The sequence below is a fragment of the Streptomyces sp. Y1 genome, assembly GCF_041053115.1.
In the GTDB taxonomy this organism is placed as follows: Bacteria; Actinomycetota; Actinomycetes; order Streptomycetales; family Streptomycetaceae; genus Kitasatospora; species Kitasatospora rubellomurina.
Window position 1 is genome coordinate 4,884,176 of the sequence record NZ_CP163445.1, and the last position, 112,088, is coordinate 4,996,263.

Annotated in this window: 96 protein-coding genes, 5 tRNA genes and 3 pseudogenes (2 of these 104 running past the window's edge); 49 read left to right on the forward strand and 55 right to left on the reverse strand. The window is 74.4% G+C overall.

From position 1 onward, the window contains the following. Window positions 1-379 carry the 5' portion of an SDR family oxidoreductase gene (locus tag AB2U05_RS21130; RefSeq protein ID WP_369183946.1) on the reverse strand. It extends 341 nt beyond the left edge of the window, so only the first 379 of its 720 coding nucleotides appear in the window; the start codon lies at window positions 377-379; its stop codon lies beyond the left edge, outside the window. A 130-nt stretch (window positions 380-509) separates the two neighbouring features. Between AB2U05_RS21130 and AB2U05_RS21135 the strand changes: the two genes are divergently transcribed. Then, a complete protein-coding gene (locus AB2U05_RS21135; RefSeq protein WP_369183947.1) occupies window positions 510-1,409 on the forward strand; it encodes a LysR family transcriptional regulator in 900 nt (299 codons plus the stop codon). Further along, window positions 1,406-2,581 carry a winged helix DNA-binding domain-containing protein gene (locus tag AB2U05_RS21140; protein WP_045704330.1) on the forward strand — a complete coding sequence of 392 codons (1,176 nt, stop codon included), beginning with the start codon at window positions 1,406-1,408 and terminating at the stop codon, window positions 2,579-2,581. The genes AB2U05_RS21135 and AB2U05_RS21140 overlap by 4 nt, the downstream gene beginning before the upstream one ends. A 15-nt stretch (window positions 2,582-2,596) precedes the next feature. On the opposite strand, the gene AB2U05_RS21145 is transcribed toward AB2U05_RS21140, so the two are convergent. Continuing rightward, the gene (locus tag AB2U05_RS21145; protein ID WP_369183948.1) at window positions 2,597-4,909 is read right to left on the reverse strand and encodes a transglycosylase domain-containing protein; all 2,313 of its coding nucleotides are present in this window, start codon (window positions 4,907-4,909) and stop codon (window positions 2,597-2,599) included. Window positions 4,910-5,185: 276 nt separating this feature from the next. On the opposite strand from AB2U05_RS21145, the gene AB2U05_RS21150 reads away from it, so the two are divergent. Genes AB2U05_RS21150 through AB2U05_RS21160 form a run of 3 tightly spaced genes read left to right on the forward strand, consistent with a single transcriptional unit; the run spans window position 5,186 to window position 7,805 of the window. Then, a complete protein-coding gene (locus AB2U05_RS21150; RefSeq protein ID WP_045698761.1) occupies window positions 5,186-5,983 on the forward strand; it encodes an ABC-2 family transporter protein in 798 nt (265 codons plus the stop codon). Continuing rightward, window positions 5,976-6,821 carry an ABC transporter permease gene (locus tag AB2U05_RS21155; RefSeq protein ID WP_369183949.1) on the forward strand — a complete coding sequence of 282 codons (846 nt, stop codon included), beginning with the start codon at window positions 5,976-5,978 and terminating at the stop codon, window positions 6,819-6,821. Before AB2U05_RS21150 ends, AB2U05_RS21155 begins: the two co-directional genes overlap by 8 nt. Before the next feature lie 24 nt (window positions 6,822-6,845). Then, window positions 6,846-7,805 carry an ATP-binding cassette domain-containing protein gene (locus AB2U05_RS21160; RefSeq protein ID WP_045711696.1) on the forward strand — a complete coding sequence of 320 codons (960 nt, stop codon included), beginning with the start codon at window positions 6,846-6,848 and terminating at the stop codon, window positions 7,803-7,805. Window positions 7,806-7,838: 33 nt separating this feature from the next. Here AB2U05_RS21160 and AB2U05_RS21165 read toward each other — a convergent pair whose 3' ends face one another. Then, window positions 7,839-8,120 (reverse strand): hypothetical protein, encoded by a 282-nt coding sequence (locus tag AB2U05_RS21165; RefSeq protein ID WP_369183950.1) that lies wholly within the window; start codon window positions 8,118-8,120, stop codon window positions 7,839-7,841. Between the two features lie 118 nt (window positions 8,121-8,238). On the opposite strand from AB2U05_RS21165, the gene AB2U05_RS21170 reads away from it, so the two are divergent. The 8 genes from AB2U05_RS21170 (at window position 8,239) to AB2U05_RS21205 (ending at window position 17,060) form a co-directional block, all read left to right on the forward strand. Then, on the forward strand, window positions 8,239-9,471 hold the full coding sequence (locus AB2U05_RS21170) for a glycosyltransferase family 2 protein (protein WP_369183951.1): 1,233 nt from the start codon (window positions 8,239-8,241) through the stop codon (window positions 9,469-9,471). Window positions 9,472-9,557: 86 nt separating this feature from the next. After that, window positions 9,558-10,853: a nucleotide sugar dehydrogenase gene (locus AB2U05_RS21175; protein ID WP_369185976.1), complete on the forward strand. Its 1,296-nt coding sequence runs from the start codon at window positions 9,558-9,560 to the stop codon at window positions 10,851-10,853. Window positions 10,854-11,178: 325 nt separating this feature from the next. After that, entirely contained in the window at window positions 11,179-12,474 is a 1,296-nt protein-coding gene (locus tag AB2U05_RS21180; protein WP_045698765.1) for a DUF445 domain-containing protein, read from the forward strand. Window positions 12,475-12,626: 152 nt separating this feature from the next. Next, window positions 12,627-13,643 carry an adenosine deaminase gene (locus AB2U05_RS21185; RefSeq protein ID WP_279616838.1) on the forward strand — a complete coding sequence of 339 codons (1,017 nt, stop codon included), beginning with the start codon at window positions 12,627-12,629 and terminating at the stop codon, window positions 13,641-13,643. Between the two features lie 161 nt (window positions 13,644-13,804). Continuing rightward, window positions 13,805-14,386: a toxin-antitoxin system HicB family antitoxin gene (locus tag AB2U05_RS21190; RefSeq protein ID WP_369183952.1), complete on the forward strand. Its 582-nt coding sequence runs from the start codon at window positions 13,805-13,807 to the stop codon at window positions 14,384-14,386. Window positions 14,387-14,488: 102 nt separating this feature from the next. Continuing rightward, a complete protein-coding gene (locus tag AB2U05_RS21195; protein ID WP_045709835.1) occupies window positions 14,489-15,328 on the forward strand; it encodes a DUF4097 family beta strand repeat-containing protein in 840 nt (279 codons plus the stop codon). Continuing rightward, window positions 15,328-16,290: an ATP-binding cassette domain-containing protein gene (locus AB2U05_RS21200; RefSeq protein WP_369183953.1), complete on the forward strand. Its 963-nt coding sequence runs from the start codon at window positions 15,328-15,330 to the stop codon at window positions 16,288-16,290. Before AB2U05_RS21195 ends, AB2U05_RS21200 begins: the two co-directional genes overlap by 1 nt. Continuing rightward, the gene (locus tag AB2U05_RS21205; protein WP_045709836.1) at window positions 16,287-17,060 is read left to right on the forward strand and encodes an ABC transporter permease; all 774 of its coding nucleotides are present in this window, start codon (window positions 16,287-16,289) and stop codon (window positions 17,058-17,060) included. The genes AB2U05_RS21200 and AB2U05_RS21205 overlap by 4 nt, the downstream gene beginning before the upstream one ends. 65 nt (window positions 17,061-17,125) lie before the next feature. Here AB2U05_RS21205 and AB2U05_RS21210 read toward each other — a convergent pair whose 3' ends face one another. After that, entirely contained in the window at window positions 17,126-18,055 is a 930-nt protein-coding gene (locus tag AB2U05_RS21210; protein ID WP_369183954.1) for a LysR family transcriptional regulator, read from the reverse strand. A 141-nt stretch (window positions 18,056-18,196) separates the two neighbouring features. On the opposite strand from AB2U05_RS21210, the gene AB2U05_RS21215 reads away from it, so the two are divergent. After that, window positions 18,197-19,201, forward strand: a complete 1,005-nt coding sequence (locus AB2U05_RS21215) for an NADP-dependent oxidoreductase (protein ID WP_045698776.1) — start codon at window positions 18,197-18,199, stop codon at window positions 19,199-19,201. 66 nt (window positions 19,202-19,267) lie between these two features. Here the strand turns inward: AB2U05_RS21215 and AB2U05_RS21220 are convergent, their stop codons facing one another. The 4 genes from AB2U05_RS21220 to AB2U05_RS21235 all read right to left on the reverse strand — a co-directional run bounded on the left by AB2U05_RS21220 (window position 19,268) and on the right by AB2U05_RS21235 (window position 22,173). Beyond that, on the reverse strand, window positions 19,268-20,032 hold the full coding sequence (locus AB2U05_RS21220; RefSeq protein WP_369183955.1) for a trans-aconitate 2-methyltransferase: 765 nt from the start codon (window positions 20,030-20,032) through the stop codon (window positions 19,268-19,270). Continuing rightward, window positions 20,025-20,885 carry an NmrA family NAD(P)-binding protein gene (locus AB2U05_RS21225; protein WP_369183956.1) on the reverse strand — a complete coding sequence of 287 codons (861 nt, stop codon included), beginning with the start codon at window positions 20,883-20,885 and terminating at the stop codon, window positions 20,025-20,027. The genes AB2U05_RS21220 and AB2U05_RS21225 overlap by 8 nt, the downstream gene beginning before the upstream one ends. A 234-nt stretch (window positions 20,886-21,119) precedes the next feature. Continuing rightward, window positions 21,120-21,377, reverse strand: a complete 258-nt coding sequence (locus AB2U05_RS21230; RefSeq protein ID WP_369183957.1) for a DUF397 domain-containing protein — start codon at window positions 21,375-21,377, stop codon at window positions 21,120-21,122. Beyond that, window positions 21,313-22,173 carry a helix-turn-helix domain-containing protein gene (locus AB2U05_RS21235; protein WP_369183958.1) on the reverse strand — a complete coding sequence of 287 codons (861 nt, stop codon included), beginning with the start codon at window positions 22,171-22,173 and terminating at the stop codon, window positions 21,313-21,315. The genes AB2U05_RS21230 and AB2U05_RS21235 overlap by 65 nt, the downstream gene beginning before the upstream one ends. 155 nt (window positions 22,174-22,328) lie before the next feature. Between AB2U05_RS21235 and AB2U05_RS21240 the strand changes: the two genes are divergently transcribed. The 3 genes from AB2U05_RS21240 to fabV all read left to right on the forward strand — a co-directional run bounded on the left by AB2U05_RS21240 (window position 22,329) and on the right by fabV (window position 24,279). After that, window positions 22,329-22,697, forward strand: coding sequence for an ATP-binding protein (locus AB2U05_RS21240; RefSeq protein ID WP_052706505.1), 369 nt, complete (start codon window positions 22,329-22,331; stop codon window positions 22,695-22,697). Continuing rightward, complete coding sequence (locus AB2U05_RS21245) at window positions 22,694-22,951, forward strand: hypothetical protein (protein WP_369183959.1); 258 nt, start codon at window positions 22,694-22,696, stop codon at window positions 22,949-22,951. Before AB2U05_RS21240 ends, AB2U05_RS21245 begins: the two co-directional genes overlap by 4 nt. A 113-nt stretch (window positions 22,952-23,064) precedes the next feature. Next, window positions 23,065-24,279: an enoyl-[acyl-carrier-protein] reductase FabV gene (fabV, locus tag AB2U05_RS21250; protein WP_369183960.1), complete on the forward strand. Its 1,215-nt coding sequence runs from the start codon at window positions 23,065-23,067 to the stop codon at window positions 24,277-24,279. A 68-nt stretch (window positions 24,280-24,347) separates the two neighbouring features. Here fabV and AB2U05_RS21255 read toward each other — a convergent pair whose 3' ends face one another. The 5 genes from AB2U05_RS21255 to AB2U05_RS21275 form a co-directional block, all read right to left on the reverse strand. Continuing rightward, complete coding sequence (locus AB2U05_RS21255; protein ID WP_369183961.1) at window positions 24,348-25,523, reverse strand: PQQ-binding-like beta-propeller repeat protein; 1,176 nt, start codon at window positions 25,521-25,523, stop codon at window positions 24,348-24,350. 145 nt (window positions 25,524-25,668) lie between these two features. Beyond that, window positions 25,669-26,535 carry an alpha/beta fold hydrolase gene (locus tag AB2U05_RS21260; RefSeq protein WP_369183962.1) on the reverse strand — a complete coding sequence of 289 codons (867 nt, stop codon included), beginning with the start codon at window positions 26,533-26,535 and terminating at the stop codon, window positions 25,669-25,671. Between the two features lie 154 nt (window positions 26,536-26,689). Continuing rightward, window positions 26,690-27,400 carry a helix-turn-helix transcriptional regulator gene (locus tag AB2U05_RS21265; RefSeq protein ID WP_369183963.1) on the reverse strand — a complete coding sequence of 237 codons (711 nt, stop codon included), beginning with the start codon at window positions 27,398-27,400 and terminating at the stop codon, window positions 26,690-26,692. Window positions 27,401-27,432: 32 nt separating this feature from the next. Further along, entirely contained in the window at window positions 27,433-28,365 is a 933-nt protein-coding gene (locus AB2U05_RS21270) for an alpha/beta hydrolase (RefSeq protein WP_369183964.1), read from the reverse strand. 101 nt (window positions 28,366-28,466) lie between these two features. Further along, window positions 28,467-29,453 (reverse strand): zinc-binding dehydrogenase, encoded by a 987-nt coding sequence (locus tag AB2U05_RS21275; protein WP_045709845.1) that lies wholly within the window; start codon window positions 29,451-29,453, stop codon window positions 28,467-28,469. 111 nt (window positions 29,454-29,564) lie between these two features. Here AB2U05_RS21275 and AB2U05_RS21280 point away from each other — a divergent pair, with 111 nt between their 5' ends. Continuing rightward, entirely contained in the window at window positions 29,565-29,942 is a 378-nt protein-coding gene (locus AB2U05_RS21280; protein ID WP_369183965.1) for an ArsR/SmtB family transcription factor, read from the forward strand. A gap of 391 nt (window positions 29,943-30,333) precedes the next feature. Here the strand turns inward: AB2U05_RS21280 and AB2U05_RS21285 are convergent, their stop codons facing one another. Then, complete coding sequence (locus AB2U05_RS21285) at window positions 30,334-31,101, reverse strand: CDP-alcohol phosphatidyltransferase family protein (protein ID WP_369183966.1); 768 nt, start codon at window positions 31,099-31,101, stop codon at window positions 30,334-30,336. A gap of 253 nt (window positions 31,102-31,354) precedes the next feature. Here AB2U05_RS21285 and AB2U05_RS21290 point away from each other — a divergent pair, with 253 nt between their 5' ends. Further along, on the forward strand, window positions 31,355-31,918 hold the full coding sequence (locus tag AB2U05_RS21290) for an NUDIX hydrolase (RefSeq protein WP_369183967.1): 564 nt from the start codon (window positions 31,355-31,357) through the stop codon (window positions 31,916-31,918). Window positions 31,919-31,961: 43 nt separating this feature from the next. Beyond that, window positions 31,962-32,651 carry an HAD family hydrolase gene (locus tag AB2U05_RS21295; RefSeq protein ID WP_045698803.1) on the forward strand — a complete coding sequence of 230 codons (690 nt, stop codon included), beginning with the start codon at window positions 31,962-31,964 and terminating at the stop codon, window positions 32,649-32,651. Window positions 32,652-32,713: 62 nt separating this feature from the next. Here the strand turns inward: AB2U05_RS21295 and AB2U05_RS21300 are convergent, their stop codons facing one another. Further along, window positions 32,714-33,403, reverse strand: coding sequence for a YidC/Oxa1 family membrane protein insertase (locus AB2U05_RS21300; RefSeq protein ID WP_045698806.1), 690 nt, complete (start codon window positions 33,401-33,403; stop codon window positions 32,714-32,716). A gap of 100 nt (window positions 33,404-33,503) precedes the next feature. Then, window positions 33,504-33,797: a DUF6412 domain-containing protein gene (locus AB2U05_RS21305; protein WP_244178857.1), complete on the reverse strand. Its 294-nt coding sequence runs from the start codon at window positions 33,795-33,797 to the stop codon at window positions 33,504-33,506. A 146-nt stretch (window positions 33,798-33,943) separates the two neighbouring features. On the opposite strand from AB2U05_RS21305, the gene AB2U05_RS21310 reads away from it, so the two are divergent. Then, window positions 33,944-34,228 carry a type II toxin-antitoxin system Phd/YefM family antitoxin gene (locus AB2U05_RS21310; RefSeq protein ID WP_045698810.1) on the forward strand — a complete coding sequence of 95 codons (285 nt, stop codon included), beginning with the start codon at window positions 33,944-33,946 and terminating at the stop codon, window positions 34,226-34,228. After that, window positions 34,221-34,643: a type II toxin-antitoxin system VapC family toxin gene (locus AB2U05_RS21315; RefSeq protein ID WP_045698813.1), complete on the forward strand. Its 423-nt coding sequence runs from the start codon at window positions 34,221-34,223 to the stop codon at window positions 34,641-34,643. Before AB2U05_RS21310 ends, AB2U05_RS21315 begins: the two co-directional genes overlap by 8 nt. Here AB2U05_RS21315 and AB2U05_RS21320 read toward each other — a convergent pair. Further along, complete coding sequence (locus AB2U05_RS21320; protein WP_369183968.1) at window positions 34,630-35,238, reverse strand: hypothetical protein; 609 nt, start codon at window positions 35,236-35,238, stop codon at window positions 34,630-34,632. The genes AB2U05_RS21315 and AB2U05_RS21320 overlap by 14 nt on opposite strands. 108 nt (window positions 35,239-35,346) lie before the next feature. Further along, window positions 35,347-36,420: a Gfo/Idh/MocA family oxidoreductase gene (locus tag AB2U05_RS21325; protein ID WP_369183969.1), complete on the reverse strand. Its 1,074-nt coding sequence runs from the start codon at window positions 36,418-36,420 to the stop codon at window positions 35,347-35,349. Window positions 36,421-36,475: 55 nt separating this feature from the next. On the opposite strand from AB2U05_RS21325, the pseudogene AB2U05_RS21330 reads away from it, so the two are divergent. From AB2U05_RS21330 to AB2U05_RS21350, 5 genes and pseudogenes are all read left to right on the forward strand, one after another. Beyond that, window positions 36,476-36,580, forward strand: a pseudogene (locus AB2U05_RS21330) (TIGR01457 family HAD-type hydrolase); the annotation flags it as partial. A gap of 253 nt (window positions 36,581-36,833) precedes the next feature. Further along, complete coding sequence (locus tag AB2U05_RS21335) at window positions 36,834-37,613, forward strand: HAD-IIA family hydrolase (RefSeq protein WP_045698865.1); 780 nt, start codon at window positions 36,834-36,836, stop codon at window positions 37,611-37,613. A gap of 83 nt (window positions 37,614-37,696) precedes the next feature. Then, on the forward strand, window positions 37,697-38,875 hold the full coding sequence (locus AB2U05_RS21340) for a low temperature requirement protein A (protein WP_369183970.1): 1,179 nt from the start codon (window positions 37,697-37,699) through the stop codon (window positions 38,873-38,875). A gap of 57 nt (window positions 38,876-38,932) precedes the next feature. Further along, the gene (locus AB2U05_RS21345; RefSeq protein WP_244178858.1) at window positions 38,933-39,661 is read left to right on the forward strand and encodes a uracil-DNA glycosylase; all 729 of its coding nucleotides are present in this window, start codon (window positions 38,933-38,935) and stop codon (window positions 39,659-39,661) included. Between the two features lie 147 nt (window positions 39,662-39,808). Continuing rightward, a complete protein-coding gene (locus tag AB2U05_RS21350; RefSeq protein ID WP_369183971.1) occupies window positions 39,809-40,855 on the forward strand; it encodes a glycoside hydrolase family 6 protein in 1,047 nt (348 codons plus the stop codon). A gap of 6 nt (window positions 40,856-40,861) precedes the next feature. Here the strand turns inward: AB2U05_RS21350 and AB2U05_RS21355 are convergent, their stop codons facing one another. From AB2U05_RS21355 to AB2U05_RS21370, 4 genes are all read right to left on the reverse strand, one after another. Next, window positions 40,862-42,721 (reverse strand): galactose oxidase-like domain-containing protein, encoded by a 1,860-nt coding sequence (locus AB2U05_RS21355; protein WP_369185977.1) that lies wholly within the window; start codon window positions 42,719-42,721, stop codon window positions 40,862-40,864. Window positions 42,722-42,857: 136 nt separating this feature from the next. Continuing rightward, window positions 42,858-44,927 carry a glycosyltransferase family 2 protein gene (locus AB2U05_RS21360; protein WP_369183972.1) on the reverse strand — a complete coding sequence of 690 codons (2,070 nt, stop codon included), beginning with the start codon at window positions 44,925-44,927 and terminating at the stop codon, window positions 42,858-42,860. A 333-nt stretch (window positions 44,928-45,260) separates the two neighbouring features. Beyond that, the gene (locus tag AB2U05_RS21365; RefSeq protein ID WP_045698822.1) at window positions 45,261-46,541 is read right to left on the reverse strand and encodes a lipoprotein; all 1,281 of its coding nucleotides are present in this window, start codon (window positions 46,539-46,541) and stop codon (window positions 45,261-45,263) included. 381 nt (window positions 46,542-46,922) lie between these two features. Continuing rightward, window positions 46,923-47,510 (reverse strand): DedA family protein, encoded by a 588-nt coding sequence (locus tag AB2U05_RS21370; protein WP_244178860.1) that lies wholly within the window; start codon window positions 47,508-47,510, stop codon window positions 46,923-46,925. A 410-nt stretch (window positions 47,511-47,920) separates the two neighbouring features. Here AB2U05_RS21370 and AB2U05_RS21375 point away from each other — a divergent pair, with 410 nt between their 5' ends. After that, window positions 47,921-49,027, forward strand: coding sequence for an LLM class flavin-dependent oxidoreductase (locus AB2U05_RS21375; RefSeq protein WP_369183973.1), 1,107 nt, complete (start codon window positions 47,921-47,923; stop codon window positions 49,025-49,027). On the opposite strand, the gene AB2U05_RS21380 is transcribed toward AB2U05_RS21375, so the two are convergent. Next, entirely contained in the window at window positions 49,024-51,009 is a 1,986-nt protein-coding gene (locus AB2U05_RS21380) for a putative bifunctional diguanylate cyclase/phosphodiesterase (RefSeq protein WP_369183974.1), read from the reverse strand. The genes AB2U05_RS21375 and AB2U05_RS21380 overlap by 4 nt on opposite strands. Window positions 51,010-51,398: 389 nt before the next feature. Next, window positions 51,399-51,824, reverse strand: a complete 426-nt coding sequence (locus AB2U05_RS21385; RefSeq protein ID WP_045698880.1) for an OsmC family protein — start codon at window positions 51,822-51,824, stop codon at window positions 51,399-51,401. Between the two features lie 239 nt (window positions 51,825-52,063). On the opposite strand from AB2U05_RS21385, the gene AB2U05_RS21390 reads away from it, so the two are divergent. Continuing rightward, entirely contained in the window at window positions 52,064-52,399 is a 336-nt protein-coding gene (locus tag AB2U05_RS21390) for a chorismate mutase (protein ID WP_369183975.1), read from the forward strand. Between the two features lie 102 nt (window positions 52,400-52,501). Continuing rightward, the gene (gene lepB / locus AB2U05_RS21395; RefSeq protein ID WP_369183976.1) at window positions 52,502-53,302 is read left to right on the forward strand and encodes a signal peptidase I; all 801 of its coding nucleotides are present in this window, start codon (window positions 52,502-52,504) and stop codon (window positions 53,300-53,302) included. 28 nt (window positions 53,303-53,330) lie between these two features. Here lepB and AB2U05_RS21400 read toward each other — a convergent pair whose 3' ends face one another. The 3 genes from AB2U05_RS21400 to AB2U05_RS21410 all read right to left on the reverse strand — a co-directional run bounded on the left by AB2U05_RS21400 (window position 53,331) and on the right by AB2U05_RS21410 (window position 57,086). Continuing rightward, window positions 53,331-54,299 carry a DMT family transporter gene (locus tag AB2U05_RS21400; RefSeq protein WP_045698831.1) on the reverse strand — a complete coding sequence of 323 codons (969 nt, stop codon included), beginning with the start codon at window positions 54,297-54,299 and terminating at the stop codon, window positions 53,331-53,333. A gap of 122 nt (window positions 54,300-54,421) precedes the next feature. After that, window positions 54,422-56,764: a transglycosylase domain-containing protein gene (locus AB2U05_RS21405; protein WP_369183977.1), complete on the reverse strand. Its 2,343-nt coding sequence runs from the start codon at window positions 56,762-56,764 to the stop codon at window positions 54,422-54,424. A 248-nt stretch (window positions 56,765-57,012) separates the two neighbouring features. Further along, a tRNA-Lys gene (locus AB2U05_RS21410) sits at window positions 57,013-57,086 on the reverse strand. A gap of 174 nt (window positions 57,087-57,260) precedes the next feature. Here AB2U05_RS21410 and AB2U05_RS21415 point away from each other — a divergent pair. After that, on the forward strand, window positions 57,261-58,127 hold the full coding sequence (locus AB2U05_RS21415) for an alpha/beta fold hydrolase (protein ID WP_369185978.1): 867 nt from the start codon (window positions 57,261-57,263) through the stop codon (window positions 58,125-58,127). A 28-nt stretch (window positions 58,128-58,155) separates the two neighbouring features. Here AB2U05_RS21415 and AB2U05_RS21420 read toward each other — a convergent pair whose 3' ends face one another. After that, window positions 58,156-58,815, reverse strand: coding sequence for a GPP34 family phosphoprotein (locus AB2U05_RS21420; protein WP_369183978.1), 660 nt, complete (start codon window positions 58,813-58,815; stop codon window positions 58,156-58,158). A 71-nt stretch (window positions 58,816-58,886) separates the two neighbouring features. Then, window positions 58,887-58,960, reverse strand: a tRNA-Lys gene (locus AB2U05_RS21425). Window positions 58,961-59,533: 573 nt separating this feature from the next. On the opposite strand from AB2U05_RS21425, the gene AB2U05_RS21430 reads away from it, so the two are divergent. Continuing rightward, a complete protein-coding gene (locus AB2U05_RS21430) occupies window positions 59,534-60,739 on the forward strand; it encodes a low temperature requirement protein A (protein ID WP_045711367.1) in 1,206 nt (401 codons plus the stop codon). A 19-nt stretch (window positions 60,740-60,758) separates the two neighbouring features. Here AB2U05_RS21430 and AB2U05_RS21435 read toward each other — a convergent pair whose 3' ends face one another. Next, window positions 60,759-61,790, reverse strand: a complete 1,032-nt coding sequence (locus tag AB2U05_RS21435; RefSeq protein WP_369183979.1) for a LysR family transcriptional regulator — start codon at window positions 61,788-61,790, stop codon at window positions 60,759-60,761. A gap of 257 nt (window positions 61,791-62,047) precedes the next feature. On the opposite strand from AB2U05_RS21435, the gene snpA (AB2U05_RS21440) reads away from it, so the two are divergent. The 4 genes from snpA (AB2U05_RS21440) (at window position 62,048) to AB2U05_RS21455 (ending at window position 66,666) form a co-directional block, all read left to right on the forward strand. Continuing rightward, window positions 62,048-62,722: a snapalysin gene (gene snpA / locus AB2U05_RS21440; protein ID WP_369183980.1), complete on the forward strand. Its 675-nt coding sequence runs from the start codon at window positions 62,048-62,050 to the stop codon at window positions 62,720-62,722. 311 nt (window positions 62,723-63,033) lie between these two features. Further along, window positions 63,034-63,675, forward strand: coding sequence for a snapalysin (gene snpA, locus AB2U05_RS21445; protein ID WP_208615492.1), 642 nt, complete (start codon window positions 63,034-63,036; stop codon window positions 63,673-63,675). A gap of 124 nt (window positions 63,676-63,799) precedes the next feature. Beyond that, entirely contained in the window at window positions 63,800-64,459 is a 660-nt protein-coding gene (locus AB2U05_RS21450; protein WP_045698839.1) for a pentapeptide repeat-containing protein, read from the forward strand. Between the two features lie 164 nt (window positions 64,460-64,623). Beyond that, a complete protein-coding gene (locus tag AB2U05_RS21455; RefSeq protein ID WP_045698841.1) occupies window positions 64,624-66,666 on the forward strand; it encodes a phosphocholine-specific phospholipase C in 2,043 nt (680 codons plus the stop codon). A gap of 10 nt (window positions 66,667-66,676) precedes the next feature. Here the strand turns inward: AB2U05_RS21455 and AB2U05_RS21460 are convergent, their stop codons facing one another. Then, window positions 66,677-67,456: a phosphoribosyl-dephospho-CoA transferase MdcG domain-containing protein gene (locus AB2U05_RS21460; protein WP_052706827.1), complete on the reverse strand. Its 780-nt coding sequence runs from the start codon at window positions 67,454-67,456 to the stop codon at window positions 66,677-66,679. Between the two features lie 175 nt (window positions 67,457-67,631). Between AB2U05_RS21460 and AB2U05_RS21465 the strand changes: the two genes are divergently transcribed. Beyond that, the gene (locus AB2U05_RS21465) at window positions 67,632-67,847 is read left to right on the forward strand and encodes a hypothetical protein (RefSeq protein WP_045698843.1); all 216 of its coding nucleotides are present in this window, start codon (window positions 67,632-67,634) and stop codon (window positions 67,845-67,847) included. Window positions 67,848-67,899: 52 nt separating this feature from the next. Here AB2U05_RS21465 and AB2U05_RS21470 read toward each other — a convergent pair whose 3' ends face one another. Next, the gene (locus tag AB2U05_RS21470) at window positions 67,900-71,136 is read right to left on the reverse strand and encodes a S41 family peptidase (RefSeq protein ID WP_045711363.1); all 3,237 of its coding nucleotides are present in this window, start codon (window positions 71,134-71,136) and stop codon (window positions 67,900-67,902) included. Window positions 71,137-71,354: 218 nt separating this feature from the next. Between AB2U05_RS21470 and AB2U05_RS21475 the strand changes: the two genes are divergently transcribed. Continuing rightward, on the forward strand, window positions 71,355-72,572 hold the full coding sequence (locus AB2U05_RS21475; protein ID WP_369183981.1) for an MFS transporter: 1,218 nt from the start codon (window positions 71,355-71,357) through the stop codon (window positions 72,570-72,572). Between the two features lie 38 nt (window positions 72,573-72,610). On the opposite strand, the gene AB2U05_RS21480 is transcribed toward AB2U05_RS21475, so the two are convergent. The 4 genes from AB2U05_RS21480 to AB2U05_RS21495 form a co-directional block, all read right to left on the reverse strand. Continuing rightward, entirely contained in the window at window positions 72,611-73,240 is a 630-nt protein-coding gene (locus AB2U05_RS21480) for a DJ-1/PfpI family protein (RefSeq protein WP_045698850.1), read from the reverse strand. Beyond that, on the reverse strand, window positions 73,240-74,259 hold the full coding sequence (locus tag AB2U05_RS21485; protein WP_369183982.1) for a GlxA family transcriptional regulator: 1,020 nt from the start codon (window positions 74,257-74,259) through the stop codon (window positions 73,240-73,242). Before AB2U05_RS21485 ends, AB2U05_RS21480 begins: the two co-directional genes overlap by 1 nt. A 132-nt stretch (window positions 74,260-74,391) precedes the next feature. Continuing rightward, a tRNA-Lys gene (locus tag AB2U05_RS21490) sits at window positions 74,392-74,465 on the reverse strand. A 74-nt stretch (window positions 74,466-74,539) separates the two neighbouring features. Further along, window positions 74,540-75,448 (reverse strand): NADP-dependent oxidoreductase, encoded by a 909-nt coding sequence (locus AB2U05_RS21495; protein ID WP_369183983.1) that lies wholly within the window; start codon window positions 75,446-75,448, stop codon window positions 74,540-74,542. Window positions 75,449-75,577: 129 nt separating this feature from the next. Here AB2U05_RS21495 and AB2U05_RS21500 point away from each other — a divergent pair, with 129 nt between their 5' ends. Together AB2U05_RS21500 and pgi are read left to right on the forward strand one after the other, a co-directional pair. Continuing rightward, window positions 75,578-77,230, forward strand: a complete 1,653-nt coding sequence (locus tag AB2U05_RS21500; RefSeq protein WP_078861165.1) for a Na+/H+ antiporter — start codon at window positions 75,578-75,580, stop codon at window positions 77,228-77,230. Window positions 77,231-77,405: 175 nt separating this feature from the next. After that, window positions 77,406-79,067 carry a glucose-6-phosphate isomerase gene (pgi, locus tag AB2U05_RS21505; RefSeq protein ID WP_045705594.1) on the forward strand — a complete coding sequence of 554 codons (1,662 nt, stop codon included), beginning with the start codon at window positions 77,406-77,408 and terminating at the stop codon, window positions 79,065-79,067. 106 nt (window positions 79,068-79,173) lie between these two features. On the opposite strand, the gene AB2U05_RS21510 is transcribed toward pgi, so the two are convergent. The 3 genes from AB2U05_RS21510 to AB2U05_RS21520 all read right to left on the reverse strand — a co-directional run bounded on the left by AB2U05_RS21510 (window position 79,174) and on the right by AB2U05_RS21520 (window position 80,352). Next, window positions 79,174-79,247 (reverse strand) — tRNA-Lys (locus tag AB2U05_RS21510). Between the two features lie 84 nt (window positions 79,248-79,331). Beyond that, window positions 79,332-79,889 (reverse strand): bifunctional DNA primase/polymerase, encoded by a 558-nt coding sequence (locus AB2U05_RS21515; RefSeq protein WP_045703274.1) that lies wholly within the window; start codon window positions 79,887-79,889, stop codon window positions 79,332-79,334. 106 nt (window positions 79,890-79,995) lie between these two features. Then, window positions 79,996-80,352: a hypothetical protein gene (locus AB2U05_RS21520; RefSeq protein ID WP_045703253.1), complete on the reverse strand. Its 357-nt coding sequence runs from the start codon at window positions 80,350-80,352 to the stop codon at window positions 79,996-79,998. Window positions 80,353-80,604: 252 nt separating this feature from the next. On the opposite strand from AB2U05_RS21520, the gene AB2U05_RS21525 reads away from it, so the two are divergent. Then, window positions 80,605-80,922 carry a hypothetical protein gene (locus tag AB2U05_RS21525; protein ID WP_045703251.1) on the forward strand — a complete coding sequence of 106 codons (318 nt, stop codon included), beginning with the start codon at window positions 80,605-80,607 and terminating at the stop codon, window positions 80,920-80,922. A 3-nt stretch (window positions 80,923-80,925) separates the two neighbouring features. Here AB2U05_RS21525 and AB2U05_RS21530 read toward each other — a convergent pair whose 3' ends face one another. The 3 genes from AB2U05_RS21530 to AB2U05_RS21540 form a co-directional block, all read right to left on the reverse strand. Continuing rightward, the gene (locus tag AB2U05_RS21530; protein WP_369183984.1) at window positions 80,926-82,287 is read right to left on the reverse strand and encodes an AAA family ATPase; all 1,362 of its coding nucleotides are present in this window, start codon (window positions 82,285-82,287) and stop codon (window positions 80,926-80,928) included. Beyond that, window positions 82,287-83,888 carry a hypothetical protein gene (locus AB2U05_RS21535; RefSeq protein ID WP_369183985.1) on the reverse strand — a complete coding sequence of 534 codons (1,602 nt, stop codon included), beginning with the start codon at window positions 83,886-83,888 and terminating at the stop codon, window positions 82,287-82,289. The genes AB2U05_RS21530 and AB2U05_RS21535 overlap by 1 nt, the downstream gene beginning before the upstream one ends. Before the next feature lie 64 nt (window positions 83,889-83,952). Continuing rightward, complete coding sequence (locus tag AB2U05_RS21540; protein WP_045703244.1) at window positions 83,953-85,182, reverse strand: hypothetical protein; 1,230 nt, start codon at window positions 85,180-85,182, stop codon at window positions 83,953-83,955. Between the two features lie 174 nt (window positions 85,183-85,356). Here AB2U05_RS21540 and AB2U05_RS21545 point away from each other — a divergent pair, with 174 nt between their 5' ends. Further along, entirely contained in the window at window positions 85,357-86,013 is a 657-nt protein-coding gene (locus AB2U05_RS21545; RefSeq protein ID WP_045711196.1) for a histidine phosphatase family protein, read from the forward strand. Window positions 86,014-86,089: 76 nt separating this feature from the next. On the opposite strand, the gene AB2U05_RS21550 is transcribed toward AB2U05_RS21545, so the two are convergent. Further along, on the reverse strand, window positions 86,090-87,712 hold the full coding sequence (locus tag AB2U05_RS21550) for a tetratricopeptide repeat protein (protein WP_369183986.1): 1,623 nt from the start codon (window positions 87,710-87,712) through the stop codon (window positions 86,090-86,092). Between the two features lie 315 nt (window positions 87,713-88,027). Here AB2U05_RS21550 and AB2U05_RS21555 point away from each other — a divergent pair, with 315 nt between their 5' ends. The 3 genes from AB2U05_RS21555 to AB2U05_RS21565 all read left to right on the forward strand — a co-directional run bounded on the left by AB2U05_RS21555 (window position 88,028) and on the right by AB2U05_RS21565 (window position 90,245). Beyond that, window positions 88,028-88,540, forward strand: a complete 513-nt coding sequence (locus AB2U05_RS21555) for a hypothetical protein (protein ID WP_244179015.1) — start codon at window positions 88,028-88,030, stop codon at window positions 88,538-88,540. A gap of 158 nt (window positions 88,541-88,698) precedes the next feature. Further along, the gene (locus tag AB2U05_RS21560) at window positions 88,699-89,652 is read left to right on the forward strand and encodes a spermidine synthase (protein WP_369183987.1); all 954 of its coding nucleotides are present in this window, start codon (window positions 88,699-88,701) and stop codon (window positions 89,650-89,652) included. A 131-nt stretch (window positions 89,653-89,783) separates the two neighbouring features. Beyond that, window positions 89,784-90,245 (forward strand): GNAT family N-acetyltransferase, encoded by a 462-nt coding sequence (locus AB2U05_RS21565; RefSeq protein WP_045703236.1) that lies wholly within the window; start codon window positions 89,784-89,786, stop codon window positions 90,243-90,245. A gap of 61 nt (window positions 90,246-90,306) precedes the next feature. Here AB2U05_RS21565 and AB2U05_RS21570 read toward each other — a convergent pair whose 3' ends face one another. From AB2U05_RS21570 to AB2U05_RS21590, 5 genes and pseudogenes are all read right to left on the reverse strand, one after another. Further along, on the reverse strand, window positions 90,307-91,245 hold the full coding sequence (locus AB2U05_RS21570; RefSeq protein WP_369183988.1) for a hypothetical protein: 939 nt from the start codon (window positions 91,243-91,245) through the stop codon (window positions 90,307-90,309). Between the two features lie 158 nt (window positions 91,246-91,403). Beyond that, window positions 91,404-91,850 carry a DUF4442 domain-containing protein gene (locus AB2U05_RS21575; protein ID WP_045703231.1) on the reverse strand — a complete coding sequence of 149 codons (447 nt, stop codon included), beginning with the start codon at window positions 91,848-91,850 and terminating at the stop codon, window positions 91,404-91,406. 145 nt (window positions 91,851-91,995) lie between these two features. Continuing rightward, a tRNA-His gene (locus AB2U05_RS21580) sits at window positions 91,996-92,071 on the reverse strand. 207 nt (window positions 92,072-92,278) lie between these two features. Then, a complete protein-coding gene (gene orn, locus AB2U05_RS21585; protein WP_045703229.1) occupies window positions 92,279-92,881 on the reverse strand; it encodes an oligoribonuclease in 603 nt (200 codons plus the stop codon). Window positions 92,882-93,840: 959 nt separating this feature from the next. Further along, window positions 93,841-94,833 (reverse strand): annotated as a pseudogene (locus AB2U05_RS21590) (helix-turn-helix domain-containing protein); the annotation flags it as partial. A 1,001-nt stretch (window positions 94,834-95,834) separates the two neighbouring features. On the opposite strand from AB2U05_RS21590, the gene AB2U05_RS21595 reads away from it, so the two are divergent. Then, on the forward strand, window positions 95,835-96,665 hold the full coding sequence (locus AB2U05_RS21595) for a hypothetical protein (RefSeq protein ID WP_369183989.1): 831 nt from the start codon (window positions 95,835-95,837) through the stop codon (window positions 96,663-96,665). A gap of 47 nt (window positions 96,666-96,712) precedes the next feature. Here AB2U05_RS21595 and AB2U05_RS21600 read toward each other — a convergent pair whose 3' ends face one another. Both AB2U05_RS21600 and AB2U05_RS21605 read right to left on the reverse strand, forming a co-directional pair. Continuing rightward, window positions 96,713-97,936, reverse strand: a complete 1,224-nt coding sequence (locus tag AB2U05_RS21600; protein ID WP_369183990.1) for an HAD family hydrolase — start codon at window positions 97,934-97,936, stop codon at window positions 96,713-96,715. 425 nt (window positions 97,937-98,361) lie between these two features. Beyond that, complete coding sequence (locus tag AB2U05_RS21605) at window positions 98,362-99,072, reverse strand: hypothetical protein (protein WP_369183991.1); 711 nt, start codon at window positions 99,070-99,072, stop codon at window positions 98,362-98,364. 39 nt (window positions 99,073-99,111) lie between these two features. On the opposite strand from AB2U05_RS21605, the pseudogene AB2U05_RS21610 reads away from it, so the two are divergent. After that, window positions 99,112-99,537: pseudogene (locus AB2U05_RS21610) on the forward strand (universal stress protein); the annotation flags it as partial. Between the two features lie 121 nt (window positions 99,538-99,658). Here the strand turns inward: AB2U05_RS21610 and AB2U05_RS21615 are convergent. The 4 genes from AB2U05_RS21615 to AB2U05_RS21630 all read right to left on the reverse strand — a co-directional run bounded on the left by AB2U05_RS21615 (window position 99,659) and on the right by AB2U05_RS21630 (window position 106,107). After that, a complete protein-coding gene (locus tag AB2U05_RS21615) occupies window positions 99,659-100,849 on the reverse strand; it encodes an acyl-CoA dehydrogenase family protein (RefSeq protein WP_045703260.1) in 1,191 nt (396 codons plus the stop codon). A gap of 202 nt (window positions 100,850-101,051) precedes the next feature. Then, window positions 101,052-102,002, reverse strand: coding sequence for a hydroxymethylglutaryl-CoA lyase (locus tag AB2U05_RS21620; RefSeq protein ID WP_078860825.1), 951 nt, complete (start codon window positions 102,000-102,002; stop codon window positions 101,052-101,054). A 32-nt stretch (window positions 102,003-102,034) separates the two neighbouring features. Then, the gene (locus AB2U05_RS21625) at window positions 102,035-104,302 is read right to left on the reverse strand and encodes a biotin carboxylase N-terminal domain-containing protein (RefSeq protein ID WP_045703221.1); all 2,268 of its coding nucleotides are present in this window, start codon (window positions 104,300-104,302) and stop codon (window positions 102,035-102,037) included. Between the two features lie 92 nt (window positions 104,303-104,394). Further along, on the reverse strand, window positions 104,395-106,107 hold the full coding sequence (locus AB2U05_RS21630; RefSeq protein WP_369183992.1) for a carboxyl transferase domain-containing protein: 1,713 nt from the start codon (window positions 106,105-106,107) through the stop codon (window positions 104,395-104,397). A 132-nt stretch (window positions 106,108-106,239) separates the two neighbouring features. Between AB2U05_RS21630 and AB2U05_RS21635 the strand changes: the two genes are divergently transcribed. Both AB2U05_RS21635 and AB2U05_RS21640 read left to right on the forward strand, forming a co-directional pair. Beyond that, a complete protein-coding gene (locus AB2U05_RS21635) occupies window positions 106,240-106,974 on the forward strand; it encodes a TetR/AcrR family transcriptional regulator (RefSeq protein ID WP_369183993.1) in 735 nt (244 codons plus the stop codon). A 488-nt stretch (window positions 106,975-107,462) separates the two neighbouring features. Further along, window positions 107,463-111,311, forward strand: coding sequence for an ABC transporter transmembrane domain-containing protein (locus AB2U05_RS21640; RefSeq protein ID WP_369185979.1), 3,849 nt, complete (start codon window positions 107,463-107,465; stop codon window positions 111,309-111,311). Window positions 111,312-111,512: 201 nt separating this feature from the next. Here AB2U05_RS21640 and AB2U05_RS21645 read toward each other — a convergent pair whose 3' ends face one another. Beyond that, window positions 111,513-112,088 carry the 3' portion of an ATP-grasp domain-containing protein gene (locus tag AB2U05_RS21645; RefSeq protein WP_369183994.1) on the reverse strand. Its footprint extends 348 nt past the window's final position, so 576 of the gene's 924 nt are visible here — the last part of the coding sequence; its start codon lies beyond the right edge, outside the window — the gene reads right to left on this strand; its stop codon occupies window positions 111,513-111,515.

Genomic DNA, 112,088 nt, shown 5'->3' on the forward strand with positions numbered 1-112,088 from the left:
AGCCGCCGGGGCGCAGCCGCGGGGTGGCGGCGCGGACGGCGTCGAGGGCGCCGAAGTAGCGCAGGGTGAAGAGCCGGCGGGCGGCGTCGAGGTCCATGGTGTCGACGGTGAGCAGGGCGAGCGGGTCGCCGGCGGTGTAGACGAGGTGGTCGAGCGGGCCGAGGCGGTCGAACAGGTCGGTGACCTGGTGGCTGTCGGTGAGGTCGGCGGTCTCGGCGGCGGTGCCGGCGGGCAGGGTGGCGAGGGCGCGTTCGGCGCTGTCGGGTCGGCTGGAGACGACGGTGACGCGGGCGCCGCGTTCGGCGGCGAGGGCGGCGGTGGCGAGGCCGATGCCGGAGGTGCCGCCGAGGACGGCGACGTGCTGGTCCTTGAGGGACATGGTGGTGGTGCCTTTCCTTGTGCTGCCGGGGAGTTGTATCGATCGTGCGCCGGGTGGCGCGGTGGCGTCCAAGACCTGTTCGGCCGGCTGTCATACCCTCGGGGTATCAGCGGGGAGTCGGGGGTGGCGGGTGGACGTCGATCTGCGGAAGCTGCGGTACTTCGTGGCGGTGGCGCGGGAGTTGCACTTCGGTCGGGCGGCGGCCCGGTTGCACATCGCGCAGCCGGTGTTGTCGCGGCAGATCCGGGCGCTGGAGGCGGAGTTCGGTGCGATGTTGTTCCGGCGTGACCGGCGGTCGACCGAACTGACGGACGCGGGGCGGCAGTTGCTGGAGGACGCGCCGCCGTTGCTGGCGGCGGCGGAGGCGTTGCGTCGGCGGGTGGCGCGGTCGGGCGGGGGCGAGGGGCCGGCCGGGTTCGTGGTGGGGTTCATGCCGGGGCTGACGGTGACGGCGGCGGTGCGGGCGATGCGCGGGCGGCATCCGGGGCTGGCGGTGGAGGTGGTGCGGACGTCGTGGGCCGATCAGGCGCGGGTGGTGCTGGACGGCCGGGTGGACGTCTCGTTCGTGCGGTTGCCGGTGGACGGGCGGGGGCTGGTGGTGCGTCCGCTGTTCGAGGAGCCGCGGGTGGCGGTGCTGCCGGCGGGGCACCGGCTGGCGGGTGAGGTGTCGGTGCCGATGGCGGAGCTGGGCGGGGAGGTGCTGCTGCAGGATCCGGACTTCGTGCCGGAGTGGCGGGACCTTCCCGGGGTGACGGTGGCGTCGCGGCCGCGGGCGGACACGGTGGAGGAGAAGCTGGAGTACGTGGCGGCGGGGGAGGGGATGGTGGTGCTGCCGTGGTCGATGGCGGCCTTCTACACCCGTTCGGACGTGGTGCACGTGCCGGTGTCGGACGTCGCGCCGCACCGGGTGTGTCTGGCCTGGGCGGCGGGGCGGACGTCCCCGCTGCTCGCCGGGTTCGCGGAGCTGGCGGAGCGGGAGCACGCGCAGCGGGGCGAGGTGTCGGTGGGGGGCGTTAGGGTCCGGGCATGACTGCAGCTGTGCCGGTGATCGGTGAGGTGGAGCGTCGGGCCCGGTTGGGTCGGCGGTTGCTGCTGGAGCCCGCGGTGCGGGCGGCGCGGGTGGAGGCCGTGGCGGACGCGGTGGTCGGGCTGCACGCGACGGACGCGGCGACGGTGTACCTGTCGGCGTGCGCCCGGTTGGCGGAGCCTTCGGCGGCGGAGGTGGAGCGGGCGCTGTACGAGGACGTCTCGCTGGTGAAGCTGCTGTCGATGCGGCGGACGATCTTCGCGGTGACGGAGGGCTTCGCGCCGTACGTGAGCTCGGGGGCGGCGCGGGCGATCGCGGTGAAGGAGCGGGCGACGCTGCTGAAGCACCTGCGGGAGCACGCGGTGGGCTGGGACGAGGCCCGGCTGGCGGCGACGGAGCGCGAGGTGCTGGCGGCGCTGGCGGCGCGCGGCGAGGCGACGACGAAGGAGCTCGGCGACGACGTCCCGCAGTTGCGCGAGACGATGCTGATGTCGGCGGGCAAGGCGTACGAGGCGAAGCAGAGCGTGGGCAGTCGGCTGCTGCGGCTGCTGGCCTCGGACGGGCACGTGCGCCGGTGCCGTCCGCGCGGGTCGTGGGTGAGCAGCGTCTATCCGTGGGCGCCGGTGCCGCAGTGGCCGGACGTGCCGGTGCGGGAGGCGAAGGCGGAGGTGGTGCGGCGCTGGCTGGCGTCGTACGGGCCGGGAACGGTCGAGGACGTGAAGTGGTGGACGGGCTGGACGCTGGGGGACGTCCGGCGGGCGCTGGCGGACGTGGGCGCGCGGGACGTGGCGCTGGCGGACGGCGCGGCCGCGCTGGTGCTGCCGGGGGACGTCGGGGCGACGGCGGATCCGCAGCCGTGGGCGGCGCTGCTGCCGGCGCTGGATCCGGCGGTGATGGGCTGGCGGGGCCGGGACTGGTACCTGCGGCCGGAGGACGTGCCGGCGCTGTTCGACCGGGCGGGGAACGCCGGGCCGACGGTGTGGTGGTGCGGCGAGGTGGTGGGCGGCTGGGCGCAGCGGGCGGACGGCGAGGTGGTGTGGCGGCTGTTCCGGGACGTGGGGGCGGACGGGCGGGCGGCGGTCGCGGCGGAGGCGGCGCGGTTGGCGGGCTGGTTGGGGGAGGTGCGGGTGACGCCGCGGTTCCGTACGGCGCTGGAGCGGGAGCTGGTGAGGTGACCGGGCCCGCTCGCCCTATCCGCTGACGGCCGGGGTGGCGGCCCCGGTGGGCCCGCCGGTGGCGGTGGGCGGGTTGGTGGGCCGTTCGGGCCGGGTCGGGGTGGGCCTGGGGGCGGGGGTGGGCTGGTCCGGGCTGGGGGTGGGCTGCGGGTTCTGCGGGCTGGGGGCGGCGGGGCCGGGGGCGGTGGGGGCGGCCGGGGCGTCGGGGGTGTGCTCGGGGGCGTGGGTGGGGGCCGGCTCGGCGCTGGTGGGGGCGGCGCTGGGGGTGGCGCTGGGGCTGCTGGTGCCGGTGGCGGTGGGCCAGTTGCCGGTGTCCTGGTTGCCGCGGCCGTTCTGCAGGTCGAACTGCTGGGTGGGGGTGCCGTCGAGGGCGGCGGCCATGTAGGCGGTCCAGATCTTGGTGGGGAAGGCGCCGCCGTTGATCCGGGTGAGGCCTGCGGTGCCGGCGAGCGGTTCCTTGGCGTGGGTCTTCGGGTTCTCGCGGAACAGGCCCACGGTGGTGGTGAGTTCGGGGGTGTAGCCGGCGAACCAGGCGGAGAGGTTGGAGTCGGTGGTGCCGGTCTTGCCGGCGGCGGGGCGGCCGAGGTCGAGGGCGGCGGCGCCGGTGCCGCGGGGGCTGACGACGTCGCGCAGGACGTCGGTGACGTTGTCGGCGACGTTGCGGCCGACGGCGTCGGTGGCCTTGTGCTCGGGCATCTTGGGGACGTCGACGGCGCCGCCGGGGTTGACGCGTTCGAGCTTGAGGACGGACCACGGGGTGTGTGCCTGGCCGTGGTTGGCGAGGGTGGCGTAGGCGCCGGCGAGGTCGAGGGCGCTGGGGGTGGCGGTGCCGAGGGTCATGGAGGTGTTGGCGGGGTCCATGCCGCGGACGCTGTCGGGGATGCCGAGTTTGACGGCGGTGTCGCGGACCCGGGCGAGGCCGGCGTCGACGCCTTCCTGGGCGTAGACGGAGTTGACGGACTTCACCATGGCGTAGCGCAGGGTGATGCTGCCGTAGTCGACGCCGTCCTCGTTGGGCGGGGCGTACGGGGTGGGGCCGCCGGTGACGGCGCGTTCGCTGCTGCCGTCGTAGCGGCTCTCGGTGGTGATGGGGCGGCCGTCGAGGGTGTGCTGGGCGACCAGGCCGGCGGCGAGGTCGATGGGCTTGAAGGTGGAGCCGATCTGGTTGTCCTGGCGCAGGGCGTCGTTGAAGGGCTGCTTGGCGTAGTCGGGGCCGCCGTAGACGGCGACGACGCGGCCGGTGGCGGGTTCGACGGAGGCGCCGGCGACGCGGACGTCGGTGTCGGTGTCGGGGCGCTTCTGGGGGTCGAGTTCGTCGGTGAGTTCGTCCTGGACGGCTTTGACGAAGGCGTCCTGCTTGGGCTTGTCGAAGGTGGTGGTGATGCGCCAGCCGCCGGCTTTGAGGGTGGCGGCGTCGATGGTGCCGGTGGAGACGAGGTAGTCGTCGGCGACGCCGACGAGGTACCCGGCCTGGCCGGAGAGGCCGGTGGCGGGGTGGGGGTCGAGCGGTTCGGGGAAGGTGGTGGCGGCGCGGTCGGCGGCGGTGAGGAAGCCCATCTGGACCATGCCGTCGAGGGTGTAGTTCCAGCGGGCGACGGCCTTCTCGCGGTTGGCGGGGGTGGCGGTCTTGACGTCGTAGATGCTGGGGGCCTGGAGCAGGGAGGCGAGGTAGGCGCCCTGGCCGAGGGTGAGCTGGGAGGCGTCGACGCCGTAGTAGGCGCGGGCGGCGCTCTGGATGCCGTAGGCGCCGCGGCCGTAGTAGCTGCTGTTGAGGTAGCCGGCGAGGATCTCGTTCTTGCTGCGCTGCTGGTCGACCTTGAGGGCGATGAGGAGTTCGCGGCCCTTGCGTTCGACGGTGCGGTCCTGGGTCAGGTAGTAGTTCTTGACGTACTGCTGGGTGATGGTGGAGCCGCCCTGCATGCCCTTGCCGGTGAGGCTGTTCCAGCCGGCGCGGAGCATGCCCTTCAGGTCGATGCCGCGGTTCTGGTAGAAGGTGCGGTCCTCGGCGGAGACGACGGCCTGCTGGGTCTGCAGCGGGATCTGGTCGATGGTGACGTCGGTGCGGTTGACGGCGCCGGTGCGGGCGATCTCGGTGGTGCCGTCGGCGTAGAGGTAGATGTTGTTCTGCGCGACGGCGTGGGCGTTGGGGTCGGGCACCGGGACGATCACGTAGAGCACGGCGAAGGCGCCGACCGCGAGCAGCAGCAGGCCGGTGAGGGTGCCGAGGGTGATCCGCCAGGTGGGGAGCAGCCGGCGCCAGCGGGGGAGGGCGCGGCGGGCCGCGCGGCGGGCGGCTCGTTTGGCCTGGCGTCGGGTCGCGATGCTCATGCCGCGATTATGTGCTATTTGACGTGCGATCAGTGTCGGGCGGGGTGGGTGCGCGGCTCCGGGAAAACCGGGTGCGGGCCCGGGAGCCCGGCGGTACGGTGAAAGATGCAAACCGCATAGCGAACCCGTTTCGGCAGCTCCGCCCGTTCGGCCCGGTACCCCCGGGGTCGGCCGGTCGGAGCCGTTGGGGCGTGCGCGGACGCCGTCGGCACCGGTCGGGCGTCCGCCCGTCGAGGCGTACCTCTCTGCGCCCACATTTGTCGATAAGGAGACAATATGCTCTACGCCGCCGTGGCTCGCGGCGCCTTCCGCCGCTACTCCACCTATCGGGCCGCCACCCTGGCCGGCACCTTCACCAACACCGTCTTCGGCGTCATCCTGGCCTCCTCCTTCCTCGCCCTCTGGCAGGCCCGCCCGCACCTCGGCGGCTACGACCAGAGCCAGGCCGTCACCTACATCTGGGTCAGCCAGGGCCTGCTGGTCACCGTCGCCGTCTGGGGCGGCGGCTTCCAGGACGAGGTGCAGGACCGCTTCCGCAGCGGCGACATCGCCGTCGACCTCTACCGCCCGGTTGACTTCCAGGGCTGGTGGCTGGCCACCGACCTCGGCCGGGCCGGCTTCCAGGTGCTCGTCCGCGGCACCGTGCCGCTGCTGTTCGGCGCCCTGGTGTTCCGCACGCGGATGCCCGAACAGCCACTGACCTGGGTGTTCTTCCTGCTCTCGGTGCTGCTCGCGGTGCTGGTCAGCTTCGGCATCCGGTTCCTGGTCTCGATCACCGGCTTCTGGCTGCACGACTCGGACGGGATCCGCTCGGTGATGGTGGTGGTCTCGATGTTCTTCTCCGGGATGCTGCTGCCGATCGCCCTCTTCCCCGGCTGGCTCGGCACGCTCGGCGAGGCGCTGCCCTGGGCCTCGCTCGTCAAGGTGCCCACCGACGTCTTCCTCGAACGGTCCTCCGGCGCCACGCTGGCCGGCGCGCTCGGCTTCCAACTCGGCTGGGCCGCCGCCCTGCTGGCCGCCGGCCGGGGCGCGCAGTGGCTCGCCACCCGCAAGGTGGTGGTGCAGGGTGGCTGAGCAGCTGATCGTCGCGGACGGCCTCGCCGCCCGTACGGCCTGGGCCGTCCGCTCCTGGTGGCTCTGCGCCCGGATGTGGATGCGCTCGATGGCGGCCTACCGGGCCTCCTACGTGCTGGGCGTGTTCTCCGGCATCGCGATCCACGCGCTCGACTTCGCCGTGCTGGTGATCATGTTCCTGCACACCGACACCCTCGGCGGCTGGAGCCTGCCGGAGATCGCCTTCCTCTACGGCACCTCCGCCCTCTCCCTCGGCGTCGCCAACCTGCTGGTCGGCTCGGCCGACGCGCTCGGCCAGCGGATCGTCGCCGGCACCCTGGACAGCATGCTCGTGCGGCCCGCGCCCGCGCTCTCCCAGCTGTGCGCCGAACGCTTCTCGCTGCGCCGCCTCGGCCGCCCGCTCCAGGCCGCGATCGTGCTCGTCTGGGCGCTGACGGCCCTCGACGTGCACTGGACCTGGGACCGGGTGCTGCTGGTGCCCGTCCTGCTGGTCTGCGGCACCGCCATCTTCGGCGCGGTCTTCGTCGGCGGCGCCACCGTGCAGTTCTGGTGGGGCGAGTCCAAGGAGATCCAGAACTCCTTCACCTACGGCGGCGCCACCCTGCTGCAGTACCCGCCGACCGTCTTCGCCAAGGAACTCGTCGCCGGCGTCGTCTTCGGCATCCCGCTGGCCTTCGTCAACTGGCTGCCCAGCCTGCGCATCCTCGACCGGCCCGACCCGCTCGGCCTGCCCACCGCCTTCCAGTACGCCTCGCCGGTCGCCGCCGCGCTCTGCGTCACCGCCGCCGGGCTCGCCTGGCGGGCCGGGCTGCGCGCCTACCGCGGCACCGGCAGCTGAACCCTCCTCCCGTAAGGAAGAACCGTGGCACTGATCGAACTCCAGGACGTCCGCCGCAGCTTCACCGTGCGCACCCGGACCGGCCGGTTCAGCCGGACCAAGCGCGAGGTGCGCGCCGTGGACGGGCTCAGCTTCACCGTCGAGGCCGGCGAGTGCGTCGGCTACATCGGCCCCAACGGCGCCGGCAAGTCCACCACCATCAAGATGCTCACCGGCATCCTCGTCCCCAGCAGCGGCCGGCTGCGCGTCGCCGGCGTCGACCCGGCCCGCGAGCGCGTCGCGCTGGCCCGCCGGATCGGCGTCGTCTTCGGGCAGCGCACCACCCTGTGGTGGGACCTGCCGCTGCGCGACTCCTTCGAACTCGCCCGCCGGATCTACCGCATCCCCGACCAGCGCTACCGCGCCAACCTCGACCGCTGCATCGGCCTGCTCGACCTCGGCGGCCTGCTGGACACCCCGGTGCGCCAGCTGTCGCTCGGCCAGCGGATGCGCGGCGACCTCGCCGCGGCGCTGCTGCACGACCCGCAGGTGCTCTACCTGGACGAGCCGACCATCGGCCTCGACGTGGTCAGCAAGGGCCGGGTGCGGGAGTTCCTGCGCGAGGTCAACCGCGAGCAGGGCACCACCGTGCTGCTCACCACCCACGACCTGACCGACATCGAACAGCTCTGCGGTCGGGTGATGGTGATCGACCACGGCCGGGTGGTCCACGACGGCGGCCTGGACGGGCTGCACGCCGCCGGGCGCAGCGAACGCACCCTGGTGGTCGACCTCGCCGAGGCCCGGCCCCCGATCGAGGTGCCCGGCGCCCGGGTGGCGAAGGTCGACGGGCCGCGCCAGTGGCTGGCCTTCCCGGCGCAGGAGAGCGCGGCGCCGATCGTCGCGGCGGTGGCCGCGCGGTACCCGCTGGTGGACCTGTCCGTGCGCGAGCCGGCCATCGAGGACGTGATCGCGCGGATGTACGCGGAGGTCGCCATCGGCTGAGCGGGGGCGCTGCTGCTGAGCCGGGGAAGCCCGTCAGTCGGTGAGGAGCAGCAGCAGCGCGGCGCCGCCCGCCAGGACGCGGGAGGCGGCGCCGTCGACGTACCCGGCGACGGGCCCCGAGCGGTGGTCGCGGTGGACGTAGCCGCCCCCGTCGACGAAGCCCACGACGGGCCCCGAGCGGTGGTCGCGGTGGACGTAGCCGCCCCCGTCGACGAAGCCCACGACGGGCCCCGAGCGGTGGTCGCGGTGGACGTAGCCGCCCCCGTCGACGTAACCCTCGACGGGCCCCGAGCGGTGGTCGCGGTGCACGTACACGTCGTTCCCCCTGTCGCCGAAGACCGTCACCGATACGGGTGACGGACGTGACCCTCCACGAGCGTGTCGAGTTGACCATGCGTCACACGCCGCACCAGGACCGGAGGCCCGCCGCCCGATGACCGTACCCGACGTGACCGTGGTGGTCGCGGTCTACAACACCCTGCCCTACCTCACCGCCTGCCTGGACTCGCTGGTCGGGCAGTCCCTGGCGCAGCAGCCGGGCCGGATGGAGGTGGTGGCCGTCGACGACGGCTCCACGGACGGCGGCGGGGAGCTGCTGGACGAGTACGCCGCCCGCCACCCCGGGCTGTTCCGGGTGGTGCACCAGGCCAACTCCGGCGGCCCGGCGGCCCCCACCAACCGTGCCCTGGACCTGGCCCGCGGCCGCTACGTGCTCTTCCTGGGCGCGGACGACTGGCTCGGCGAGGAGGCCCTCGAACGCCTGGTGGCCGCCGCCGACGCCTGGGGCTCGGACGTCGTGGTGCCCAAGCAGGTCGGCGTGAACGGCCGACTGGTGCCGCAGGGCATCTTCCACGCCGACGCCGAGTCCGTCCGCTTCACCGACTCCGCCCTGGCCTGGGCCCTGGCCGACACCAAGCTCTTCCGGCTCGACCTGATCCGCCGCCACGGGCTGCGCCGCGACGAGACGCTCAAGGTCTTCTCCGACCAGCCGTTCACCCTCGAAGCCTGCCTGCGCGCCCGCAAGGTCTCCGTCCTCGCCTCCTACGACTGCTACCACCTCGTCCTGCGCGAGGACCGGGGCAACGTCACCGAGCGCGCCGGGGTGCTGGACCGGCTGCGCGGGATCGCCGCGCTCCAGCAGGTCGCCGCCGGACTCGCCGAGCCGGGCGGGGAGCTGGACGCCATCCGGGCCCGTAGCTTCGCCTGGGACGTGCCCCGGCTGCTGGCCGACGGCTTCCTGCTGCTGGACGGCGCGGAGCAGGGCCGGGTGTGCGCCGAGGTGGCCCGGCTGGTCGAGCGCTTCGGCGCCCGCGAGGTCTACGACCGGCTGCCCGTCGCCGTCCGGCTGCGGCTCGAACTCGCCGCCGCCGGACGGCCGGAGGCGCTGCGCGACCAGATCCGCTACGAGGCCGCGCACGGCGAGCCGCCGGCCGTCCGCGACGGGCGGCGGCACTACGCGGGCTACCCGGCGTTCCGGGACGCCCGGCTCGGCCTGCCGGACGAGCTGTTCCTGCTGCGCGAGGAGCCGCCCGCCGTGGCCGCCGTGCCGCTCAACCTCGCCCAGCAGCTGTGGCGCGGCCTCGTCCCCGAGCAACTGCGGCGCGGGCTGCGCCGCCACTCCGTGTGGCGGCGGCTGGCCGACTCGGTGAACGGGGGCCGGGGATGAGGCCGGACGGAAACCCGGACGTGGGTACGGACGTGGGCAAGGACGGGAGCCCGGACGTGGGTACGGACGCGGGCACGGACGTGGGCCTGGACGTCTGCGTGGTGGGCCTCGGCAAGCTGGGCCTGCCGCTGGCGGTGCAGTTCGCGCTCAAGGGCCACCGGGTGACGGGGGTGGACATCGCGCCCGAGGTCGTCCGCAGCGTCAACCTGGGCGTGCCGCCGTTCCCCCGGGAGGAGGGCCTGGACGAGGCGCTGAAGCGGGTGGTCGCCGAGGGGCGGCTGCGCGCCACCGCCGACACCGCCGCCGCGGTGGCCGCCTCGGAGGCCGTCGTGCTGGTCGTCCCGCTGGTCACCGGCGCGGACGGCACCCCGGACTTCGCCCTGCTCGACGCGGCCACCGACGCGGTCGCGGCCGGGCTGCGCCGGGGCACCCTGGTCAGCTACGAGACCACCCTGCCGGTCGGCACCACCCGGGAGCGCTGGGCGCCCCGGCTGTCGGCCGGCTCCGGGCTGGCCGCCGGGCGGGACTTCGCGCTGGTGTTCAGCCCGGAGCGGGTCCGCACCGGCCGGGTCTTCGCCGACCTGCGCCGCTACCCCAAGCTGGTCGGCGGCCTCGACGAGCGCTCCACCCGGCGCGGCGCCGCGTTCTACCGGGCGGTGCTGGACTTCGACCCGCGCCACGACCTGGCCCGGCCCAACGGGGTGTGGGAGCTGGCCTCGGCCGAGGCCGCCGAGTTCAGCAAACTCGCCGAGACCACCTACCGGGACGTCAACATCGCGCTGGCCAACCAGTTCGCCCGGTACGCGGACCGGATCGGGGTGGACTTCGCCGAGATCGCCGACGCCTGCAACTCGCAGCCGTACAGCCACCTGCACCGGCCCGGCATCGCGGTCGGCGGGCACTGCATCCCGGTGTACCCGCGGCTGTACCTGTGGAACGACCCGGCGGCGACGGTGGTCCGCGCCGCCCGCGAGGCCAACCTGGAGATGCCCGGGTACGCGGCCGGGGTGCTGGCCGGGGCGGTGCCCGGCGGCCTGGCCGGGCAGGGGGTGCTGGTGCTCGGCGCCGCCTACCGGGGCGGGGTGAAGGAGACCGCGTACTCGGGGGTGTTCCCGCTGGTCGCGGCGCTGCGGGCGGCGGGCGCGCGGCCGTACGTCGCCGATCCGCTGTACCGGGCGGAGGAGTTGGCGGCGCTCGGGCTGCCCCCGTACGGCGGGGAGCCGGTGGTGGCGGCGGTGCTGCAGGCGGACCACCCGGAGTACCGGGAGCTGGCGCCGGCCGACCTGCCGGGGGTGCGGGTGCTGCTGGACGGGCGGCGCTGCACCGACCCGGCGCGCTGGGCGGGGCCGGGGGTGCGGCGGATCGTGCTCGGCGGGGCGTGAGGAGAGGGCTGCTGCTCGCCCGCTCGCCTCCGGGCGCTCTGACCCGGCGCCGACACTCGTCGCTCCGGCACTCCCTCCTTCGTCGGTCGCTTGTCGCTCCTCGCTTTCGGCACCGGCGTGCCCTTCGGCTCGGGGCTGCTGCTCGCCCGCTCGCCTCCGGGCGCTCTGACCCGGCGCCGACACTCGTCGCTCCGGCACTCCCTCCTTCGTCGGTCGCTTGTCGCTCCTCGCTTTCGGCACCGGCGCGCCCTTCGGCTCGGGGCGGGGCGGCGCGTGATCGCCGTCCGCGCCTCCGTTCGCGCCGGGCAGCGGGCAGACTGGCGGAGTGACTGACGAAGCCTTCAGCAGAACCGGCCCCGGGGTCCGGTTCACCGCCGCCGACGAGCTGAAGCGGCGCGGTGTCCGCCGGATGAAGACCATCGCGACCGGCCTGCTGGCCTTCGCCACCCTGGTCTTCGCCCTCTCCACCTGGGCCAAGGCGGCCGGCGCCGGCTCCTGGGCCGGGTACGTGGCCGCCGCCGCCGAGGCCGGCATGGTCGGCGCGCTGGCCGACTGGTTCGCCGTGACGGCCCTGTTCCGCCGCCCGTTCGGCCTGCCGATCCCGCACACCGCGATCATCCCGACCAAGAAGGACGCCTTCGGGCGCTCGCTCGGCGACTTCGTCGGCGAGAACTTCCTGGCCGGCCACGTGGTGCGCACCCGCCTCGCCTCGCTCGGCATCGCCCGCCGGCTGGGCGACTGGCTGGCCGCGCCGGGCAGCGCCGAGCGCGTCACCAAGGAGGCCTCCGCCGCGCTGCGCGGCGTGCTCGCGGTGCTGCGCGACGACGACGTGCGGGCGGTCGTCGCCGAGGCCGTCACCCGGCGGGCGGCCGCCACCTCGGTGGCCGAGCCGATGGGCCGGATGCTGGGCAAGGTGGTCGCGGACGGCGGGCACCACGGCGTGGTCGACCTGGTCGCCGTGCGGGCGCACGACTGGCTGACCGCCAACCACGAGGACGTGGTCCGCAAGGTCACCCAGAAGACCCCCGGCTGGACGCCGAAGTTCCTCGACCACCAGGTCGGCGAGCGGGTCTACAAGGAACTGCTGCGCTTCGTCACCGACATCCGGGACGACCCGGACCACCCGGCCCGCGGCGCGGTCGACAACTTCCTCGCCGACTTCGCCACCGAGCTGCAGACCGACCCGGAGACCATCGCCCGGGTCGAGCGGGCCAAGGGCGACCTGCTGGCCCGCCCCGAGGTGCAGGACCTGATCAACTCCACCTGGGCGGCCGTGCGGACCCTGGTGATGGGCGCCGCCGAGGACGAGGACAGCGAACTGCGCCGGCGCATCCGCGAGGGCGTGCGCCGCTTCGGCGAGCGCCTGGCCACCGACGCCAAGCTGCAGGCCAAGGCGGACGGCTGGCTGCAGGACGCCGCCCAGTACCTGGTCGACACCTACCGCGCCGAGATCACCTCGCTGATCTCCGAGACGGTCGCGAGCTGGGACGCCGACGACGCCTCCCGCAAGATCGAGGCCAACGTGGGGCGCGACCTGCAGTTCATCCGGATCAACGGCACCGTGGTCGGCGCGCTGGCCGGGCTGCTGATCCACACCGTCGCGGTGGCGCTCGGCGGCTGAGCGTACGCTGGCGGCGCGCGGGCACGCGCGGAGACGACGAAGAAGGAAGAAGGGAACCCACCGTGGTCCAGCCGGACGGAAGTCGGATCGGAAACCCCACCGGGAACGCAGGGAACGCCGGGAGCGCCGGGAACGCCGGGAGCGACCGGGGCATCGAGGCGTTCATCGCCGGGATGCCGAAGGCGGAACTGCACGTCCACCACGTCGGCTCGGCCTCGCCGCGCGTCGTCGCCGAACTCGCCGCCCGCCACGCCGGGCGCTCCAAGGTGCCGACCGACCCGGCGGCGCTCGCCGAGTACTTCACCTTCACCGACTTCGCCCACTTCATCGAGGTCTACCTGAGCGTCGTGGACCTGGTCCGCGACGCCGAGGACGTCCGCGCGCTCACCTACGGCGTGGCCGAGGACATGGCCCGCCAGAACATCCGGTACGCGGAGCTGACCATCACCCCGTACTCCTCGGTCAGGCGCGGCATCCCGGAGGTCGCCTTCATGGAGGCGATCGAGGACGCCCGGCTGCGCGCCGAGAAGGACCTCGGCGTGGTGCTGCGCTGGTGCTTCGACATCCCGGGCGAGGCCGGTCTGGAGTCGGCCGAGGTGACCGCCCGCCTGGCCACCGAGCTGGGCCCCGAGGGCCTGGTCAGCTTCGGCCTCGGCGGCCCGGAGATCGGCGTGCCGCGGCCGCAGTTCAAGCCCTACTTCGACCGGGCCCGGGCGATCGGCCTGCACTCCGTCCCGCACGCCGGCGAGGCCACCGGGCCGCAGACGGTCTGGGACGCGATCCGCGAGCTGGGCGCCGAGCGGATCGGGCACGGCACCCAGTCCGTCAAGGACCCGGCGCTGGTCGACTACCTCGGTGAGCACCGGATCCCGTTGGAGGTCTGCCCGACCTCCAACATCGCCACCCGGGTCGTCGAGCGGATCGAGGACCACCCGATCAAGCAGATGGTCGACGCCGGGCTGCTCGTCACCGTCAACAGCGACGACCCGCCGATGTTCGGCACCGACCTCAACACCGAGTACGCGGTGGCGGCCCGGCTGCTGGCGCTGGACGAGGCCGGGGTGGCGGCGCTGGCCCGCAACGCCGTCGAGGCCTCCTTCCTGGACGAGGCCGGGAAGAAGCGGCTGGTCGGCGAGATCGACACCTACCTGGCGGGCTGGCAGCGCTGACGCCCTTCCCGCGTTCCTCCTGCGTTTTCGCTGGTGAGCCGCCCCGTCGACCTCGGTCGGCGGGGCGGCTCCGTCGTTGGTGCCGCACTCTTTCGAGTGATGGTGCCACTGTGGTGCCAAATGGGCTGGACGTGGTGCCATCGCCGTGCCATGCTTGAGCCATGGACCTCACGCCGTACGTCGAAAACCTCCGGAACGAGCTCGCGGTGGCCGCCGCCGCCGGTGGGGACGAAGCCCGCGCGCTGGCCGAGCGGCTGACCCTTCCGCTGGAGTCGGCCACGCGGCTCACCCTGCTCAACGCGCTCTCGGCCGCCATGGGCGAAGTCACCCGCGACCTCGCCCCGGGCTCGGTGGACGTGCGCCTGCGCGGACTCGACCCCGAGTTCGTGGTGACGGTGCCGCCCGGCTCGGACGCCTTCCACGGCGACGTGCCGCCGGTGGCGCCGCAGGCGGGCCCCGTGGTGCCGTCCGCGACGCAGGTGGCACCGCCGGTGGCGCCATCGGCGGTGCCGGAGTCGGACGAGTCGGGCACCGCCCGGATCAACCTGCGCCTGCCGGCCCACCTCAAGGCCAGGGCGGAGGAGGCCGCCGGGCGCGAGGGCCTCTCCCTCAACGCCTGGCTGGTCCGGGCCGTGGCCGGCGCGCTGGACGGCGGCAGGCCGGCCGCGCGCCCGGCCGCCGACCTCGGCGGCCGCTCCCCGCGCGGCATCGGCGGCCAGAGCTTCACCGGCTGGGTCCACTGACACCTCCGTAGCCCCCGCACCTTCCAGACCCCTCGCACCTTCGACGTCACCCCCGCTCCGACCAGCGGGAACACCCACACGAGCCAAGAGGACGGGACAGCCATGCCTTCGTACGAGACCAACGGACCGATCTCCGCCACCTTCGACTTCGAGATCGGCACGGTCCGGATCACCGCCGGCAAGCGCGCCGACGCCGTGGTCGAGGTCCGGCCCACCAGCGACTCCCGGGAGGCGGACGTCAAGGCCGCCCAGCTGACCCAGGTCGACTTCACCGGCGGCCGGCTCGTCGTCAAGGGCCCCAAGCAGCGCACCGTGTTCTCCAGCAAGAAGGGCTCGATCGACCTCCAGGTCGAGCTGCCGGCCGGCTCCGAGGTCGAGCTCGACAGCCCGATGGCGGACGTCGTCACCGAGGGCCCGCTCGGCGACCTCCGGCTGAAGACGTCCATGGGCCGGGTCCAGGTCGACCGGGCCGCCAGCGTGCGGCTCAAGGCCGACATGGGCGACATCCGGCTCGGCACGGTCGCCGGGGACGCCGAGGTGTCCGGCGCCGGCCGGATCGAGATCGGCACCGTCACCGGCACGCTGACGGTCAAGAACAGCAACGGCGACACCGAGGTCGACGAGGTGCACGGCGAGCTGACCGCCAACGCCTCCAACGGCCGGATCCACATCGGCCTCGCCGAGGCGGGCGTGGACGCCAAGACGGCGAACGGCCACATCCGGGTCGGCCAGGTGGTCCGGGGCAAGGTCTTCCTGCAGGCCGGCGTCGGGGACGTGGAGGTCGGCGTCGCCGAGGGCACCGCGGCCTTCCTCGACGTGCACAGCAAGTTCGGCGCCGTCCGCAGCGACCTCGGCACCACCGAGGGCCCCGGCGACGCCCGGGAGACCGTCGAGGTCCACGGCCGCACCCAGGTCGGCAGCATCGTGATCCGGAGGGCCTGATGGCGGCGATCCCGACGACGGTGGCGGTCTCGACCGCCCCCGCGATCTCGGCGGTCGGACTCACCAAGTCCTACGGCGACAAGCAGGTCCTCAGGGGCATCGACCTGGCCATCCCGGCCGGCACGGTCTTCGCCCTGCTCGGGCCGAACGGCGCGGGCAAGACCACCACCGTGCAGATCCTCTCCACCCTGATCCCCGGGGACGGCGGCTCGGCCCAGGTGGCCGGCCACGACCTCGTCCGGGGAGCGGACGGCGTGCGGAAGGCGATCGGGGTGACCGGCCAGTTCTCGGCGGTGGACAACCTCCTCACCGCCGAGGAGAACCTGATGCTGATGGCCGACCTCCACCACCTCCCCCGTCGGGAGGGGCGGAGGCGGGCGGAGGAGCTGCTGCGGCGCTTCGACCTCACCGATGTCGCCGGCACCCCCGCCACCACGTTCTCCGGCGGCATGCGGCGCAAGCTCGACCTGGCGATGACGCTGGTCGGGGAACCGAAGGTGATCTTCCTCGACGAGCCGACCACCGGGCTGGACCCGCGCAGCCGGCGCACCATGTGGGAGATCATCCGGAGCCTGGTCGCCGACCACGGGGTGACGATCTTCCTCACCACCCAGTACCTGGACGAGGCCGACGAACTCGCCGACCGGATCGCCGTCCTGGACGGCGGGCGGATCGTCGCCGAGGGCACGGCCGAGGAGCTGAAGCGGATCGTCCCGGGCGGGCGGATCCGGCTCCAGTTCGCCGACGCCGCCCAACTCGGCGCGGCCGCCGCGCTGTTCGACTACGCCACCGTCGACGCGGAGGCCCTGCGGCTCGACATACCGGGCGACAACTCGGTGCTGACCGTCAAGGCCGTGCTGGACACGCTCGACAACGCCTCGGTACGGGCGGAATCGCTGGTCGTGGAGACGGCCGACCTGGACGACGTGTTCCTGCAACTCACCGGGGAGGGTGGGCAATGAGTTTGACCATCAACTACGCGGCGCGCGACTCGCTGACCCTGCTGCGGCGCAACCTCAGGCGCGCGCAGCGGTATCCGGCGATGACCTTCTCCGTGGTGGTCATGCCGGTGATGATGCTGGCGCTCTTCAACTACGCCTTCGGGGGCGCCCTCGGCGCGGGCATCGGCGGCGGGAGCTACATCGACTACGTGACGCCGGGCATCGTGCTGATGACGGCGACCTCGGGGGCGGTCGCCACCGCGGTGGCCGTCTGCGTCGACATGACGGAGGGCATCGTCAACCGGTTCCGGACGATGTCGATATCCCGGTCGGCGTTCCTGGCCGGGCACGTGATCGGCAGCGTCATCCAGACGGTGATCGCCCTGGTGCTGGTGACCGGCGCGGCCTTCGCGATGGGGTTCCGCTCCAGCGCCGGCCCGGTGGAGTGGCTCGCGGCCGCCGGGCTGCTGCTGTTCGTGACGCTGGCGCTGACCTGGATCTCCGCGGGGATCGGGCTGGTGTCGAAGACGCCGGAGAGCGCGAGCAACACCCCGCTGCCGATGACCTTCCTGCCGTTCCTCGGCAGCGCGATCGTCCCGCCGGACTCGATGCCCACCGTGCTGCGCTGGTTCGCCGAGTACCAGCCCTTCACCCCGATCATCGAGACCCTGCGCGGCCTGCTGATGGGCACCGAGATCGGCGCCGTCAGCGCGTGGAGTTCCCTCGGCTGGTGCACCGCGCTGACGCTGGCCGGCTTCTTCTGGTCGCGGAGCGTCTTCTACCGGCGGTGACGGGGGTACGGCCGGTGGATGCCCACGGCCCGGACGGCGGACCCATCCGCCGCCCGGGCCGTGGCCTATCGAGTGGCGCCGGGCCGGGCGGGCTGAGTCCGGGCCGGGGCCAGACCCTCCGGGAGCGGGAGATCGCGCAGCTCGCGGATCAGGGCACGGACGGCCGGGGTGGGGGCCAGCTCGGGAGTGGTGACGTAACCCACCAGGCGGGTGGGCGGGTTGGGGTCGAGGGGCGTGACCGCGAGGCCGGGCGGGGCGCCGAGGAGGGCGGTGGCGGGCATGATGGCCATGCCGAGGCCCTGGGCGACCATCGAGACGGCCACCGCGTCGTCCTCGACGTCGACCGTCGCGGGCGGGATCCAGTCCTGCTCCCGCCACCACCGCCGGGTGTAGGAGCCGCAGTTCTCGTCCCAGTCGACCAGCGGCAGCCGGCGCGGATCCGGGTGGCCCTGCGGGTGCGCCAGCGCGTACGCCTCCTCGTACAGCCGGGCCGTGACCAGGCCGGGCACGGGCGGCGGGCCCTCGGCGGGGAGGGTGGCGAGCCCGAGGTCGGCCCGGCCGTCCGCAACCTCCCCGGCGGTGCCGCGCCCGATCTCCCGGACGATCCGCACCCGCGTGCCGAGGCCCGGGTGGCGCTCGGCGAGCCGGGCGAGGACGGGCGGCAGCAGGTGCGCGGCGACGCTGCGGAAGGCGACGATCCGCAGGGTGCCGGTGAGCGGCCCGTCCGCGCCCGCGCCCCGGACCTCCGCCCCCATCGTGGCCAGCAGCCGCAGGACGCGCCGGGCGTACCCGACCGCCCGCGCGCCCGCCTCGGTGGGTCGCGCGCCGTGGCGTCCGCGCTCGAACAGCACCGCGCCGAGCTTGCGCTCGCAGCCGCGCACGGCGTGCGACACGGCGGACTGGGTGGTGCCCAGGCGGGTCGCGGCGGAGGTGAAGGTGCCCTCTTCCTCGACCGCGACCAGGATGCGCAGCTCGTGCGGGGCGAGGTCGGTCATGCGCCGACCCTATCGGGTTCCATCGATCCCGCTCATGGAAGCGGCTGTTCCATCGACGCGTACCCCTGCCCGAGGGGTGGGCCCGGTTCCTAGCGTGAGCACCGTCAACGACAGAAGCCACCGTCAGTTCGGAGCTACCCGATGTCCCGCCCCACCGCCCGCGCCGTCCACCTCGTCGCCCGTCCCACCGGCGCGGCGACCGCCGAGCAGTTCGCCTTCGTCGAGGAGCGGGTCCCCGCGCTGGAGTCCGGCGAGGCGCTGGTCGAGAACCTGTACCAGTCCGTCGACCCGTACATGCGCGAGGAGATGGACGAGGGCGGCTGGGACCTGCACGCCCCGCTGGAGGGCCGCACCCTCGGGCGGGTGGTCGAGTCCCGCACCGACGCCCTGCCGGTCGGCGCGCTGGTCTTCCACCGGCAGGCCTGGCGCACCCACGCGGTGGTCACCCCCGAGCGCGCCCACCTGCTGCCCGTCTTCGACGGCGTCCCGCTCAGCAACCACCTGTCCGTCCTCGGCGGCACCGGCCTGTCCGCGTGGGTCGGCCTGACCAGGATCGCCCGGTTCCAGCCCGGCGAGTCGATCTTCATCTCGGCGGCCGCCGGCGGCGTCGGCACCGCCGCCGGCCAGCTCGCCCGGCTGCTCGGCGCCGGACGGATCGTCGGCAGCGCGGGCTCGGCCGCCAAGGCCGCCCGGCTCGTCGACCACCTCGGCTTCGACGCCGCCTTCGACTACCACGACGCCCCGCTCGCGGACCGCCTGCGCGAGGCCGCGTCGGACGGCCTGGACGTCTACTTCGACAACGTCGGCGGCGACCACCTGGAAGCCGCGATCGGCGCCCTGCGCGACCACGGCCGCATCGCCTGGTGCGGCGCCGTCGCCCAGTACGACGACCTCCGGAACCCGCCGGCCGCGCCGCGTAACCTGTACGACGTGGTCGGCAAGAGCCTGCGCCTGGAGGGCTTCCTGGTCCGCAACCACCTCGACGCCCGCCCCGAGCTCTACGACTTCCTCGTCCCCCACCTGCGCTCGGGCGCGGTGGTGGCGGAGGAGACGGTCGTGGACGGCTTCGACCGGGTGGTGGACGCGTTCCTCGGCGTGATGCGCGGCGCCAACACCGGGAAGATGATCGTCCACCTGGCCGACTGAACCGCCCGGAACGGGCAGTGGGCCCGTGCGTTCGCCGTCACGGGGGTGCGGCGAACGCACGGGCCGTCAGCCGTCGCGGCGGCGGGCGAGGTGGGCGGTGACGTCGGCGGCCACCTCGACCTGCGGCGGCAGGGCCGCCAGGATCCGCTCGAACACCTGCTGCCGGTCGGCGGGCGGCAGCATCAGGTAGGCGGAGACGGTGGAGAGGTGGCCGACGTAGTCGTGGGCGGGCATCGTCAACCGGCGCTCGATCACGTGCTGCTGGACGTCGGTGAAGTCGTCGGACCGCTGGAGTTCGGTGCCGGGCCACAGCATCGCGGCGTCCCAGGGGGTGCCGTCCGGGGACGGGATCTCGTCGGTGGCCAGGAACGGCGCCCGGGCGGCGTCGACGGCCTCCTGCGCGGCGGGGTCGGCGAGTTGGACGGGCCCGCCGAAGGAGGCGAAGACGCCGCCCGGCTCCAGCAGGGCGGCGGCCCGCTCCCACCGGCCGTCCGGGGACGTCCAGTGCAGGGCGGCGGCCGCGTAGACGAGGTCGTACGGGTGGTCGGGTCGGATCTCTTCGAACGTGGCCTGCTCCGCACGGACGCTCACGGGTGCGTGCCGGCGCAGTTCGGCGAGCATGGCCGGGTCGGGTTCGGTCGCGGTGACGGCGATGCCGTGTTCGGCGAACAGGCGGGTCGCCTTGCCGGTGCCCGCGCCGATTTCCAGCGCGGTCCGGATCGGGCGGCCCGCGTAGGACGCCACCAGGTCGTGGAGCGCGGCGGGGTAGCCGGGGCGGTAGCGCTCGTAGGCGGCCGCGATCGCTCCGAAGCTCAGGGCGCGTTCAGACATGGTGGGCATCCTGGCACTGTGAGCGGAAGGATGCCGCGTTGTCCCGGGCCCAGGTGCGGAAGCTGCGGGCCGGGCGTCCGAGGACGCGGTCGACGGTGTCGGTGACGCGCTCGGGTTCGCGGGTGAAGGACTCCCAGGCGCGGAGGCGGGATTCGACGAAGGCGGCGTTGCCCCAGGCGGCGGTGAGTTGTTCGCGGGCGACCTCGGGAGGCAGGTCCTCCCAGCGGACCTCGATGCCGGCCTCCTCGCCGATGATCCGGGCGAGTTCGGCGTGGGAGAGCGATTCCGGGCCGGTGATCAGGTACTTGGCGCCCGCGTGGCCGTCCTCGGTGAGGGCGCGGACGGCGACGGCGGCGATGTCCCGCTCGTCGATCAGCGAGCGCCGGGCCTGTCCGTAGGGCCAGCGGACGACGCCCTGGCGGATCTGGTCGGCCCAGCCGAGCATGTTGCCCGCGAAGTCGATGGCCCGGACGAAGGTCCAGGAGAGGGAGGAGCGGCGGATCAGGCGCTCGATCTCCTGGTGGAAGATCGAGGGTGACTCGTCGTCGGCGAGGTCGGCGACGTCGGTGGAGAGGTAGACGGCCCGGGTGGCGTGCTCGGCGATCGCTTCGACGATCGGGCGGGGGTCGATGCCGGGAAGGCCGGGCCACATCAGGTAGACGCGGTCGACACCGGGCAGGGCGGCACGGATGGTGGCGGGGTCGGAGAGGTCGCCGGTTATGGATGTGGCGCCCTCGATCGATCGGGCCGGATCGCGGACCAACGCCCTTACGGAGTGGCCCCCTTGGGCGAGCTCGCTGACGACGTGCCGCCCGACACTTCCGTTCGCCCCGATGACAAGAATCTCTCCCATGCCGTGCCGCAACACGGGGGAGCGGCGATCTATGCCCGGGAACGAGGACGGGGCCCGACACCTCGAAGGTGTCGGACCCCGTCCGATGGAGCGCCAGGCCCGGGTTGCACGGACTCTTCCTACTGAAAGTAGGACGTGCTCTGGTAGCACCGCTGACGCCTGGCGAGGGATTGTGTCCCTCGCAACGAGAAGAAGATTAGCAGGTCAGCGGGCGTAGATCGAATCGGAGGGCGGCTAGAGGTCGAACTCCCCGTTGCGGATGGCGGAGACGAGGTCGCGCCACTCGGTGGGAGTGAGTTGGGCGATGGCAGCAGGGTGGAGGGTGCTGCGGACGTACACGCTGTCTGAGGTGATGGCTACCTCTGGGCAGTTATTGCCATCGCCGCATGCGCTGGGCTTCCGCCATGCGATGTCTTCCACAGGGGCCTCACAGGCTGTTCGTGATGCTGGAGATCGCGTCACGAGAGGCGGATGGATCGAGCGCACGATCACGCATCGCCCCGAGAATGCTCCGGTAGTTCTCCAGCTGGTTCATCTCGGTCAGGAACGCTGGCGATCCTACGGAGTCAAGCTGGACTGTATCGAGCCGGGGTACGGGCCCGCTCGCATAAAGCACAGCCTGCCCGGCGCCCTTGAAACCGCCGGCCTTGAACTCCAACACGCGCAGTGTGACGTTGGGGGCCTCGGAGAGTGCGAGCAGCTGCTTCAGTTGCTCCTTGGCGACTGCCGATCCTCCGAACTCCATGCGTAGCGCAGCCTCATGGACAATCGCTTCGTATTCGAGCGGGTCGCTGCGTGTCAGGAGCTCGGCCCGCCGCATTCGGTTCTCAACCCGCGCCTCGATGTTCAGCGGGCGCAGCGGCGGATAGACCTCGCGGAAGATCGCCCGAGCCGTGTCCTCGGTCTGCATGAGCCCTGGCACATGGCAGATCTGATACGTCACCAATGCCCGCGAGTAGTGCTCGACCTCGGAGATCTCAAGAATTCCGGCAGGGACCAGCCCCCTGTGCTCCTCCCACCATCCCTTGGTGCGGTCGGCGGCCATCTCGGCGACCGCGTCGACGTATGCGGCGTCGGCCTCCTCGTACTCGGAGGCGAGCGCGAGGACCCGTTCCCCACTGATCGGGTAGCTGCCCTGTTCGATCAGCGTGATCTTGCTGCGGTCCAGCCCGAGAACAGCGGCAGCGTCTCCAGCCGTGCGCCCGGCGGCTTCTCGCATCTTTCGCAGCTCGATGCCGACGCGCTTCCGGCGTGCGGTTGGAGTAGGTGGCATCTCCCCAGCATCCATCGTCCGGGCGCGACGAGTCCAGCGAACAGATAGGCACACTTTCCGTAGTCAGCTAGCAAATTTGCTATCCGCTGCCCTACAGTCAGTGACGCACCCATCACCGATGCGGCTGCCAGTAGCCGCTCGGCGCATCCCTCCTTCCTCTGGGAGACCCTGTGCGCAACCTCAACTCCCCTTCCCTCACCCTCTCCCGTGACACGCTCCGCTCCGCGATGTCCCGCGAGGGGTGGCCGGCCGCCACCACCTTCGATGCCGAGCTCGCCATGGTCGAACTCATCGTCAACGCCTGGCGCCACGGGGACACGGCCTCGCCCGCCGTCGTCATCCTCCTCCGACCCGACACCCTCCGCGTCACGGTCTCCGACCGCTCCCCGCTCCTCCCCGAGCAGCGTCCGACCTCCCTCCTCTCCGAGACCGGCCGGGGCCTCCAGCTCGTCGCCGGACTCACCCACCGCTGGGGCGTCGACCCCCAGGAACTGGGCAAGTCCGTCTGGTTCGAGCTGCACCAGGGCGGTGCCGCGTGAGCGCCCACCACCCGATCCACCCCGCCGACCCCGCCCTCTTCCACCTCACCGGCCGCGAGATCGCCGAGCTCATCGTCGAACTCCGCACCGAGGGACGCGAGTTCGGCCTCCTCTGGCCGTCCGCCGAGCCCGGCGAGGCCAACCTGCACGGCCGCCGCCTGGTCAACCTCGGCAACATCCCGGCCAGCACCCTCATCAACCTCCTCGCGCTTCTGCGCGAGTACAAGCGCACCCGCGACGGCGTTCGGGAGTAGCCGAAAACTCCAAGATCGACTCGCGATCCTTGTCGCCACCGGTCCAGTGCCCACCCCCGCCCTGTCGCAGACTGTGCAGGACGCAAGGACCAAGAACACCAAGGACGGCCATCGTGAGCGAGCGCGTTCTCACCCCCCGCAACCGGGGTTTCCTCTTCCTCGATTCCCACCCGGCGGGCTGCTCGCAGCTGGTGGCCGACATGTGGCAGGCCTGCCCCGAGCCCGCCACCACCCCCGAGGGCGACGGCCCGGTGGCGCTGATCATCGGCTCCTCGGCCGGGTACGGCCTGGCGGCCACCGTCGCCGGTCTCAAGCGCGCGGGCATCCGTGGCGTCATGGTCTCCTTCGAGAAGGCCCCCACCGCCCGCCGCACCGGTACGGCCGGCTGGTACCGCACCGCCGCCACCGCCGACCTCGCCCGCGCCGCCGGGCGGGACCTGGTCTTCCTCAACGGCGACGCCTTCTCCGACGCCATGAAGGACGAGGTCGCCGACCTCATCGAGCAGCGCTTCGGAGGCCGACTGGACTACCTCATCTACTCGGTGGCCGCACCCCGTCGCACCGACCCGGACACCGGCGTCACCTACTCCTCCGTCCTCAAGCCGATCGGCGCGGCCAACCGCACCCGGACCCTGGTCTTCGACGACGAGGGCGCCCCCGAGGTGCGCGAGGTCGAGACCGCCCCGGCCGAGGGCGACGACATCGAGCAGACCGTGGCCGTGATGGGCGGCGCGGACTGGGAGCGCTGGATCGACCACCTGGCCGGTCGCGGTCTGCTCGGCGAGGGCTTCGCCACCGCCGCGCTCTCCTACATCGGCTCGCCCCTCACCGCCGCCATCTACCGCCAGGGCACCATCGGCGCGGCCAAGGCCCACCTGGAGGCCACCGCCCGTACGCTCGACGACCGCCTCGACAAGACCGTGGGCGGCCGGGCGGTGACCTCCGTCAACGGCGCCGCCGTCACCCAGTCCTCCACCGCCATCCCGGGCATCGCCCTGTACCTCGGCCTGCTGCGCGCCGTCCTCGGCGACCGCCTGGTCCCGCCGGTGCACCAGCTCGCCTCCCTGTGGGACCAGTTGACCGGCGCCACCCCGCTCGCCCTGGACGACGAGGGCCGCGTCCGCCTCGACACCTGGGAGCTCACCGACGACGTCCAGGCGGCCGTGGCCGAACGCTGGGAGGCCGCGACCACCGACTCCATCGCCGGTCTCGCCGACCTCGACTGGTTCCGCGCCGAGGTCCAGCGCCTGTACGGCTTCTCGGTGCCGGGCATCGACTACACCGCCCCGGTGGCCACCGAGATCCCCTGGCCCGACACCACCCGCTGATCACCCTCGCTGACCACCCCCGCTGCGCAGGAAGTCGACCCCGCCGACTTCCTGCGCAGCGCGGCGTCTCAGGACAGCGTGCCGAGGGCGTGCACGCCGGTACGGGTGCTGCGGTAGACAGCCGTACCGGCGGCCGCCAGCGAGACGCGGGTGTACTCGGTGTCGGAGCGCAGGTCGTCCGGCGCGTCCTGCCATTGCTGCTTGCCGGTGTCGAGGTCGAAGGCGAACAGTCGTTCGTCGTTCGTCCCGACGTACGCACTGCCGTCTGCGACGGTCATCGAGCTCTCCCCGCGGCCCAGGCTGAGGGTCGTGGTGGCCGTCCAGCGCGGCTCGCCGGTTTCCGTGTCCATCGCGCTCAGAGTGTCGCCGCTGAGGAAGCAGACCGTTCCGCCCGCGGCCGACACCGCGCAGTTGGTCGCGCCGTGCCGGCGCTGCCAGCGCACCCGGCCGGTGGCCGCGTCCAGGGAGCAGACCCAGGTGCCGGTCCTGTCCTCGGTGGCGTACGTGAGCAGGAGGGCGCCACGGTGGAGGACGGGAGTGTTGTAGGCGCCGAGGACGGAGCCCTGGGCCCAGCGCTGCTCGCCGCTGCGCGCGTCGAAGGCGCGGGCGCCGTACTCCCGGCCGACCGCGTACACGGTGTCGTCGGCCAGGGCCAGGTAGCCTTCGGGGCCCAACGGCCTGCTCCAGCGGCGCTCGCCGGTGGCCGCGTCGTAGGCGTTCAGCGCGCCGTCGTGGGCCGCGAACACGCTGCCGCCCCCGATGACCGGGCCCTGCCCCCAGGTGAGACCGGTCCACCGCGCGACCGGCACCTGCCAGCGCACGTCCCCGGTCGCCGCGTCGAGGGTCTGCAGGCCGGTCGGGGCGGCCACGCTCAGCACACCGTCCCCGACCGCCGACGGGCGGCCGTAGTTCTCGGTCATGGGGTCGGCCGCGCCGACCGCCCGGCTCCAGCGGACGGCGCCGGTGCGCGGGTCGAGAGCGCGCAGGTCGCCGTCGTACCCGGAGACGAAGAGGCCGTCCTGCGGGCCGCCGGACAGGACGACCCGCCCGCTCGCGGCCGTCGTGCTCCACAGCCGGGGGCCACGGGCGGCGTCCCGGCGCGCCCACCACCGGGCCCCGCCCGCGACGGCGAGCGCGGCCGCGCCGCCCGCGGCGCTCAGCAGCAGCCGCCTGCGGTCGATCTGGGGGCGGGCCGGCCGGTCCTGCGCCGCTGCACCGGAGTTCACGTCGGAATCGGAGTTCACGTCTCCTCTGACTTCGTACCCGGACCCGATGGTTGCGTGACGTCTCGAACCTTCTCGGCCGTCCAGCGGGCCGACGAGGCGGTCCGGCCGTGTGCGCCTGCGTAGGTAGTGGCCGGGCCGACTACCTACGCAGGCATTTCCTCGCTTATGCGATGCGCTCCCGAATGAATTCGCCGATCCGCTGCGGAAGGCCGGGCGAGAACAGTGTGTGCCCCATTCCCGGAATCGGCCGGAATCGCGAACCGGGAATCCCCTCGGCCAGGGCCCGGCCGTGCGCGAGCGGGCGCAGCGGGTCCTCCGTGCCGTGCAGGACCAGGGTCGGAGCCTCGATCGTGGACAGCGGGGCCAGGCGGTCCTCGGTCATGGCGCGTCCGGCCAGGTCGTGGTTGAGGGCTGCCGCGTGGTTGCCGGTCAGGTCGAACGAGGTCTCCACGAAGCGGCGGGCGGCGGGCTCGTCGAACGGCAGGGCGTCGCCGTTGAGCACGCGCCACGTCTCGACGTTCGCCGCGACGTACGCGTCCCGCGTGCCCTGGGGGAGGGTGGCGCGGTGGGCGAGGTGGGCCAGGAAGCGGGCGGCGGGCGGCGGCAGGTCGTCGGGGTCGGGTGCCTGGCCGGCCAGGGCGCGGGCCCAGGCCGGGCCCGGGCTGTGGCCCATCGGGCCGGTCATCATCGCGGTCAGGGTCAGCACGCGTTCGGGGCGGTGCACGGCCAGCCACTGGGCGATCGCGCCGCCCAGGGACGCTCCGACGACGTGCGCGGCGGCCGCGCCGTGGCCGTCGAGCACCGCCGTCGCGTCCGCGGCCAGGTCCGCCAGCGCGTAGGGGTGGGTGGCGAAGTCCACGCACGTGGACCGGCCGGTGTCCCGGTGGTCGTAGCGGATGACCTGGCGGCCGCCGGCCACCAGGACGTCCACCAGCTCGTCCGGCCATCCGATGCCGGGCGCGGCCGTGCCCATCACCAGCAGGACGGCCGGGTCGTCCGGGGAGCCGACCCGTTCGGTCCGGAGTCGCAATTCACCGGATTCGACGAATAACTCGGCGCGTGAAGTCATGGCCGCCAATCTAGCGAATGGCCAATCAATTATCCATCGTCGCGGGAATATGACTTTCGATCATTGTCGTGATAAAATAAGGGGCAGTTGCCGGGCTTGCGACGCCCTCGAATTCCTAGCCGAGCGCAGCCAGCGCCGAAGGCCGCACCGCGCCGGAGGCGGCCGAGCCGCGCAGCAGGGCGGCCAGGTCGTGGGGCGGCGCCTGCTCGCTGGTCGGGGTCGCCGCCGCGATCCGGTCCAGCCGGAAGCCCCGGCCCGCCTGCCGGGTGCGGCACCAGGCGATGAGGTACCACTTGCCGTCCGCGGTGAGCAGCCCGGCCGGTTCCACGGCGCGCTCGCTCTCCCGCCCGGCCGCGTCGACGTAGGCCAGCCGCAGCACCGTGCCGCCGGTGAGGGCCTGTTCCACCGCGGTTCGGACGGACTCGGCGGTGCGGGCCGGCAGCGCGACGATCCGTGCGGCGAGCTCCTGGGCGGCGAGCGAGGCGGGGCCGGTCATCGAGGCCGCGATCTTCTGGGAGGCCGTGCGGGCGGCACCGGCGTAGGGGGCGGAGGCGTCGGCCGCGGCGAGGGCGGCGACCAGGGCCGAGGCCTCCTCGGTGGTGAAGCGGATCGGCGGGAGGGTCATCGCCGGGTCGATCGACCAGCCCCCGCCCCGCCCGGAGGTGGCGCGCACCGGTACGCCGGCGTCCATCAGCGCCTGGAGGTCGCGTTGCACCGTGCGCGTGCTGACCTCGAACCGCGTGGCGAGCGCCGCGACCGTCAACGGCCGCGGCGCCGCCGCGCGCAGCTCTTCCACCAGTGCGTAGAGCCGAGGAGTGCGATTCACGGGGCTCGACGTTACCGGCGCGCCGTGGCCCGTCACGCCGTGGCCAGGAAGTCCCGCTCGCGCCGCAGCTCCCGCTCGGTGACGGTCAGCGGGAACAGGGTGAAGCCGTGCATCGCGCCCGCGACGACGCCGAGTTGCACGGGCGCACCGGCCGCCCGCCACCGCTGGGCCAGGAAGAGCGAGTCGTCCAGCAGCGGGTCCTCCGAGCCGACGACGATCCGGGCCGGCGGCAGGCCGGCCAGGTCGGCGAAGAGCGGCGAGACCTCCGGGTCGCGGCGCTCCTCCGGCCCCATCCCCGGTGTGAAGAGTCCGTAACTGCCGCGCAGCGCGTCGGTGTTGCTCAGCAGTCGCCTGGATCCGAACAGCCGTTGGCTCGGTGTCATCGAGAGGTCGTACGGGCCGAAGAGCAGGTGGGCCGCCCGGAAGGCGCCGGTGATGCCGTGCCGGTCGCGAAGGCGCAGCAGGGTCAGCACGCTCAGGTGCGCGCCGGCCGATTCGCCGCCGATCAGCAGCCGCCCGGTGCCGAACTCGGTGGTGGCGTGGTCCACCAGCCATCGGGCGGCCGCCTCGCAGTCGTCCGGCCCGGCGGGGAACGGGTGCTCCGGCGCCAGGCGGTACTCCACGCTCACCACGGCCAGCCGCGCCTGCACGGCGAGCCTCCAGAGCCGTTCGTCCTGCCCGTCCGCGGAGCCGAACGCCCAGCCGCCGCCGTGGATGTGCAGGTACACGCCGTCGACCTGATCCGGGACGAACGTCCGGACCTTCACGCCGTCCGCGACGGTACGGTCCCGGCCCTGCGGCAGTCTCACCGGCGGTGTGTCGCCGGCGAGCCGGTTGCGCCGCAGGAGTGCCAGCAGGGCCGCGTCCGGTGCTCGGCCGCGAACGGGACGGCTCGCGGCGGCCGTCTCGAACTGCTCGTTGAAGGCCAGGGTCTCGGCGAGGCAGTCCTCGTCTGTGATCGTCATGCGTCGAACGTTCGCAGCCGTCCGCGACAACACCCTGTCACCCTTTTCCGGTGACCTGCGTCACGGTGTCGAGTCGTCCGGTGGCGGCATGGCTCCTCGGCTCAACCGGCCACGCGCACCACGTACTTGCCGAGCGCCCGCCGCTCCTGCATGGCGTCGTGCGCGGCCGGGACGGCTTCCAGTCCGGCCAGTTCGGTGACCGGCAGGTCGAGCCCGCCGCCCGCGAGCAGGTCGAGGACCCGGCGGATCGCGCGGCCGAGTCGCGCGGGGTCGCCGGCGGCCATGGCGCGGTGGCTGAAGCCGGTGACGGTGAGGTTGTCGGCCATCAGGCGGCCGAGCGGGGGCAGGGCGTCGAGGGCGCCGCCGCCCGCGTTGCCGAACAGGACGATCCGGCCGCCGTGCGCGGCCAGGTCGAGGTCGAGGTCCAGCGCCTCCGTGCCGAGCGGGTCGAGCACGAGGTCGACGCCCTTTCCGCCGGTCGCCTCCCGGACGGCGTCGAGCAGGTCGGCGTCCCGGGCGAAGGCGTGGTCGTAGCCGGCCTCGACGGCGGCGGCGGCCTTCTCGGGGCGGCCCACCGTGCCGATCAGCCGGCCGCCGCCGAGCAGCGGGACGAGCTGGGCGATCGCGTGTCCGATCCCGCCGCCGGCCGAGTGCACCAGCACGGTGTCCCCGGCGGCGAACCGGCCGGCGTCGCCGAGCAGCAGCATCGCGGTGGCCAGGCCGAGCGGGACGGCGGCGGCCTCGCGCAGCGGCACCCCGTCCGGAACGGGCACGGTGAGCACGGCCGCGGCGATCGCGACCTCGGCCAGCCCGCCGCCGACCGGCGCGGCCACCACCCGGTCGCCGACCGCCAGGCCGGTGACGCCCTCGCCGAGCTCCCGGACGGTGCCGGACACCTCCTTGCCCGGCAGGTGCGGCCACGCGGCGGTGTAGCCGCCGTCGCCCCGGCGGGCCATCACGTCCACGAAGTTGAGCCCGGCGTAGGCGACGTCGATCGTGACCTCGCCGGGGCCGGGGCGCGGCGCGTCGATCTCCTGGACCTGCGAGTTCTCGCTCCCGCCGGCCGCCGTCATCACCAGTGCACGCATGTCGGAACCCCCTCCGTTACGATGTTCTACGAACATCGAATTTGGTGTTGCGACAGTGGTACCACTCCGTTTCGGTGATTGTCGAACATCGCAGCTCAGAGAGGTCGTCACATGCCCCGAAGCACCCGCCGCCGACCGGCGCTCGCGCACCCCGAGCCCGAGCAGATCGATCTCTTCGACGTTCTGCACGCGCTCTCCGACCCCACTCGGATGACCATCGTGAGTGTGCTGCGCGCCGAGCCGGAGCGCGTCTGCGGCACCTTCCCGGTGAACGTCGCGCCCTCCACGCTCAGCCACCACTTCAAGGTGCTGCGCGAGGCCGGCCTGATCCGCCAGCGGGAGGAGGGGAACCGCCGGTTCAGCGCCCTGCGCGCCGTCGACCTGGAGCAGCGCTTCCCCGGCCTGCTCGACAGCGTCCTCGCCGCCCACGGCCGGGCGGCCGAGGAGACGCAGGAGGCGCAGGAGGCCGAGGAGGACGGCGGGGCCTGACGGCTCGGCGCGGCGACCGGAAGGCCGGTGAGCGGAAGGCCGGTGCGCGGAAGGCCGGTGTGCGGAAAGCCGACGACCCCGGCCGCACGGGGGTGGCGGCCGAGGTCATCGGTCGAAGGGAAGCGGGCCGGCGCCTGCTTCCGGTCAGGTGGTCGAGGTGGCCTCGACGGTGACGGCGGCACGCTGGCCCGTCGTCATGCCTCCAGCCTCCCACCGGAACCGGCACCGCCGCCTCCGACCTGCGACGGGCTTCGCGCCGCCGCCTCCCCCCGGTGGGGGAGGGCCGCCTCCACCCGGGAGCCGGGCCGCTCGGCGCCGCCGTGGGGTAACGGGGGCGGGCGCGTGCAGCCGCTCGGTGCAGCTGCTCAGTGCGGCCGCTCAGCGCAGTCGCTCAGCGCAGCCGCGAGGAGGACAGGATCGACGCCAGGTGCGCCACCACCATCCCCCAGGTGATCACCGTGATCCCGGCGAGCGTCCACCGCGTCGCGTCCAGGTTGTGCAGCCCCGCGTCCACCGCGGCCGCCGCCAGCAGCACCAGGGACGCCTCGATGCCGTTCGTCACCCGGTGGATCTTGAAGATCGAGGCGAGCCGGCGGGCCGTCGCGATGCCCTGCGAGCGCGGCTGGGTCGACTCCTCGTCCGCCGGCGCCTGCCCGCTGCGGGCCCGGGCCACGTCCACCAGGTCCGTCGAGGCCTTCAGCAGCACCACGCCCAGCGCGGCCGCCAGACCCGCCGACACCCACAGGTCCGAACCGCCGCGAGCCGCCCGGACACCGGCACCGATCATCAGCGCGGCGTCCGCCAGGTAGGCGCCGAGCCGGTCCACGTACACCCCGGCCATGCTGAACTGGCGCTTCCAGCGCGCCACTTCGCCGTCCACGCAGTCGAACAGCAGGAACAGCTGGAACAGCACGGCGGCCAGCACCGCACCGGTCAGGCCGGGGATCAGCAGGGCCGCGCCGCCGCCGACCCCGCACACCACCATCACCCAGGTGAGCGTGTTCGGCGACACCGAGGTGCGCACCAACTGCCGGGTGGTGCGCAGCGAGAGGGCCCGCATGTACAGCCGGCCCGCCCAGTGTTCACCGTTGCGGCTCTGCAGCTTGGCCTGCGGCTGGCACACCTCGCGCAGATCGGCGAGCGCCGGAGCAGCCACCATGACGAATTCCCTCCACCTGTTCTGGAACCTGGCCCGAAACGGCCACCACGAAGGCTAAGGCCTGCGGGAGGGCGCTCCGACCAGCCCCCGGAGCCCGCCGGCGGCCCCGAAAACCGGTGGGCCGCCCAAGGCCCCCGGGCTAGGCTGCGCGGGTTCGCCGGAACCGGAGCCCCCGGGCCCGATCGCCCGCTCCCGCACGCCGGTTGAGCTGGTTCGACGGGGCCCCGGGGCGGATGACGAGGAGCACAGCACCATGGTGACCACGGGCGCCCCGCAGAGCCCCGAGCCGGCCCGACTCCTGGACGGCCACCGGCCGCAGGGTCCGGCCGAGACCGCCGACCTCGCCCGGGTCCGCCCGCGGGCCGACGCCCCGGACGCCTGGGAGCGCGCCACCCCGCTGCACTTCACCGCCTCCGCGCTGATCGTCCACCCGCCGACCCGCCGGGTGCTGCTGCGCTGGCACGTCCGCCAGCAGGCCTGGCTGCAGGTCGGCGGCCACGGCGACCCGGGGGAGACCAGCCCGCTGGACATCGCCCTGCGCGAGGGCCGCGAGGAGACCGGCCTCACCGACCTCGCCCCCTGGCCGGACGCGGCGCTCGTCCACCTCGTCGTGGTGCCCGTCCCCGCCTCGCCCGTCGAGCCCGCGCACGAGCACGCCGACCTGCGCTTCCTGCTCGCCACCGCGACCCCGGACGACGCCCGCCCGGAGAACCCGGCCGTGCCGCTGGAATGGCTGACCATCGAGGAGGCCAAGGAGCGGACCACCGAGGAGAACCTGCGGGAGACCCTGGACCGCGCCGCCCGCCTGCTCGCCTGACGCCCCGCCCGTTCACCTGCTCGCTCGACGGAGAGACCCCCCGATGCACACCGACCAGATCCTCATCTTCGACGCCGACGACACCCTCTGGGAGAACAACGTCATCTTCGAGCGGGTCACCGACGCCTTCCTGGACTGGGTCGCCGCCCCGGCCGAGCGGGAGCGCACCCGCACCCTCCTCGCCGGGATCGAGGCCGCCAACGTCCCCACCCTCGGCTACGGCGCCGGCTCCTTCCGGCAGAGCCTCGCCGACTGCCTGAGCCGGCTGAACGGCGACCGCACCCCCACCGCCGCCGAGCTGGCCCGGATCGACGACCTGCTCGCCCCGCTCACCCGGCGCGGCGGGATCGAGCTGATCCCCGGCGTCGCCGACACCCTCGCCGCCCTCGCCGGCCGGCACCACCTGCTGCTGCTCACCAAGGGCGACCAGGAGGAGCAGCGGGCGAAGGTGGCGGCCTCCACCATCGACCACCACTTCCGCGGCATCCACATCGTGGCCGAGAAGTCGACCGGCACCTACCGGGAGCTCACCGCCGAGCTCGCCCTCGACCCCGCCCGCACCTGGATGATCGGCAACTCGCCGAAGTCCGACATCGCCCCCGCCCGCGCGGCCGGCCTGCGCACCGTCTTCATCCCGCACGAGCACACCTGGGTGCTGGAGCACCAGGAGCTGCGCCCGGACGAGGCGACGCTGCGGCTCACGGCCTTCCCGGAGCTGCTGCGCCACTTCTGAGCGAGCCGGACGAGCCGGACAGTACGGACGGCCCGGACGAGCCGGACCGCCCGGCGGCCGGACTACACGGCGAGCGCGGCCGCCGGGGCCGGAACGCCCCGGTACAGCCAGGCCCGCTCGGTGGCCGACCAGACGCTCGTCGTCAGCAGGTAGAGCGCCGCGGCCACCGGCACCAGCAGCGCGAAGAACACCGACCCGAACGACAGGTACGGCAGCAGCGCCGCCCCGGGCTGCGGGGTGGTCTGCGCCGCCGCCGCACGCCGGGCCCGGCGGTAGTTGACGTACCCGACCGCCGCCAGCCCGGCGTACAGCACCGCGAACACCGCGACCTGCCCGGCGCCGTGCGCGTTCCCGACGTGCAGGCCGAGCGGCACGCCGAACAGGGTGTGGTCGAGCAGGTCGTTCGGGGTGGTGAACAGCCGGTACATCACCGAGAAGAACGGGATCTGGACCAGCACCGGCAGGCATCCGGCGACCGGCGAGACCTGCTCCTTCCGGTACAGCTCCGCCATCGCCTCCCGCAGCTTCTCGGGGCGGTCCTTGTGCTTGCGGTTCAGCTCGGCGATCTTCGGCGCGAGCTTCGAGCGGGCCTTCTCCCCGCGCGCCGCCGCCCGCGCCAACGGGTGCAGCGACAGCCGGACGACGAGGACGAACAGGACGATCGCGAGCGCGGTCGGGACGACGTGGGCGAGTGCGGCGACGGCGGCGTGGGCGACGGCGACGGCCGGGTCGAGAACGGCGAGAACGGACATGGTGAAGCGAGCCCTCCGGGGTCTCAGGACATGAGTGGTCGACGGAGGACGGCCGCGCGCAGCTGCCGACAGCAGGTGTGCGGGAGTACGGGAGTACGGGTTACGCGGCCGCCGGGGCCGCGCCCGGTGCCCTGGGGCGTCGCCTGCCCCGGGCGTCCGGATCACGCTGCGGAAGGAACGCCGTACGGAAGGCCCGGCGCCGCAGCACTCCGCTGCGCACCACGGCCGGCGCCCGCGCGCCCAGCAGCCGCGCCCCGGCGAGTGCCCCGGCGACCGCACCGGCCACCAGGGCCACGGCCGCGGCGGCGGCGACGGACGTCAGCGCGCCGCCTTCGGTCACCAGGTCCCCGGTCAACACCCGGAGCAGCCCGAGCAGCATCGCGACGACGCCCACAGCGCTCCCCCCTTCGGTGTCCGGCCGGTTACCCCTGCCATTCATGCGTTCAGCACGACGATCGTACGGCCCGACGGGTTCCCGCCGTCAACGGGTTGTCGCGCGGGGTGTAGCCGCCGGTGCTACGCGGGGCTACCGTGGAGGACATGAAGACCATTACCCAGCGGGAGTTCCGGAACAACTCCGCCGCCGTGATGGACGCGGTGGAGGCCGGGGAGACCTTCCACATCACCCGGAACGGGGTCGAGGTCGCCGAGCTGCGGCCGGTCACCGGGCGGCGCCGGCTCACGGCCGAGGAGCTGGTCGCCCGGCACGTGAAGCTGCCCAAGGTGGACTACCAGCAGATGCGCAAGGAGGCCGAGGAGTACTTCGGCCCCGAGGACCTGATCGGCGACGAGGGCGACGACCCGTTCGAGCGCCGGCGTGGCTGAGCGCCGCCGCGCGTCCCGGCGCCGGCCGGCCGGGGTGCTGGACACCTGCGTCTACATCGACCTCGCGCTGCTCAACCCGGCCGACCTGCCGGCCGTGCCCGAGCTGACCGCGATCACCTTCGCCGAGCTGCAGCAGGGCGTGTCGATGGCCCGCGACCCGGCCAGCCGCGCCGCCCGGCTGGAGGTGCTGGGCGCCGCGATGGCCGACTTCGACCCGCTGCCCTTCGACGCGGCCGCCGCCGCCCGCTACGGGACGCTGGTCACGCTCACCATCGCCGCCGGGCGGCAGCCGAGGCCGCGCCGGATCGACCTGATGATCGCCGCCGTCGCCTCCGCGCACGGACTGCCGCTCTACACCCGCAACGTCTCGGACTTCCGCGGGCTGGGCTCGGCGGTGGAGGTCATCGGGGTGTGAGGGCGGCGCTGCCGTCCCGCTCGACCCGGTCGGCCAGGGCGGCCGCGTACCGGTACGCCTCCGCCCGGTCCCGGGTGCGCAGCAGGACGGTGTTCCCGCCGGCCTTGCCCCGCTCGCTCCCCGCCTTGGCGGCCACGGCCCAGCGCGGGCGGCGGAGCAGGGCGAGCACCAGCCAGCGGAGGCCGAAGTTCAGGCCCACCAGGAGGGCGATGGGGATCAGCAGCAGGACCCCCTCGCCGGTGCCGCCGCCTCCGTCGAGGTTGCGCATGGGCTCGTAGGCGTGCAGCCTCCCGGCGGTGGCCCGGAACCGGCCGAGCCACACCACCGCGATCCGCACCGGCTGCCCGTCCGGCCCGGTCACGTCGACGAAGCCGATGGACCCGCTCCGCCTGCCCCCGCCCCAGGACTCCCGCTCCCGAGCGGTGCTGGTGACGCGCTGCTGCTCGCGCGCCTCGGCCTCCCCGGCGGCCTGGCGCTTCTCGAACTCGGCGTTCCAGGCCTTCTCGCGCTCCTTCTGCCCGGCCGCCCACTCCTGCTCGCGGCGCCGCCGCTCGTCCGCGTCGGTCGGTGCCCGCCACCCCCGCTGATCAGTCATCCGGGCAGCCTAAAGGACCGGCAAAGTGGCCGTCAGCCCGGTCAGCCCGGTCAGCCCGGCCCGGTCGGCCCGGTCAACCCGGTCGGCCCGTGAGCCCAGCCGTGCCCGTCAGCCCAGCCGGACCGTCCGGCCCGTCGCGGCGGCGCCGCGGGCGGCCTCCAGGACGGTCAGCGTCGCCACCGCGTCGTACGGGTCGACCGGCGGCGGGGTGCCGGGGGCGGCCAGGGCGGCGGCGACGCCCGCGTAGAAGGCCGGGTAGTCGCCCGGGTCGGTGGGCAGCGAGATCGCCGACCCGTCGGTGCCCAGGGTGCCGTACCGCTCGGGCCGGTCCACGCCCCACGGCCGGCCGGCGCCCGGGCGCCGGCCGGCCCGCAGGTCGGCCTCCTGCGGGTCCATGCCCGACTTGACGTACCCGGCGGTGTCGCCGAGCACCCGCAGCCGGGGGCCGGTCAGCGGGGTGACGGCGCTGGTCCACAGGTGCGAGCGGGTGCCGGAGGCGTGGGTGAGGGCGAGGAAGGCGTCGTCGTCGACCACCGCGCCGTCGCGCCGCACGTCGATCTCCGCGTAGACCGTCTCGACCGGGCCGAACAGGGTCAGCGCCTGGTCGACCAGGTGGCTGCCCAGGTCGTACAGCGTGCCGCCGGCCTCGGCCGGGTCGGCCAGCTCGCGCCAGCCCGGCTTCGGCTTGGGCCGGAACCGCTCGAAGCGGGACTCGAAGCGGTGCACCCGGCCCAGCGCGCCGCCGCGCACCAGCCGGCTCGCGGTGAGGAAGTCCCCGTCCCAGCGCCGGTTCTGGAACACCGACAGCAGGACGCCCCGGTCCCCGGCCAGCCGGCACAGCTCCAGCGCCTCGGCCGCCGTACCGGCCAGCGGCTTGTCCACCACGGTGGCCAGCCCGGCCCGCAGCGCGGCCCGGGCGAGCGGCGCGTGGGTGCGGTTGGGGGTGGCGACGACCACCAGGTCCAGCGCCTCCGGGTCGGCCAGCAGCAGCTCGGGGGTGTCCACCGCCCGCGCGCCGGGGTGCTCGCGCGCCAACCGTTCCCGGCGCTCGGGATTGGCGGTGACCACGGCCTCCAGCCGCAGCCCCGGCGTGCCGGCGATCAGCGGCGCGTGGAACGCCGACCCGGCCAGGCCGTACCCGACCAGCCCGACCCGCAGCGGACGGGAGATCTCAGCAGTCATGCGCCCACTCAACCACGCCCCGCCCGATTGCTCCCGGTATCTCCCCAGGTGCCGGATGGACGGCGTCCTCATGCCCGAGGGCACGCCGATCCCCGGCGCGGAGGAGTTCCCGCGCAGGCTGCGGGAATCCGGCAATCCGCTCCTGGTCCTCACCGACAACGTGTACGGCTGGACAGTCCGGCGTGCTCGGCGAGCTGGTCGGAACGGGCCCGGGGTGCTCGGCACCTGGAAGTCGCTCGGGATCACCGTGCTGCCCCGCTGACCGATCCGGTGGGCACTGCGGGCCGCGCCGATGGACGACTACGCTGGTCGGCGTTGGGGCAGCCTGTGGTGCCCGGCCGGCCGACGGTGTCCGGTCCGGAGCGATGTGCGAGATCGTTCAGAACCGTTGCAAGACCGAGGGAGACACCTACGTGGCAGAGCGCAAGCCCATCGAGTCGTGGCTGACCGACATGGACGGGGTCCTCATCCACGAGGGCACGCCCATTCCCGGCGCGAAGGAGTTCCTGCGCAGGCTGCGGGAGTCCGGCAAGCCGTTCCTGGTCCTCACCAACAACTCCATCTACACCCCGCGCGACCTCAGCGCCCGGCTGGCCGGCATGGGCCTGGAGGTCCCCGAGGAGTGCATCTGGACCTCCGCCCTGGCCACCGCGAAGTTCCTCGCGGGCCAGCGCCCGGGCGGCACCGCGTACGTGATCGGCGAGGCCGGCCTCACCACCGCGCTCTACCAGGCCGGTTACGTGCTGACCGACAACAACCCCGACTACGTCGTCCTCGGCGAGACCCGGACGTACTCCTTCGAGGCGCTCACCAAGGCGATCCGCCTGATCAACCAGGGCGCCCGGTTCATCTGCACCAACCCGGACGAGACCGGCCCGTCCACCGAGGGCGTGCTGCCGGCCACCGGCTCGGTCGCGGCGCTGATCACCAAGGCCACCGGCGTGGAGCCGTACTTCGTCGGCAAGCCGAACCCGCTCATGATGCGGGAGGCCCTGAACACCGCCGGCGCCCACTCGGAGAGCGCCGTGATGATCGGCGACCGGATGGACACCGACATCGTGGCCGGCATGGAGGCCGGGATGGAGACCATCCTGGTGCTCACCGGCCTCACGGCGGCCGAGGACGTCGAGCGCTTCCCGTACCGGCCGACCCGGGTCGTCAAGTCGATCGCGGACCTGGTCGAGCTGGTCTAGCCTCTGCCGTGCCATCGCGGGCCCCGCTCCGGCCGAGTGCCGGGGCGGGGCCCGCGCGTCACGGGTGGGGGAGGAACGGGCGGATGAGCACGGCAGTGGAGGCGGCGGAGAAACGGGTCACCTGGGCCGAGTTGTACTTCGACCTGGTCTTCGTCTTCGCCATCACCCAGGTCTCGGCCCTGCTGCACCACCGGCACGACCTGGTCGGCCTGGCCGAGGCGCTGGTGGTGTTCGTCCCGGTGTACTGGTGCTGGGTGGGCACCACCGTGCAGGCCAACATCCGGGACGTGGACAACCCGCGCGACCGCCTGGGCATCCTGCTGGTCGGCCTGGGCGGGCTGTTCATGGCGCTCGCCGTCCCCGGCGCGTACGGCCGGCGCGGCCTGCTGCTCGGCGTCGCGTACTGGCTGGCCCGGCTGGTGCTGCTGCTCCTGGTGGCCCGCCTCCCGGGTGTCTGGCGCGGCCCGTACGGGGTGGCCGTGCTGGTCAGCGGGCCGCTGCTGGTGGCGGGCGGGCTGCTGCCGGACGGCCCGCGGCTGGCGCTGTGGTCGCTGGCCGCGCTCTGCGACCTGGCCGCGCCGCTGGTGTTCCGGCGGCGCCTCGCCGTGGTGGCCTACCACCCCGCGCACATGCCCGAGCGGTTCGCGCTGTTCCTGCTGGTGGCGCTCGGCGAGTCGGTCGTCGGGATCGGCGGCCCGGCCGCCGCCGCCCGGCTGGACGCGGCCGAACTCGCCGCCGTGGCGGCCGCGTTCACCATCTCGGCGGGCCTGTGGTGGCAGTACTTCGTCTACGCGGCGGACGCGATGCGGCACGCCGTGGAGACCGCCGACTCGCGCCGGGACGTCATCCGGCGGATCTTCCAGTACGGCCACCTGGCCCTGGCCGCCGGGGTGATCGGGGTGGCGGTCGGCTTCGAGGAGACCGTCGCCGACCCGGGGGAGGCGCTGGGCGCCGGCTCGGTGGCGCTGCTGTACGGCGGCTGCGGGTTGTACCTGCTGACCTTCGGCTACACCCGCTGGATGATGTTCCGCCGGGTGGCCGTCACCCGGCTCGTCGCCGCCGCGCTGGTGCTGGCGCTGCTGCCCGCGATGGTGCGACTGCCCGCGCTGGTGGTGCTGGTGGTGCTGGCCGTGCTGCTGGTGGCGCTCAACGCGGTGGAGCACGTCCGGGTGGCGCGGGCGGCGGCCGGTGCTGCCCGGGAGATCGCGGCGGAGGAGCCCGTGGCCGCTCCGGCGGACCGGTCTGTCGGTGGGCCTGTGTAGCGTTCGGGGTGAAAGAGGGCGTGCGGCACACCAGCCGCGGTGTGGGAGGTAGATGTCGTGACGGAGACGGTCGAGGCGGGCGCGGTCGAGGCCGGCGCGGGCGGCGGGCTGGAGCTGCCCGAGTCCTGGCGCGCGGTGCTGGGCGCCGAGGCGGAGAAGCCGTACTTCGCGCAGCTGGCGGACTTCGTGGCGGCCGAGCGCGCGGAGCACCAGGTGTTCCCGCCGAGCGGCCAGGAGTTCGCCGCGCTGGAGGCCACGCCGTACGAGAAGGTCCGGGTGCTCGTCCTCGGCCAGGACCCGTACCACGACGACGGCCAGGCGCACGGCATGAGCTTCTCGGTGCTGCCCGGCACCAGGACGCCGCCCTCGCTGCGCAACATCTTCAAGGAGCTGGACGCCGACCTGGGCATCCCCGCCCCCGACAACGGCTACCTGATGCACTGGGCCGAGCAGGGCGTGCTGCTGCTCAACGCGGTGCTCACGGTCCGCGCGCACGAGGCCAACTCGCACAAGGCGAAGGGCTGGGAGAAGTTCACCGACGCGGTGATCAAGGCGGTGAGCGCGCGCGAGGAGCCGGTGGTCTTCGTGCTGTGGGGCAACTACGCGAAGAAGAAGCTGCCGCTGATCGACACCGAGAAGCACGCGGTCGTGCAGGGCGCGCACCCGTCGCCGCTGTCCGCCAGGCTGTTCTTCGGCAGCCGCCCGTTCTCGCAGATCAACTCGGCGCTGGACGGCTTCGGCGGCGAGCCGATCGACTGGCAGGTGCCGAACCTGAAGCAGGTCTGAGCCACCCCCCGGGGGGTTCGTGGCCGCGGGTGGACTTCCGTCCGCCCGCGGCCACTTGGCGTTCACCGATGCGGGCCGTGCGGCCGCCCCGGGTGTGCTTAGCTGGTGCCGGCAGGGCCCAGGCCTGGAGCGGGGGAAGGGCGGTACGTGCACGTGCTGGGACGGGCGGGAGCGCTTCGGTGGGCCGCGCTGGCCACCGCACTGGCACTGGCGGGGTCCGGCTGCAGCGGCTCGGACGGCGCGTCGCCGAGCGCCCCGGCCGCGGCCCCGGCGCCGCCCGTCGCGACCTCCCCCGCGAACGTCGGACTGCCCCAACTCCCCGGCCAGGCCTTCTACGTGTCCGACCGCACCAACGCCGCCCAGCAGCTCGCCGCGCTGCGCGGCCAGGGCCGCACGGCGGACGCCGACAGCCTGCTGAGGATCGCCGCCCAGCCCTCCGCGCAGTGGCTCGGCGAGCAGGACGCCCAGGAGATCGCCGAACAGGTCAGCCGCCGGGCCACCGAGGCGGACCGCACGGCGGTCTTCGTCGCCTACAACATCCCGCACCGCGACTGCGGGCTCTACTCGGCCGGCGGCGCCGCCGACGCCGCCGCCTACCGCGCCTGGATCACCGGCGTCGCCGAGGCCCTCGCCGACCGCCGCGCCTGGGTGGTGCTGGAGCCGGACGCCGTCCCGCACACCCTGGACGGCTGCGGTGTCAAGGGCGACCAGGCCGCCGAGCGGTACGGCCTGCTGGCCTTCGCCGTCCAGGAGTTGAAGAAGCGCCCGAACGTCCGGGTCTACCTGGACGCGGGCAACCCCGGCTGGGCGCAGGACCCGGCCGAGCTCGCCGGCGCCCTGCGCAAGTCCGGCATCGCCGCGGCGGACGGCTTCGCCGTCAACGTCGCCAACTTCTACGAGACCGGCCGGAACGCGGCCTACGGCGGCGGGCTCTCCGCCGCCCTGGGCGGGAAGCACTTCGTCATCGACACCAGCCGCAACGGCAACGGCCCGCTGGGCGGCGACTCCTGGTGCAACCCGCCCGGGCGGGCGCTCGGCGAGCGGCCCACCGCCGACACCGGGCGGCCCGGGGTCGACGCCTACCTGTGGGTCAAGAACCCGGGCGAGTCGGACGGCGAGTGCGGCCGGGGCGAGCCCCGGGCGGGGGAGTTCTGGCTCCCGTACGCCCTGGGGCTGGCCCGGGCCGCCCGCTGAGAGGGCCTACGCCTTCACCTCGACCCAGCGCGCCACCGAGGGCGTGCCCTGCCCGTCCGTCAGGAACAGCATGTACCAGCCCGGCGGCAGCAGGTTGGGGTTGGCCGGCAGGGCGAGCGAGACCCCGTCCGCAGTCCGCCCGGTGATGTCCAGGGCCACCGAGCGCTGCTCGACGTCCGTCGCGTGGGTGACCGAACTCGGCCGGATCAGCTTGGCGGTGGCCACCGCCCCCGGCCGCGCGGTGCCGACCCGGACGGTGCCGCCGAGCTTCGCCGCCCCGGGAGCGTCCGTCACCTGCGGGCGGTCGCCGTGGTACAGGTACGGCGGCGTGTAGATCTCGATCCGCTGCTCGAAGCCGCCCGGCTGGGTCTCGGCCTTGTCCGCGAACAGCGGGTTGGAGCCGAGCACGGCGACCCGCCCGTCCGGCAGCAGCACCGCCTCGGAGTGGTAGTCGCGGCCCACGGTCGGCTCGGCGGCCTTCTTGAAGGTGTTGGAATCCGGGTGGTACACCTGCGCCTTGAGCAGGTCGCTGTCGCCGCGGCCGCGGTAGCCGCTGGAGCCGCCGGTGGTGAACACGGTGTCGTCCGGGAGGATCACGCTGTTCAGGTAGCGGGTGCCGCCGGCCGGCAGGTCCGGGCCCGGGGTGAACACGGGCTGGGCGGCCGAGAGGTCGGCGATGTCGGTGCGGGCGGTGGACAGCGGGGACTCCCCGACGCCCCCGCCGCCGAGCAGCATCACCTTCTGGGACTGCGCGGGCGGCAGCAGCACCGAGGAGGAGGTCTCGGTCAGGTTCTGGTCGCGCAGGCCGGGGACGGGCTGGAAGCTGTTGTCCGCGAGGTTCCACACGCCGGGCTGGCGGCCCTTGTCGGCGGGGCCGTAGCCCGCGTTGGAGCCGGAGTAGAAGAGCTTCCCGTTCGCCGTCAGGAAGATCGACGGGTAGGTCGGGAAGTAGCGGTCGGGGCCCTTGGCCCAGGTCCTGGTCTTCGGGTCGTAGATCTCGTTGTCGTTGCCGTTGAGGACCTCGCCGGTGTCGTCCAGGCCGGAGACGGTGACCACCCGGCCGTCGCCCAGCCCGGTGAGGGTCGGGTACCAGCGGGCGTGGGCCATGTCGGTGACCTGCTCGTACAGCTCGGTGTCGGGGTTGAACTCGAAGGCCGAGCGGATGCCCTGGTACTCCTGCTTGTCCAGGGTGATCTTGGCGCTCTGCCCGTACAGGTTGTGCGCGTCGGCCCCGGCCAGGCCCTTGATCCGGTACTGGGCGGGCGCGCCGGAGACCCAGTCCTGGCCCGCGCCGAGGGCCTCGACGAAGACGCGCGTCTCGCCGGCGGTGACCCTGGTCTGTGCGCCGGCGCCGGACTTCGTCGCGGCCGGGACGGTCACGTCCGCGGCGGAGGCGTACTCGCGCCCGTTCGGGGCGACGAAGACGGTGCCCTTGGGGAAGCTCCGGGCGCGGTCCGGGCTCTCGTTGCGGACGCGCATCACGCCGCCCGCCTTCTTCACCGCGCCGTCCAGCTTCTCGTACCGGGCGGTGCCGCCGGCGACCAGCACCCGGCCGTCCGGCAGGGAGGTGTGGCCGCCGCAGAACATGTCGGCGGGGGTGGGTATCAGCTTGTAGGTGTTCGCGGCCGGGTCCCAGAGCAGGCTCTTGAAGGTGCCCGCGTTGAACTGCTTCTCGTCGTTGCCGGAGCCGGCCACGATGAGCACCTTGCCGGTGCGCAGCACGGTGGCGTGCACGGCGTTGACGCGGAACTCGGCGGGCAGGCCGAGCGTCTGCCAGTGGCCGTACTCCGCCTTGTAGCCGGGCTGGTTGATCACGTAGTTGTGGTACTGGTCGTTGGCGAAGCCGAGGACGGCCGGGGCGTTCATCCCGGCGACGGTCAGCGCGACGGTGCTGCCGAGGGCGAAGCGCTTGGTCCGGCCGGTCTTGTGGATCTTCTGGATCTTCACGGTGCTGAGGTCCCCTCAGGAGGCTGGCAGGGTGCCGGGCGTGGGGCGGGCCGGCTCAGTGGGGTCCGCGGCCGGCCCGGTCGGGCGCGGGCAGGCGCAGCGGGACGGTCGGGCTGTCGAGCGGACCGCCCTGGGCGGGCACGGTCGGGGTCGGCGCGGTCGAACCCGGCGCGGTGGGCGCTGCCTTCGGGGCGCGGGCGCCCGCAGGGCGGGCGTGGCGCGGGCCGCGCTTCTCCAGGACGACCCCCGGGGCCGTCGTGGCGCCGGTGACGGTGAGGGTGGCGGTGGGCTTGCTCCGGCGCCGGCGGACGCCGTCGGCGGCCAGCACCAGGATCGGCAGCAGGGTCAGGCCGAGCGCGATCGCGGCCCAGGTGCGCATCGCGACGTGGTCGTAGCCGGTGCGGAAGGACGCGACGAGGGCGCCGCCGAACACCAGCGTCCAGAACAGGTGGTAGCGGAAGGTGCCGAGCCGGTCGGCGCTGGCCGAGCGGCCCTTCGGGGTGACCACGAAGCGGTTGCGCCGGCGCGCCAGCGCCTGCAGCAGCGAGGCGGTGTAGACCGGGCCGCAGAGCGCCGACATCACCATGCCCGCGACCCCGGAGGAGCCGGCCGGCTCGTGCGGGCTCACGTTGTGCTTGCGGTTCCAGGTGTAGAGCAGCAGTTGGAGCGCGGCGGCGTCGCTGTAGAGCATCATCCAGATCTCCGAGGAGACGTGCACGCCGGAGGATCCGAAGCCCAGGTAGAGCACGCTGGAGACGCCGCCGAGCAGCCAGGTGAGCGCCGCCATCGGGTAGAAGGCCAGCATCAGCGTGTAGTTGAGCAGCCGGCCGGGCGACAGCCGCCACACGAGCCGCCAGTACCGGGTGAACAGGGCCTCGTAGGTGCCGCGGCTCCAGCGCAGTTGCTGGGAGAAGAAGTCGGTCCAGGAGGACGGGCCCTCGCCGACCGCGAGCACGTCCGGGGTGTACACGGACTTCCAGCGTTCCCCGGTCTCCGGGTTCCGGCGCGCGTGGAACTCCAGGCCGGTCGCCATGTCCTCGGTGACGGAGTCGGACAACCCGCCGATCGACCGGAGCGCGCGGATTCTGACGGCGTTGTTGGTGCCGACGAACATCGGCGCCCCGTAACGGTTTCCGGCGCGCTGGACGAGTGCGTGGAAGAGGTACTGCTGGCTCTCGGAGAATGCGGTCACGGCCGAGCCCGAGCTGCGGTAGTTCCCGTACACCTGCGGGCCGACCACGAATGCCACGTCCGGATCGCGGAAGTAGCCGAGCATGCGTTCGCAGAAGTCCGGGAGCGGCACGTGGTCGGTGTCCACGGAGACCCAGAAGTCGTAGTCGTCGCCGTGCGCCTGGAGCCAGGCGTTGTAGTTGCCGTGCTTGGTCCCGGCGCGGAAGCGGCCCTTCGGCCGGTTCCAGTGCGGGCGGCCGAGGCGGCTGAAGTGGCGTACGCCCAGCTCGGCGCACAGGGCCTGCATGGCAGGATCGTTTCCCTCGTCCAGCAGCCAGACGTCGTACGGGCCGTCGTGCCGCACGCCGCGCGCCGCCAGCAGCGTGGCCCGCACCATCTCCGGCGGCTCCTTGCCGGGGACGCGGGTGGTGAGGAAGGCGACCCGGGTGCCGGCCTCGGGCGTCACGGGCACCGGATCGCGGGCGGCCAGGGTGGCGTGGGTGTTGGAGACGACGTTGACCAGCCGGAACACCTCGACGACGGCGATGATCCCGATCATCACCTTGTCGCCCAGCAGGACCAGGACGTTCGTCTCGTCGGCGCGCTCGGGCCAGTGCTCCGGCAGCAGCAGCCACACCAGCAGCACCGCCTCCAGCAGCGGGGCCGCCACCAGCAGCAGGGCGGCGCGGACGCGGTGCGGCTCGCGGCGCAGCAGGCTGCGGTACCGGACCCGGTAGGGGGCGGTCGGGGCGGCCTTCGCGGCGCCCGGGTCGGGGCGGTAGACGCCGCCGAGGTCGTCCGGTTCGGTCGCGGGGCCGGCGAGGCGGCTGAAGTGGACGTAGTCGTACGGGGCTTCGGGCGTGGGAACGGTGGCCAGGGCGTGGTCGATCCGTTCTCCGGCACTGCTCTCCCGGGCCGTTCCGACGTCCCCTCGTCGTGAGAACGGCATGGTCATGTGGCTCTCCCCCCGGAGTGTTGCGACGTGTTTCGTCGTGAAGTTCCGGAACAGACCACCGCCCGGCGAACTGCACTCATCAGTGCGGTTTCCGGGCGTTCCAGCACGTGAATCGTGCGGCGGGTTCAGCTATTCGTCTGTTCCTCCACGCGTTCAACTCTCCTGGAACGCAAGGATGATTGCAACCGATCGGAAAAATGATCACCACTCAGGCGTGAAAATACTATGGTTCCAGGCCATCCTGACGCGCGAAGGTGATAGCGGCCCGAATTCGCTCCGGCCGCGCGAGTGCGCGGCCGGAGCGCGCGGGGTGGCACGCGTCAGCCCGCCGCGTCAGCCCGCCGTGCCGAGGAAGGCCTCCCAGCCGCCGGCCGGGGCCTGGCCGACGCCGAGCGAGCGCAGCTTGCGCAGCGTGGACTGGTCCTGCACCTCCAGCCACTCGACCAGCTGCTTGAAGGAGACCAGCCGCACCTCGGGCTTGCCCGCGATCGTCTTGAGGGTCTGCTCGACGGCGTCCATGTAGATGCCGCCGTTCCACTGCTCGAAGTGGTTGCCGATGAAGAACGGCGCCCGGTTGCTGTTGTAGGCCCGGTCGAAGCCCGCCAGGTAGGAGTTGGTGGCCTGGGTGCGCCAGTCGTTGTACTTGGCCGGGTCGCCCTTGGTGCTGCCGGCGGACTGGTTGGCCAGGATGTTGTAGTCCATCGACAGCACCTGGAAGGTGTGCCCGGGGAACGGGATGCCCTGCAGCGGGAAGTCCCAGACCTTGCCGTCCTGCACCTTCTGCGGCCATATCTGCAGGCCGCCCGGCGAGCTGGCGTCGTACTTCCAGCCCAGCTTGGCGATGGTCGGCAGCAGGGCCTTCTGGCCCTCCAGGCACGGCGTGCGGCCGCCGATCAGCTCCTTCTTGTAGTCGAAGGGCAGTGGGTCGACGTCGGTGAAGCCGGTGTTGGTCCGCCACTGGGTGACGAAGCCGATCGCCTGGTCGATCTCGCTCTGCCAGTCCTCCGGAGTCCACATGTTGACCCCGTTCTTGTCCGGGCGGCTGGAGCAGAAGTGCCCGTTGAAGTGGGTGCCGATCTCGTGCCCGGCCAGCCAGGCCTGGCTGACCAGCTTGAGGGTGCTCTTGACCGCGCCGTCCGACAGGTACGGGATGTCCGAGGCGCCGACCGAGTGCTTCGGCGGGTGGTACAGGTCGGACTTGCCCTTCGGCAGGGCGTAGATCCCCGACAGGAAGAAGGTCATCGTGGCCTTGTACTGCTCCGCCAGCTTCAGGAACCGGGGGAACTGGCCGTCGTCGGTGCCGCCCGCGCCGTCCCAGGAGAACACCACGAACTGGGGCGGGCGCTCGCCCGGCTTGAGCTTCTCCGGCTTGGGCTGGTTCGGCTGCGGGCCGGTGTCGGCGTTGGAGCCGTCGCCGATCGGGGTGCCCTTGGGCACCTGCGCCTTGGTCGGGTCGCCGGTGGCGCCCTGCGGGGTGCCCGCGTCGCCGCCGGGCGGCGCGGACGAGGAGCCTTGGCCCGAACCCGACCCGCCGCTGGAACAGGCCGCGACCGCGCCGAGGGCGGCGGTCGCGGCGGTCGCACTGAGCACCGTCCTGCGCGAGATCTTGGTCATGGTCTCCCCTGGTTGCCGACGCCGGTGGGTGAGGCGGCGGGGGCCGCACCGGTCAAATCGGGCAATTGATGAACATTCCGTCGCAAGCATGTCATGTGGTCGAAGCCGCCACCAAGGCCGCCCGGGGGTCGCCCGAGCTCGGCCGAGGTCGCCCGGGGGTCGCCCGGGGTCGTACGGCTCCGACGACGGTGTACACGCCGGACGGGCCGGTCCGGGCTGCGGCGACCGGTCGTCTGTTGCCGTCCTGTGACGCTTCGCTCGCCGCACCGCCAGGGCAGTACGGTACCGCCGGTCCGTCCGGATCGGTCAGGGTTCGTCAGCGGCCGGTAGGATCCGTCGCCCGTCCGGGCAGACTTCCGGCCGCGGCCCCCGGGGCCGGCCTCAGAGCGCGGCCAGCCGCCGGTTGCGGCGCACCACGCGGGCGATCGCGGTGCTGATCGCGGTCGCCGCCGCGCAGGACACCGCCATGCTCAGCCAGGCCGTGTCGAACCAGTGGCTGTTCAGCCAGCCCAGCGTCACGATGTACGCGGCCCAGACCAGCGCCGCCACGGCCGACCAGCGCAGGAAGCGGTGCGGATGCGCGGGGGAGTGCCCGATGGCCACGTCCAGCACCGTCCGCCCGCCCGGGACGAACCGGGCGATCACCACCATCGCGGCGGCCCCGCCGTGCGGGCGCTCGACCAGCGCCTGCTGGACCCGGGCCACGCTCGCCGCCAGCTTCGGCCGGCGGGCGAGCCGGCGCTGCAGCAGCGGCGCGCCGCGTCTGGCCAGGTGCAGCAGCAGGACGTCGCCGAGGAAGGAGGCCACCGCCACGCCCAGGCCGAGCAGCACCGGGGCGCCGTCGATCCGCGCCGTCTTGAGCACGGCCAGGATCACCAGCGTCCCGCTGGGCAGGAACGGCAGCAGGGCGTCCCCGAGCACGGCGCACAGCGCCAGGGCGCAGATCCACGAGGATCCGATCGCCGCCACGAAGTCCAAGGCCCTAACTCCCTCCACCGCCGCCCGGGGGAGCAGGTGGCTGCTGGGTCAACGCTAGCGTCCCGACTTTTCATGCCCTGAAGCACCCCGGGGAAGCCGCGGTTCCCGGCCAATGCGTGAACGGACGGTCCCGGCGCGGTGTTCCTGCGCGGTGTTCCTGCGCGGTGTTCCCACACGTCCCCTCCACCACGGCACGAGCCCCCGGGGCGAGGTGCCGCACGCAACGCCCGCTCGCCCGGATCCTTGCCGGGTCCGACGCCGGACGGCGGGAACAGCGGGCCCGCGGCGGTGGTTGACCCCGGTCGGCAGCAGCGACCGCGGGGCCACCCGAGCCCGTGCGGTCGCCGACGACGGGAGCCGGCGGCCAGGCCGGCCCGAGGACAGCCCGGAGGACGGACGGCATGACCAGCGAGGACCAGCAGACGCACGGAACCGGGCCGGGAGCCGAGGTGGCGATCCGGGGCACCGCGCGCGGCACCGCCCCCGCCCCGCTCTCGATCCTCGACCTCGCCACGGTCGGCTCCGGCTACACCCCCGCCGAGGCCCTGGCCGCCACCACGACGCTGGCCCGGGAGGCCGAGCGCTGGGGCTACCACCGCTTCTGGGTGGCCGAACACCACGGCATGCCCGGCGTGGCCAGCTCCTCCCCGCCCGTCCTGCTCGCCCACCTCGGCGCCCGCACCACCACCCTGCGGCTCGGCTCCGGCGGCGTCATGCTGCCCAACCACGCCCCGCTGACCGTCGCCGAGCAGTTCGGCCTGCTGGAGGCCCTGCACCCCGGCCGGATCGACCTCGGCCTCGGCCGTGCCCCCGGCACCGACCCGGCCACCGCCCGGGCGCTGCGCCGCGGCCGCACGGACGGCCCGGACGAGTTCCCGCAGCAGCTCGCCGAGCTGACCCACTTCCTCGACGGCGACTTCCCCGCCGGCCACCCGTACCGCGGGCTGACCGCCGTCCCCAAGGGCGAGGGCCGCCCGCCGGTCTGGCTGCTCGGCTCCTCCGGCTTCAGCGCCCAGCTGGCCGGCCGCCTCGGCCTCCCGTTCGCCTTCGCCCACCACTTCAGCGGCGCCAACACCATCCCCGCGCTGGACCTCTACCGCTCGTCCTTCCGCCCCTCCGCGGTGCTCTCCGAGCCGTACGCGCTGATCGGCGTGACGGCCGTCGCCGCCGACGACGAACCGGCGGCCCGCCGCCTGGCCCGCTCCGCCGCCCTCGCGATGCTCCGGCTGCGGCGCGGCACCCCCGGCCCGATCCCCACCCCGGAGGAGGCGGAGGAGTACCCGTACAGCCCGGCCGAGGCGGACTTCGTCGACACCTGGTTCGAGAACGTGGTGCTCGGCGCCCCCGGCCGGGTCGCGGACGGCCTGGAGGCGCTGCGCAAGCGCACCGGCGCGGACGAGCTGATGGTCACCTCGCACGTCCACGGCCACGAGGCCCGGCTCCGCTCCTACGGCCTGATCGCCGAGGCGTACGGCCTGACCGCGTCCGTTGCGGAGGCGTCCGCCTAGGAGGCGGCCGCCGGGCGGCCCTCGCGCAGTATGGCCGCGACCAGCTCGGCCTCGCCCGGCCGGGCGAAGTACCAGCCCTGGGCGGTGTCGCAGCCGGTGAGCCGCAGGCGCTCCGCCTGGGCGGCGCTCTCGATCCCCTCGGCGGTGACGGTCAGGCCCAGCGTGTGGGCCAGCTGCACCATGGCGCCGACGATCTGCTCGTCGGCGTCGCTGCGCCGGGCCCCGGGCCCCGGGAGGTTCGGCCGGGCGGCCGGAGCCGGGTCCCGGAAGCTCTTGATGAAGGTGCCGTCGAGCTTCAGCACGTGCACCGGGAGCCGGGACAGGTAGGCCAGGTTGGAGTAGCCGGTGCCGAAGTCGTCGATCGCGATCCGCACGCCCATGTCGGCGAGCGCCTGGAGGGCCTGCGAGGGCCGGCCGCCCGGGCCGAGCAGGGCGCTCTCGGTGATCTCCAGCTGGAGCAGCCGGGCCGGCAGCCCGGTCCGCTCGAGCGCCCGGGCCACGTCGGCGACCACGTCGGAGTCCCAGATCTGCCGGGCGGCCAGGTTGACGCTGACGAAGGTCTCCGTCTCGGGGAATTCGGTCAGCCACCGCCGCGCCTGCCGGCAGGACTCCTCCAGCACCCACTTCCCGAGCGGCACGATCGCGCCGGACTCCTCGGCGAGCGGGATGAAACGGTCCGGCGAGAGCGTCCCGTAGCGGGGGTGCCGCCAGCGGACCAGGGCCTCGGCGCCGTGCACGGTGCCGTCCGCCAGGCCGACCAGCGGCTGGTACTCGATGGTGAACTCGCCCCGCTCCAGGGCCGGCCGCAGCGCGGTGGCGAGCAGCTGGCGGGTGAGCTGGTGGGCGCCGCGGTCCGGGTCGTAGAGCGTCCAGCGGGCGCGGCCGTCCGCCTTCGACCAGTACAGCGTGGCGTCGGCGTCCTTGACCAGGTCGGTCGGGGTGGTCTCGTGCACGGACCGCTCCACCACGCCGACGCTGGCGGTGACCACCAGCCGGTGCCCGGCGATGTCGAAGGGACGTTCCAGCAGCTCCAGGATCCGGGCGGCCACCGCCGTCAGCTGCTCGTTGCCGAGGCTGTCGGTGACCAGGAGGGCGAACTCGTCGCCGCCCATCCGGGCCACCAGCGGGGCGCCGGGGCCGGTGAAGCCGCTGCGCAGCCGGGCGGCGACGGCGATCAGCAGCTGGTCGCCGATGTGGTGGCCGAGGGTCTCGTTGATCGCCGCGAAGCCGTCGAGGTCCAGGTAGCAGACGCCCACCCGGCGCCCGTCCGCGCTCCCGGAGCCGTCGGCCGTCGCGTCCGCGGCGGTGAGGCAGGCGGCGTCGAGCCGTTCGAAGAAGGACGTCCGGTTGGGCAGCCTGGTCAGCGGGTCGTGCAGCGCCTGGTACTCCAGGCGGTCGCCGAGCCGGCGCTGCTCGGTCAGGTCCTCCACCAGGGCGAGGATGTAGAGCGGTTCGCCGGCGCCGTCCCGGATCAGCGAGACGGTGAGCTTGCTCCACACCGTGTGGCCGGCCCGGTGCCGGAGCTGCTTCTCCACGCGGAACCGTTCCCGCCCGCCGTCGACGAGCTCCGGGAACAGGCTGCTCGGCATGCCCTCCGGGTCGACGATCTCGTGCAGGTGGGTGCGGACCAGCTCGCCGACGCTGCGCCCGACCAGGGCGGCGAAGGCGGGGTTGACCTCGATGATCCGGTCGTCGGGCCCGATCAGCGCCATGCCGATGACGGCGTCGCAGAAGGCGGCGCGGAACCGGGACTCGCTGGCGCGCAGCGCGGCCAGCGGGGCCGCCTCGCCGGACGGGTCGGACGGGCCGGGGTGCGCGCCGCCGGTGAGCGGGGCCGAGCAGGTGGGGCAGAGCAGCACCTCCGGCTCCTCCAGCGTGCCGCAGGCCGCGCCCGCGCCGGCCGTGCCGGGGCGGTGGTGTGGTGGCTCCTCGTGCTGCACGCCCGAGTGGTGTGCGTCGGCCCCCTCGTTCTGGCCCGGCACGGCATGCTCCCGTCCGCTGCTGACGCTCGATGCTGGTCAGGCCGGCCGAACGGGGCTCCGGCGGCCGGCTCCGCACTCTGTCGCGGTCCTCGGAGTCGGTCCGCCGGCGGGGCGCCCGCCGTGGGGCGCTGTCGCGCGGTGACCCGCGTGAAGAACAGGGCGCTGCGGCCGATCATAGGCCGCGACGGCAACGCGCGGTGACCGCCGCCAGGGTGATTCAACCGCTTTGTGATCATGTGTGGCGGTATGCGCGCACGCTCCCGGTGCACATCACATGACGTGCGCCGGGAGTGTGCGCGCCGAAGCCGCGCCCCCGGGCGCCGGTCGCGCGCCGGAACGGGCCGGATCGGACGGGCGCGTCCGGCGGGGGCTCGCGCCCCCCGGAGGGGTCAGCCCAGCGAGGCCGTCAGGGTGATGGTCGTGCCGGTCAGGGCCTGGCTGACCGGGCAGTTGGCCTTGGCGTCCTCGGCGGCCTTGACGAAGCCGGCCTCGTCCAGGCCGGGCACCTCGCCGACGACGGTGAGGTGGATGCCGGTGATGCCCTTGCCGGGCTGGAAGGTGACGTCGGCCTTGGTGTGCAGCTTGGCCGGCGGGGTGCCGGCGCCGGTCAGGCCGTTCGAGAGGGCCATCGAGAAGCAGGCCGAGTGGGCGCCGGCGATCAGCTCCTCCGGGCTGGTCTTCCCGTTCGGCTGCTCGGCGCGGGCCGGCCAGGAGACGGGGAACTCGCCGATCCCGGACGAGTCGAAGGTCACCAGGCCCTTGCCGTCGAGCAGGTTGCCTTCCCACTCGGTGTGCGCGGTGCGGGTGGTTGCCACGATCGGTACCTCCATCACTGGGGGACTGCTGATACGGGGACTGCGGGGTCGTCGCATCCGGTCATGCGCGCAACAGCCTACGGGCCGTGCGCGCACCACCGGTCCAGCGACGTGTCCGCATGCTGGAACCGGGCCGTCCGGCATGGGGATCCGGAGCGGGTGCCCTGTTAGATTTGCCCGGGCCCGAGCCCGGCCGCCGTACGGTCGGGCGCCCCACCCAGACACCGGGAGCCGCCCCGATGACGGACTACCCCACGACCCCCGCCGCCGGCCCGACCGAGGGGATCGACGACGCCGTGCGGGCGGAGCTGACCAGCCTGCGCGAGAGCATCGACAACATCGACGCGGCCGTGGTCCACATGCTGGCCGAGCGGTTCAAGGCGACCCAGCGGGTGGGCCGGCTGAAGGCCGAGCACAAGCTGCCGCCGGCCGACCCGGTGCGCGAGCGGGACCAGATCAAGCGCCTGCGCGAGCTCGCCGCCGGGGCGAAGCTGGACCCGGTCTTCGCCGAGAAGTTCCTCAACTTCATCATCGCCGAGGTGATCCGGCACCACGAGGCCATCGCCCGCGCCTGACCCGCCCCGGGATGTCGGGGGCGGCTAAACGCCCGATTTCTCCACGCTCCGGGGTTGGCGTAGCGTGCAGGTTTCCCCAGCCGGAGAGGTGGAGCAGCGACGATGGTGGTGAACCTGCCCGAAACGCCCAGCGGGTCCGACCCCGGTCCGGCCCCGGACGTCGCCGCCGAGGCCGCCGGGCGTCCCGCTCCCGGTGGCCGGGCCGAGGCCCGGCGCCGTGCCCGCGGCATCCGCGGCCGGAAGGCCGGGCGGCCGGGGCGCAGGCCCCGGCCGTGGTGGATCGAGCTGCCGGTGATGGTGGTGGTGGGCCTGGCGGTCGCGCTGCTGATCAAGACCTGCCTGTTCCAGGTGTTCACCATCCCGTCCGGCTCGATGGAGAACACGCTGCGGGTCGGCGACCGGGTCGGGGTGAACAAGCTGGCGCCGCTGACCGGTTGGAAGCCGGAGCCGGGGCAGCCGGTGGTGTTCAAGGACCCGGGCGGCTGGCTGCCGCCGCAGCCCGCCGACTCGAACCCGCTGACCGGCGCGGCGAGTTCGGTGCTCTCCTTCGTCGGGCTGGTCCCGCCGAAGGACGACAACTACCTGGTCAAGCGGGTGATCGCGACCGGCGGCCAGACCGTGCAGTGCTCGGGCACCACGCTGACCGTGGACGGGAAGAAGGTCGACGAGCCCTACCTGCACCCCGGCGACGACTCCTGCGCGGGCCTGGACTTCGGCCCGGTGACGGTGCCGGCGGACCACATCTGGGTCGAGGGCGACCACCGCAGCGACTCGGCGGACTCCCGCTACCACCAGCGCGGCCCGGGCGGCGGCGCCGTGCCGGTGGACAACGTGGTCGGCCCGGTCGCGGCCGTGGTGTGGCCGGTCGGCCACTTCGACTGGTTCGGCTGGGTCGGTCGCTGATCGCCTGGCTGATCGCCTGGCTGATCGCCTAGACCGAAGCCCGCTCCGGCGCCGGGACGTCCGTCGTTTCCGGCGCCTTGCCGGTCTGGGCGGCGAAGGCGCCGGCCAGGACGAGCAGGCCGCCCGCGATCTGCGGCAGGCCCAGGTGCTCGCCGAGCAGGACCCAGGCCAGCACGGTGGCGACCACCGCCTCCAGGTTGGCCACCACCCCGGCGACCGGCGGCGAGAGGTAGCCGACCGAGACCACGCCGGTCAGGTAGGCGAGCACGGTCGCGACCAGCACCATCCAGGCGGCCGGGAGCAGCGCGGGCAGGGTGTGCCCGTTCATCACCACGGACCCGCCGAGCGGGCTCCAGTCGGCCTGCCAGGGCCGGGTGAAGGCGGTGAGCAGCACGGCGCCGATGAGCAGCCCGAACGCGCTGACGGCCAGCGGGTCGACGGGGCGTTCGCCGCGCCGCCCGGCGTCGGCGAGCACGAAGTAGCCGACCTGGCAGCAGGCCGCGCCGAGGGCGAAGAGCACGCCCAGCGCGTCGAAGCTCAGGCCGTTCCACACCTCCACCACGCAGGCCAGCCCGGTCACCGCGACGCCGGCGCCGATGGCCGCGCCGCGGCCGATCGGCCTGCGCTGGACGAACTTGACGTAGCCGATGAGCAGCGGCGGCCCGAGGTACTCGATGAGCAGCGCGACGCCGACCGGGATGCGGGAGATCGCGGCGAAGTAGCAGGCCTGGACGCCGGCCACGGCGAGCAGGCCGAAGCCGAGCAGCAGGCCGGGGCGGCGCAGGACGGCGTCCCGGTGCCGGTAGGCGATCGGGAGCAGGGCGACGGCGGCGCCGGTGACCCGCAGCCACACCACGTGCAGCGGGGACAGGCCGGCCTCGATCAGCGGCTTGGCGGCGGTGCCGGAGCCGCCGAAGGCGACGGCGGAGACCAGGGCGAGGGTGAGGCCGAGGGTGCGGCCCGAGGGCCGGGCCGACGAGGCGGTTGAGCTGAGCACCGACGCATTCTGACAGTCGTACCGGCACCTCGGTAAGGTGCCATTCCGTCATTCGGTCCTGCTCTGAACTGTCCGTAGTGGCGTGGTCGCCGGCGGCCGGCGACCACGCCACTACGGGGGACCTAGTTGCCCGCCGCGGCACCCGTGTTCGTGCCGGTGCCCGTGTCCGTGCCGCCCGTGGGCTGGGTGGTCGGCTGCGTCGTCGGCTGGGTGGTGGGCGGGGTGGTCGGCTGGCCGGTCGGGGTCGGCCGGGTGGTGGGCCGGGTGGTGGGCCGGGTGGTCGGCTGCGTGGTCGGGGCCGTGGTCGCCCCGCCGCCGGTGCCCTTGTTGCCGCTCCAGCCGGTGCCGTCGTTCGGCGGCGTGCTGGCGCCGCCGGTCGGGCCGGTGGACGGGGTGCCGGTCGGCGTGCTCGGCGCGGTCGGCAGGTCGGTGGCGCCCGCGTCGCCGGCGTCGTCGGCCGGGGTCGCGAAGTCGCTCACCGGCTGGCCCTTGAGCGCGGCCTTCATGTAGCTGGTCCAGATCTGCGCCGGGTACTGGCCGCCCGCCGCGCCGTCGATCCCGCCGACGCCGCTGAGCGAGACCTGGGCGCCGGTGCCCGGGTCCTGGCCGAACAGCGCGACCGAGGTGACCAGCTCGGGGGTGTAGCCGACGAACCAGACGGACTTCTGGTCGTCCGTGGTGCCGGTCTTGCCCGCCACCGGACGGCCCAGTGCCTTCGCCCGCCAGCCGGTGCCGCCCGGGTCGCTCACCACGCCCTGCAGCATCGAGGTGACCTGGTTCGCGGTGTCCGTGCTGATCGCCTGGGTGGTCTTGTGCGCGGGCAGCTGGACGGCCTCGCCCTCGCGGTCCACCGACTGAACCAGCCACGGGGTGATCTGCTTGCCGCCGTTGTCCAGCGCGGCGTACACGCCGGCCATGTCCAGCACGCTCGGGGTGGCCGCGCCCAGCGGGATGGACGGCACCGGGTCGAGCCCCGGGGTGTTGGCGGGCAGGCCCAGCGCGATGCCGGTGTCCTTCACCTTCTGCAGCCCGGTGTCCTGGGCGAGCTGGGCGAAGGCCGAGTTGACCGACCAGTCGGTGGCCTGCTGCAGGCTGATCTGGCCGTAGCTCTTGTCGCCCTCGTTCGGCGGCGCGTACGGGGTGCCCTTGCCGCCGCGGACCTTGCGGCCGCTGGTGCCGTCGTAGACCGTGCGCGGGGTGACGGTGCGGCCGTCCTGGGTCTTGGCGTTGTTCTCGAACGCGGCCGCCAGGGCGATCGCCTTGAAGGTCGAGCCGGCCTGGTAGTCGCGCCGGGTCGCGTTGTCGACGTAGTGCTTCACGTAGTCGACGCCGCCGTACAGGGCGACGACCGCGCCGGTCTTCGGGTCGACGGAGGCGGCGCCGGCCTGCGCGGCCGCGTCCTTCTTCCGCTTGTCCGGGTTCAGGGTGTCGTGCAGCTGCGCCTGGACGGAGTCCTGCAGCGCCTGCTGGCGGGCCGGGTCGATGCTCAGCTTGATCGTGTAGCCGCCCTTGGCGAGCTCGGTCTCGTTGATGATCCCGTTCGAGGTGAGGTACTGGGTGGCCGCGTCCACCAGGTAGCCGGCCTGGCCGGACAGGCCCGGGTTGGGCTGCGGGTCCTTGACGTCCGGGAACGCGGCCTTGGCCCGCTCGTCGGCGGACAGCCAGTTCTCCTTGACCATGCCGTCCATCACGTAGTTCCACCGGTTGACGGCGTTCTGCTTGCCGGCCGGGGTCGCGGTGGCCACGTCGTAGGCGCTCGGCGCGTTCAGCAGGGTCGCCAGGTAGGCGCCCTGGGCCGGGTTGAGCGCGGACGCGTCGAGGCCGAAGTAGGCCTGGGCGGCGGCCTGGATGCCGTAGGCGCCGCGGCCGTAGTAGGAGGTGTTCAGGTAGCCGGCGAGGATGTCGTCCTTGCTCTCGGTGGCGTCCACCTTGACGGCGATGAACAGCTCCTGCACCTTGCGGCTGATCGACTGCTTCTGGTTCAGGTAGGTGTTCTTCACGTACTGCTGCGTGATGGTGGAGCCGCCCTGGGTGCCCTCGCCCTTGGCGGTGTTGAAGGCGGCCCGCACCAGGCCCTGCACGTTGACGGCGCCCTCGTTGTAGAAGTTGCGGTCCTCGGCGGCCAGCGCGGCGTGCTGGGCGGCGGGGGAGACCTTGTCCAGCGTCACGTTCTGCCGGTTGGTCTGGCCGGTGCGGGTGATCACCGAACCGTCCGAGTACAGCCAGGTGTTGCTCTGCGCGACGGCGGTGGCGTTCGCGTCCGGCACCTTCACCAGGGCGATGCCCAGCGCGAACAGGCCGACGCCGAGCAGCACCGCGCAGACGAAGCCGAGCAGCGTCATCCGCCAGGTGGGTATCAGCCGGCGCCAGCCGGTGCGCTTGGGGCGGCGCGGCTTCTTGCCGCCGACCGCCGGGCCGGTGGACCGCTTGAGCCGCTTGACCGGCCGGAGACTGATCGACGGCATCCGGCCGCCCTGGGCGTTTCGGGACAAAGCGCGGCCTTTCCTGCGGGCGGACTCGCCGGCCTGCACAGACTGGGGGCGACGGTACGGGGACCTTCGTCCCGATTCCGGTGTACTGCCCAGGACGACCCGGCGGGCCGAATGGCTCCGCCCGAGCGGCGATCGAGACCGACATCACACGCAAAACGGACGTCGAGGGCCAAAAAAATTCGAGGAGCCCCTCGCTGCTGCGAGAGGCTCCCCGATGTCTGTGCGCCGCCAGGGACTCGAACCCCGGACCCGCTGATTAAGAGTCAGCTGCTCTAACCAACTGAGCTAGCGGCGCCTGCTGACCTGGAAAACAATACACGGTTCCGAGGGGTGCTCCGGACCATCCGGGGCCGCGGCCGTCCGAATCACCCCTTTCCTGCCGATTGGGGTGGAGTCGGCCCGGGGCTAGGGTGGAACGGTGCCCAGCCCCCAGCCAGCACACCGCGAGCCGTCGCTCCCCTCCCCGGACCTGCACGACGAAAGGGCCCGCTTCCTGCGGATCGGCGGGGTGCCGCTGCACGTGCGCACCGAGGGCAGCGGCCCGGTGTGCCTGCTCACCGGCGGCCTCGGCAGCAGCTGGTTCGACTGGGACCTGGTCGTCCCGTTCCTCACGCCCTACCGCACCGTCGTCCGCTTCGACCGGCCCGGCTACGGGCTGAGTGCCCCCGAGCCCGCCGCCGCAGGGCCCGCGCCCACGGCGGCCGGCGAGGCCGAGCGGATCCGGGCCGTGCTGGACGGCCTCGGGCTGCCCGGGCCCTGCACCCTGGTCGGCCACTCGCTGGCCGGCTTCCACGTCGAGGCCTTCGCCCGGCTGCACCCCGAGCGGACCGCCGCCCTGGTGCTGGTCGACGGCAGCGTCGAGCCGGCGGCCCGCCCGTACCCCGCGCCCGGGGCCCGCGACCTCGCGGTCCGCGCGCTCGCCGGGGCCGCCACCGCCGTCGCGGTGCCCTACCTGTTCGGCCCGGCCGCCCGCCGGGCGGCGGCCCGGCTCTCCACCGTCCGCCACGAGGACCTCGCCCCGGCGCCGCTGGCCCGGCACTGCTACCGCACCGGACGGGCGCTGCGCGCGCTGCTGCGGGAGAACGCCCGCTACCTCGACGTCGCCGCCGAGCTGGACGGGCTGCGCCGCACCCGGCCGCTGCCCCCGGGGCTGCCGGTCACCGTCCTGGCGGCCGACGACGGCTGCCGCAACCGCCGCACCGAGGCCCGGCTGGCCGAGCAGCGGGAGCTGGCGGCGCTGCTCGGCGCCGAGTACCGCAGCACCGCCCCGGCCGGGCACCTGGTGATGTTCGACCGCCCGGACGCGGTGGCCTCCGCCGTCCTCGAAACGGGCTGAGCCCCCGGGGGCGACGCGGACGCCGGCCTCAGGCGCTCGCCGCGGACCGGCGCCGGTCCAGGGCCCGCTTCACGGCGCCGGCGACCGGCAGGCTCCGGGCCAGCTGTCGCACCGCCCGGCGGGTCGGGGCGCCCGCCGCTCCCGGGTAGAGCCGGCGGTCCAGCCGGGCCGCGCCGATCAGCCCGGCCAGCTGGTGGTCCCGCTCCTCGGCCGGGGTGGCGGGGCCGGAGTCGGCGGTGCGGGCCAGGGTCGCCGCCACCCGCCCGGCGATCAGCGCCGCGGTGTCCGGCCGTACGGCGGTCCAGCGGCGGTGGGGCAGTCCGAGGAATCGGTGGGTGGCGACGGTGAGCGCGCCCTGCTCGGTCAGCCGGTCCAGGTGGTACCGGGGGCCGGCGCGTCGGGGCAGCTTGCGGAGCGCGTGGTCGAGGGTGGTCGGCCGCCGGGCCTCGCCCGCCCGTTCCAGCTCGGCCAGCACCCCGGGGGCGAACCCGTCGCGGTCGCCCGGCGGCCGGAAGCCGGTGATCCGGCGGCCGTCGAGGGTGATCGCGCCGCCCAGGTGCAGCTCGGCGAGGGCGGCGCCGGCGATCACGGTCGGGAAGGTGGTGGGGAGCCGAAGCCGTCCGGTCGTCGGTTCGGCGCAGAGCAGCAGCAGGTCCTCGGCCAGGGGGCGCGTGTCGAAGGAGGTCATGGGGACTAGCACTACCCGCCCCGGAAACGCCTCAGGCCGCCCACCGGAGTGGACGGCCTGAGGTTGTCGGGTGCGCCGCCAGGGACTCGAACCCCGGACCCGCTGATTAAGAGTCAGCTGCTCTAACCAACTGAGCTAGCGGCGCTTGCTGACGTGGAAGACCTTACATGCCGCCCGGCCGATCCGCCGAATCGTATCCGGGTGGTGACCGCGAGTGATCGACGGACGCCGGGGTGGCGGTCGAAGTGCGGGTGGAAGCGGTGGTGGTGGACGGCACGGCGGGCGCTGGCGAGCAGCGCGGTGATCACGAGGCGGGTGGCGCGGGCAGCGGAGGGCCGGTCGCGCCGCCCCCGCCGTTCCGCCACCAGCCTTGACCTTCCGCGTTGCCCGCAGGCCGCCCGTGTCGTGGGGCCCCGCGGGGCCCGCGCTCGCTTCCAACCGGGCACGAATGTAGCGGGGTGCTCCGGCCGGTCGCCGCAGCGCGCGCCGGGCGCGCCCGGAAACCCGCCGGGCTGTCACCCACTTCGCGCACCGCGCCGTCAACTACGGCTGACGGTAAGGAAAAAAGGGACATTCTCTATCATCTCGACCGTGTTCGGGCTGGGTTGACGCGGGTGTTCGGGTCGCTGCGGCGCGTCGCGCCGGTGCGTGCGTCCGGCCCCCGCCGCTGCCAGGATGCGCGGGACAGCCCACCCCGGCACCCTGTGGAGCAGCACCGATGGCCAGCGATTCCGCCGCCGCAGCACCGCGACCGCACTACGTCGATCCGCGCCCGGTGCGCCGGATGGTCCCGCGCGACCGCGACGAGCCGCACCGGGTGGCGACCCCCCTGGAACTCTTCTTCGACCTCTGCTTCGTGGTCGCGGTCGGCCAGGCCGGGCGCGAGCTCGCCCACGCGCTGGCGGCCGGGCACTACGGGGACGGCCTGCGCGGCTTCGTGCTGTCCTTCTTCGCGATCTGGTGGGCCTGGATGAACTTCACCTGGTTCGCCTCCGCCTACGACTGCGACGACGTGCCGTACCGGGTCACCACGCTGGTGCAGATCGCCGGGGTGCTGATCCTCGCGGCCGGGGTGCCGCGGCTGTTCGCCACCCACGACCTGGCGCTGCCGATCACCGGGTACGTGGTGATGCGCCTCGCGATGGTCACCCAGTGGCTGCGCGCGGCGGCGAGCGAGCAGGGCGAGGCGCGTCGGGTCGCGCTGCGCTACGCGGTCGGGATCACGCTCTGCCAGGTCGGCTGGGTGGTGCTGCTGCTCCTGCCGGACGCCGCCCGGCCGGTGATCATTCCGGTCGGCGCGCTGTGCGAGCTGGCCGTGCCGGTGGTCGCCGAGCTGCGGACGCAGACCGCCTGGCACCCGCACCACATCGCGGAGCGGTACGGGCTGTTCACCCTGATCGTGCTCGGCGAGACGGTGTCCGCGGCGACGGTGGCGGTGCAGTCGGCGGTGGACGAGCACGAGGGGCTGGGCAGGCTGCTGCTGGTGGCGGTCGGCGGCCTGCTGATCTGCTTCGCGGCCTGGTGGATCTACTTCGCCCGGCCCGTCCACGGCCACCTGCGCTCCAACCGGCAGGCCTTCGCCTGGGGCTACGGCCACTACGTGGTGTTCGCCTCGGCGGCGGCGATCGGCACCGGGCTGGAGGTGGCGGTCGAGTCGGCCGTGCACAAGACGGAGATCTCCGAGACGGCCGCCACCGCGACCGTCACCGTGCCGACCGCCGTCTACCTGCTGACCGTCTGGTACCTGCACTCCCGGCACACCAAGCGCGGCCTGCTCGCGCAGGCGGTGGCGCCGACCACGGCCGTCCTGGTGCTGGCCTGCACGGCGTTCGGCGGCTCGGGGGTGCTGGCGGCGGGCCTGGTCTGCGCGCTGATGGTCGTGGTGGGGGTGGTGCTGCACAGCCGGGAGACCGCGGCGGCCTGACCGGAAACCGCTCCCGGGCCTAGACCCGGTCCTGAACCCGGTCCTGCCGGTCCTGAACCCGGTCCTGGGCCCGGTCCTGGTCCCTGTCCAGCAGCACCGGTTCGTGCCGGGCCAGCCAGGCCAGGTACGCCGGGTTGACCTTGGCCAGATCCAGGTAGGCGGCCCGCAGGTCGGCGTACAGCGCGTCCAGGGCGGGCGGGCTGAGCACCCGCGGCCGCCAGGTGAACAGCAGCCGGACGGCCAGCGGATCCCCGTGCACCGGGCGGACGACGGTGCCCGGCCCGGGCAGGGAGGTCGGCTGGCAGTGCCGGACGGCCTCGCCGGAGGCGACCAGCTCGGCGGCGGTGGCGTTGTCCCGCACCTGCACCACCCGGGGGTTGAGGCCGGCCTCGCTGAACACCCGGCGCATCGCCGCGTACTCGTGGTCGGCGGTCGGGTCCACCATCCAGGTGTCCCCGGCGAGGTCGGCCAGGTGGACGACCGGCCGGGCGGCGGCCGGGTGCCCGGCGGAGAGCGCGACGAACTGCGGCTCGCGGGCCATCAGGACGCGGTGCTCGGCGTCCGGCGGCACCCGCAGCGGGAAGCCCTCGCTCTCGTACACGAAGGCCACGTCCAGCTGGTCGGCGGCGACCATCCGCAGCAGCGCGCTGGCCGAGATGTCGACGTGGATGGTGGTGTCGGTGTCCGGCAGCCGCTCGTGCACCCGGCGCAGCCAGGCCGCGACCGCCCGGCTGCCGACGCTGCCGATGCGCAGCCGCCGGTGCCGCCCCGAGCCGGCGGTCTCGCGGGCCTCCTGGCGGGCGGCGGAGACGAGGGCCGCCATCTCGGCGATCACCGGGCGGGCCCGGGACAGCACCGAGTGGCCGAGCGCGGTGGGCCGGCTGCCGGTCTGCTCGCGGGTGAACAGGCTTCCGCCGATGGCCCGTTCGATCCGGTGCAGTTGGGTGGTGAGGGAGGGCTGGGTCATGCCGAGCTGGAGCGCGGCCTTGCGGAGGCTGCCGGTGTCGGCGATCGCGCACAGCACCCGCAGGTGTCTCACGTCGAGCTCCACGTCCGGAGCATAGACGCCGTCGACCGGCCTCGCCAAGGACATGACAGGCACTCAACTCCGCCGAGTCCCGCGCCTCCTCCGCCATAAGGCCGGGCTATCGCCGGTTGGCATCATCCGCGACGGCCCCCGGCGGGTCGAAGCTCGGGGCAGCACACCGCCCCGGCCCGGCCGGGGCGGCCCCCACCGCGCGCCACCGCCGTCCGCCGGCCCCCACCGGCCCCGGCGGGCCGGCGCGTCGCGAGCCACGGAGCCCCCACATGAAGCGATCCGTCCTGTCCGCGACCCTCGGCCTGGCCCTCGCGGCCGGCCTCGCCGTCCTGCCCGCCACCGCGGCGTCCGCCGCCCCGGCCGCGCCCGCCGCCGTGCAGGGCTACACCGCCTCGGCGAACTCCGGTTCGGCGCACGCCGGTTCGACCTACGCCGGTTCGGCCCAGGAGGCGGCCGACAACCAGGCCTTCTTCCGGGCCGTGATGGCCTCCGCGAAGGCCAAGCAGGCCGCCAACCCCTGGCTGCAGACCATCACCGTCACCTACGACACCTCGGGCGCCCCCTCCTTCACCGACCAGATCGCCAACGCCGCGCAGATCTGGAACGGCTCGGTGCGCAACGTCCAGCTCCAGCAGTCCAGCGGCACCGGCGACTTCTCGTACTACGAGGGCGACGACAGCCGCGGCTCCTACGCCAGCACCGACGGCCACGGCCACGGCTACGTCTTCCTCGACTACTCGCAGAACCAGCAGTACGACTCGCTGCGCGTCACCGCGCACGAGACCGGCCACGTGCTCGGCCTGCCGGACCACTACTCCGGTCCGTGCAGCGAGCTGATGTCCGGCGGTGGCCCCGGCCCGTCCTGCACCAACCCGTACCCCGACAGCAACGAGCGCAGCCAGGTCGACGACCTCTGGGCGAACGGCGTGGCCACGGCCAGGTAGGGCCGGCCACCAGGGAGTTCGGGCACGGCGGGCCGACCGGCCGGAAACGGTCGGCCCGCCGCTCGTAACTTCCCCGCCGGGGAGCCTAGCCGCCGGCCGAACGGAATGCCAGGGGCATGGGCGGGTCAAGGCCGCTTAAAGCCGCCTCAAATCCCGGGGAATCACGGGCTATTGGATCGGGCTATCGCCGACTGGCATCATCCGCTCGCCCCGGGGGCTGCCCGAAGCTCTGGGAACACCACCCGTTCACCGGGTGCCCCCCGCGCCGGCCCCCAACCCGGCGCGGCACTCCAGGGATTCGGAGCCCCCACATGAAGCGATCCGTCCTGTCCGCGACCCTCGGCCTGGCCCTCGCGGCCGGCCTCGCCGTCCTGCCCGCCACCGCCGCGTCCGCCGCCCCGGCCGCCCCTGCCGCCGTGCAGGGCTACACCGCCTCGGCGAACTCCGGCTCGACGTACGCCGGTTCGTCCGCCGAGGCCGCGGACAACCAGGCCTTCTTCCAGGCCGTGATGGCCTCCGCGAAGGCCAAGCAGGCCGCCAACCCGGGCCTGGCGACCGTCACCGTCACCTACGACGCCAGCTCGGCGCCCAGCTTCCGCAACCAGATAGCCCAGGCCGCGCAGATCTGGAACAGCTCGGTGCAGAACGTCCAGCTGCGCTCCGGCTCGGCCGCCGACTTCCGCTACTACGAGGGCAACGACAGCCGCGGCTCCTACGCCAGCACCGACGGCCACGGGCGCGGCTACATCTTCCTCGACTACCAGCAGAACCGGCAGTACAACTCCGTCCGGGTGACCGCGCACGAGACCGGCCACGTGCTCGGCCTGCCGGACCACTACTCCGGGCCGTGCAGCGAGCTGATGTCCGGCGGCGGCCCCGGCACCTCCTGCACCAACCCGTACCCGAACGGCACCGAGCGCAGCCGGGTGAACTCCCTCTGGGCCCGCGGCTGACCCGGCACCCGTGAGTGACCCCGGGCCGGCCGACCCCCGCGGCCGGCCCGGGGCGCTGCCCTCCGGGGCGGTGTCGGTGGGGCGTGCGAGCATGCGGGCGAGACCCGTCCCGAAAGGTTCCGCCATGCCCCGTGCCGTCCCCGACCAGCTCGCCGACCTGCCGTACGCCGACCTGCTGCGCCCGCACACCGGGCCGCTGCGCGCCGACGCGCGCTACGACACCGCGCACTTCGACGGCGGCGAGCACACCGACGAGTCGGGCGCCGGCGCGGCCTTCCTGGAGTGCGCCTTCACCGGGGTCGCACTCAGCGGCGTCAAGCTGCGCCAGGCCCGGTTCAACGAGGTCTGGGTGCAGGCCGGCCGCTGGGTCGCCTGCGACCTGAGCGACAGCGATTGGCAGGACAGCGCCGTCACCGGCGGCGTGCTGGCCGGGATCGCCGGGTACGGCTCGGCGCTGCGCCGGGTGGTGTTCCGCGGCTGCAAGCTGGAGGCGGTCAACCTGCGCGCGGCGGTGCTGCGCGACGTGGTCTTCGAGGACTGCCTGCTGCGCGACGTGGACTTCGGCGAGGCGAAGCTGACCGGGGTGTCCTTCCCCGGCTCGACGCTGGAGGAGGTCCGGCTGCGCGGGGCCACCCTGAGCAAGGTCGACCTGCGCGGCGCCGCCCGGCTCGACCTGCCGGACGGCCACCAGGGGCTGCGCGGCGCCCTCATCAGTTCCAGCCAACTGCTGGACCTGGCGCCGCAGTTCGCCCATGCGCTGGGGATCCAGGTGAAGGATGTCTGAACAACTCGTTCACCGCTCGGTCGTTCGGCGATGGGCCGGTGAACAGTCCGCCAAAGCTTGAGCGAGGGGTCTGTCCCGCCGCTCCCACCTGCGCAACGATGCTCGCCGTTCGGGTGCTGGGACACGACCTGTATACACACCTCGGGATTGGACGGGCCGGTCAGATGGCAGAGCTGAATCGCAGGAAGTTCATGGCGCTCTCCGCGAGCGCCGCGGCGGGAGCGGCGGTGACCGGCGGGTCCGTCGCCGCCGGCGGCAGCCCGGCGGCGGCCGCGACGACGAGCACCACCGGGACCATCACCGACGTCCAGCACGTCGTGATCCTCATGCAGGAGAACCGGAGCTTCGACCACTACTTCGGCACGCTCAAGGGCGTCCGCGGCTTCGCCGACCGGGCCGCCATCCAGATCCCCGGCGGCTACAGCGTCTTCAACCAGCCGAACGGCCTGTTCGCCCGCCAGTACCCGTGGGCGCTCAGCGCGAGCAGCGGCGAGCAGATCGCGCAGTGCAACGGCGACCTCTCGCACGCCTGGTCCGACCAGCACAAGGCCTGGAACGGCGGCAAGATGGACTCCTGGGTGTCCGCCAAGGGCACCGTCCGCACCCTCGGCTACCTGCAGCGCGCCGACATCCCGTTCCACTACGCGCTCGCCGACAACTGGACCATCTGCGACGCCTACCACTGCTCGGTGCTCAGCGCGACCGGCCCCAACCGCACCTACCACTGGTCGGGCTGGATCGACCCGGCCGGCACCGCGGGCGGCCCGGCCTACGACGGCGGCGACGAGAAGGGCCTGCACTGGCAGACCTACGCCGAGGCGCTGGAGAACGCCGGCGTCAGCTGGAAGGTCTACCAGAACGCCGCCGACAACTTCGGCGACAACGCCCTCGCCTACTTCAACCAGTTCTCCGGCGCCCCGGCCGGCAGCCCGCTGGCCGTCAAGGGCATGGGCTCCGTCCCCAAGGTCACCGGCCGGACCCCGGACGACATCGCCGCCGCGATCAAGGCCGACGTACTGGCCGGCACCCTGCCGCAGGTCTCCTGGATCGTCGCCGACCAGCAGTCCTCCGAGCACCCGTACGCCACCCCCGAGGACGGCGCGCACTTCGTCCACCTGGTGATGGACGCCCTGAACGCGGACCCCACCGTGTTCAACTCGACCGTCCTGCTGCTCAACTACGACGAGAACGACGGCTTCTTCGACCACGTCCCGCCGCCCGCCGCGCCCGCCGGCACCGCGGACGAGTTCTACAACTCCACCAACATCGGTCTCGGCTTCCGCGTCCCGCTGATCGCCATCTCCCCGTGGAGCCGCGGCGGTTGGGTCAACTCCGAGACCTTCGACCACACCTCGGTGCTGCGCTTCCTGGAGGTGTGGACCGCCGCGCTCGGCCGTCCCGCCCGGTGCGCCAACATCAGCGCCTGGCGCCGGAAGGTCTGCGGCGACCTCACCTCGGTCTTCGACTTCGCCAACCCGGTCTACGGCATGCCCGCGCTGCCCGACACCTCGCAGACCATCGGGCTGTCCACCTGCGGCCCGCTGCCCAACCCCTCGCCGACCAACAACGCGCTGCCCGCCCAGGAGCCCGGCACCCGCCCGGCCCGCGCCCTGCCCTACCAGCCGAACGCCAACCTGGACCACTGGGACACCAACGCCGGCGGCGTCATGCACGTCTGGCTGAAGATGACCGACGACGGCGCCGCCCGCGCCGCGCACTTCTCCGCCTACGCCAACGCCTACCGCGGCGGCGGCCCCTGGCAGTACACGGTGGACCCGGGCGGCCAGGTCACCGACTTCTTCAACTGCGGCACCAACGGCTTCGGCAACGGCAAGTACGACCTGTCCGTGGTCGGCCCGAACCGCTTCCTGCGCCGCTTCACCGGCGACCTCACCCAGCCGGGCAAGAACGCCGCCGTCACCGCCTCGTACGCGGTCGAGCCGGGCACCGGCAAGCTCGCGGTCTACTTCAGGATGGCCAACGCGGGCAGCACGCCGATCACCTTCACCATCACGTCCAACAATTACCGCACGGACGGCCCCTGGACGTACCAGGTCCCGGCCGGCGGCAGCGTCAGCGACTTCTTCAACGCCGTCGCCTACAACAACGGCTGGTACGACTTCACCGTCACCGTGGACGTCGACGGCAGCTGGTCGCAGCGCTTCACCGGCCACCTGGAGACGGGCGCGGCCAGCGTCAGCGGCTGATCCGCACCACTTAGGCGTACGGGCCCCGGGGGAACCACGGATCGTGGACCTCCCGGGGCCCGTACGGCGTCAGCAGGGTGACGGTCAGCGGCGCCGCCGCGTACTCGGCGAGCAGCACCGCGCCGTGCCGGGTCACCAGCTCGGCCTGCACCGGCACCGGCAGCTTGCTCAGCGCCCGGCGCAGCTGCAGCGCGTCCCGCCGGCTGACCGGCTGCGGGGCGCGCAGCACCAGCCGCAGCGGGCTCAGCGGACCGGTGACCGGTACGCCGGAGGCGAGCTCGTAGCCGACCGCGCCGATCGGGCCCCAGGGCAGCCGGTGGTCCGCGACCAGCCGTCCGGCCTCCGGCAGCAGGGCCAGGGCGGGGACGGCGGCGATCCGCTCGGGGGCCGGCCGGCCGTGCCGCTCGGCGAGCCGCTCCGGCCGCAGGGTCCGGGCCACGGCCGCCCAGGGGGCCAGCGCCTCCAGCCGCTGCCCGGGGCGGGGGCCGCGCACGGTCACCGGGATCCAGTGCTCGGGCGCCGCCTCCGGGTCGCGGGTGCAGCGCCGCGGGTGCGGCAGGTCGGCCGGGGCGCCGGTCACGGCGGGTGCCCGGCCGACCGTCACCCACGGGTGGGCGCGCAGCACCGTCCGCGCCCAGTCGGGCAGTTCGCCGCCGGCCACCGGGCGCAGCGAGCTGGGGCACTGCATCAGCAGCAGGTCGTGCGGGCCGGGCAGCCGCCCGTCCAGCGCGGCCAGCGGGCCGACCTGCCGGCGCGGCCCGTCGTGCGGGTCGTCGATCGCGTTCCTCACACCGCCACCCTGCGCCCGGCGCGGGCCGCCGGGCCACGGCCGTTGGGCGCGACCGACCGGGACCAAGGACCCAACGGGGCCGATGGTTCGAGGTGCATCCGTACGGCCCCGGTGTGAGAGTGGGGGCAGCCCGGCATTCCGTCGTTCCGCATTCCGTCGTTCCGGAGGAGGAGTCATGGGCATCTTCGACAGGTTGTTCCACCGCGCCCCGCACCACGAGGAGACCGGCGCGGACGCCGCCCAGCGGGCCGCCCTCGCCCACGACGAGGCCGCCGACGCGTACACCGACGACGTCGAGCGCAGCCGGGAGTCGCAGGAGCGGACGGCGCAGGACGAGGCCGACCGGCGTGCCGCCGAGAACATGACGGCCGAGGGCGACCCCTGGGGCTGAGCCCCTTCGAGTCCCACCGGCGAGTTCTATCGGCGAGTCCTATCGGCGAGTCCTACCGGCCCCGCGGCGGCAGCGGCGGGCGCCGCAGGTCCGGCCGGGGCGTGTCCTCGGGCGGGGGCGTCGCCGCGGGCGCGTCCTCCAGCAGCTCCAGGGCCAGCTGGACGGCCGCGACCAGTTCGGGGTGGTGGCCGCGCGCCCAGTCCCGGGGGGCGCGCAGCACGTGCACGTCCGGTTCGACGCCGCGGTTCTCCACCGACCAGCCGAGCCCGCCGCCGAACCAGGACGCGTTCTTCGGCACCGAGATCTGGGTGCCGTCGCCGAGGGTGTGCCGCCCGGTCATCCCGACCACCCCGCCCCAGGTGCGGGTGCCGATGACCGGGCCGAGGCCGAGCAGTTTGATCGCCGCGATGACGACGTCGCCGTCCGAGCTGGTGGCCTCGTCGGCGAGCGCGACCAGCGGGCCGCGCAGCGCGTGGCGGGGCCAGCGGACGGGCCGGCGGTCGCGGCTGAAGTCCCAGGCGAGGACCTGCCGGGTGAGCTTCTCCAGGACGAGTTCGGAGACGTTGCCGCCGGCGTTGCCGCGCACGTCCAGCACCAGGGCGGGCTTGTCGAGTTCGCGCCGCAGGTCGCGGTTGAACTGCGCCCAGCCGGAGCCGCCGAGGTCGGGGATGTGCAGGTAGCCGCACCGACCGTCGCTGAACTCCCGGACCAGGGCGCGGCGCCGGGTCACCCAGTCCTGGTAGCGGATGGGCCGCTCGTCGGTCAGCGGGGTGACCGCGATCCGCCGCACCGGGCCGTCCGGGCCGGTGCGCAGGGCGAGTTCGACGGTGGTGCCGCCGGTGCCGGCCAGCAGCGGCAGCGGGCCGCGGTGCGGGTCGACCGGGCGGCCGCCGACCTCCAGCAGTTCGTCGCCGTCGCGCACGCCCTGGGCGGCGAGCGGGGCGCGGGCGCGCGGGTCGGAGGACTCGCCGGGCAGCACCCGGTCGAGCAGCCAGCGGCCGTCCGGGCTGCGGTGCGCGGTGGCGCCGAGCAGGCCGAGCGGCTGCTGGCCGAGGGTGGGGCCCTCGCCGCGGCGGGAGGGGGTGACGTAGGCGTGCGAGGTGCCGAGTTCGCCGAGGAGTTCGCGCAGCAGGTCGGCGAAGTCGTCGGGTGTGCAGACGCGCTCCAGCAGCGGCTCGTACTGGGCGACCAGGGCGGGCCAGTCCAGGCCGGACATCCGCTCGTCCCAGAACTGGTCCCGGACGATCCGGGCGGCCTCGTGGTAGGCCTGGCGCCACTCGGCGGCCGGGTGCACGGTGTGGGTGATCCGGCGCAGGTCGACGGACGTCCCGGCGGAGGGCGCGGTGGCGGGGACGATCCGCAGGGTGCCGGCCGAGTAGACGGCGATGGAGCCGCCGTCCCCGGACACGGCGTAGCCGTCCAGCTTGTCGACCAGGGTGGTGCGGGTGCCCCGGGCCAGGTCGAAGTGCTCCAGCGAGGGGCGGGCGGAGGTGTCGTCGGGGTTGGCGAAGGTCTGTCCGAGGGTGCCGGAGATCGGCCAGCGCAGCCAGACCAGGCCGCCGCGCACCGCGTCGGTGGCCGAGTACTTGGAGGAGATCACCGGGAACTGCAGCAGCCGTTCGCCGATGCCCTGCGGGTCGACGCGGACGGTGCCGTCCCCGCCGCCGTTGCCGCGCGGGGTGCCGTCCTCGCTCGGGGCGGCGAACGGGGAGGGCGTGTCGGCGGCGAGCGGGACGAGGTACGGGCGGCAGCCGAGCGGGAAGGAGAGGTCGCCGGTGTGCACGTCGTGGACGGGGTCGAAGCCGCGCCAGGACAGGAACGCCAGGTAGCGGCCGTCCCGGGTGAAGACCGGCTGCTCGTCCTCGAAGCGCCCGTCGGTGACCTCGGTGATCGGCGCGGGCGCGTCGGTGCGGGTGAGCCGGATGCGGCGCAGCGAGCGCCCGGCGACCGGCTGGGACCAGGCGATCCAGTGCGAGTCGGGGGAGAAGCGGGCGCTGGAGACGGGCCCGTAGCCGGAGGCGGCGAGTTCGCGGACCGCACCGTCCTCGGCGGAGACCAGCAGCAGCCGCCCGTCCGAGGAGGCGACGGCGAGGCGGGTGCCGTCCGGGGCGGCGGTCAGTTCCAGGACGCGGCCGAGCCGGCCGGCGGCGAGCACCCGGTGGCGGTGCTTCGGGCCGCTCTCGTGCCCGGGGGCGGCCTCGTGCCCGGGCAGCGGCATCACCTCGATCGCGTCGGCGCCCTCGGCGTCGGTGATCCAGGCGGCCTCGCCGGTGTGCCCGAGCACCACCGGCAGCCTGGTCCGCACGCCGGGGGTGTCGGCGAGCGCGCGGGCCGGGCCGTCCTTGTGGGTGAGCCAGTACTGACTGCCGCGCACGGTGATCACCCCGGCCCGGCCGCTCTGGTCGCAGGCGAGGTCCTTGACCTGGGCGGCGGCGCCGACCTGGTACGGGCGGCGGCCGGCCCGGGCGCCGCCGAGCGGGACGTGCAGCCGGCGCGGGGCGGGGGCGTCCAGGCCGTCCAGCAGCCAGAGGTCGCCCGCGTGCTGGTAGACGATCCGGGTGCCGTCGCCGGCGGCCTCGCGGGCGTAGTAGGAGGCGTGGTCGGTGTGCCGGCGCAGGTCGGTGCCGTCCGGGCGGCAGGAGTAGACGTTGCCGATGCCTTCGTGGTCGGAGAGGAAGGCGATCCGGTCCCCGTGGGGCCCGGCGACGGGCATGGGGGAGGAGAGGTGGCCGGGGTGGTCGGGCAGGATCCGCTCGCCGTCGACCCAGAGCCGGCCGGTCGCGCCGCCGCGGTAGCGCTTCCAGGCGGCGGGCGCGTGCGGGGCGGTGCCGGTGAGCAGGACGGTGCGGGTGCGGCTCATCTGGGCGTCGCCGACCGGGCCCCAGGGCATCCGGCGGCCGGGGGAGCCGTCCGGCGGCAGGGCGTGCGCCCAGGTGTAGTGGCCGAAGGGCTCGTGGTAGGAGGTGACGGCCAGCACCTCGCCGTCCGGGAGCCAGCCGCGCACCCGGGTGTCCTGGCTGCCCCAGAAGCTGAGCCGGGCGGCCTCGCCGCCCCCGACCGGGGCGGTCCACACCTCGGGGGTGGGGCCGAGCCAGCTGGTCCAGGCGAGGACGGTGCCGTCCGGGGAGAAGCGGGGGTGGCTGACCCGGGTGCGGTCGCAGGTGATGCGCCAGGCCCGGCCGGTGCCGCCGTCGCCGTCCAGCGGGGCGACCCAGACGTCGTCCTCGGCCGTGAAGGCGAGCAGGTCACCGTGCAGGTGGGGGTGGCGGAGGTAGCCGGGCTGGGTCACCTCTCCATCCTTCGACGGGGTGTCACCCCCGGCAACCCGGGCGGGCTGACCGCGACCGGTCCGGACCGTTGACGGCGTACCGGCGGATCCCCTTCAGTGGTCTCGTCCAACTCGGGTGCCGGGCCGGGGGTGTCCGAGGGCGCGCCGGAGCACGTGCCAGTGGCGAATCCTCCTCCTCGCTTGAACCTGACACCGGTGTGAGGTCCGAGCATGGCCCCATGGCGACCACACAGCTCACAACCACGGTATCCCGCAAGGATTTTCCGCTTCCGGCGCTGCTCGCCCTGGCCACCGCCGTCTTCGTCACCGCGCTCACCGAGACCCTGCCCGCCGGCGTGCTGCCCGGCATGGGCGGGTCGCTCGGGGTGAGCGAGTCGGCCGCCGGGCAGACCGTCACCATCTACGCGGTCGGCACCGCCGCGACCGCGATCCCGCTCACCGCGGCCACCGCCGGCTGGGGCCGCAAGCGGCTGCTGCTCACCGCGATGGCCGGCTTCGCCGCCGCCAACACCGTCACCGCGGCCTCCGGCAGCTACCCGCTCACCCTGGCCGCCCGCTTCCTCGCGGGCGTCGCGGCCGGCCTGGCCTGGGCGCTGCTGGCCGGGTACGCGCGGCGGCTGGTGCCGGCCGACCAGCAGGGCCGGGCGATGGCGGTGGCGATGGCGGGCGTGCCGGTGGCGCTGTCCCTGGGAGTGCCGGTCGGCACCTTCCTCGGCCACGCGCTCGACTGGCGGGTGCCCTTCCTGGCCATGACGGCACTGGCGCTCGGCGTGGTCGGCTGGATCGCGGCCCTGCTGCCCGAGCAGCCCGGCCGGGCGGTCGGCGAGCGGCCGGAGGCCGGCGGGGGAGTGCGGCGCGCGCTCGCCGTGCCCGGGGTGGTCCCGGTGCTCGCCGTGACGGTGCTCCTCGTGCTCGCCCACACCATCCTGTTCACCTACGTCGCCCCCTTCCTCGACCGGGCCGGCCTGGACGGGAGCGTCGGCACCGTGCTGCTGGTCTTCGGGCTGGCCTCGCTGCTGAGCATCTGGTTCGTCGGCGCCCACATCGACCGCCGGCTACGGCAGTTGACGATCGGCGGCGCGCTGCTGATCGCCCTGACCGCGGGGCTGCTCGGCCTCTGGTCGCACAGTGTGCCGCTGGTCCACCTCGCCGCCCTGCTCTGGGGCCTGGGCTGGGGCGGCGCGCCGACCCTGCTGCAGACCGCGGTCGGCGACGCGGGCGGCGAACGGGCGGACGCCGCCCAGGCGATGCTGGTCACCCTGTGGAACGCGGCGATGGCGGGCGGCGGGGTCATCGGCGGCCTCGTGCTCGGCCGCCTCGGCACCGGCGCGCTGCCCTGGACGGTGCTCGCCCTGCTGCTGCCGGCCCTCGCGGTAGTCCTCGCCGCCCGCCGCCACGGCTTCCCCGCCGAGCGCGGTCGGGCCGTCCAGGACTAGCCGTCCAGGACTAGCCGTCCGGGTCTAGCCGTCCGGGTTTAGCCGAACAGCAGCACGTTCGCCTCCGCCGCCACCTCGGGCGACGCCTTGGCGAGCGAGCCGGCGCCGTACGGCGGCTGCGGGTCGTACTCGATCAGCAGCTGGATCGCCTGCGCGGTCGTGTCCCCGGCGAGCCGGCCGGTCAGCGTCAGCGCGAGGTCGATCCCGGCCGAGACCCCGGCGGCGGTGGCGTACTTGCCGTCGACGACGACCCGCTCCGCCCCGGTCGGCTCGGCCCCGAACCGGCTCAGCTCGTCCAGACAGCACCAGTGCGAGGTGGCCCGGCGGCCCTCCAGCAGCCCGGCGGCGCCCAGCAGCAGCGAGCCGGAGCAGACCGAGGTGGTCCAGGTGGTGGTCGCGTCCACCCGGCGCACCCAGTCGAGCAGCGCCTCGTCCGCCAGCTGCGCGTTCGTGCCGGGCCCGCCGGGCACCAGCAGCAGGTCGGCCGAGTCCACCTCGTCCAGGGCGGCGTCCGCGGTGAGCGCCAGGCTGCTCATGTCGTTGCGGACGGGCCCGCGCTCGGCGGCGGTGAACACCACCTCGGCGCCCGGGATCCGGGAGAGCACCTCGTACGGGCCGACCGCGTCCAGGGTGGTGAACTCGGGGTAGAGCAGAACGGCGATGCGCATCATCGACCTCCATCGGGAGTGGAACGGAAGCGGCGTCGGTACTCGGCGGGCGGGGCGGCCAGGGACCGGACGAAGGCGCGCCGCATCGCCTCCGGGGTGCCGTAGCCGCAGGAGCGGGCGATCTCCTCGATGCCGTCCTCGGTGTCCTCCAGCAGTCGCCGGGCAGCCTCCAGCCGGACCCCGTCCACGTAGCGGCCCGGGGTGACCCCCACCTCGGCGGCGAAGGACCGGGCGAAGTGCCGCGGCGACAGCGCCGCGCGGGCGGCCAGCGCCTCGACCGACAGGTCGGCCTCCGGGTGCTCGGTGATCCACCGCTGCACCTCGCGCAGCGGCTGCCGGGCCGCCACCTGGGCGGCCAGCTGGGTGCTGAACTGGGCCTGGTTGCCCGGCCGGCGCAGGAAGACCACCAGGTGGCGGGCGATCAGCAGCGCGGTGTCCCGGCCGAGGTCCTCCTCGACCAGGGCCAGGGCCAGGTCGATCCCGGCGGTGACCCCGGCCGAGGTGGCGACGTGCCCGTCCCGGACGTGGATCGGATCCGGGTCGACCACCACGTCCGGGAACCGCCGGGCCAGCTCCTCGCAGTACGCCCAGTGCGTGGTCGCCCGGCGCCCGGCGAGCAGCCCGGCCTCGGCGAGCAGGAAGGCGCCGGTGCACACCGACACCACCCGCTCGGCCCGCCCGGCCAGCTCCCGGATCCGCGCGACCAGGTCCGCGTCCGGGCGCTCGTCCGGGCCCTCGTCCAGGTCCGGGTCCGCGTCCGCGTCCGGGCCCCCGGGGCGCACCCCGCCCGGCACCACCAGGGTGTGGACGGGGCCGACCTCGGCCAGGTCCGCGTCCGGCAGCAGCCGCAGCCCGCTGGAGCTGCGCACCGGCGCGCCGCCCGGCGAGGCCGTGGTCACCCGGTACGCGCCCGGCCGCCGGGCGGCCGCGGCGGCTCCCGCGAACACCTCCACGGGGCCGGTGACGTCCAGGCTCTGCACGCCCTCGTAGAGGACGACGACCACGCTGCGCGCTCTCATGCGGCCAGCCTGTCAGCGGGCCGGGACGGCAGCAATGACCTGCTTCCCACCTTTCCTGCCACCGGCAGGCAGGTGCGTACGCCGAAACGCCGGAAGGCCCCTCGCTCTCGCGAAGGGCCTTCCGGCTGTCTGTGCGCCGCCAGGGACTCGAACCCCGGACCCGCTGATTAAGAGTCAGCTGCTCTAACCAACTGAGCTAGCGGCGCCTGCTGACGTGGAGAACATTACCTGGTCAGCAGCCGAAACACACAATCGGTCCGGCGCCCGCCGCCGGCCCGCCTCAGAAGGTCAGCACCACCTTGCCCCGGACGTGCCCGGCGCCCACCAGCCGGTGCGCCTCGGCGGCCCGCTCCATCGGCAGCGCCTCGGCGATCTCCAGCCGCAGCCCGCCGGCCTCCCACAGCTCCACCAGCTCGGCGAGCCGCCCGGCGGTGCGGTCGGTCCGCACCTTCAGCAGCCCGAGCCGCTCGGCGCCCTCGAAGTCGACGGCGGTGCCGATCCGCCCCCGGTCCGCGACCAGCTCGACGGACGCCTCCAGGGCGCCGCGCCCGGCCGCGTCGAAGGCCGCGTCCACCCCCTGCGGCGCCACCGCCCGGACCCGCCCGACCAGCCCCTCCCCGTAGGTGACCGGGACGGCGCCCAGCCCGCGCAGGTAGTCGTGGTTGCGCTCGCTCGCGGTGCCGATCACCGTGGCGCCCCAGGCCCGGGCCAGCTGGACGGCCGCCGTGCCGACCCCGCCGGCGGCGGCGTGCACCAGCACGGTGTCGCCGGGGCCGACGCCGAGCAGCCGCAGCGCCGTGTGCGCGGTCTGGCCGGAGGCGGAGAGCGCGCCGGCGTGCTCCCAGGGCATCCCGGCGGGCTTGGCGACCAGCTGCCCGGCGTCCACGACGACCAGCTCGGCCTGCCCGTTCAGGGTCCGGAAGCCGATCACCTCGTCGCCGACCCGCCACGGCCCGACGCCCGGGCCCAGGGCGTCCACCACCCCGGCGAACTCGTTGCCGAGGACGGCCGGCAGGTCGAGCTTCGCCCCGGGCGGGCTGTACCCGTCCCGGACGGCGATGTCCACCGGCTGCACCCCGGCGGCGTGCACCCGCACCCGCACCTCGCCCGGCCCGGGCTGCGGGTCGGGCAGCTCGGCGATCCGCAGGACCTCCGGTCCGCCGAACACCGGGACGGTGACTGCCTTCATGACGGGCTCCCCTCGACGCGCAGCCGTTCGCCGGCCGTTCGATTGCCTTCGGCTCGACATGCCGTCGACCGCCACCGATCCTCGGAGCTGAAGTCCACTTGAGGTCAAGCTGTCGTCCAGCGTGTCGTCATGAATGAGCGCATTGTCAGATTTATCCTGGGCGGCGCTCAGCCGTCCGTCGTCGAGAGGAACCTCCCCGTGGGCCAGCTGCCCCTGTTCTTCCTGGTGCTGCTCGCCTCCGTGGTCACCATGCCGCTCGGCCGCCGGACGGGCGTGCCGCAGCCGGTCCTGATGACCCTGCTCGGCATCGTCATGGCCCTCGTCCCGCAGATCCCGGACGTCACCGTCGAGCCCGAGCTGATCCTGCCGATGGTCCTGCCGCCGCTGATCTTCGCCGTCGCCCGGCGGTCCTCGGTCCGCTACTTCAAGGCCAACGCCCGCTCGATCCTGCTGCTCGCCGTCGCCCTGGTGGTGGTCACCACGATCGCGGTGGCCGCCACCGTGCACTCGCTGCTGCCCGCCCTGCCGCTCGCTGCCGCGATCGCGGTCGGCGCGCTGGTCTCCCCGCCCGACCCGGTGGCCGCCGTCGCGGTGGCCGGCAGCATCGGGCTGCCCCGGCGCCTGGTGGCGATCCTGGAGAGCGAGGGCCTGTTCAACGACGTCACCGCGATCGTCATCTACTCGCTGGCCATCGAGGCCATGGTCAGCGGCGACTTCTCGGTCGGCAACGCGGTGCTGCGCTTCGTGCTGTCCGCCGTGCTCGCTGTGGTCGTCGGCGTCGTGCTCGGCTGGGTGAACACCAAGGTCGCCGAGCGCCTGGACGACCCCACCCAGCAGGTCGCCCTCAACCTGCTGGTGCCCTTCGCCGCCTACACCATCGCCGAGGAGATCCACGGCTCCGGCGTGCTGGCCGTCGTCGTCTGCGCGCTCTACCTGGCCGAGCGGGCCTCCGACGCCGACGCCGTCTCCTACCGGCTGGTCGGCAACGCGTTCTGGGAGGTCGTCGAGATCCTGATCACCGGCGTCGCCTTCGGCCTGATCGGCCTGGAGCTGGCCACCGTGCTCAAGGAGGCCGGCAACGGCTGGACCGGCTTCCTCGGCGACGCCGCCGTGGTCATCGCGGTCGTCGTCGTGGTCCGGCTGCTGTGGCTGCTGCCCGCCGGCTGGCTCTCCAAGAAGCTGCGCAGCGGCGCCGACGAGGACACCCCGTTCAGCTGGAAGGAGAGCGTGGTCCTCTGGTGGTCCGGCATGCGCGGCGTGGCCACCGTCGCCCTCGCCCTCGCCATCCCGCTCACCCTGCACTCCGGCGAGGACTTCCCCGAGCGCGGCCGACTGGTCTTCATCGCCTTCAGCGTGGTGCTGTTCACCCTGCTCGTCCAGGGCCTCACCCTGCCCTGGCTGGCCAAGCGGCTCCGGCTGGACATCGACCAGGACGCCCACGAGCAGGCCGTCCGCCGGCTCTGGTGGCGGGCCGCCAAGGCCGGGCTCGCCCGGCTCGGCGAACTGGAGGAGCAGGACCGGCTGCCCGGCGAGGTCGCCGACCGCCTGCGCGACCGCCAGCACGACCGGCTGGCCCGGCTCTGCCCGGAGAACTACGCCGAGGAGGAGGCCGCCGAGGCCAAGCAGCGCCTCGCCCAGTGGCGGGCCGCCCGGGACGTCGAACAGGAGATGATCGCCGCCTCCCGGCGCGAGATGCTCGCCGCCCGCAGCGAGGCCGGCGCCGACCCGGAGCTGGTCGACCAGGTGCTGCGCGGCCTGGACCTGCGCTCCGAACGGAAGTGACGAGCAGTCCGCCCGGGCCCGGCGGAATGTGCGTGACCGGGTCCGGGGTTGCATAGGCTGAGCCCGGGCAGGCCGTCAACGGCGTCGGCACACCATCCAGTAGCCGCACGACCTCGCGAACCCTCACCGCCTGGCCCTGCCGGTTTCTGCACCCAGATGAATCGAGGACCCACCGATGTCGGAGACCCGCGCCGACGCCCGCACCCCGCTCGACCGCACCCCGCAGTGGGCCGCCCTGGCCAAGCACCGCGACGAACTGGGCGAGACCCACCTGCGCGAGCTCTTCGCCGCCGACCCGGAGCGCGGCCGCCGCCTCACCCTGCAGGTCGGCGACCTGTACGTGGACTACGCCAAGCAGCTCGTCACCGACGAGACGCTGGAACTGCTGCGCGACCTGGCCGCCGCCACCGGCGTCGCCGCGCTGCGCGACGCGATGTTCCGCGGCGAGAAGATCAACAACACCGAGCACCGGGCCGTCCTGCACACCGCGCTGCGCGCCCCGCGCGACGCCGTGATCGAGGTCGACGGCGAGAACGTGGTGCCCGCCGTGCACGCCGTCCTGGACAGGATGGCGGCCTTCGCCGACCGGGTCCGCGGCGGCGAGTGGACGGGCCACACCGGCAAGCGGATCCGCACCGTCGTCAACATCGGCATCGGCGGCTCCGACCTCGGCCCGGCGATGGCCTACGAGGTGCTGCGCTCGTTCGCCCGGCGCGACCTCGACGTCCGCTTCGTCTCCAACGTGGACGGCGCCGACCTGCACGAGGCCGTCCGCGACCTCGACCCGGCCGAGACGCTGTTCATCGTCGCCTCGAAGACCTTCACCACCATCGAGACCATCACCAACGCGGTCTCCGCCCGCTCCTGGCTGCTCTCCGGCCTCGGCGCCGGCACCGAGGCGGTCGCCAAGCACTTCGTCGCGCTGTCCACCAACGCCCAGGGCGTGCAGGACTTCGGCATCGACACCGCCAACATGTTCGAGTTCTGGGACTGGGTCGGCGGCCGCTACTCCTACGACTCGGCGATCGGCCTCTCGCTGATGATCGCCATCGGCCCGGACGCCTTCCGCGAGATGCTGGACGGCTTCCACCTGGTCGACGAGCACTTCCGCACCGCCCCGCCGGAGCAGAACGTCCCGCTGCTGCTCGGCCTGCTGGGCGTCTGGTACGGCGCGTTCTTCGACGCCCAGGCGCACGCGGTGCTGCCGTACTCGCACTACCTGTCCAAGTTCACCGCCTACCTGCAGCAGCTGGACATGGAGTCCAACGGCAAGTCGGTGACCCGCGACGGCACCCCGGTCGACTGGCAGACCGGCCCGGTGGTCTGGGGCACCCCCGGCACCAACGGCCAGCACGCCTACTACCAGCTGCTGCACCAGGGCACCAAGGTGATCCCGGCCGACTTCATCGGCTTCGCCCGGCCGGTCGCCGAGCTGTCCGAGGAACTGGCCGCCCAGCACGACCTGCTGCTGGCCAACTTCTTCGCCCAGACCCAGGCGCTGGCCTTCGGCAAGACCCCGGAGGAGGTCGCCGCCGAGGGCGTGCCGGCCGAGCTCGTCCCGCACAAGACCTTCCAGGGCAACCACCCGACCACCACCATCCTGGCCGCCGAGCTGACCCCCTCGGTGCTCGGGCAGCTGGTCGCGCTGTACGAGCACAAGGTGTTCGTCCAGGGCGCGATCTGGAACATCGACTCCTTCGACCAGTGGGGCGTCGAACTGGGCAAGGTGCTCGCCAAGCGGATCGAGCCGGTCCTGCTCTCCGGCGAGGGCGGTGAGCAGCTGGACGGCTCCACCGCCGCGCTGGTCGCCCGCTACCGCGCGCTGCGCGGCCGCTGAGCCCCGGCCGGGCCGTCCGCTCCGGTGGGCGGCCCGGGCCCCTTGGGGGGCGGGGTGAAAACGCCGGAAGGCCCTTCGCTCTCGCGAAGGGCCTTCCGGCTGTCTGTGCGCCGCCAGGGACTCGAACCCCGGACCCGCTGATTAAGAGTCAGCTGCTCTAACCAACTGAGCTAGCGGCGCCTGCTGACAGAGAAGACTCTAGCAGCGCCGTGCGTCCGGGCCAAAATCGAATACCGGCCGCCCGCCGTTCACCCCCCGGCCAACTCAGCCGATGGTCAGCGCGGCCGGGTCGGCGAGGGGCGGGGCGTCCGCCTCGCGCGCCGCCCGGACGCAGGCCCACAGCACCACCGAGGCGCCGGGCAGCCAGGGCTCGCGCTCCTCCGGGGCGACGATCCACCGCCCGGAGCCCTGCCCGGGGGACTCGGGGCCGTGCACCATCCGCTGGACCGGCGGCACCGTCACGGTGTCGCCCCGGCCGTGGCACAGCAGCGGCGGCACGTCCCGGGCCCACTCCTCCCAGGCCAGCAGCCGGCGCAGCCGGGGCGCCGCGCCCGGCTGGACGAACAGCAGGGTCCGGCCGCGGTAGGCCGCCACCGGGCCGCAGCCGGGGCCGGAGGCCCACAGCTCGTCCAGCACCCGGCGGCCGAACAGGCCCGGCATGCTGATCACGTCGAAGGCGCGCCCGCAGGGCAGCACCGAAGGAGCCCACGGGCGGTCCTCCCAGAGGGCGCGCATGCTGCGCGGGTACTCACTGGCGGAGGCGAGCCAGGCCTCCCCGGCCACGGTCACGTACTCCACCGACTGGTGCGTCCAGATGTCCACGCACAGCAGCCTGCGCGGCGGGCGGGCCCGGCGGGGCGGAAAGCGCGGTTCGCCGGACACGGCGGCGGGTCATCGCGTACCATCCGCCGCTGGCATATGCCAGAGGTCAGTCCTCGTGGCGGCGCGGCTGGAGCAGGCCCCGGCCGTACTCGATCATCTTGGCGGCGTAGTCGGGCGTCCAGTCCGCCCGCTGCGCGATCTCGGCGGGCGGCAGCGCGTCGAAGCGGCGCGGGTCGGCCAGCTGCGCGGCCGCGACCGCCTGGAAGTCCGTGGCCCGCTCGGCGGCCGCCCGGAAGGCCAGCGCCAACTCGGTGGAGCGGCGCAGCAGCTCGGCCGGGTCCTCGATCGACTCCAGGTCGAAGAATCGTTCCGGCTCGGCCTCGGCAGCCTGCGGCTCGAACCGCAGCTCCGCGGGGCGCAGGCGCCTGGTGGGCTCGGTCGACTCTGCACGGGAGTCGGGCATGGACGGACACCTCCGGGGTCTGAGGGTGGGGTGGGCGGGGGGTTCCGGGCCGGCCCGCCCGGTCGTGGCCGTCGTCCATTGTCTCGCGGAGACGGCCGGTAGCGGAACGGTGCGCGTGCGGGCGCTATTCCCGGGCCGCGCGCCGGACTTCCCGGAGCGCGCCGGTCCGTCGCTCCGGGCGCCGCGCATCCGGATCGCACGCGAACCGGTTGTCCCGGGTGTCCGCGCCGTCCACCGCACCGGGAGCCATGCATGCGTCTGCTCAAGGCCCTGCCCGTCCTCGTCCTGCCCGCCCTCGCCCTGCCGTCGGCCCTGCTGCTCGCCGGAGCCCCGGCGGCGGCCGCCGCCGAGACCGCGAAGGTGGTCAGCGGGCCGCCGAGCAGCCCGGGCGGCGTCTCCACCGCCACCTGCCCGCTCGGCACCCACCTGACCGGCGGCGGCTACCGGCTCCAGCCCGACGCCGCCGGCCCGGTCCGCGCCAGCGGGCCGACCACCGACGCCACCGGGTGGAGCGCCCAGGCCGAGCACGGCTCGGTGGTCGCCTTCGCCGTGTGCGAGACGGAGGACTGACCCTCAGCGCAGGTGGACCCGGTGGCCGCTCAGGTGCTGGAGCACCTGGTGGTTGGCCTCCCAGCCGTCCGGGAAGGCCACCGGGACGCCCAGCTGCACCGGCTCGGTGGCCGGGTGCTCGTCCAGCAGCTCGGCGATCCCGGCCCGGGCCACCACGATGCAGGCGTGCCGGTGCCGGGAGGCGAGCACGCACAGCCGGCCGGTCTCCAGGTGGAAGGCGGTCGCGTCGGGGCGGCCGGAGAGCGGGTGCAGCACCACGGTGACGTCGTACTCGCGGCCCTGCAGCCGGTTGGCGGTGTCCACCGTGACGGCCGGCCCGGCCGCGCCGTCCACCGGGACGCCCACCGCCACCAGCGCGGCGCGGACGGCCGCCGCCTGGTCCCGGTGGGCGGTGCCGACCGCGATCCGGTCCGCGGTGAGCGGGCCCTCGCCCTGCTCGGAGTGGGCGGTCAGCCCGCGCTCCAGCAGCCGGCGGACGGTGGCCGCGACGGCCGCCACCGCCTGCGGGTCGGTCCGCACGGTGTGCCGGGCGGGCAGTTCCAGCAGCGCCCAGCCGTGCTCGGCGGCCCGGTCGATCACCGCGTCCAGCGCCGAGCCGTCCGGGCGGACGGCGACGGTCAGCCGGCGGTCGTCCGGGCCGGTGCCCGAGCGGAACGGCGTGTACGGGTAGAACGCCCGCGAGATCAGCGGCGCCGCGCTGGCGGGCAGCCGCCAGGAGACCGGCAGCCGGTGCGGCTCGATCTGCGGGTTGTGCGCCAGCAGCGTGACCACCGCGCTGCTGGACGGGTCGTACGACAGGCCGGCCCACTGCTCGGTGCCGACCACGGTGAACGGGTCCAGCTGGCCCGGGTCGCCGACGAACAGCGCCCGCTCGAACAACCGGGCCACGGCGAGCAGCGCGTCCGAGCGCATCTGGTACGCCTCGTCGACGATCGCGTGCCGCCACGGCGCCTCGGCCCGCACCCACTGCCACTTGGCCGAGGTGGAGATCACCACGTCGTGCTCGACCAGGTCGGCGACCTTGTCGGAGGGCGTCACGTTGGCGTGCGCCAGCACCTCCGGGCCCGGCCGGGAGTCCGCCGCGTGCAGCCGGCCGATCGTCAGCTCCGGCGCCTTCTCGGCCAGTCGGCCGACCAGGTCGTCCACCTGGCCGTTCGTCTGGGCGACGATCATCAGCCGCTCGCCGGCCGCCACCAGCTCGCGGGCGGCCCGCACCACCAGGGTGGACTTGCCCGCGCCGGGCGGGGAGTCCACCACCACGCCGCGCGGGGCGCCGGCCGGCGGGCGGACGGTGGCCGCCAGGATCCGGGCCACGGCGGCGTCGGCGGCCGCGCCCGGGTGCTGCCCGCTGATCGATTCGGTCATCACTCCCACTCCTCGGAGGCGGACGGGACGGCGGGCACGGGCGCGCCGCCGGGCGGGCCGCCGTGCGTCCACGGGGTGTCGTCCGGCTCGGGCAGCGGCGCGGACTGGCGGGCCGTCAGCTCGAACAGGGTGAAGGTGACCGACTCGCCGGGCTCGGGCAGGCTGCCCGGCTCGGGCTCCTTCCTGCGGCCCATGCCGGACAGCACCCGCAGGGTGACGGTCCCCTCGGCCGGGTCGACGGCGACGATCTCGGCCTTCTGCGCGGAGGGCCCGTGCACGCGGTGCGCCTCCCGGCCGAGGTCGGCGTGCGGGCGGTCGGCGGTGCGCAGGGTGACCAGCGGGCGGGGCTTGGGGGAGCGGCCGGTGGTGTCGTAGTCCGGCACCACCTCGGTCACCACGCCCGCGAACGCCTCGCCGGCCAGCCGGTGCTCGGCCATCGCCAGCGGGTCGTCCAGGGCCTCCTGGACGTCCAGCCGGGTCTGCTCGCGCTCGCGCTGGGCGAGCTTGCGGGCGGCGGTGACGGCGTCGTCCTGCCGGGGCTGCGGCGGCTCGCCGGCCGCCAGACGGTCCCGGTGGCCGGTGTAGGACCAGCGGTCGCCGGTCCAGCGCTCCTCCAGATGGCCGGCCGGCGGCAGGGCGCGCAGCAGGTCCAGGCCGTGCCAGACGTCCCGCCAGGTGGGCAGCAGGACGGCCGCGAGCACCTGCTCCAGCTGCCCGACCGCGTCCTTGACGGCCGTACGGGCCCGCTCGGCGGCGGCCTCGTCCCGCTGTTCGGCGCTGTGCTGCAGCGCGGCGACCGCCGCGTCGTAGCGGGCGATCGCGGGCGCGAGCACGAACTCGTCGAAGCGCGGGTCGGTGGCCGGCCCGGCCGGCGGGTGCAGCAGCTGCCCCTGCTCGTCCCGGGCGGACTCGGCCCGCTCGGCCGCCTGCGCGCCGGTCAGCCCGGGCGGCGGGGCGTGCCAGGCGAGCAGCGCGGCCAGGTGCTGGTCCTCCAGGTGGCTCTGGCCGGTGGCCCAGTGCCGGGCGAGCAGGCCGGTCATCGGCAGCAGCAGGCTGGAGCCGGGCACCTGGGCGCGGTCGGTGAGGTGGGTCAGCCAGCGGCCGAGCAGCGGCACCCGGGCCGGCGCCGGGTACGGGCCCGGCTCCTCGTCCTCGACGGTGCGGCGGAACCGGGTCGAGCGGCCGATCAGCGCGAGGTGCCGCACGCCCGCGCCGTTCGGCACGATCAGCTGCGGCGCGTCGGCGCACAGCTCGCGGAACACCTGGGTCTTCTCGCCGGTCTCCGGGTCCTTCTCGGAGCCCTCGATCTGCTCCACGTCGCCGGCGAAGGACTCCAGGTAGGGCAGCAGGTCGGCGGCCAGCTCGGCCAGGAAGTCGAACCGCAGGGTGCGGTTGAGCGGCTGCGGCACCAGGTGCAGCCGGGGGGCGTCCCGGTCGGTGCCCAGCATGACGGCGAGCGGGGCGCCGGACTCACCGGCCGCGGTCAGCGGGACCAGCACCATCGGGCGGTCCGACAGGTGCCGGTGCCGGACGGTGGCCAGCGGCTCGGCCCGCCCGCTGCGGACGGCCTGCAGCCGGGCGAGGGTGGTCAGCAGGCTCATGCACCCGCCTCGCTTCGCTCGGCAGGGGCATTCGCCCACGCGCGCCTTTCGACGATTCGCTCGCTCATGCGCCCGCCTCGGCGCTGGCACCGGCCCCGACCCCAGCGCCCACCGCGACGCCGAGCGCTTCCGCGCGCAGGGCGGCCGCGTAGGCCAGGCGTTCGGCGGCGTCGTCCGTGCCGTCCGCGCCGGTGGCGGCGGCCAGCGCGGCGGACACCGTCCGGATGCTGCCCAGCTCGCCGCGCACGCCCCGGCCGAGCTGCTCGACCCGGTCGTCGCAGCGGGCCCGCGCCCGGCAGTGGAAGCCGAGTTCGCAGGTGGACAGGCAGTCCGGGCTGTAGGCGGCGGGCATCGTCTCGACGGCGGCGGTCAGCTGCTCGGAGGTCCGGGCGGGCACGCCGTCCTGGTCGGCCGCGAGGTCGAAGTCGGTACCCGCGGGCAGCTCGGCGAGCAGCCGGCCGATGTCGGTCATCCGGCTCAACTGGCGGCGGGTGGTGGCGAGTTCGCGCCGGACGTCGACGGCGACCGCGGTCGGCCGGTTGCCGAAGTCCTTCGGGCAGACCAGCAGCACGCTGGTGCGGGGGCTGCCCGGCAGCCGCTGCTCGGTGTAGGGGTCGGCGGCGAGCGGACGGCCGGCGGCCGCGGCGGCGTGCTGCTGGAGCGCCAGCACGTACACGGCGGCCTGGCGGGCGGCGGCGCCGACCTTGGCCGGGTCCGCGCTGCCGTCCAGCACCGGGAAGGACTTGATCTCGACCACTGTGCACCGCCCGCCGTGCACCACCAGAGCGTCCGGCTCCAGGTAGGCGGCGCTGCCGGCCACCTCCAGCCGCAGCATCGGGTGGTCCAGCAGGGTCCAGGCCTCGGGCTCGGCGGCGGCCCGGGCCAGCGCCTCGGCCGTCCGGTCGGCCCGGACGGCGGGGCCGGAGCGGTGCAGCAGGTCCGGCACCTCCAGCGGGGCGCCGTCGCCGGCCGGGAGGCCGAGGTGCGCGCGCAGCGGCTCCAGCAGCGCGGCGTAGTCGTCCGCCTTCAGCCGGGACTCGAAGATCACGCCGCGGGCGATCGCGAACGGGGACTGCCCGAACGGGGCGGGGCGGCCCAGCCGGGCGGCCAGCGCGGTCTTGTCCACCCCGGCCGCGTCGAGCACGGCACGGCGGTGGCAGCCGGGATTGGCGGCGAGCGCGGCGAGGGAGCGGGCGTTCAGGCTGCGCTGGGGGGCCGGTCCGCGCAGCTCGGCGAGCCGCTGGGCGAGCGGCTCAGCGGGCCCGCCGAGCGGGACGTTCGTCGAGACGTTCATGGTGCGGCCCAGTGTCGCATCCGGGTCCGACAACGCGGTGCGGACCGGCCCGTTCCGGCCGGAACCGGGCAGCGGGAGGGGGCGCCGGGCAGGGCGCGGGCGGGTGGGGGATCATGGAGCCCGGTGCTCAAGGGTGAGACCGACCGTTGACCGCCCCGCTGCGAGGAGCCCCCCATGCCCGCCCGAATCGTGCTGGTCCGCCACGGCGAGACCGCGTGGTCGGCCACCGGCCAACACACCGGCCGCACCGACATCCCGCTGACCGAGGAGGGCCGCGCGATGGCCCGGGCGCTCGGCGCCCGGCTCGCCGAGGCCCCGTGGAACGGGCTGCCGGACGCGCTCGTCTACACCAGCCCGCTCGGCCGCGCCAAGGAGACCTGCGAGCTGGCCGGCTTCGGCGACCGCGCGGTCGAGCGCCCCGAACTGCTGGAGTGGGACTACGGGCAGTACGAGGGCCGTACCGGCGCCGACATCCGCGCCACCGACCAGCCCGGCTGGCTGATCTGGCGCGACGGCGTGCCCGGCGGGGAGAAGCTCTCCGAGGTCGCCGCCCGGGTCGACGGCTTCCTCGCCGAACTCAACGACGAGCACGGCGTCCCCGCGCCGGACACCACGACCATGCACTGCGCCGACCGGGACGTCGTCCTGTTCGCGCACGGCCACCTGCTGCGCATCCTGGCCGCCCGCTGGCTGGGCCTGCCGCCCGAGTTCGCCCAGCGGTTCAAGCTCGGTACGGCGGCGCTGTGCGTGCTGTCCTGGGAGTACGGCGCGCCGGCGGTCGAGGTCTGGAACGACCTCTCCCACCTGGACGGGCTGAACTCCGGCCACTGACCCGGACTCTGACCCGGCCTCTGGCCCGGCCGGTGGCGGCTCGTCTGCTCGTCGGCCCGCCCCGCTCGTCCGCCCGTCAGGCCGCCGCGGACCGGTCGTACCCGGCCAGGAAGCGGCGGACCTCCGGCACCGCGGCGTGCGCGCGCAGCCGCTCGGCGGTGTCCGCGAGCATGCCCCGGACGCGGGCCGAGCGGACCTGCTCGAACAGCACCACGGCGGTGTCGCCGTGGTGCGCCGCCCCCGCCAAGTCCCCCCGGCCGAGCCGGTCGTGGGCCAGCTCGGCGGTGTACAGCGCCCGGTTGCGGACGAACTGCGGCTCCTGGAGGTCGATGGCCAGCAGGGCCTGCTCGCTGGCGCGGTCCCAGTCGCCGAGCGCCGACCAGCACTGGGACTGCAGCCCGGCGATCTCGGCCTCGCCGAAGAAGGACATCCACTCCGGATCGGCCTCCGAGGGGCCGCGGTCGAACAGCACGTACGCCCGGGTGAGCGCCCGTTCGCAGGCGGCGCGGTCCCGCAGCACGGCCCAGGCGCCGGCCTCGCGCATGGCGAGCAGCGCGAGCAGCCGGTCGGAGTCCAGCTGCCGGGCGGCGGCCTGCCCGGCCTGGGCGGCGCGCAGCGCCTCGCGCGGGCGCCCCGCGTCCCGGGCCAGGAACGCGCTGTTGCAGAAGACGTGCGCCTCCAGCGCGGAGTCGCCGGCCATCCGGGCGGTGGCGAGCGCCTCCGCGTAGAACGAGCGGGCGTCCGCGAGCCGGTTCGAGTCGTGCGCCAACCAGCCCACCGAGATGGCGAGTTCGCCGGCCCCGGCCTGGAGCCGGCGCTCCGTCTCAAGGCCGTACTCGCCGTCGTTGAGCAGGACGTAGGCGTGGCGCAGCGACTGGCCGGCGAGCTCGTACAGGGCGTCGGCGCCGTGCGCGTCGTCGGCCAGCCGGATGTCCCGGACGGCCTGTTCGACGCCGAGCACCTCGGCGGTGCCGACCCGGCGCGGCGGCGGCACCGGCCCGGGGCGGCCGGGCACGAAGCCGGCCCGGCCGGCGTCGGACATCGGGCCGGCGTCGAACAGGGCGGCCCGGGCGGCGGCGCCGTCGCCCGCCGCGGGGAAGCGGCCGGCGGTGGGGCCGGTCGCGGCCGCGGCCGGCCGGTCGATGCCGATCACGGTGGCCAGCGCGGTGGTGCCGCCGGCCAGGAACGTACGGCGACGCACGTCGTCGTTCTCCTCGTCGAGATGGGGCGATCCGCCGGGCCCCCTGGGCCCCGCGCCGGCACCCGGCCGCGACGGCCCGTCCGGAGCGGCGGAATCCGCGTACGGCGAGGCAGCGTACGGGAGTTGAGTGGAGAGCGGTGAGCGCGGGGCGGGCAGGGGCGGGAACGGCGGATGGAGCGGAGCCGCCTCGCCGCCCCCCGGTCCGCCGTCCACCGGGCGGCGGCGGACGGCGGACCGGGGCGCGAAGCCGAGGTCGGTGAGCGTGCGGCCCGGCCACATGTGCCGGAACACCCGCTCGTAGGCGTAGTTGGGGCAGCGGATCTCACCGGACTCGACCCGCCCGACGTACCGGGCGTCGCAGGACACGTGCTCGCCGATCTCGCGGGCGGCCCGGCGCACCGCCATGGCGAACTCGCCGGGGGAGCGGTCGCCGCGGAGGGTGCGCATCACGGTGTTGGGGGACGGTCGGTCGGGCTCGGCCGGTGGGGTGGCTGCCATGGGGGCGACAGTACTCGGAGTCACCGACCGGACACAGCGGGTTTGCGGGAGGTCTGCTGTCAATTCGGGAGGAAACGGACGATGTTGTGGGTAATCTGCCATGAAATGCCATGCCTTGCTGTAAGGCGCCCCGTGGCCTCGGGTGCCTCCGCCGCGTTGTCCTGGTACGTGGAAGCCCCGGCCGCCGCCCCCGCCGGCCCCCACCCGCGGCGGCGGAGCTTCCGACCCGACGAGGTACCCGCACGAGGTGTCCGTGCGCGGCACCCGGACGAGGTACGGACGAGGTATAGAGCGAGGTATGGAGGAGGGCCCGTGATGGCCACCGGACTGCCGCAGTACCGCCCCGTCGCCGGGCGCGCCCCCGCCGGCGCCGCACCGGCCCTGCTGCCCGACCCCGCCGACGACCGGATCCCCGGCCGGGGCCCGGTCGAGGGCGGCAGAGCCCCCTGCGGCGGCCCCCGCCGCGACCGCACCGCACCCCCCGAGGGCGCCCTCGTCACCAGCTGCGACACCGTGACGGTCGCCCTGCGGCACGGCCTGGAGGCCGTCGACATCCTGCGGCTGCGCCGCGCCTGCGGAGCCGTCCTGCAGAGCCGCAGCGGCAGCACCGTCGCCTTCCTCGTCCCGGCCGGCACCCGGGAGACCTGGCACCTGCCCGGCAGCACCTGTACGGCGGGCGCCCTGCTCCCCGCCGCCACCGACCCGCGCTGGGTGATCCCCCCGGCCGGCGCCGATTGCGCCGCCCGTCCCACCGACGCCTGGGTGCTCCGCTCCGCCCTCTGCGAGGCCGCCTGCACGCTCACCGCAGGCGGCCTCGGGCCGTTCTAGGCGTTCCCGGAGCGTGTCCCGCGGATCCCGCCGGGTTCGCGCGCCTCGGCCACCAGCCGGGCGTGACCTCCGGCCGGATCCACCCGGCACGCCCCTGAGCTGCGCGGCCGCCCGTCCCGATCGAGAGCGTGTTCGGTTCTGCGGCGATAATGGCCGCCATGGGACGAAGCAGCCGAAGCAGCAGATCCGGCCGCGGCGGTGCGCCGGCGGCGGCGCCGACCGCCGCGACCGGCACGGGCGGCTCGGCGGGCGCGACCGGCTCGACGGGCCGCAGCCACGCACAGGGGCCGCTCAGCCGCCAGGTCGGCTCCGGGCTGGCCGAGCTGCGCCCCGACCGGGACCGCCCCGCCGCCTGGTCGCTGCTCATCGACGGTGCCCCGCAGTCCCTCGTCGACCTCGCCGACCCCACCCACCTCGGCTTCGAGTACCAGCGCCGGCTCGGCCACGTGATCGACCTCGTCGCCCCGCCCGGCCGCCCGCTCACCGTCCTGCACCTCGGCGGCGGAGCCCTCACCCTGGCCCGCTACGTGGCCGCCACCCGGCCGCGCTCCCGGCAGCAGGTCGCCGAGATCGACACGGAGCTGACCGAACTCGTCCGCGCCGAACTCCCGCTGGAACGCGGCTGGCAGATCAAGGTGCGCGGCGCCGACGCCCGCAGCGTGCTGGAACGCACCCCCGAAGGCGCCGTCGACCTCGTCATCACCGACGTCTTCTCCGGCGCCCGCACCCCGGCCCACTGCACCACCGTCGAGTTCACCGCCCTCGCCGCCCGCGCCCTCGCCCCGGGCGGCTGGTACGCCGCCAACATCGCGGACGGCTCGGCGCTGCCCTTCGCGCGCTCCCAGATAGCCACCCTCGGCGCGGTCTTCCCCGAACTGTGCCTGATCGCCGACCCCGCCGTCCTGCGCGGCAAGCGCTTCGGCAACCTCGTCCTGGCCGCCGCCCACACCCCCCTCCCGATCGCCGAACTCACCCGCCGGGTCGCCTCCGACCCCGCCCACGCCCGCGTCGAACACGGCCGCCCCCTCACCGACTTCGCCGCCGGCGCCACCCCGGCCACCGACGCCACGGCCGCCCCGTCCCCGGCGCCACCGCCGGGCGTCTTCCGCTGACGCGCACCACGGCCGCTGCGGCCGGTCGCCTCCGCCGCCGGGTCGTACGCCGCCGCGCTGCTCCCGAAAACCGTTTGCAGGCGACCGAGTTGCGGCTCACAATGGCGCCGTCACCGATCGGAGGGGGCGTCATGCAGATCAGACCGGCTCGGCCGGGCGAGGCCGCGCAGCTCACCGACCTCGCCCTGCGGTCCAAGGCGCACTGGGGTTACGACGAGGCGTTCATGGCCGCCTGCCGCGAGGAGCTGACCGTCGACGCCGCCGCGATCGAGCGGGGCTTCGTGGAGCTGGCCGAGGAGGACGGCCAGGTGCTGGGCTTCGTCGCGCTGACCGCCGTCCCGCCGGGCGGCGCGCTGGACATGCTGTTCGTCGACCCGCCGGCGATCGGCCGGGGTGTCGGCCGGGCGCTGTTCGAGCACGTGCGCGGCCGGGCCGTGGCGCTCGGCCTGCGCCGGTTCACCATCGACTCCGACCCGAACGCCGAGCGCTTCTACCTGGCGATGGGCGCGGTCCGCGTCGGCGCCACGCCCTCCGGCTCGATACCCGGGCGGGAACTCCCGCTGCTGGTCGTGGAGCTGGCCCCGGCGGGCTGAGCCGCCGTGGCCGACCCCGGTGCCCGCGCGTCAGCCTGCCGTCCTCCCCACATCCTCCCGCTCAGTGTCCGCGCGGCAGTCCGCGGTGCTTGCACATGGCGGCGCCGGTGAGCAGGAGTCCGGCGGCGATGGGGGCGAGGACGGCGGTCGCGGTGGCGGAGCCGTCCACCGTCGTCACCGTGGCGGTGTCGGCCAGGGCGAGTTCCTCGGGCGCCGCGGCACCGACCGGCGTGGTGGTGGGCGCGGTGGCGCTCCGCGCGGGGTTCGCGCCCCCGTCCGGTGCGGCCGGGGCGCCGGGCCCGTCCGTCGTGCCCGTGGCGTCCCGGGCCGGGCGCGCGGTGGCGGCTCCGGACGGCAGCTGCGCTTCGGCGGGCCGGGTGGTGGCGGCGCGCTGCCGGGGGACGGTGGGCAGGTCGGTGGGTTCGCCCGCGCGGGTGGCGCGTGGTTCGGTGGGCCGGGTCTGGGCGGGGATGCCGCCGAGCAGGCCGGAGGCGAGCGCGAACGCGTCCGGCAGGGCCGCCCGTTCGCCGGGCAGGGGCAGCCCGCCCGCCCGGACGCGTTCCCGGAGGCCGTCGCCGTCCGGGGGCCCGACCGGTCCGGGGGCGTTGGCCGCTCCGTTCCCGGCGGCCGGCCCCTGCCCGGCGGACCGTCCGGCTGACTGCCCGTCGCGCGCCGTCCCGTCGTGAACGGCCCGGTCGCGCCCGTCCCCGTTCCGTACGCCTCCGCCCGGTGCGGTCCCGTGCTGAGCGGTCCCGCCGTAGGGGGCTCGGCGGACGGCCGGGTGGGGTTGATCGGCGGCGGGGTCGGCGGTCACCGCGTAGGCCGCGGGGGTGCCGAAGCCCCAGAGCTGGGCGAGCAGGGCCCCGCCGGCCGCGGCGACGCGCGGGCGGGGCAGCCACCGGCCGATCGTGTGCCGCGCACCGGTGGCCGCACCTGCGGCCGCACCGGTGACGCCGCGGGGGGCGGGTTCCTGGGGATCGGTCGCGTGATTGGCTCGCACGTGAATCGAGAACGAGCCGATGGGCGGCCAGGTCACGCCTGCCGTCACGCCTGCCGTCTCGGCCGCCGTGCCGCCTCCCGTCATGCGCGCCGTCGCGGACGGTCATCGCGCCGGTGGCCCCGCGGGTCCCGCGTCCGGGGCCACCGGCCGTGCGGCGGTCAGGAGTTGGGGCGGAGCGTCCAGGTGACCGTCATCACACCGGTGACGGCGCCGTCGGCGCGGGTGATCTCGACGGTGACCGGGAACTCGGGGCGGCCGCCGGCATCCAGCTCGGCGACGACCTCGGCGGCCGGGCGGCCGAGCACGGCGGTGGCGGTGACCTCGCCCATGGCGAGCTTCTTGTAGGCGATCTCGGCGTTCACGGCGAGCGGCACGGCCCGGGACAGCTGGTCGCCGAAGGCGGCGAGCACGATGCAGCCGCTGGCGGACTCGGCGAGCGTGAACATCGCGCCGGCGTGCGGGCCGCCGACGTGGTTGTGGTACGCGGGCTGGTCGGGCAGCCGGAGCACGGCGCGCTCCGGGGTGGTCTCCAGGTACTCGAGCTTGAGGGTGTGCGCCATCGGCACGGTGGCGTCGAGCATCTGGCCGATCGTAGGTGTGGTCATGGCGACGATGTTACTAGCCGGTAGCTTCCGGCGGCAGGGGCGGAGCGGAAAAGCCCGACCACCGGCCGCAGTTGAGGCCTCGCCGGGAGGGCACGCGAAAACGCCTGAGGGGCCGATCTCTTGAAGAGATCGGCCCCTCAGGCTCTGGGGTGAGTGACGGGACTCGAACCCGCGGCCACCTGGACCACAACCAGGTGCTCTACCAACTGAGCTACACCCACCATCTGTCCGGTCCGTTCCCGCTCTCGCGTTCCCGTTCCGACAGGAAGAACTCTACAGGATCCGAGAGGGTGCTCGCGCCAGGGTTCCGTTCCGGTGAACCCGGGCCCCCGCTCCGACGACGACGCGGCCCCCGCCCCGACGCCCCGGAGCGGGGACGAGGGGAGCGGGGGCCGGAGGAGCGGGGCCGCGCCGGGAGGCGCTCCGGTTCAGTCGGCCGCGGCCCGGTACTTCTCCGCGATGGCCCGCGCGGTGTCGGCGTCCGGCCCGGGCTGGGGGACGAACACCGCCTCGCGGTAGTACCGCAGTTCGTCGATGCTCTCGCGGATGTCCGCGAGCGCCCGGTGGTTCCCGCCCTTCGGCGGGCTGTTGTAGTACGCCTTCGGGTACCAGCGGCGGGCCAGCTCCTTGATCGAGGAGACGTCCACGATCCGGTAGTGCAGGTGCTTCTCCAGGGCGGGCATGTCCCGGGCGAGGAAGCCGCGGTCGGTGGCCACCGAGTTTCCGCACAGCGGCGTCTTCCCGGCCTCCGGCGCGTGCTCGCGCACGTACGCGAGGACGCGCTCCTCGGCCTCGGCCAGGGTCACGCCCTGCTCCAGCTCGTCCAACAGCCCGGAGGCGGTGTGCATCGTGCGCACCACCTCGGGCATGTTCGCCAGCGCCTCCGCCGGCGGGCGGATGATGACGTCCACGCCCTCGCCGAGGATGTTCAGCTCGGAGTCCGTCACCAGCACCGCGACCTCGACCAGGGCGTCCCGGTCGAGGTCGAGGCCGGTCATTTCACAGTCGATCCATACCAAGCGGTCATTCACGCACCTCACCCTACGGCGCGATCACGCGCCGCGGGCACCGGCGGAGCCGAGCGGGCGTCCGGCGGGCAGGCCTCGGCCCGGTGCTCCTGGGCCCCACCGTGCGGGCCGGAGCCGTCCGACTCGTCCCCGGCCTCGTGCGGAAGCCGGCCGTCCCGGCCCGGACGGGCCTCGCGGGCCGCCGCCCGGCCGCCCTCGGCCGCCGCCGCCCGGCCGCCCTCGGCCGCCGCCGCCCGGCCACCCGGAGCGCCCGGGAGACCCTGGGCGGCCTGGGCGCGGACCTGCGGCGCCCGGACGGGACGGCCGCGGAGGTCGCCCGCCCCGGCCGTCGGCTGCCCGGCGGCGGTGGCCGGCATCCGTCCGGCGGCAGCGCCGTGACCGCGCGCGGCCGCGCCCGAGCCGGGCACCCCCGGTTCGTCCGAGGGCCGCTCGGCCGCACTGCGGTGCCCCTGGCCCTGGCCGCGCACGCCGGGCTGCGGGTGGCCGTCCTCGGCCGCCGCGTGCTCGGCGGTCCGCGGCGGGCGCCCGGCACCCGGCCCGACCTGCGGCGGCACCACCGGCGGCCGCGCCGGACCGCGCCCCGCGCCCTGACCCTGCTGCGCGGGGTACGGCTGCTGGGCGGCCTGCTGGTGCGGGTACGGCTGACCGGTCCGCGGGTGGAAGCCCTGGGCGGCCGGCGCCCCGGGCTGCCCCGGAGCGAAGGGCGCGCCCTGACCGTGCTGGCCCTGCTGCGGGTACGGACCGGGCCCGACCGGCTGGCCGTGCGGGCCGACCTGCGTCGACGCCCCGGGCCCGGCCGCGAACGGGTGCGCCGGCTGCGCGCCGGAACCGCCGTGCGCCGTCCCGGCGAAGACCGCGCCGCCCGCCGCCGCGCCGATCGACGCCCCCACCGGGTGCGGCAGCGCGCCGGGCAGCCGCAGGTCGCCGACGTGCCCGCCGACCGGCGCGGGCGCCTGCTGGCCGGGGCGGCGTGCCCGGTAGCTGGTCCGGTACGCGGCCGGGGAGACCCCGAGCTGCCGCCGGAAGTGCCCGCGCAGCGCCACCGGCGAGCGGAACCCGCACCGGCGCGCGACGTCGTCCACCGACAGCTCGGAGGTCTCCAGCAGCCGCTGCGCCTGGAGCACCCGCTGGGTGATCAGCCACTGCAGCGGCGCACTGCCGGTGAGCGTGCGGAACCGCCGGTCGAAGGTGCGCCGGCTCATGTAGGCCCGGGCCGCCAGCACCTCGACGTCGAACTGCTGGTTCAGGTTCTCCAACGCCCAGGTGACCACCTCGGCCAGCGGGTCGTTGCCGATCTCCTCCGGTAAAGACTGATCGATGTACTGGGCCTGTCCTCCGCCGCCGCGGCGGCTCGGCACCACCAGCCGGCGGGCCAGCGCGTTGGCCGCCTCGGCGCCGTGGTCGGTGCGCACCACGTGCAGGCACAGGTCGATGCCGGCGGCGGTGCCCGCCGAGGTGAGCACGTCGCCGTCGTCGACGAACAGCTCGCGCGGGTCGACGTGCACCCGGGGGTAGCGCTTGGCCAGCGTCGGCGCGTACATCCAGTGGGTGGTCGCCGGACGGCCGTCGAGCAGGCCGGCGGCGGCGAGGACGAAGGCGCCGGTGCAGAGGCCGATGATCCGGGCGCCCTCGTGGTGGGCCTTGCGCAGCGCGGTGATCGCCTCGACCGGTGGCGGCTGGGAGATCGAGCGCCAGGCCGGTACGACGATCGTGCCGGCCCGGGCGAGGGCCTCCAGGCCGTACGGGGCGGAGAGGGTCAGGCCGCCGGTGGTGGCCAGCGGGCCGTCCTCCCCGGCGCAGACCAGCAGGCGGTAGCGGGGCACCCCGGCGTCCTGGCGGTCCACGCCGAAGACCGAGAGCGGGATCGAGCTCTCGAAGATCGGGGCGCCGCCGAAGATCAGGACGGCGACGGTCTCCCGGCGGCGCCGACCGGACAGCTTGCGCGGGGCGACCACCGTGGTGGCCGAGGCGGGGGAGCCGTTCGTGCCGTTGCCGTTGCCGCCGCCGTAGCCGAGGGGGCTGTGGCCGAGCGGGGGATGGCCGAGGGTGGTGCCGCCGGCCAGGCCGGCGAGCGAACCGCCCAGAGCGCCGGTGGCACCGGTGCCACCGGCGCCACCGGCGCCACCGGGGAACGGGGCGGTGCCGGTGCCCGGGTGGCCGGGGTAGGGGGCGTGGCCGGGGTGACCCGGCGCTCCGAGATGGCCGGGGGCGGTGGCGTGGTCGCCGCCGTAGCCCTGGGCCTGGTTGACGGTGCCTCGGCTGACGGGTGGTCCGGCGAAGCCCGGGTGGCCGCCCTGGGCGGGCTGCGCGCCGTACGGTGCCGGGCTGCCGCCGTGCTCGGCCGGAGCGGGGCCGGCGGCGGACGGGGCCGAGGCGTAGGGGGAGTGCGAGGCCGGGCCGGAGGTGCCCGGGGCGCCGGAGCTGCGGGTGGCGGCGATCGCGGAGGTGCCAGTGCTTCTCGCGGATCGAGCCGCGATACCGGCCACCGCCTGGCCGCTGTCCGGACCCGCGTCGCTCCTGCTCACCCTGCTCAAGGCGCTCAAGCCCCCTCGGTGGTGTGGTGTGGGTGGTGCGGCACTGCTAGCCAAGATCGAAATCTATCCGGTGGACCATTGCCGTTGTGACAAGTTCACCATCCGACGCTATGTCGACATGGCAATTTGGCGTGATGCATTCGATCACGAAGCGTGGCACCCGTCGACCTTTCTGGGAAGAGGGCGGGTGCAAGGGTGGCCGGTTGTTGCGGGGCGGTTCCCGGGGCGCCCGGCCTCCGCGCGCCCGAGCGGCGGGTCTGGGCTGCGGATATGTCCAAGCGGGAGTCGCCCGCGCGAAATTGACCGAAAATCGGCGGTGCACGCGAGGGCGCACGCGCCCGGACCGTGCGCCTCCCAGGCTTCATCCGGCCATGGCCGGGGCGGCGGAACCGGCACCCCGGCGGCCGGGCTACGGTCCTGCCGTGAACACAGACCGCCGGCTCGAACAGGCCAACGACAACTCAGCATCCTTCTGGCTCGCCCAGGCCCGCGTCCACGGCTGGCAGACCCGCGTCCGCCCCGGTTGGACGGCCGTGCGCGGAGCCCGCACCCCGGACGACGTCCACCGCGTGGTGATCACCCGCCCGTATGCCGAACCAGGATTAGTGGAACGGGAGTTGACCGAGCTCGTGGCGGAGTGGTCGACCGTCAGCCTGGCCGTCGAGGACCTGTACGGCGGGCTTGACCTGCACCCCTTCGGGCCCGGCCGGGTCTCGGTGATGCCGGTGATGTTCCGCGAACCCGGACCGGCCGTTGACGGGGCGGCCGAGCACGGGGCGGCCGAGCACGGGGCGGTTGTGCCGCCCGCGACTTCGCGGACCCGTGACGGCAGCCTTCTGACGGTCGTCGAGGCGCTGGACGCCGACACCTTCGCCGAGGTCGAGCGGGTGATCGTGGACGGATTCCCGCTGCCCGCCCGGCAGCCCTGGGTCCGGGGCGACGCGCTCCCGTGGCGGCTGCTGGCCGAACCCGGCTGCCGTGGCTGGCTGGGGAGCATCGACGGCGACCCGGGGGGCGCCTGCCTCACCTACGACGACGGCCTGATGACCGGCGTCTACTGGGTCGCCACGCTGCCCGGCCGGCGCGGCCAGGGGGTGGGCGCCGCCGTGACGCGGGCGGCGCTCGCCCACGCCCACCCGGACCGCCCGGCCACCCTGGTCGCCTCCACGCTCGGCGAACCGGTCTACCGGAAGCTGGGCTTCACCGAATCGGCCCGCACCTGCCGGTGGTCCCTCGCCGTCGCGGGCGGGTGAGCGCGACGGTCGGCCCGGCTCCCGGGCCGTCGTCGCGGCTGCCGTAACTACTGGGCGACAGCGGCCGGTTCGGTGATCGGGGTGGGGCGCGCGGCGCTGATCGGCGAGGTGCGCGGGGCGCCGCTGCGCCCGCCGACCGCTGCGGTGGCGGGGGTGGCGGGGGTGGCGGCGGGGGCGGTGACCGGTGCCGTGGCCGGTCCGGTGGTGGGGGTGGAGCCCGTTCCATCGCCCGTCGCGCGGAGGGGAGTTGGGCGCACGGCCGCAGCAGCGCGATGCCCCTGCGGCCCCGCCTCCGGCGCGGCGCCCGTCGCCGCGCCCGCCCTGGTGCCGGAGCCCGCGCCCGCGCCCGCGCGTGGGGGCTTGTCCGCGAGCACGGCAAACCCGCCGGAGCGGTTTCGGACACCCGACCCGGCCCCCGCGCCCGGGGCGCCGCCCGGTCCGGCGTTCGCGGCAACGGGCGCACCCGGGCCGTCCGGGGCGGCCGTCGCCGAGTGCGCGCCGGATCGCGCGCCGAGCGGCGCCGTCGCCCGTGCCGGCGCGCCCGCGATCCGCCGCTTGGCCGCTCCCCCCGCTCGGATGCCCGGCCGGAGGGAGGGCGCGGTGCGGGCGGAGAGCACCTGGCCCACCGCCTCCGGCAGGCCGGCCGCCTTCAACGTCGGCCGGTAGCCGATCTCCGACCACGGCCGCCCGTGGTGCAACCAGACGCTGCGCAGTCCGGAGAGCTCGGCGCCGGCGATGTCGGCGGGGGCGTGGTCCCCGACCATCCAGGTGTGCGCGGTCCAGTCCCCGGTCGGCGCGACGCCGCACCGCCGGGCGGCGATCTCGAAGATCAGCGGGTCCGGCTTGACGCAGTCGGCCTCCTCGGAGATGACCCAGCCGTCGACCAGTGCCCCCAGCCCGGTCCGCCGGATCTTCTCCAACTGCGGCCGGGTGCCGCCGTTGCTGACGATCCCCAGCGTCCAGCCGGCCGCCCGCGCGGCCTCCAGCGCCGCGATGTGCCCGGACGGGCAGCGGATGTGCGAGTTGATGCCGCGTCGGAAGTGCGCGAGCAGGAACTCGACGGAGGCGTCCAGGCCGTAGCGGCGCCGGACGGCGGACAGTACGGTGCTGCGCGGCACGTAGCCGCTGCCGTCGAGGGTGACGAACCATTCCACGTCGCCGGGCGGTAGGTCGTGTTCGGACAGGAAGTCCTGCGCCCAGGCCCGGAAGGCGGCGTCCCGGGGCAACAGGGTGTTGTCGAGGTCGAACAGCAGCAGGGGCATGCCGAGCATGGTGCCAGCGTCGGCGCCTATGCATGTGGCAAATGCCAGACGCCGTCGCGAAGCCGTACGAAGTGGCCGAAACGGACTGTGGCACCAGTTGGGCGGGTGGGCCGGAGGAGCCGCCCGGGGCTGGTGGGGCGCGTGTGACGTCACGGTTCGCGACAACCGGCAACGGATCGTCGCCGATCCATGACAGTCCGGTCACGGTGTCCCGTGGGCCTGTTGCGCCGCCCGGTCCGCTCAGTCAAGCTCCAGGGAACCTCCATTCCGGAGGGGGCGCGACCGCTCGCGGGCAGGGCGCACCGCCGCGGCGGGCGCATCCCCCTTTCGCGGGAACAACGTCGCTCCGGGGCTCGGCCGGTGGGCCGGGCCCCGCGCCCGTCGTACTCTGAAAGGAACAGGTCACATACGGTGCTGCGCGGCGCAGACCGACGTCATCCCGTGGGCGGGCCTGCTGCCCGGGCAGCGTTGTCCACTCCTGTCGGCCCCTCTCCCTCGAAGAGCCGTGAGCCATGGCTGGTTTTGAGCCTTCCCGACCGGTGGAACCGGACGCGTCCCGCAGCACCGGCGCAGGAACCGGCGCCGACGGCGGCCGCGCGGACCTCGTCCCGGCCGACGACCACGGGAATCGCGGTGACGGCGGGCATGCCGACGAGGCACGCGGCGACGACCTGGCCGACGTCCGCGGTGACGACGCCTGCGGCGACCGGGGGCAGGCCGGAGACCGGCCCGGCACGGGCGAGCGCCCTGACGAGCGCCCCGGCGTCCCGAACCGCCGCCGACCGGCCGGCGAGGCGGACGGCGAAGCGGGCGACGAGCGCCCCGGCACCGCAGCCCCCGACACCCCTGCTCCCGGCGACGCGGGCCCTGGCGAGGCGGGCACCGAGCGAGCCGGCCCCCGAGGCCTGGCACGAGCGCTGCGCGGTCTCGTCGGGCGTGGCCTCGTCCCGCGCGGTTTTGCCGGGCGCGGTCTCGCCGGACGTGGCGAGGCCGGACGCGTCGGCGCCGACCGCCGTGACCGCCCCGGGCCCCGCCAGCGGCGTGGCGAGTTCCCGGCCGACCCTGGGGGACGTCCGGTGACGGGCCGCCTGGGCCCGGGCGCCGAGCGCCCGGAGGCGGGGCCCGGCGTGCCCGGCGGTGCGCACGGCGAGCCCTCGGCGCAGGAGACCGAGACGGGCGCCCCCGACCCGGTGTTCCAGCACGGCGTGGTGGTCGGCTTCGACGGCTCGCTGTCGAGCGAGCGCGCCCTCGCCTACGCGGTCGGCATGGCGCGCCGCTCCCAGTGCGGCCTGGTGATCGTGCACGTCGCCAACCGCCTGCCCGCCACGGTCTGGGCGGGCTGTGAGCCTCCTGTCTTCGTCGACCTTCCCGACCATCGGACCGAGGTCCTGGGCCTGGAGCTGGCCTGCGCGGACTTCCTCAGTGGGGTGCCCTGGATCCTGATCGAGCGCGGCGGCGACATCTGCCACGAGATCGAGGAGGTCGGCCGCGAGTACGCCGCCGACGCGATCGTCGTCGGCACGACGCACGGCCTGCTCGGCAAGATCTTCGGTTCGGTCTCCGGACGGCTGGCGCGGCGGGCCAACCGCCCGGTGATCGTGATCCCCTGAGCCGGCCGACCGGGTGGGCCGGACGACTCAGGCAGGTTCCTCAGGCAGGTTCCTCAGGGACACCACTCGGTGACGTCCCTCGGGAATCGACTCTCAGGAATCGACTCTCAGGAATCGACTCTCAGGACTCGACGCCGAGGTGCCGGGCGATGAGCATCCGCTGCACCTCGGACGTCCCCTCCCCGATCTCCAGGATCTTGCAGTCGCGCCAGAACCGGGCGACCGGGAATTCGTTCATGAAGCCGTACCCACCGTGGATCTGGGTCGCGTCGCGGGCGTTGTCGACGGCGGCCTCGGACGAGTACAGCTTCGCGATCGCGGCCTCCTTCTTGAACGGTTCGTCGTGCAGCAGCCGGGAAGCCGCGTCCCGCCAGGCCAGGCGGGAGGTGTGGGCGCGCAGCTCCATGTCGGCGAGCTTGAACTGGATGGCCTGGTTGGCGCCGATCGGCCGGCCGAAGGCCCGGCGCTCGCCGGCGTACTTGAGGGATTCGTCCACGCACCCCTGGGACAGGCCGGTGGCCAGGGCGGCGATCGCGATGCGCCCCTCGTCGAGGATGCGCAGGAACTGGGCGTAGCCTCGGCCACGCTCGCCCAGCAGGTTGGCCGCGGGAACGCGGCAGTCGGTAAAGGACAGTTCGCGGGTGTCGGAGGCGTTCCACCCGACCTTCGAGTACTTCTTCGATACCTGGAACCCCGGGGTCCCGGTGGGCACGATGATGGACGAGATCTCCCGCGTGGGCGAGCGGAATTCGCCTTCTTCACTCGAACGAGCGATCGGTTCGGTGAGGGCGGTGACGGTGACCAGCCCGGTGATGTCGGTGCCGGAGTTGGTGATGAAGCACTTCGTCCCGTTGATGACCCACTCGTCGGTGGTCTCGTCGTACCGCGCGGTGGTGCGGGTCGCGCCGGCGTCCGAGCCGCCCTCGGGCTCGGTCAGGCCGAAGGCGCCGAGGATCTCGCCCGAGGTCAGCCGGGGCAGCCACTCGCGCTTCTGCTCCTCGGTGCCGAAGCGGTAGATCGGCATCGCGCCGAGCGAGACGCCAGCCTCCAGGGTGATGGCCACCGAGGAGTCGACGCGGGCCAGCTCCTCCAGGGCCAGGCCGAGCGCGAAGTAGTCGCCGCCCATGCCGCCGTACTCCTCCGGGAACGGCAGGCCGAACAGGCCCATCCGGCCCATCTCCCGGACGATCTCGTACGGGAACTCCTCCCGCTCGTAGAACTCGCCGATCTTCGGGGCCACCACGTCCTGGGCGAACTCGGCGACGGTGCGCCGCAGTTCCTCGTACTCGCTGCTGAGTCGGTGGTCGAGCATCTGATCCTCCTGGTGCCCGGCCGGGGTGGCCGCGGGCATTCGCGGAATGACCGGCTCCTGTCTGACGGTGTGACAGTCGCGCGGTGTGGTTGAGGGATGAACGTGGTGCTCGGCGCCGGCCGGGCCGTGCGGCCGGGGCCGAGGCCGACGCCGAACCGGTGCGGGAGCCGGCGCCGAGCGGGGGCGCCGCCGCCGGGGCGGGTCAGCCCCGGGCGGCGCCGAGCAGGGCCTGGACGGTTCGGGACGGGCTCGGTCGGCCCAGCCGCTCGGCCATCCAGCCGCTGGTCGCGACCAGCGCGCGCAGGTCGACGCCGGTCCGGATGCCGAGCCCGTGCAGCATCCACACCAGGTCCTCGGTGGCCAGGTTGCCGGTCGCGCTCTTGGCGTACGGGCAGCCGCCCAGGCCGCCGGCCGAGGCGTCCACCGTGGTGACGCCCGCGCGCAGCGCCGCCAGGGTGTTGCTGAGCGCCTGGCCGTAGGTGTCGTGGAAGTGCACGGCGATCCGGTCGACCGGCACGCCGGCCCGCGCGAAGCCCGCCAGCAGGGCGTCGACCTGGCCCGGCGTGGCGACGCCGATGGTGTCGCCGAGGCTCAGCTCCGCGCAGCCCATGTCCAGCAGCTCGGCGCCGTACCGGACCACCTGCTCGACCGGGACGGGCCCCTCCCACGGGTCGCCGAAGCACATCGAGAGGTAGCCCCGGACGGCCGTCCCGGCCTCGGTGGCCCGGGCCACGACCGGGCGGAACGTCGCCATGGCCTCGTCCGCGGAGCGGTTGAGGTTGCGCCGGGCGAAGGTCTCGGTGGCGCTGGCGAACACCGCGATGTCGGTGGCGCGGTGGGCGAGCGCGCGGTCGAGGCCGCGCTCGTTGGGCACCAGCACCGGCAGCCGCAGGCCGGGGTGACGCTCGGGCAGGTCGGCGAGCCGGGGCATCAGCTCCTCGGCGTCGGCGAGCTGCGGTACCCATTTCGGGTGAACGAAGCTGGTGGCCTCGACGGTCCGCAGCCCGGCGGCCGCGAGCCGGGCGATGAACTCCGCCTTGACCTCCACGGGCACCAGGGACTTCTCGTTCTGCAGCCCGTCGCGCGCCCCGACCTCGTGGATGCGGACCTCTTCGGGCAGGTCGGCGGCGCGGACCGGGTCGGGCAGGCCCAGGTCGAGGGCGTCGGGCTCGTGCGTCGCGGCGGTCACGACCGCACCTCCGCGGCGGCCGGCCCGGCAGCGTCCTCGGTCGGGGTGACCACGACCAGCAGGTCCTCCATCGCGACGGTCGCGCCGGCGGTGGCCCGCAGCTCGGCGACCACGCCGTCGTGCGGCGCGGCGATCACGTGTTCCATCTTCATGGCCTCCAGCACGAGCAGGGGCTGGCCCTTGCGGACCGTCTCGCCCGTCGTGGTCTTGACGACCGTGACGGTGCCGGGCATCGGGGCGGTCAGGGCGCCGTGGTGGGCGCCGGCCGCGGCGGCGCTCTCGCCGACCGGGTCGTGGGCGTGCACCGGCCAGGCGTCGCCCTCGATGCCGAGCCAGGTCACCGGGCCGGCGGCGAGGCCGGGGTCGGTGTCGGTGGCCAGCGCGAAGGCGGTCTGCAGGCCGTCGACGGTCAGGTGCAGCCGGTCGCCGACCCGGGCCGCGCGGGCGCGGTGGACGGGCCCGGCGTCGAGGCGGAGCTCCACCTCCATGATGCGCCCGGCGGAATTGTCAGTGGTGTCGGCTACGTTGCCCGCAGTGATCGAACGGATGCGCACCGACACCGGGTCCTGGCCGGGGGCCCGGAGCCGGTGGGCGGTCCAGGCGGGGGTGCCGCCCAGGCGCCAGCCGGAGGGAAGGGAGAACGGGTCGGTCCAGCCGCCGGGGTCGGCGGCCGGGGTCAGGTCCAGGTGCCGCGCCAGCGCGGCCGCGTAGTAGAGGAGGTGGGCAGATGACGGAGGTTCGGTCGCCGCGGGGGCGGCGGGATCCACCGGGGTGGCCGCGTCCGTTGAGGACGCGTTCGCCGGGGACGCGTTCGCCGGGGAGTAGGGCGAGGCGAGCAGGGCCGGCTGCTGCTGGGCCGTCTGTTCCACCAGGCCGGTGTCCAGTCGGCCGGCGACGACCTCGGGGTGTGCGAGCAGTCGGCGCAGGAAGCCGGTGTTGGTGGTGACGCCCAGGACGCGGGTGTCGGCCAGCGCGGCGCGGAGCCGGCGCAGCGCGGTCGGGCGGTCGGGCCCGTACGCGATGACCTTGGCGAGCATCGGGTCGTAGGCGCTGGTGATGACGGTTCCGGGGGCGACCCCGGAGTCGACGCGGATGCCCTCGCCCCGGGGCTCTTCGAGGGTGAGGATGCGGCCGCCGGTGGGCAGGAAGTCGCGTTCCGGGTCCTCGGCGCAGATGCGGGCCTCGATGGCGTGGCCCTGGAAGGAGACGTCGGACTGATCGAAGGAGAGCGGTTCGCCGGCGGCGATGCGCAGCTGCCACTCGACCAGGTCGAGTCGGGCTGAGTCCTCGCCGATGGCGATGGCGAGTTCGGTGACGGGGTGTTCCACCTGGAGGCGGGTGTTCATCTCCATGAAGAAAAAGTCCCGTACCCCCTCGGTGGAGGCGGAGGCGGGGGAGTCCGGGTCGATGCCGGGGACGATGAACTCCACGGTGCCGGCCCCGGTGTAGCCGCAGGACTCCGCGGCGCGGACGGCCGCGGCGCCCATCGCGGCGCGGGTCTCGGCATTGAGGAGAACGGAGGGAGCCTCTTCGATCAGTTTCTGGTGGCGGCGCTGCAGGCTGCACTCGCGCTCGCCGAGGTGGACGGTGGTGCCGTGGGCGTCGGCGAGCACCTGCACCTCGATGTGGCGCGGCCGGTCGACCCAGCGCTCCAGGAGCAGGGTGTCGTCGCCGAAGGCGGTCCGGGCGACGCGGCGGGCGGCGGCGATCTCGGTGGGCAGGTCGGCGCGGTCCCGCACGAGGCGCATGCCCTTGCCGCCGCCTCCGGCGGACGGCTTGAGCAGTACGGGGTAGCCGATCTCGTCGGCGGCGGCGACGAGGTCCTCGTCGCTGGGCGCGGTGGCCTGGCTGCCGGGGACCACCGGAACGCCGGCGGCCCGAACGGCCTCCTTGGCGTTGATCTTGTCACCCATCAACTCGACGGCACCGGGAGGTGGTCCGATGAAGACGAGGCCCGCGTCGGCGCAGGCGCGGGCGAAGCCGGGGTTCTCGGCGAGGAAGCCGTAGCCGGGGTGGACGGCCTGGGCGCCCGTGCGGCGGGCGGCGGCGAGGATCTGGTCGGTCCGCAGGTAGGTCTCGGCCGCCGAGCTGTCGCTGCGGTCGGCCGGGCCGAGCCGGACCGCGACGTCCGCCTCGCGGACGTGCGGGGCGTCGGCGTCCGCGTCGCTGAACACGGCGACCGAACGGACACCGAGCCGCCGCAGGGTGCGGATCACCCGCAGGGCGATCTCGCCGCGGTTGGCGACCAGAACTGTGTCGAACATGGGAGGCGTTCCTCCGGGTCGAGGGGGCCGTACGAAGGAGGTGGAGGTGAAGGGGAGGTGCGCCGGCGAACGCGGTTCGCCGGCGCCGGGGGTCACATCCGGAAGACGCCGTACGGGCCGGCGGGCGGCAGCGGGGCGTTGGCGCAGGCGGTGAGGGCGAGGCCGACCACGGTGCGGGTGTCCATCGGGTCGATCACGCCGTCGTCCCAGAGCCGTGCGGTGGCGTAGTAGGCGTTGCCCTGGTGCTCGTACTGCTCGCGGACCGGGCGCTTGAACTCCTCCTCCGCCTCGGCCGGCCACTGCTCGCCGTGCGCCTCCAACTGGTCGCGGCGGACGGTGGCGAGGACGGAGGCCGCCTGCTCGCCGCCCATCACGGAGATCTTGGCGCCCGGCCACATCCACAGGAAGCGAGGTGAATAGGCCCGACCGCACATCGAGTAGTTGCCGGCTCCGTACGAGCCGCCGATCACCACGGTCAGCTTCGGGACGCGGGTGCAGGCGACGGCGTTGACCATCTTGGCGCCGTGCTTGGCGATGCCGCCCGCCTCGTACTGCCGGCCGACCATGAAGCCGGTGATGTTCTGCAGGAAGAGGAGGGGGATGCCGCGCTGGTCGCACAACTCGATGAAGTGCGCGCCCTTGAGGGCCGATTCGGCGAACAGCACGCCGTTGTTGGCGACGATGCCGACCGGGTGGCCGTGGATCTTGGCGAAGCCGGTGACCAGGGTCGAACCGTACTCGGCCTTGAACTCGGCGAAGCGGCTGCCGTCGACCAGCCGGGCGATCACCTCGCGGACGTCGTACGGCGTGCGCGGGTCCACCGGCACGACCCCGTACAGGCCGGCCGGGTCGACGGCCGGGGGCTCGACCGGGGCGAGCGGCCACGGCCTGGGCTCACGCGGACCGAGCCCGGCCACGATCGTGCGGACCAGGGAGAGGGCGTGGGCGTCGTCCTCGGCCAGGTGGTCCGTCACGCCGGAGGTGCGGGAGTGCAGCTCGCCGCCGCCCAGCTCCTCGGCCGTGACCACCTCGCCGGTGGCGGCCTTCACCAGCGGCGGGCCGCCCAGGAAGATCGTGCCCTGGTTGCGGACGATCACGGCCTGGTCGCTCATCGCCGGGACGTACGCGCCGCCGGCCGTGCAGGAGCCCAGCACGGCGGCGATCTGCGGGATGCCCGCGGCGGAGAGCCGGGCCTGGTTGTAGAAGATCCGGCCGAAGTGGTCGCGGTCCGGGAACACCTCGTCCTGCATGGGGAGGAAGGCGCCGCCCGAGTCCACCAGGTACACGCAGGGGAGGCGGTTCTCCAGCGCGACCTCCTGGGCGCGCAGGTGCTTCTTCACCGTCATCGGGTAGTAGGTGCCGCCCTTGACGGTGGCGTCGTTGGCGACCACCACCACCTCGCGGCCGGCGACCCGGCCGATGCCGGCGATCACCCCGGCGGCGGGCGCCGCCCCGCCGTACATCCCGTCGGCCGCCAGCGGGGCCAGCTCCAGGAACGGCGAGGCCGGGTCGAGCAGGGTGTCCACCCGGTCGCGGGGGAGGAGCTTGCCGCGCGAGGTGTGGCGGGCGCGGGCCTTGGCGCCGCCGCCGAGCGCGGCCGCGTCGAGCTTCGCCCGCAGTTCGGCGACCAGGGCCCGGTGCGCCTCGGCGTTGGCCTGGTAGGCGGCGGAGCCCGGGTCCGCGGAGGTACCGAGCCGGGGCGCCGGGGCGGCTGCTCCCGGTGCTGCGGCACCCGGCACGGCAGCGGTGCCGGTGGTTGCGCTGAGCTGGACGCCGGTGGGCGTTCCGGCGGTTGAGATGACCATTCCCAAGAGCTCCCTTGCCCTCGGCACCAGGACGGCGGCCGGGTGCGGTGCGGCCACGGTCCCCACGTTAATGAACGTTAACTTACGCGGCCAGGTTAACGGTCGATAACCCGACTGTCTACGATGGACGGCATGCCGAACGCCCCGACCGCCTCCGCACTCACGCGCCGTGACCAGATCCGCCGGGAGGCCGCGAGGCTGTTCGCCGCCCGGGGCTTCCTCGGCGTGGGCGTGGACGAGATCGGCAAGGCGGTCGGCATCAGCGGCCCCGGCCTCTACCGTCACTTCGCCGGCAAGGACGCGATGCTCGCCGATCTGCTGATCGGCATCAGCGAGCGCCTGCTGGAGGAGGGCCGGCGACGGGCCGGTGGCGGGGGCGGACCGCACGCCGCCCTGGACGCGCTGATCGGCGGCCACGTCGAGTTCGCCCTCGACGACCGCGACCTGATCACCCTCCACGACCGCGAGCTGCTGAATCTCAAGGAGGAGGACCGCCGCACCGTCCGACGCCTCCAGCGCGGCTACGTCGAACTGTGGGTGGACGTGGTCCGGCAGGCCTACCCGCCGCTGGCCGCGCCCGGCGCCGAGCCGGTGGCCCGGGCGGCCGTGCACGCCGTCTTTGGCCTGATCAACTCGACCCCGCACAGCCTCGGCTCGAACCCGGGTCAGGGCGAGCGTGCCGGTCTCCAGCGCGACGGCATGGCCGCCCTGCTGCACGCCCTCGCCCACGGCGCCTTCGCGGCCGCCGCGGACTCGGCAGCCGGCGCGGGCGCCGAAGCTGAAGCCGGCGCTGGAGCCCCGGCCGACGCCAACGCCAACGCCAACGCCAGGGCCGGGGCCGGGGCCGGGGCCGAAACCGAGGACTGAGCCGCCCCGCCCGGAGGCCCACCCGCACCCTCGCCCCCACCCGCACCCCCGTCCCCGCCCCCGGCCCTAGGCCCAAAGGCCGGTGCCCGCCCGCCCCTGGTCGCTGGGTGCGCGACGGCTGTTCGCCGACCCTGGAAGGGGTGCGGTCGGTCGGCCGGCCCGAATCCGCGTTCGACCGGGAATCGCGGCAGGCCGCAGGCTGTTGGCCTGTCCGCCGGACCGGACGATCCGGGCCGCCCGGGCGCGCCCTTCGGCTCCATCGGGGCCGAAAACGCCGTGGCGGCCACCCGACGAAATGGTTAGCATCCCTAAATATGCCCGAGACTCACGGATCTACGGTGGAGCAATCCCAGCCATCCCCGAGCGGCGCCCCGGCCTCGACCCCGGCCCAGGGCCCGGCCGACACGGCCCCCGCCCCGAGCCAGGCCGTACCCGACGACGCCCCGGGCCCGGCCGCCGCCGGTGACGCCCCGGAGGCCGCCGGCTGGCTGCGCCGCCTGCTCGGCTACTGCTGGCGGTCCCGCCGCAGCCTGCTGCTCGCCTTCGGCGCCTCGCTGCTCGGCATGGCCGTCACCGCGCTGGTGCCGCTGGTCACCAAGCTGATCATCGACGACGTCATCACCGCCCACACCCGCCCCCTGGCGCCGTGGGCGGTGGTGCTGCTGCTCGCCGCCGCCGTGGTCTTCGGCTGCACCCAGGTCCGCCGCTACTACGGCGGCCAGCTCGCCCTGGACGTCCAGCACGACATGCGGGCGGACCTGTTCCGCTCGCTCGGCCGGCTCGACGGCCACCGCCAGGACCGCCTGGACACCGGCCAGGTGGTCGGCCGCGCCACCTCCGACCTCCAGCTGGTCAACGGCCTGCTCTCGATGCTGCCGATGATGACCGGCTACCTGCTGATGTTCGGCATGTCGCTGGGCGTCATGGTCTGGCTGTCCCCGCCGCTCACCCTGATCGCCCTGGTGATGGCCCCCGCGCTGTGGTGGATATCGGTGCTCAGCCGCAAGCGCCTGTTCCCCGCCACCTGGGCGGCCCAGCAGGAGGCCGCCGCCGTCGCCGGCGTGGTGGACGGCGCGATCGGCGGCGTCCGCGTGGTCAAGGGCTTCGGCCAGGAGGCGCAGGAGCTCGACAAGCTGGAGGGCGCCTCGCGGAACCTCTTCGCCGCCCGGCTGCGCTCGATCCGCCTCAACGCCCGCTACAACCCGGCGATGCAGGCGATACCCGCGCTCGCGCAGGTGGCAGTGCTGTTCTTCGGCGGCTGGCTGGCCGTCGACGGCCAGGTCTCGCTCGGCACCTTCGTCGCCTTCTCCACCTACGTCGCGCAGATGACCGGCCCGGTGCGGATGCTGACCATGGTCATCACGGTCGGCCAGCAGGCCCGGGCAGGCGTCGAGCGCGTCCTGCAGCTGATCGACGAGCGCCCGCTGGTCCAGGAGCGCCCGGGCGCGCTCACCCTGGACCTCACCCTCGACACCGACACCGACACCGCCGCCGCGCCCGCCGCCGCCGCGCCCGCCACGACCACCGCGCCCGCCACCCCGTCCGCCACCACGGCCGGCCCCCGGACCCGGGACGTCGCCCTGGAGTTCGACCAGGTCGAGTTCCGCTACGACCCCGAACACCCCGCCCCGGTCCTGCACGGCCTCAGCCTGACGCTGGCCCCCGGCGAGACCCTCGCCCTGGTCGGAGCCTCCGGCTCCGGCAAGTCGACGGTGGCCCAGCTGGTGCCCCGCTTCTACGACCCGGCCGCCGGCGCCGTCCGCCTCTACGGCCACGACCTGCGCGACCTCAGCCTGGACTCGGTCCGCGCGGCGGTCGGCATCGTCCCCGAGGAGAGCTTCCTGTTCTCGGAGTCGGTCGCCACCAACATCGCGTACGGCCGCCCGGACGCCACCGACGAGCAGATCGTCGCCGCCGCTCGGGCCGCCCAGGCCGACGAGTTCATCCGCGCGCTCCCGGAGGGCTACGACACCAAGGTCGGCGAGCAGGGGCTGACCCTCTCCGGCGGCCAGCGCCAGCGCATCGCCCTGGCCCGGGCGATCCTCACCGACCCCCGCATCCTGCTGCTGGACGACGCCACCTCGGCGGTCGACCCGCAGATCGAGGCGGAGATCCACGACGCCCTGCGGTCCGTGATGACCGGCCGCACCACGCTGCTGATCGCCCACCGCCGCTCGACCCTCCAGCTCGCCGACCGGATCGCCGTCCTGGAGCAGGGCCGGCTGCTGGACATCGGTACGCACGAGGAACTCGACGCCCGATGTCCCCAGTACCGGGCCCTGATCACCGACCCCGAGGCCGGCCGCACCCCGGCCGCCCAGGACGGGCAGCACGACTCCCCGGCCGACCCGGCCCTGGCCGACCGCACCGAGCGGACCGACCAGGCCGACCAGACCGACCAGCCCGCCCCGGCCGCCGAGCGGACGCCCGACCTCCCCACGCCCGACCTCCCCACCCCCGCCCTGGCCAAGGCGGCCCGCGGCGCCGACCCGGAGCTGCTGGCCAAGGTCGCCGCCCTGCCGCCCGCGACCGACTCCCCGGCCGTCCCCCGCGCCGAGGCCGAGGCGGGCGACCCCGACTTCACCCTCGGCCGCCTGCTGCGCCCCTTCCGTCGCCCGCTGGCGCTCGCCTTCCTGCTGGTCGCCCTGGACGCGGCCGCCGCCCTGGTGCTCCCGGTACTGATCCGGAACGGCATCGACGAGGGCGTGAGCAAGAGCCTGATGTCCGGGGTCGCGGTGGCCGGGCTCGTCGCGCTGGTCGTGGTGCTGCTGGACTGGCTGGTGCAGGGCGCCGAGAACCGGGTCAGCGGCCGGACCGGCGAGCGCGTGCTGTACACGCTGCGGCTGAAGATCTTCGCCCACCTCAACCGGCTCGGCCTGGACTACTACGAGCGCGAGCTGACCGGCCGGATCATGACCCGGATGACCACCGACCTGGACTCGCTGACGTCCTTCCTGCAGACCGGCCTGGTCACCGCCGTGGTCAGCCTGCTGACCTTCGCGGGCATCTTCGCCGCCCTGCTGATCATCGACGCGGGCCTGGCCCTGGTGGTCTTCGCGGTGCTGCCGCTGCTGGTGATCGCGACCCTGGTGTTCCGCCGGAAGTCCAGGGAGCAGTACGAGCTGTCCCGCGACCTCATCAGCACGGTCAACGCCGACCTGCAGGAGAACGTGGCCGGCATGCGCATCGTCCAGGCCTTCCGCCGCCTGGACACCAACACCGACCGCTTCGTCGCCCGCGGCATCGCCTACCGCGACGCCCGCGTCCGCGCGCAGCTCTACATCTCGCTGTACTTCCCGTTCGTCCAGTTCCTCTCCAGCGTGGCCGCCGCGCTGGTGCTGATCGTGGGCGCGGCCCGGGTCGACGACAAGACGCTGACGGTCGGCGCTCTGGTCGCGTACCTGCTGTACATCGACCTGTTCTTCGCGCCGGTCAACCAGCTGTCCCAGGTGTTCGACGGCTACCAGCAGGCCTCGGTCGGCCTCGGCCGGATCCGCGAGCTGCTGCGCACCCCGACCACCACCGCGCAGGCGGCCGACCCGGTGCCGGTCGACGGTCGGCTGCGCGGCGAGATCGCCTTCGAGGGCGTCGGCTTCGCCTACAACGGCGGTGCGGACGGCGCCCCGGAGGTGCTGAGCGACGTGAACCTGCACATCCCGGCCGGTCAGACGGTGGCGCTGGTCGGCGAGACCGGCGCCGGGAAGTCGACGCTGGTCAAGCTGGTCGCCCGGTTCTACGACGCGACGGCCGGCACCGTGCGGGTCGACGGGGTCGACCTCACCCGCTACGACCTGGCGCAGTACCGCCACCGGCTGGGCGTGGTGCCGCAGGAGGCCTACCTGTTCGCGGGCACCGTGCGCGAGGCGATCGCGTACGGGCGGCCGGACGCCACGGCGGCCGAGGTGGAGGAGGCGGCCCGGGCGGTCGGCGCGCACGACATGATCGTCCGGCTGTCGGGAGGCTACGACCACGAGGTCGCGGGCCGCGGGCGAAACCTCTCGGCGGGCCAGCGCCAGCTGATCGCGCTCGCCCGGGCCGAACTCGTCGACCCGGACGTCCTGTTGCTCGACGAGGCCACCGCGGCACTCGACCTGGCCACCGAGGCGGCGGTCAACCGGGCCGCGGACCGGCTCAGCGGCGGCCGCACCACGCTGGTCATCGCCCACCGCCTGACCACCGCGGAACGCGCCGACCGGGTGGTCGTGCTGGACCACGGCCGGGTGGTCGAGGACGGCACGCACACCGAACTGCTCGCCCGGGGCGGGACGTACGCCCGGCTCTGGCAGGCGTTCATCGCGGAGGGCCACCACGCGGCCGAGCCGGTCCCGGCCGGTTAGCCCGCGGAGCGCCGCCTCACCTGACGGCCGGACGGGCCCGGTCGACTCCGACCGGGTCCGACCGCGTTCGACCGCTCCTAACCGTGCTCGAACCCGATCCGCCTCGATCCGGCCAGATCCGGCCAGATCCGGCCCGTTCCCTCCCGGGCTGCCCGACAGGACGGCCCGACAGGACGGCCCCCGCCGGGCCGGGCCCCGTCGTCAGGCGGCGATCAGCGAGGCCAGCAGCCCGGAGGCGTCGATCCCGTGCGGCAGGTCGCTGACCTGCCCGTCCCCGACCTCGACCACCCGCCAGCCGGAGCCGTCCGCCAGCCGGGCGAGGTCGGTCGTGACGAACCGGCAGCCGAGCGCCCGGACCAGCGCGGAAACGTCGGCGAGGTCGGGCTCGGCGGCGAGGTGCGGGGTGTCCGGGTGCGGCCCGATCAGGACCGGCCGCCCGTCCAGCCACCACACCCGCGCCTCCACGGCGCGCCCGCCTCCGCCTCCGCCCTCGCCCCCGGCCGACGCGCCGTCCGCGCGCTCGAACCGCTCGTACCGCCGCAGCACCACCCCGCCGGCCAGAAACTCGCCCTGCAGCTCGACGAACCGCCCCACCACCCGGCCGACCGCCGCCAGATCCGCCAACTCCGGCACGTAGCAGGCCTCGTGCCACTCGTGCTTGCGCGACTTCACGTAGTCCTTGACGACCGCCGGTCCGCTCCCGCCGAGCCGTGCCACCGCCGCCGCCAGCTCCTCCGGCCCGGGGCCCTCCGCCGAGCCGTCCCACGGGATCCACGT

Excerpts from the sequence above, each read along its gene's own strand:
- AB2U05_RS21140 (WP_045704330.1), top strand. The coding sequence starts at position 1,406 with ATGACTGCAGCTGTGCCGGTGATCGGTGAGGTGGAGCGTCGGGCCCGG.
- AB2U05_RS21575 (WP_045703231.1), bottom strand. The coding sequence starts at position 91,850 with ATGACCACACCTACGATCGGCCAGATGCTCGACGCCACCGTGCCGATG.
- pgi (WP_045705594.1), top strand. The coding sequence starts at position 77,406 with ATGTCGGAGACCCGCGCCGACGCCCGCACCCCGCTCGACCGCACCCCG.
- AB2U05_RS21550 (WP_369183986.1), bottom strand. The coding sequence starts at position 87,712 with ATGGCAGCCACCCCACCGGCCGAGCCCGACCGACCGTCCCCCAACACC.
- AB2U05_RS21150 (WP_045698761.1), top strand. The coding sequence starts at position 5,186 with ATGCTCTACGCCGCCGTGGCTCGCGGCGCCTTCCGCCGCTACTCCACC.
- AB2U05_RS21310 (WP_045698810.1), top strand. The coding sequence starts at position 33,944 with ATGAAGACCATTACCCAGCGGGAGTTCCGGAACAACTCCGCCGCCGTG.
- AB2U05_RS21275 (WP_045709845.1), bottom strand. The coding sequence starts at position 29,453 with ATGCGTGCACTGGTGATGACGGCGGCCGGCGGGAGCGAGAACTCGCAG.
- AB2U05_RS21565 (WP_045703236.1), top strand. The coding sequence starts at position 89,784 with ATGCAGATCAGACCGGCTCGGCCGGGCGAGGCCGCGCAGCTCACCGAC.
- AB2U05_RS21285 (WP_369183966.1), bottom strand. The coding sequence starts at position 31,101 with ATGGTGGCTGCTCCGGCGCTCGCCGATCTGCGCGAGGTGTGCCAGCCG.
- AB2U05_RS21625 (WP_045703221.1), bottom strand. The coding sequence starts at position 104,302 with ATGTTCGACACAGTTCTGGTCGCCAACCGCGGCGAGATCGCCCTGCGG.
- AB2U05_RS21485 (WP_369183982.1), bottom strand. The coding sequence starts at position 74,259 with ATGAGAGCGCGCAGCGTGGTCGTCGTCCTCTACGAGGGCGTGCAGAGC.
- AB2U05_RS21420 (WP_369183978.1), bottom strand. The coding sequence starts at position 58,815 with ATGACCTCCTTCGACACGCGCCCCCTGGCCGAGGACCTGCTGCTGCTC.
- AB2U05_RS21465 (WP_045698843.1), top strand. The coding sequence starts at position 67,632 with ATGGGCATCTTCGACAGGTTGTTCCACCGCGCCCCGCACCACGAGGAG.
- AB2U05_RS21535 (WP_369183985.1), bottom strand. The coding sequence starts at position 83,888 with ATGAGCCTGCTGACCACCCTCGCCCGGCTGCAGGCCGTCCGCAGCGGG.
- AB2U05_RS21405 (WP_369183977.1), bottom strand. The coding sequence starts at position 56,764 with ATGCCGTCGATCAGTCTCCGGCCGGTCAAGCGGCTCAAGCGGTCCACC.
- snpA (WP_208615492.1), top strand. The coding sequence starts at position 63,034 with ATGAAGCGATCCGTCCTGTCCGCGACCCTCGGCCTGGCCCTCGCGGCC.
- AB2U05_RS21390 (WP_369183975.1), top strand. The coding sequence starts at position 52,064 with ATGACGGACTACCCCACGACCCCCGCCGCCGGCCCGACCGAGGGGATC.
- AB2U05_RS21320 (WP_369183968.1), bottom strand. The coding sequence starts at position 35,238 with ATGACTGATCAGCGGGGGTGGCGGGCACCGACCGACGCGGACGAGCGG.
- AB2U05_RS21540 (WP_045703244.1), bottom strand. The coding sequence starts at position 85,182 with ATGAACGTCTCGACGAACGTCCCGCTCGGCGGGCCCGCTGAGCCGCTC.
- AB2U05_RS21475 (WP_369183981.1), top strand. The coding sequence starts at position 71,355 with ATGGCGACCACACAGCTCACAACCACGGTATCCCGCAAGGATTTTCCG.
- AB2U05_RS21600 (WP_369183990.1), bottom strand. The coding sequence starts at position 97,936 with ATGCTCGGCATGCCCCTGCTGCTGTTCGACCTCGACAACACCCTGTTG.
- AB2U05_RS21560 (WP_369183987.1), top strand. The coding sequence starts at position 88,699 with ATGGGACGAAGCAGCCGAAGCAGCAGATCCGGCCGCGGCGGTGCGCCG.
- AB2U05_RS21630 (WP_369183992.1), bottom strand. The coding sequence starts at position 106,107 with ATGGTCATCTCAACCGCCGGAACGCCCACCGGCGTCCAGCTCAGCGCA.
- AB2U05_RS21215 (WP_045698776.1), top strand. The coding sequence starts at position 18,197 with ATGTCCCGCCCCACCGCCCGCGCCGTCCACCTCGTCGCCCGTCCCACC.
- AB2U05_RS21525 (WP_045703251.1), top strand. The coding sequence starts at position 80,605 with ATGCGTCTGCTCAAGGCCCTGCCCGTCCTCGTCCTGCCCGCCCTCGCC.
- AB2U05_RS21635 (WP_369183993.1), top strand. The coding sequence starts at position 106,240 with ATGCCGAACGCCCCGACCGCCTCCGCACTCACGCGCCGTGACCAGATC.
- AB2U05_RS21205 (WP_045709836.1), top strand. The coding sequence starts at position 16,287 with ATGAGTTTGACCATCAACTACGCGGCGCGCGACTCGCTGACCCTGCTG.
- AB2U05_RS21545 (WP_045711196.1), top strand. The coding sequence starts at position 85,357 with ATGCCCGCCCGAATCGTGCTGGTCCGCCACGGCGAGACCGCGTGGTCG.
- AB2U05_RS21290 (WP_369183967.1), top strand. The coding sequence starts at position 31,355 with ATGGTGACCACGGGCGCCCCGCAGAGCCCCGAGCCGGCCCGACTCCTG.
- AB2U05_RS21520 (WP_045703253.1), bottom strand. The coding sequence starts at position 80,352 with ATGCCCGACTCCCGTGCAGAGTCGACCGAGCCCACCAGGCGCCTGCGC.
- AB2U05_RS21430 (WP_045711367.1), top strand. The coding sequence starts at position 59,534 with ATGGCCAGCGATTCCGCCGCCGCAGCACCGCGACCGCACTACGTCGAT.
- AB2U05_RS21500 (WP_078861165.1), top strand. The coding sequence starts at position 75,578 with ATGAATGAGCGCATTGTCAGATTTATCCTGGGCGGCGCTCAGCCGTCC.
- AB2U05_RS21450 (WP_045698839.1), top strand. The coding sequence starts at position 63,800 with ATGCCCCGTGCCGTCCCCGACCAGCTCGCCGACCTGCCGTACGCCGAC.
- AB2U05_RS21190 (WP_369183952.1), top strand. The coding sequence starts at position 13,805 with ATGGACCTCACGCCGTACGTCGAAAACCTCCGGAACGAGCTCGCGGTG.
- AB2U05_RS21210 (WP_369183954.1), bottom strand. The coding sequence starts at position 18,055 with ATGACCGACCTCGCCCCGCACGAGCTGCGCATCCTGGTCGCGGTCGAG.
- AB2U05_RS21455 (WP_045698841.1), top strand. The coding sequence starts at position 64,624 with ATGGCAGAGCTGAATCGCAGGAAGTTCATGGCGCTCTCCGCGAGCGCC.
- AB2U05_RS21170 (WP_369183951.1), top strand. The coding sequence starts at position 8,239 with ATGACCGTACCCGACGTGACCGTGGTGGTCGCGGTCTACAACACCCTG.
- AB2U05_RS21300 (WP_045698806.1), bottom strand. The coding sequence starts at position 33,403 with ATGTCCGTTCTCGCCGTTCTCGACCCGGCCGTCGCCGTCGCCCACGCC.
- AB2U05_RS21225 (WP_369183956.1), bottom strand. The coding sequence starts at position 20,885 with ATGGGAGAGATTCTTGTCATCGGGGCGAACGGAAGTGTCGGGCGGCAC.
- AB2U05_RS21325 (WP_369183969.1), bottom strand. The coding sequence starts at position 36,420 with ATGACTGCTGAGATCTCCCGTCCGCTGCGGGTCGGGCTGGTCGGGTAC.
- AB2U05_RS21200 (WP_369183953.1), top strand. The coding sequence starts at position 15,328 with ATGGCGGCGATCCCGACGACGGTGGCGGTCTCGACCGCCCCCGCGATC.
- AB2U05_RS21295 (WP_045698803.1), top strand. The coding sequence starts at position 31,962 with ATGCACACCGACCAGATCCTCATCTTCGACGCCGACGACACCCTCTGG.
- AB2U05_RS21235 (WP_369183958.1), bottom strand. The coding sequence starts at position 22,173 with ATGGATGCTGGGGAGATGCCACCTACTCCAACCGCACGCCGGAAGCGC.
- AB2U05_RS21340 (WP_369183970.1), top strand. The coding sequence starts at position 37,697 with ATGAGCACGGCAGTGGAGGCGGCGGAGAAACGGGTCACCTGGGCCGAG.
- AB2U05_RS21280 (WP_369183965.1), top strand. The coding sequence starts at position 29,565 with ATGCCCCGAAGCACCCGCCGCCGACCGGCGCTCGCGCACCCCGAGCCC.
- AB2U05_RS21145 (WP_369183948.1), bottom strand. The coding sequence starts at position 4,909 with ATGAGCATCGCGACCCGACGCCAGGCCAAACGAGCCGCCCGCCGCGCG.
- AB2U05_RS21355 (WP_369185977.1), bottom strand. The coding sequence starts at position 42,721 with ATGAACGCCCCGGCCGTCCTCGGCTTCGCCAACGACCAGTACCACAAC.
- AB2U05_RS21365 (WP_045698822.1), bottom strand. The coding sequence starts at position 46,541 with ATGACCAAGATCTCGCGCAGGACGGTGCTCAGTGCGACCGCCGCGACC.
- lepB (WP_369183976.1), top strand. The coding sequence starts at position 52,502 with ATGGTGGTGAACCTGCCCGAAACGCCCAGCGGGTCCGACCCCGGTCCG.
- AB2U05_RS21360 (WP_369183972.1), bottom strand. The coding sequence starts at position 44,927 with ATGACCATGCCGTTCTCACGACGAGGGGACGTCGGAACGGCCCGGGAG.
- snpA (WP_369183980.1), top strand. The coding sequence starts at position 62,048 with ATGAAGCGATCCGTCCTGTCCGCGACCCTCGGCCTGGCCCTCGCGGCC.
- AB2U05_RS21555 (WP_244179015.1), top strand. The coding sequence starts at position 88,028 with ATGGCCACCGGACTGCCGCAGTACCGCCCCGTCGCCGGGCGCGCCCCC.
- AB2U05_RS21220 (WP_369183955.1), bottom strand. The coding sequence starts at position 20,032 with ATGTCTGAACGCGCCCTGAGCTTCGGAGCGATCGCGGCCGCCTACGAG.
- AB2U05_RS21270 (WP_369183964.1), bottom strand. The coding sequence starts at position 28,365 with ATGACGATCACAGACGAGGACTGCCTCGCCGAGACCCTGGCCTTCAAC.
- AB2U05_RS21495 (WP_369183983.1), bottom strand. The coding sequence starts at position 75,448 with ATGAAGGCAGTCACCGTCCCGGTGTTCGGCGGACCGGAGGTCCTGCGG.
- AB2U05_RS21375 (WP_369183973.1), top strand. The coding sequence starts at position 47,921 with ATGACCAGCGAGGACCAGCAGACGCACGGAACCGGGCCGGGAGCCGAG.
- AB2U05_RS21615 (WP_045703260.1), bottom strand. The coding sequence starts at position 100,849 with ATGCTCGACCACCGACTCAGCAGCGAGTACGAGGAACTGCGGCGCACC.
- AB2U05_RS21530 (WP_369183984.1), bottom strand. The coding sequence starts at position 82,287 with ATGACCGAATCGATCAGCGGGCAGCACCCGGGCGCGGCCGCCGACGCC.
- AB2U05_RS21480 (WP_045698850.1), bottom strand. The coding sequence starts at position 73,240 with ATGCGCATCGCCGTTCTGCTCTACCCCGAGTTCACCACCCTGGACGCG.
- AB2U05_RS21195 (WP_045709835.1), top strand. The coding sequence starts at position 14,489 with ATGCCTTCGTACGAGACCAACGGACCGATCTCCGCCACCTTCGACTTC.